General features: G+C 39.1%; 116 protein-coding genes, 1 pseudogene, 1 CRISPR repeat array, 1 riboswitch and 2 other annotated features. Of the genes and pseudogenes, 66 read left to right on the top strand and 51 right to left on the bottom strand.

The window, feature by feature from the left end; translation table 11 throughout:
* Positions 1 to 89: 89 nt before the first annotated feature.
* The 5 genes from metX (at position 90) to ACKXGF_RS01350 (ending at position 6,187) form a co-directional block, all read left to right on the top strand.
* Complete coding sequence (gene metX / locus ACKXGF_RS01330) at positions 90 to 1,127, top strand: homoserine O-acetyltransferase MetX (RefSeq protein ID WP_411954524.1); 1,038 nt, start codon at positions 90 to 92, stop codon at positions 1,125 to 1,127.
* Positions 1,128 to 1,139: 12 nt separating this feature from the next.
* A complete protein-coding gene (locus ACKXGF_RS01335; RefSeq protein WP_411954525.1) occupies positions 1,140 to 2,459 on the top strand; it encodes an O-acetylhomoserine aminocarboxypropyltransferase/cysteine synthase family protein in 1,320 nt (439 codons plus the stop codon).
* A 12-nt stretch (positions 2,460 to 2,471) separates the two neighbouring features.
* Entirely contained in the window at positions 2,472 to 3,446 is a 975-nt protein-coding gene (locus tag ACKXGF_RS01340) for a homoserine dehydrogenase (protein WP_354221720.1), read from the top strand.
* A gap of 89 nt (positions 3,447 to 3,535) precedes the next feature.
* On the top strand, positions 3,536 to 4,669 hold the full coding sequence (yfkAB, locus tag ACKXGF_RS01345; RefSeq protein WP_354221722.1) for a radical SAM/CxCxxxxC motif protein YfkAB: 1,134 nt from the start codon (positions 3,536 to 3,538) through the stop codon (positions 4,667 to 4,669).
* 369 nt (positions 4,670 to 5,038) lie between these two features.
* A complete protein-coding gene (locus tag ACKXGF_RS01350; protein ID WP_411954526.1) occupies positions 5,039 to 6,187 on the top strand; it encodes a dicarboxylate/amino acid:cation symporter in 1,149 nt (382 codons plus the stop codon).
* 51 nt (positions 6,188 to 6,238) lie between these two features.
* On the opposite strand, the gene ACKXGF_RS01355 is transcribed toward ACKXGF_RS01350, so the two are convergent.
* A complete protein-coding gene (locus tag ACKXGF_RS01355; RefSeq protein WP_411954527.1) occupies positions 6,239 to 6,628 on the bottom strand; it encodes an ectoine synthase in 390 nt (129 codons plus the stop codon).
* A 564-nt stretch (positions 6,629 to 7,192) separates the two neighbouring features.
* On the opposite strand from ACKXGF_RS01355, the gene ACKXGF_RS01360 reads away from it, so the two are divergent.
* Positions 7,193 to 8,719, top strand: coding sequence for an exopolyphosphatase (locus ACKXGF_RS01360; protein WP_411954528.1), 1,527 nt, complete (start codon positions 7,193 to 7,195; stop codon positions 8,717 to 8,719).
* Between the two features lie 20 nt (positions 8,720 to 8,739).
* Complete coding sequence (locus ACKXGF_RS01365) at positions 8,740 to 10,797, top strand: RNA degradosome polyphosphate kinase (protein ID WP_411954529.1); 2,058 nt, start codon at positions 8,740 to 8,742, stop codon at positions 10,795 to 10,797.
* A 142-nt stretch (positions 10,798 to 10,939) separates the two neighbouring features.
* On the opposite strand, the gene ACKXGF_RS01370 is transcribed toward ACKXGF_RS01365, so the two are convergent.
* Positions 10,940 to 12,478 carry a catalase gene (locus ACKXGF_RS01370; RefSeq protein WP_411954530.1) on the bottom strand — a complete coding sequence of 513 codons (1,539 nt, stop codon included), beginning with the start codon at positions 12,476 to 12,478 and terminating at the stop codon, positions 10,940 to 10,942.
* A gap of 109 nt (positions 12,479 to 12,587) precedes the next feature.
* On the opposite strand from ACKXGF_RS01370, the gene ACKXGF_RS01375 reads away from it, so the two are divergent.
* A complete protein-coding gene (locus ACKXGF_RS01375) occupies positions 12,588 to 13,079 on the top strand; it encodes a cation:proton antiporter regulatory subunit (RefSeq protein ID WP_411954531.1) in 492 nt (163 codons plus the stop codon).
* A gap of 6 nt (positions 13,080 to 13,085) precedes the next feature.
* Positions 13,086 to 14,240: a cation:proton antiporter gene (locus ACKXGF_RS01380; RefSeq protein WP_411954533.1), complete on the top strand. Its 1,155-nt coding sequence runs from the start codon at positions 13,086 to 13,088 to the stop codon at positions 14,238 to 14,240.
* 82 nt (positions 14,241 to 14,322) lie between these two features.
* On the opposite strand, the pseudogene ltrA reads toward ACKXGF_RS01380, so the two are convergent.
* A pseudogene (gene ltrA, locus ACKXGF_RS01385) lies at positions 14,323 to 15,549 on the bottom strand (group II intron reverse transcriptase/maturase); the annotation flags it as partial.
* A gap of 118 nt (positions 15,550 to 15,667) precedes the next feature.
* Between ltrA and ACKXGF_RS01390 the strand changes: the two are divergent.
* A complete protein-coding gene (locus ACKXGF_RS01390; RefSeq protein WP_411953264.1) occupies positions 15,668 to 16,738 on the top strand; it encodes an IS30 family transposase in 1,071 nt (356 codons plus the stop codon).
* A gap of 692 nt (positions 16,739 to 17,430) precedes the next feature.
* Here the strand turns inward: ACKXGF_RS01390 and ACKXGF_RS01395 are convergent.
* The 4 genes from ACKXGF_RS01395 to ACKXGF_RS01410 all read right to left on the bottom strand — a co-directional run bounded on the left by ACKXGF_RS01395 (position 17,431) and on the right by ACKXGF_RS01410 (position 21,802).
* A complete protein-coding gene (locus tag ACKXGF_RS01395; protein WP_411954534.1) occupies positions 17,431 to 18,540 on the bottom strand; it encodes a mechanosensitive ion channel family protein in 1,110 nt (369 codons plus the stop codon).
* Between the two features lie 105 nt (positions 18,541 to 18,645).
* Positions 18,646 to 19,314: a type 1 glutamine amidotransferase domain-containing protein gene (locus tag ACKXGF_RS01400; RefSeq protein WP_411954535.1), complete on the bottom strand. Its 669-nt coding sequence runs from the start codon at positions 19,312 to 19,314 to the stop codon at positions 18,646 to 18,648.
* A 74-nt stretch (positions 19,315 to 19,388) separates the two neighbouring features.
* Positions 19,389 to 20,225, bottom strand: a complete 837-nt coding sequence (locus ACKXGF_RS01405; protein WP_411954536.1) for a manganese catalase family protein — start codon at positions 20,223 to 20,225, stop codon at positions 19,389 to 19,391.
* 89 nt (positions 20,226 to 20,314) lie between these two features.
* A complete protein-coding gene (locus tag ACKXGF_RS01410) occupies positions 20,315 to 21,802 on the bottom strand; it encodes a spore germination protein (protein ID WP_411954537.1) in 1,488 nt (495 codons plus the stop codon).
* 86 nt (positions 21,803 to 21,888) lie between these two features.
* On the opposite strand from ACKXGF_RS01410, the gene ACKXGF_RS01415 reads away from it, so the two are divergent.
* Positions 21,889 to 22,401: a hypothetical protein gene (locus ACKXGF_RS01415; RefSeq protein WP_411954538.1), complete on the top strand. Its 513-nt coding sequence runs from the start codon at positions 21,889 to 21,891 to the stop codon at positions 22,399 to 22,401.
* Between the two features lie 286 nt (positions 22,402 to 22,687).
* Here ACKXGF_RS01415 and ACKXGF_RS01420 read toward each other — a convergent pair whose 3' ends face one another.
* Positions 22,688 to 23,665, bottom strand: a complete 978-nt coding sequence (locus tag ACKXGF_RS01420) for a hypothetical protein (RefSeq protein ID WP_411954539.1) — start codon at positions 23,663 to 23,665, stop codon at positions 22,688 to 22,690.
* 107 nt (positions 23,666 to 23,772) lie between these two features.
* Entirely contained in the window at positions 23,773 to 24,666 is an 894-nt protein-coding gene (locus ACKXGF_RS01425) for a diacylglycerol/lipid kinase family protein (protein WP_411954540.1), read from the bottom strand.
* A 261-nt stretch (positions 24,667 to 24,927) separates the two neighbouring features.
* On the opposite strand from ACKXGF_RS01425, the gene ACKXGF_RS01430 reads away from it, so the two are divergent.
* From ACKXGF_RS01430 to ACKXGF_RS01445, 4 genes are all read left to right on the top strand, one after another.
* Positions 24,928 to 25,818: an ATP-binding cassette domain-containing protein gene (locus ACKXGF_RS01430; protein ID WP_411954541.1), complete on the top strand. Its 891-nt coding sequence runs from the start codon at positions 24,928 to 24,930 to the stop codon at positions 25,816 to 25,818.
* Positions 25,818 to 27,419, top strand: a complete 1,602-nt coding sequence (locus ACKXGF_RS01435) for an ABC transporter permease (RefSeq protein ID WP_411954542.1) — start codon at positions 25,818 to 25,820, stop codon at positions 27,417 to 27,419. The genes ACKXGF_RS01430 and ACKXGF_RS01435 overlap by 1 nt, the downstream gene beginning before the upstream one ends.
* A 56-nt stretch (positions 27,420 to 27,475) precedes the next feature.
* Positions 27,476 to 28,072 carry a CBS domain-containing protein gene (locus ACKXGF_RS01440; protein ID WP_411954543.1) on the top strand — a complete coding sequence of 199 codons (597 nt, stop codon included), beginning with the start codon at positions 27,476 to 27,478 and terminating at the stop codon, positions 28,070 to 28,072.
* Between the two features lie 226 nt (positions 28,073 to 28,298).
* Positions 28,299 to 28,856, top strand: coding sequence for a shikimate kinase (locus ACKXGF_RS01445; protein ID WP_411955542.1), 558 nt, complete (start codon positions 28,299 to 28,301; stop codon positions 28,854 to 28,856).
* A 418-nt stretch (positions 28,857 to 29,274) separates the two neighbouring features.
* Here ACKXGF_RS01445 and ACKXGF_RS01450 read toward each other — a convergent pair whose 3' ends face one another.
* A complete protein-coding gene (locus ACKXGF_RS01450) occupies positions 29,275 to 29,733 on the bottom strand; it encodes a FixH family protein (protein WP_411954544.1) in 459 nt (152 codons plus the stop codon).
* A gap of 133 nt (positions 29,734 to 29,866) precedes the next feature.
* On the opposite strand from ACKXGF_RS01450, the gene ACKXGF_RS01455 reads away from it, so the two are divergent.
* On the top strand, positions 29,867 to 31,285 hold the full coding sequence (locus tag ACKXGF_RS01455; RefSeq protein WP_411954545.1) for an amidase: 1,419 nt from the start codon (positions 29,867 to 29,869) through the stop codon (positions 31,283 to 31,285).
* On the opposite strand, the gene ACKXGF_RS01460 is transcribed toward ACKXGF_RS01455, so the two are convergent.
* Positions 31,268 to 31,723 (bottom strand): YaiI/YqxD family protein, encoded by a 456-nt coding sequence (locus ACKXGF_RS01460; protein ID WP_411954546.1) that lies wholly within the window; start codon positions 31,721 to 31,723, stop codon positions 31,268 to 31,270. The genes ACKXGF_RS01455 and ACKXGF_RS01460 overlap by 18 nt on opposite strands.
* A 122-nt stretch (positions 31,724 to 31,845) precedes the next feature.
* Between ACKXGF_RS01460 and ACKXGF_RS01465 the strand changes: the two genes are divergently transcribed.
* From ACKXGF_RS01465 to ACKXGF_RS01485, 5 genes are all read left to right on the top strand, one after another.
* Positions 31,846 to 32,289 carry a chemotaxis protein CheW gene (locus ACKXGF_RS01465; RefSeq protein ID WP_411954547.1) on the top strand — a complete coding sequence of 148 codons (444 nt, stop codon included), beginning with the start codon at positions 31,846 to 31,848 and terminating at the stop codon, positions 32,287 to 32,289.
* A 160-nt stretch (positions 32,290 to 32,449) separates the two neighbouring features.
* Complete coding sequence (locus tag ACKXGF_RS01470; RefSeq protein ID WP_411954548.1) at positions 32,450 to 32,830, top strand: GntR family transcriptional regulator; 381 nt, start codon at positions 32,450 to 32,452, stop codon at positions 32,828 to 32,830.
* On the top strand, positions 32,823 to 33,704 hold the full coding sequence (locus ACKXGF_RS01475) for an ATP-binding cassette domain-containing protein (RefSeq protein WP_411954549.1): 882 nt from the start codon (positions 32,823 to 32,825) through the stop codon (positions 33,702 to 33,704). The genes ACKXGF_RS01470 and ACKXGF_RS01475 overlap by 8 nt, the downstream gene beginning before the upstream one ends.
* The gene (locus ACKXGF_RS01480) at positions 33,694 to 34,416 is read left to right on the top strand and encodes a hypothetical protein (protein ID WP_411954551.1); all 723 of its coding nucleotides are present in this window, start codon (positions 33,694 to 33,696) and stop codon (positions 34,414 to 34,416) included. The genes ACKXGF_RS01475 and ACKXGF_RS01480 overlap by 11 nt, the downstream gene beginning before the upstream one ends.
* Positions 34,413 to 35,087, top strand: a complete 675-nt coding sequence (locus ACKXGF_RS01485; RefSeq protein ID WP_411954552.1) for a hypothetical protein — start codon at positions 34,413 to 34,415, stop codon at positions 35,085 to 35,087. The genes ACKXGF_RS01480 and ACKXGF_RS01485 overlap by 4 nt, the downstream gene beginning before the upstream one ends.
* A gap of 50 nt (positions 35,088 to 35,137) precedes the next feature.
* On the opposite strand, the gene eis is transcribed toward ACKXGF_RS01485, so the two are convergent.
* Together eis and ACKXGF_RS01495 are read right to left on the bottom strand one after the other, a co-directional pair.
* Positions 35,138 to 36,391: an enhanced intracellular survival protein Eis gene (eis, locus tag ACKXGF_RS01490; RefSeq protein WP_411954553.1), complete on the bottom strand. Its 1,254-nt coding sequence runs from the start codon at positions 36,389 to 36,391 to the stop codon at positions 35,138 to 35,140.
* Positions 36,392 to 36,887: 496 nt separating this feature from the next.
* On the bottom strand, positions 36,888 to 38,942 hold the full coding sequence (locus ACKXGF_RS01495; RefSeq protein ID WP_411954554.1) for a methyl-accepting chemotaxis protein: 2,055 nt from the start codon (positions 38,940 to 38,942) through the stop codon (positions 36,888 to 36,890).
* Positions 38,943 to 39,264: 322 nt separating this feature from the next.
* Between ACKXGF_RS01495 and ACKXGF_RS01500 the strand changes: the two genes are divergently transcribed.
* The 4 genes from ACKXGF_RS01500 (at position 39,265) to ACKXGF_RS01515 (ending at position 42,245) form a co-directional block, all read left to right on the top strand.
* On the top strand, positions 39,265 to 40,260 hold the full coding sequence (locus ACKXGF_RS01500) for a fatty acid desaturase (protein ID WP_411954555.1): 996 nt from the start codon (positions 39,265 to 39,267) through the stop codon (positions 40,258 to 40,260).
* A 125-nt stretch (positions 40,261 to 40,385) separates the two neighbouring features.
* Positions 40,386 to 41,510: a histidine kinase gene (locus ACKXGF_RS01505; RefSeq protein ID WP_411954556.1), complete on the top strand. Its 1,125-nt coding sequence runs from the start codon at positions 40,386 to 40,388 to the stop codon at positions 41,508 to 41,510.
* 1 nt (position 41,511) lies between these two features.
* Positions 41,512 to 42,111, top strand: a complete 600-nt coding sequence (locus ACKXGF_RS01510) for a response regulator transcription factor (RefSeq protein ID WP_411954557.1) — start codon at positions 41,512 to 41,514, stop codon at positions 42,109 to 42,111.
* Positions 42,111 to 42,245, top strand: coding sequence for a hypothetical protein (locus tag ACKXGF_RS01515; RefSeq protein WP_411954558.1), 135 nt, complete (start codon positions 42,111 to 42,113; stop codon positions 42,243 to 42,245). Before ACKXGF_RS01510 ends, ACKXGF_RS01515 begins: the two co-directional genes overlap by 1 nt.
* A 152-nt stretch (positions 42,246 to 42,397) precedes the next feature.
* Here ACKXGF_RS01515 and ACKXGF_RS01520 read toward each other — a convergent pair whose 3' ends face one another.
* Positions 42,398 to 43,528, bottom strand: a complete 1,131-nt coding sequence (locus tag ACKXGF_RS01520) for a PQQ-dependent sugar dehydrogenase (RefSeq protein ID WP_411955543.1) — start codon at positions 43,526 to 43,528, stop codon at positions 42,398 to 42,400.
* A 408-nt stretch (positions 43,529 to 43,936) separates the two neighbouring features.
* The gene (locus ACKXGF_RS01525; RefSeq protein WP_411954559.1) at positions 43,937 to 45,091 is read right to left on the bottom strand and encodes a conserved virulence factor C family protein; all 1,155 of its coding nucleotides are present in this window, start codon (positions 45,089 to 45,091) and stop codon (positions 43,937 to 43,939) included.
* Between the two features lie 158 nt (positions 45,092 to 45,249).
* On the opposite strand from ACKXGF_RS01525, the gene ACKXGF_RS01530 reads away from it, so the two are divergent.
* Entirely contained in the window at positions 45,250 to 45,546 is a 297-nt protein-coding gene (locus ACKXGF_RS01530) for a hypothetical protein (RefSeq protein ID WP_411954560.1), read from the top strand.
* A 95-nt stretch (positions 45,547 to 45,641) separates the two neighbouring features.
* Positions 45,642 to 46,271: a YczE/YyaS/YitT family protein gene (locus ACKXGF_RS01535; RefSeq protein ID WP_411954561.1), complete on the top strand. Its 630-nt coding sequence runs from the start codon at positions 45,642 to 45,644 to the stop codon at positions 46,269 to 46,271.
* Between the two features lie 46 nt (positions 46,272 to 46,317).
* Here the strand turns inward: ACKXGF_RS01535 and ACKXGF_RS01540 are convergent, their stop codons facing one another.
* Positions 46,318 to 46,587: a hypothetical protein gene (locus ACKXGF_RS01540; RefSeq protein WP_411954562.1), complete on the bottom strand. Its 270-nt coding sequence runs from the start codon at positions 46,585 to 46,587 to the stop codon at positions 46,318 to 46,320.
* Between the two features lie 126 nt (positions 46,588 to 46,713).
* Here ACKXGF_RS01540 and ACKXGF_RS01545 point away from each other — a divergent pair, with 126 nt between their 5' ends.
* From ACKXGF_RS01545 to ACKXGF_RS01570, 6 genes are all read left to right on the top strand, one after another.
* Positions 46,714 to 46,986 carry a DUF4190 domain-containing protein gene (locus tag ACKXGF_RS01545; RefSeq protein WP_411954563.1) on the top strand — a complete coding sequence of 91 codons (273 nt, stop codon included), beginning with the start codon at positions 46,714 to 46,716 and terminating at the stop codon, positions 46,984 to 46,986.
* Between the two features lie 62 nt (positions 46,987 to 47,048).
* Complete coding sequence (locus ACKXGF_RS01550) at positions 47,049 to 47,801, top strand: class I SAM-dependent methyltransferase (RefSeq protein WP_411954564.1); 753 nt, start codon at positions 47,049 to 47,051, stop codon at positions 47,799 to 47,801.
* Positions 47,802 to 47,827: 26 nt separating this feature from the next.
* Entirely contained in the window at positions 47,828 to 47,986 is a 159-nt protein-coding gene (locus ACKXGF_RS01555; protein WP_167263626.1) for a hypothetical protein, read from the top strand.
* Positions 47,987 to 48,095: 109 nt separating this feature from the next.
* Entirely contained in the window at positions 48,096 to 49,511 is a 1,416-nt protein-coding gene (locus tag ACKXGF_RS01560; RefSeq protein ID WP_411954565.1) for a DHA2 family efflux MFS transporter permease subunit, read from the top strand.
* 184 nt (positions 49,512 to 49,695) lie between these two features.
* Positions 49,696 to 49,896, top strand: coding sequence for a helix-turn-helix transcriptional regulator (locus tag ACKXGF_RS01565; protein WP_411954566.1), 201 nt, complete (start codon positions 49,696 to 49,698; stop codon positions 49,894 to 49,896).
* Complete coding sequence (locus ACKXGF_RS01570) at positions 49,893 to 50,348, top strand: DUF3278 domain-containing protein (RefSeq protein ID WP_411954567.1); 456 nt, start codon at positions 49,893 to 49,895, stop codon at positions 50,346 to 50,348. Before ACKXGF_RS01565 ends, ACKXGF_RS01570 begins: the two co-directional genes overlap by 4 nt.
* 189 nt (positions 50,349 to 50,537) lie before the next feature.
* On the opposite strand, the gene ptsP is transcribed toward ACKXGF_RS01570, so the two are convergent.
* Positions 50,538 to 52,253 carry a phosphoenolpyruvate--protein phosphotransferase gene (gene ptsP, locus ACKXGF_RS01575; protein WP_411954568.1) on the bottom strand — a complete coding sequence of 572 codons (1,716 nt, stop codon included), beginning with the start codon at positions 52,251 to 52,253 and terminating at the stop codon, positions 50,538 to 50,540.
* A gap of 148 nt (positions 52,254 to 52,401) precedes the next feature.
* Here ptsP and ACKXGF_RS01580 point away from each other — a divergent pair, with 148 nt between their 5' ends.
* The 5 genes from ACKXGF_RS01580 to ACKXGF_RS01600 are packed head-to-tail and all read left to right on the top strand — an operon-like array spanning position 52,402 to position 56,308.
* Complete coding sequence (locus ACKXGF_RS01580) at positions 52,402 to 53,205, top strand: DeoR/GlpR family DNA-binding transcription regulator (RefSeq protein ID WP_411954569.1); 804 nt, start codon at positions 52,402 to 52,404, stop codon at positions 53,203 to 53,205.
* A gap of 3 nt (positions 53,206 to 53,208) precedes the next feature.
* The gene (pfkB, locus tag ACKXGF_RS01585; protein WP_411954570.1) at positions 53,209 to 54,177 is read left to right on the top strand and encodes a 1-phosphofructokinase; all 969 of its coding nucleotides are present in this window, start codon (positions 53,209 to 53,211) and stop codon (positions 54,175 to 54,177) included.
* Entirely contained in the window at positions 54,174 to 55,547 is a 1,374-nt protein-coding gene (locus tag ACKXGF_RS01590) for a PTS fructose transporter subunit IIC (protein ID WP_411954571.1), read from the top strand. Before pfkB ends, ACKXGF_RS01590 begins: the two co-directional genes overlap by 4 nt.
* Positions 55,548 to 55,579: 32 nt before the next feature.
* Positions 55,580 to 56,029 carry a PTS sugar transporter subunit IIA gene (locus tag ACKXGF_RS01595; protein ID WP_411954572.1) on the top strand — a complete coding sequence of 150 codons (450 nt, stop codon included), beginning with the start codon at positions 55,580 to 55,582 and terminating at the stop codon, positions 56,027 to 56,029.
* A 12-nt stretch (positions 56,030 to 56,041) separates the two neighbouring features.
* Entirely contained in the window at positions 56,042 to 56,308 is a 267-nt protein-coding gene (locus ACKXGF_RS01600) for an HPr family phosphocarrier protein (RefSeq protein ID WP_167262216.1), read from the top strand.
* A 99-nt stretch (positions 56,309 to 56,407) separates the two neighbouring features.
* Here ACKXGF_RS01600 and ACKXGF_RS01605 read toward each other — a convergent pair whose 3' ends face one another.
* Positions 56,408 to 56,806 (bottom strand): PH domain-containing protein, encoded by a 399-nt coding sequence (locus ACKXGF_RS01605; protein WP_411954573.1) that lies wholly within the window; start codon positions 56,804 to 56,806, stop codon positions 56,408 to 56,410.
* Between the two features lie 73 nt (positions 56,807 to 56,879).
* Between ACKXGF_RS01605 and ACKXGF_RS01610 the strand changes: the two genes are divergently transcribed.
* On the top strand, positions 56,880 to 57,260 hold the full coding sequence (locus tag ACKXGF_RS01610; protein WP_167262214.1) for a hypothetical protein: 381 nt from the start codon (positions 56,880 to 56,882) through the stop codon (positions 57,258 to 57,260).
* On the opposite strand, the gene ACKXGF_RS01615 is transcribed toward ACKXGF_RS01610, so the two are convergent.
* From ACKXGF_RS01615 to ACKXGF_RS01630, 4 genes are all read right to left on the bottom strand, one after another.
* Entirely contained in the window at positions 57,257 to 58,129 is an 873-nt protein-coding gene (locus tag ACKXGF_RS01615) for a TetR/AcrR family transcriptional regulator (protein ID WP_411954574.1), read from the bottom strand. The two genes, ACKXGF_RS01610 and ACKXGF_RS01615, sit on opposite strands and share 4 nt — an antisense overlap.
* Positions 58,122 to 58,559 (bottom strand): DUF5392 family protein, encoded by a 438-nt coding sequence (locus ACKXGF_RS01620; protein ID WP_411954575.1) that lies wholly within the window; start codon positions 58,557 to 58,559, stop codon positions 58,122 to 58,124. Before ACKXGF_RS01620 ends, ACKXGF_RS01615 begins: the two co-directional genes overlap by 8 nt.
* Positions 58,560 to 58,573: 14 nt before the next feature.
* Positions 58,574 to 59,254, bottom strand: coding sequence for a zinc metallopeptidase (locus tag ACKXGF_RS01625; protein ID WP_411954576.1), 681 nt, complete (start codon positions 59,252 to 59,254; stop codon positions 58,574 to 58,576).
* A gap of 105 nt (positions 59,255 to 59,359) precedes the next feature.
* Positions 59,360 to 60,025 (bottom strand): spermine/spermidine synthase, encoded by a 666-nt coding sequence (locus tag ACKXGF_RS01630; protein WP_411954577.1) that lies wholly within the window; start codon positions 60,023 to 60,025, stop codon positions 59,360 to 59,362.
* Positions 60,026 to 60,214: 189 nt separating this feature from the next.
* Here ACKXGF_RS01630 and ACKXGF_RS01635 point away from each other — a divergent pair, with 189 nt between their 5' ends.
* The gene (locus tag ACKXGF_RS01635; RefSeq protein ID WP_411954578.1) at positions 60,215 to 60,817 is read left to right on the top strand and encodes a class I SAM-dependent methyltransferase; all 603 of its coding nucleotides are present in this window, start codon (positions 60,215 to 60,217) and stop codon (positions 60,815 to 60,817) included.
* A 15-nt stretch (positions 60,818 to 60,832) separates the two neighbouring features.
* Here the strand turns inward: ACKXGF_RS01635 and ACKXGF_RS01640 are convergent, their stop codons facing one another.
* Together ACKXGF_RS01640 and ACKXGF_RS01645 are read right to left on the bottom strand one after the other, a co-directional pair.
* Complete coding sequence (locus ACKXGF_RS01640; protein WP_411954579.1) at positions 60,833 to 61,294, bottom strand: RDD family protein; 462 nt, start codon at positions 61,292 to 61,294, stop codon at positions 60,833 to 60,835.
* Between the two features lie 219 nt (positions 61,295 to 61,513).
* Positions 61,514 to 62,056, bottom strand: a complete 543-nt coding sequence (locus ACKXGF_RS01645; protein WP_411954580.1) for a hypothetical protein — start codon at positions 62,054 to 62,056, stop codon at positions 61,514 to 61,516.
* A gap of 139 nt (positions 62,057 to 62,195) precedes the next feature.
* Here ACKXGF_RS01645 and ACKXGF_RS01650 point away from each other — a divergent pair, with 139 nt between their 5' ends.
* On the top strand, positions 62,196 to 62,441 hold the full coding sequence (locus tag ACKXGF_RS01650; RefSeq protein ID WP_411954581.1) for a hypothetical protein: 246 nt from the start codon (positions 62,196 to 62,198) through the stop codon (positions 62,439 to 62,441).
* Here the strand turns inward: ACKXGF_RS01650 and ACKXGF_RS01655 are convergent.
* On the bottom strand, positions 62,436 to 62,756 hold the full coding sequence (locus tag ACKXGF_RS01655) for a CHY zinc finger protein (protein WP_411954582.1): 321 nt from the start codon (positions 62,754 to 62,756) through the stop codon (positions 62,436 to 62,438). The genes ACKXGF_RS01650 and ACKXGF_RS01655 overlap by 6 nt on opposite strands.
* A 119-nt stretch (positions 62,757 to 62,875) precedes the next feature.
* Between ACKXGF_RS01655 and ACKXGF_RS01660 the strand changes: the two genes are divergently transcribed.
* From ACKXGF_RS01660 to ACKXGF_RS01670, 3 genes are all read left to right on the top strand, one after another.
* Positions 62,876 to 64,660, top strand: a complete 1,785-nt coding sequence (locus tag ACKXGF_RS01660) for an alpha/beta fold hydrolase (RefSeq protein ID WP_411954583.1) — start codon at positions 62,876 to 62,878, stop codon at positions 64,658 to 64,660.
* A gap of 25 nt (positions 64,661 to 64,685) precedes the next feature.
* Positions 64,686 to 65,393 carry a TIGR02206 family membrane protein gene (locus tag ACKXGF_RS01665; protein ID WP_411954584.1) on the top strand — a complete coding sequence of 236 codons (708 nt, stop codon included), beginning with the start codon at positions 64,686 to 64,688 and terminating at the stop codon, positions 65,391 to 65,393.
* An 89-nt stretch (positions 65,394 to 65,482) separates the two neighbouring features.
* Positions 65,483 to 66,124 (top strand): esterase/lipase family protein, encoded by a 642-nt coding sequence (locus ACKXGF_RS01670; protein ID WP_411954585.1) that lies wholly within the window; start codon positions 65,483 to 65,485, stop codon positions 66,122 to 66,124.
* A gap of 107 nt (positions 66,125 to 66,231) precedes the next feature.
* Here ACKXGF_RS01670 and ACKXGF_RS01675 read toward each other — a convergent pair whose 3' ends face one another.
* Positions 66,232 to 66,354, bottom strand: coding sequence for a hypothetical protein (locus ACKXGF_RS01675; protein ID WP_279588350.1), 123 nt, complete (start codon positions 66,352 to 66,354; stop codon positions 66,232 to 66,234).
* A 365-nt stretch (positions 66,355 to 66,719) separates the two neighbouring features.
* On the opposite strand from ACKXGF_RS01675, the gene ACKXGF_RS01680 reads away from it, so the two are divergent.
* Entirely contained in the window at positions 66,720 to 67,865 is a 1,146-nt protein-coding gene (locus ACKXGF_RS01680; protein ID WP_411954586.1) for an exonuclease SbcCD subunit D, read from the top strand.
* A gap of 20 nt (positions 67,866 to 67,885) precedes the next feature.
* On the top strand, positions 67,886 to 70,975 hold the full coding sequence (locus ACKXGF_RS01685) for an AAA family ATPase (protein ID WP_411954587.1): 3,090 nt from the start codon (positions 67,886 to 67,888) through the stop codon (positions 70,973 to 70,975).
* Between the two features lie 344 nt (positions 70,976 to 71,319).
* Here ACKXGF_RS01685 and ACKXGF_RS01690 read toward each other — a convergent pair whose 3' ends face one another.
* The 5 genes from ACKXGF_RS01690 to ACKXGF_RS01710 all read right to left on the bottom strand — a co-directional run bounded on the left by ACKXGF_RS01690 (position 71,320) and on the right by ACKXGF_RS01710 (position 75,125).
* Positions 71,320 to 71,817, bottom strand: coding sequence for a sigma-70 family RNA polymerase sigma factor (locus ACKXGF_RS01690; protein ID WP_411954588.1), 498 nt, complete (start codon positions 71,815 to 71,817; stop codon positions 71,320 to 71,322).
* A gap of 278 nt (positions 71,818 to 72,095) precedes the next feature.
* Positions 72,096 to 72,866: a spore coat protein GerQ gene (gerQ, locus tag ACKXGF_RS01695; protein WP_411954589.1), complete on the bottom strand. Its 771-nt coding sequence runs from the start codon at positions 72,864 to 72,866 to the stop codon at positions 72,096 to 72,098.
* 42 nt (positions 72,867 to 72,908) lie between these two features.
* Positions 72,909 to 73,331 carry a cell wall hydrolase gene (locus tag ACKXGF_RS01700; protein WP_411954590.1) on the bottom strand — a complete coding sequence of 141 codons (423 nt, stop codon included), beginning with the start codon at positions 73,329 to 73,331 and terminating at the stop codon, positions 72,909 to 72,911.
* A gap of 139 nt (positions 73,332 to 73,470) precedes the next feature.
* Positions 73,471 to 74,214, bottom strand: a complete 744-nt coding sequence (gene hemQ, locus ACKXGF_RS01705; RefSeq protein ID WP_411954591.1) for a hydrogen peroxide-dependent heme synthase — start codon at positions 74,212 to 74,214, stop codon at positions 73,471 to 73,473.
* Between the two features lie 89 nt (positions 74,215 to 74,303).
* The gene (locus ACKXGF_RS01710) at positions 74,304 to 75,125 is read right to left on the bottom strand and encodes a biotin/lipoate A/B protein ligase family protein (RefSeq protein ID WP_411954592.1); all 822 of its coding nucleotides are present in this window, start codon (positions 75,123 to 75,125) and stop codon (positions 74,304 to 74,306) included.
* A 558-nt stretch (positions 75,126 to 75,683) separates the two neighbouring features.
* On the opposite strand from ACKXGF_RS01710, the gene pcp reads away from it, so the two are divergent.
* The 7 genes from pcp (at position 75,684) to ACKXGF_RS01745 (ending at position 81,306) form a co-directional block, all read left to right on the top strand.
* Positions 75,684 to 76,298 carry a pyroglutamyl-peptidase I gene (gene pcp, locus ACKXGF_RS01715; RefSeq protein ID WP_411954593.1) on the top strand — a complete coding sequence of 205 codons (615 nt, stop codon included), beginning with the start codon at positions 75,684 to 75,686 and terminating at the stop codon, positions 76,296 to 76,298.
* Positions 76,298 to 77,014 carry a 5-oxoprolinase subunit PxpB gene (gene pxpB, locus ACKXGF_RS01720; protein WP_411954594.1) on the top strand — a complete coding sequence of 239 codons (717 nt, stop codon included), beginning with the start codon at positions 76,298 to 76,300 and terminating at the stop codon, positions 77,012 to 77,014. Before pcp ends, pxpB begins: the two co-directional genes overlap by 1 nt.
* Positions 77,015 to 77,016: 2 nt before the next feature.
* On the top strand, positions 77,017 to 77,781 hold the full coding sequence (locus ACKXGF_RS01725; protein WP_411954595.1) for a LamB/YcsF family protein: 765 nt from the start codon (positions 77,017 to 77,019) through the stop codon (positions 77,779 to 77,781).
* Positions 77,774 to 78,694: a biotin-dependent carboxyltransferase family protein gene (locus ACKXGF_RS01730; RefSeq protein WP_411954596.1), complete on the top strand. Its 921-nt coding sequence runs from the start codon at positions 77,774 to 77,776 to the stop codon at positions 78,692 to 78,694. The genes ACKXGF_RS01725 and ACKXGF_RS01730 overlap by 8 nt, the downstream gene beginning before the upstream one ends.
* 148 nt (positions 78,695 to 78,842) lie before the next feature.
* Complete coding sequence (locus ACKXGF_RS01735; RefSeq protein ID WP_411954597.1) at positions 78,843 to 80,141, top strand: HD domain-containing protein; 1,299 nt, start codon at positions 78,843 to 78,845, stop codon at positions 80,139 to 80,141.
* A 12-nt stretch (positions 80,142 to 80,153) separates the two neighbouring features.
* The gene (locus tag ACKXGF_RS01740) at positions 80,154 to 80,651 is read left to right on the top strand and encodes a YwgA family protein (RefSeq protein WP_411954598.1); all 498 of its coding nucleotides are present in this window, start codon (positions 80,154 to 80,156) and stop codon (positions 80,649 to 80,651) included.
* Positions 80,652 to 80,745: 94 nt separating this feature from the next.
* On the top strand, positions 80,746 to 81,306 hold the full coding sequence (locus ACKXGF_RS01745) for an NADPH-dependent FMN reductase (RefSeq protein WP_411954599.1): 561 nt from the start codon (positions 80,746 to 80,748) through the stop codon (positions 81,304 to 81,306).
* A 38-nt stretch (positions 81,307 to 81,344) separates the two neighbouring features.
* On the opposite strand, the gene htpX is transcribed toward ACKXGF_RS01745, so the two are convergent.
* Positions 81,345 to 82,250, bottom strand: coding sequence for a protease HtpX (gene htpX / locus ACKXGF_RS01750; RefSeq protein ID WP_411954600.1), 906 nt, complete (start codon positions 82,248 to 82,250; stop codon positions 81,345 to 81,347).
* Positions 82,251 to 82,422: 172 nt separating this feature from the next.
* Between htpX and ACKXGF_RS01755 the strand changes: the two genes are divergently transcribed.
* The 4 genes from ACKXGF_RS01755 to ACKXGF_RS01770 all read left to right on the top strand — a co-directional run bounded on the left by ACKXGF_RS01755 (position 82,423) and on the right by ACKXGF_RS01770 (position 85,421).
* On the top strand, positions 82,423 to 83,031 hold the full coding sequence (locus tag ACKXGF_RS01755) for a DUF3889 domain-containing protein (RefSeq protein WP_411954601.1): 609 nt from the start codon (positions 82,423 to 82,425) through the stop codon (positions 83,029 to 83,031).
* Between the two features lie 168 nt (positions 83,032 to 83,199).
* Positions 83,200 to 83,691, top strand: coding sequence for a DUF456 domain-containing protein (locus ACKXGF_RS01760; RefSeq protein ID WP_167262188.1), 492 nt, complete (start codon positions 83,200 to 83,202; stop codon positions 83,689 to 83,691).
* A gap of 27 nt (positions 83,692 to 83,718) precedes the next feature.
* Positions 83,719 to 85,029: an alpha/beta hydrolase gene (locus ACKXGF_RS01765; protein WP_411954602.1), complete on the top strand. Its 1,311-nt coding sequence runs from the start codon at positions 83,719 to 83,721 to the stop codon at positions 85,027 to 85,029.
* 155 nt (positions 85,030 to 85,184) lie between these two features.
* Complete coding sequence (locus ACKXGF_RS01770) at positions 85,185 to 85,421, top strand: hypothetical protein (protein WP_411954603.1); 237 nt, start codon at positions 85,185 to 85,187, stop codon at positions 85,419 to 85,421.
* 84 nt (positions 85,422 to 85,505) lie between these two features.
* Here the strand turns inward: ACKXGF_RS01770 and ACKXGF_RS01775 are convergent, their stop codons facing one another.
* The 13 genes from ACKXGF_RS01775 to trpE form a co-directional block, all read right to left on the bottom strand.
* Positions 85,506 to 86,321, bottom strand: coding sequence for a MerR family transcriptional regulator (locus ACKXGF_RS01775; RefSeq protein WP_411954604.1), 816 nt, complete (start codon positions 86,319 to 86,321; stop codon positions 85,506 to 85,508).
* Between the two features lie 17 nt (positions 86,322 to 86,338).
* Positions 86,339 to 87,271, bottom strand: a complete 933-nt coding sequence (locus ACKXGF_RS01780) for a siderophore ABC transporter substrate-binding protein (protein ID WP_411954605.1) — start codon at positions 87,269 to 87,271, stop codon at positions 86,339 to 86,341.
* Between the two features lie 22 nt (positions 87,272 to 87,293).
* Entirely contained in the window at positions 87,294 to 88,052 is a 759-nt protein-coding gene (locus tag ACKXGF_RS01785; protein WP_411954606.1) for an ABC transporter ATP-binding protein, read from the bottom strand.
* Positions 88,049 to 88,993, bottom strand: a complete 945-nt coding sequence (locus ACKXGF_RS01790; protein WP_411954607.1) for an iron chelate uptake ABC transporter family permease subunit — start codon at positions 88,991 to 88,993, stop codon at positions 88,049 to 88,051. The genes ACKXGF_RS01785 and ACKXGF_RS01790 overlap by 4 nt, the downstream gene beginning before the upstream one ends.
* Positions 88,986 to 89,936, bottom strand: coding sequence for an ABC transporter permease (locus tag ACKXGF_RS01795; protein WP_411954608.1), 951 nt, complete (start codon positions 89,934 to 89,936; stop codon positions 88,986 to 88,988). Before ACKXGF_RS01795 ends, ACKXGF_RS01790 begins: the two co-directional genes overlap by 8 nt.
* A gap of 146 nt (positions 89,937 to 90,082) precedes the next feature.
* Complete coding sequence (locus ACKXGF_RS01800; RefSeq protein ID WP_411954609.1) at positions 90,083 to 90,826, bottom strand: sulfite exporter TauE/SafE family protein; 744 nt, start codon at positions 90,824 to 90,826, stop codon at positions 90,083 to 90,085.
* 16 nt (positions 90,827 to 90,842) lie between these two features.
* Complete coding sequence (trpA, locus tag ACKXGF_RS01805) at positions 90,843 to 91,637, bottom strand: tryptophan synthase subunit alpha (protein WP_411954610.1); 795 nt, start codon at positions 91,635 to 91,637, stop codon at positions 90,843 to 90,845.
* A gap of 10 nt (positions 91,638 to 91,647) precedes the next feature.
* Complete coding sequence (gene trpB, locus ACKXGF_RS01810) at positions 91,648 to 92,832, bottom strand: tryptophan synthase subunit beta (RefSeq protein ID WP_411954611.1); 1,185 nt, start codon at positions 92,830 to 92,832, stop codon at positions 91,648 to 91,650.
* Positions 92,833 to 92,834: 2 nt separating this feature from the next.
* Complete coding sequence (locus tag ACKXGF_RS01815; RefSeq protein ID WP_411954612.1) at positions 92,835 to 93,455, bottom strand: phosphoribosylanthranilate isomerase; 621 nt, start codon at positions 93,453 to 93,455, stop codon at positions 92,835 to 92,837.
* Positions 93,452 to 94,249 (bottom strand): indole-3-glycerol phosphate synthase TrpC, encoded by a 798-nt coding sequence (gene trpC / locus ACKXGF_RS01820; RefSeq protein ID WP_411954613.1) that lies wholly within the window; start codon positions 94,247 to 94,249, stop codon positions 93,452 to 93,454. Before trpC ends, ACKXGF_RS01815 begins: the two co-directional genes overlap by 4 nt.
* Positions 94,249 to 95,274: an anthranilate phosphoribosyltransferase gene (gene trpD / locus ACKXGF_RS01825; RefSeq protein ID WP_411954614.1), complete on the bottom strand. Its 1,026-nt coding sequence runs from the start codon at positions 95,272 to 95,274 to the stop codon at positions 94,249 to 94,251. The genes trpC and trpD overlap by 1 nt, the downstream gene beginning before the upstream one ends.
* A complete protein-coding gene (locus ACKXGF_RS01830; RefSeq protein WP_411954615.1) occupies positions 95,249 to 95,857 on the bottom strand; it encodes an anthranilate synthase component II in 609 nt (202 codons plus the stop codon). Before ACKXGF_RS01830 ends, trpD begins: the two co-directional genes overlap by 26 nt.
* Positions 95,858 to 97,231 (bottom strand): anthranilate synthase component I, encoded by a 1,374-nt coding sequence (gene trpE, locus ACKXGF_RS01835; protein WP_411954616.1) that lies wholly within the window; start codon positions 97,229 to 97,231, stop codon positions 95,858 to 95,860.
* A 57-nt stretch (positions 97,232 to 97,288) separates the two neighbouring features.
* Positions 97,289 to 97,569 (bottom strand) — a binding site (T-box leader).
* 44 nt (positions 97,570 to 97,613) lie between these two features.
* Positions 97,614 to 97,865, bottom strand: a binding site (T-box leader).
* 162 nt (positions 97,866 to 98,027) lie between these two features.
* Here trpE and ACKXGF_RS01840 point away from each other — a divergent pair.
* Entirely contained in the window at positions 98,028 to 99,797 is a 1,770-nt protein-coding gene (locus tag ACKXGF_RS01840) for a glycerophosphodiester phosphodiesterase family protein (RefSeq protein ID WP_411954617.1), read from the top strand.
* Positions 99,798 to 99,853: 56 nt separating this feature from the next.
* Here ACKXGF_RS01840 and ACKXGF_RS01845 read toward each other — a convergent pair whose 3' ends face one another.
* From ACKXGF_RS01845 to ACKXGF_RS01860, 4 genes are read right to left on the bottom strand one after another with little or no spacing between them, the layout of a single operon-like run.
* The gene (locus ACKXGF_RS01845; RefSeq protein WP_411955544.1) at positions 99,854 to 100,636 is read right to left on the bottom strand and encodes an energy-coupling factor transporter transmembrane component T family protein; all 783 of its coding nucleotides are present in this window, start codon (positions 100,634 to 100,636) and stop codon (positions 99,854 to 99,856) included.
* On the bottom strand, positions 100,620 to 102,197 hold the full coding sequence (locus ACKXGF_RS01850) for an ABC transporter ATP-binding protein (protein ID WP_411955545.1): 1,578 nt from the start codon (positions 102,195 to 102,197) through the stop codon (positions 100,620 to 100,622). Before ACKXGF_RS01850 ends, ACKXGF_RS01845 begins: the two co-directional genes overlap by 17 nt.
* Positions 102,187 to 102,792, bottom strand: coding sequence for an ECF transporter S component (locus tag ACKXGF_RS01855; protein WP_411954618.1), 606 nt, complete (start codon positions 102,790 to 102,792; stop codon positions 102,187 to 102,189). The genes ACKXGF_RS01850 and ACKXGF_RS01855 overlap by 11 nt, the downstream gene beginning before the upstream one ends.
* A 10-nt stretch (positions 102,793 to 102,802) precedes the next feature.
* Positions 102,803 to 103,393 (bottom strand): YkoF family thiamine/hydroxymethylpyrimidine-binding protein, encoded by a 591-nt coding sequence (locus tag ACKXGF_RS01860; protein ID WP_411954619.1) that lies wholly within the window; start codon positions 103,391 to 103,393, stop codon positions 102,803 to 102,805.
* A gap of 96 nt (positions 103,394 to 103,489) precedes the next feature.
* A riboswitch (TPP riboswitch) is annotated at positions 103,490 to 103,592 on the bottom strand.
* Between the two features lie 111 nt (positions 103,593 to 103,703).
* On the opposite strand from ACKXGF_RS01860, the gene ACKXGF_RS01865 reads away from it, so the two are divergent.
* The 8 genes from ACKXGF_RS01865 (at position 103,704) to ACKXGF_RS01900 (ending at position 112,706) form a co-directional block, all read left to right on the top strand.
* Positions 103,704 to 104,354 (top strand): HD domain-containing protein, encoded by a 651-nt coding sequence (locus ACKXGF_RS01865; protein ID WP_411954620.1) that lies wholly within the window; start codon positions 103,704 to 103,706, stop codon positions 104,352 to 104,354.
* A gap of 73 nt (positions 104,355 to 104,427) precedes the next feature.
* Complete coding sequence (locus tag ACKXGF_RS01870; RefSeq protein ID WP_411954621.1) at positions 104,428 to 105,861, top strand: aldehyde dehydrogenase family protein; 1,434 nt, start codon at positions 104,428 to 104,430, stop codon at positions 105,859 to 105,861.
* Between the two features lie 127 nt (positions 105,862 to 105,988).
* Complete coding sequence (locus tag ACKXGF_RS01875) at positions 105,989 to 106,339, top strand: PadR family transcriptional regulator (protein WP_167262167.1); 351 nt, start codon at positions 105,989 to 105,991, stop codon at positions 106,337 to 106,339.
* Positions 106,329 to 106,973 (top strand): permease prefix domain 1-containing protein, encoded by a 645-nt coding sequence (locus tag ACKXGF_RS01880; protein ID WP_411954622.1) that lies wholly within the window; start codon positions 106,329 to 106,331, stop codon positions 106,971 to 106,973. The genes ACKXGF_RS01875 and ACKXGF_RS01880 overlap by 11 nt, the downstream gene beginning before the upstream one ends.
* 306 nt (positions 106,974 to 107,279) lie before the next feature.
* Positions 107,280 to 110,447 (top strand): type II CRISPR RNA-guided endonuclease Cas9, encoded by a 3,168-nt coding sequence (cas9, locus tag ACKXGF_RS01885; RefSeq protein ID WP_411954623.1) that lies wholly within the window; start codon positions 107,280 to 107,282, stop codon positions 110,445 to 110,447.
* A 9-nt stretch (positions 110,448 to 110,456) separates the two neighbouring features.
* Positions 110,457 to 111,362: a type II CRISPR-associated endonuclease Cas1 gene (gene cas1 / locus ACKXGF_RS01890; RefSeq protein ID WP_411954624.1), complete on the top strand. Its 906-nt coding sequence runs from the start codon at positions 110,457 to 110,459 to the stop codon at positions 111,360 to 111,362.
* A gap of 19 nt (positions 111,363 to 111,381) precedes the next feature.
* Positions 111,382 to 111,675 carry a CRISPR-associated endonuclease Cas2 gene (gene cas2, locus ACKXGF_RS01895; protein WP_411954625.1) on the top strand — a complete coding sequence of 98 codons (294 nt, stop codon included), beginning with the start codon at positions 111,382 to 111,384 and terminating at the stop codon, positions 111,673 to 111,675.
* A gap of 11 nt (positions 111,676 to 111,686) precedes the next feature.
* Entirely contained in the window at positions 111,687 to 112,706 is a 1,020-nt protein-coding gene (locus ACKXGF_RS01900; protein WP_411954626.1) for a hypothetical protein, read from the top strand.
* 16 nt (positions 112,707 to 112,722) lie between these two features.
* Positions 112,723 to 114,144: direct repeats of the CRISPR family, unit length 36 nt; unit sequence GTTTTAGCACTCTGTGATTTTAGTTATGAATGTGAC.
* 133 nt (positions 114,145 to 114,277) lie between these two features.
* On the opposite strand, the gene ACKXGF_RS01905 is transcribed toward ACKXGF_RS01900, so the two are convergent.
* Both ACKXGF_RS01905 and ACKXGF_RS01910 read right to left on the bottom strand, forming a co-directional pair.
* Entirely contained in the window at positions 114,278 to 114,472 is a 195-nt protein-coding gene (locus ACKXGF_RS01905) for a YfhD family protein (RefSeq protein ID WP_167262165.1), read from the bottom strand.
* Positions 114,473 to 114,597: 125 nt separating this feature from the next.
* Complete coding sequence (locus tag ACKXGF_RS01910; protein ID WP_411954627.1) at positions 114,598 to 115,275, bottom strand: queuosine precursor transporter; 678 nt, start codon at positions 115,273 to 115,275, stop codon at positions 114,598 to 114,600.
* Between the last annotated feature and the right edge of the window lie 68 nt (positions 115,276 to 115,343).

The raw sequence follows: 115,343 nt of genomic DNA on the forward strand, positions 1-115,343 counted from the left end.
GACAAATGGATTCGTCTATTTACACCTCTCTATCTTTCAAAGATAGGGAGGTTTTTTTATGGTTTTGAAAGCGAAAGGATGACAGCAATATGAACCGAGTCACTGATCGTGTAGCTATTCCGAACGTGACGTTAGAGTCAGGGACGTTTCTTGAAGAAATTGAACTTGTTTATGAACGCGCTGGAACAAAAGGTAAACCCATCATCCTCGTTTGCCATGCTTTAACAGGCAATCATATCACAGTAGGTACAGAAGATTCCCCTGGATGGTGGCGAGGGTTAATCCATGAAGGAGGTTATGTTGATCTCGATCAATATGAGGTGATCACTTTTAATACATTAGGTGGATGTCATGGCTCTACAGGGCCCTTATCGCTAAGTCCAGAAACGGGCCAGATATATGGTGCTGATTTTCCGACTTTAACAGTCCGTGACTTAGTCGAGATTCAATTTTTAGCTTTAAAAAAGTTAGGTGTTCATCAACTCCATTCTGTTATGGGAAGTTCATTAGGGGGCATGCAAGTGCTGGAGTGGGCGGTGATGTATCCGTGGTTTATTAAATCGATTATTCCACTAGCAATTACACCTCAGTTCAGTGATTACGCAATCGCGTTTAATCATATTTCGGCTCAAGCGATCCGCCAAGATCCTAATTGGCAGCAAGGAAAAATCCCGAAAGACGGACTTGGTTTAGCACGTTCGATTGGCATGATTACCTATCGTTCTGCGCCGTTATTCCAATCGCGGTTTAACCGAGAGCACGATGGTGATCAATATCAAGTCGTGCATTATTTAAACTATCAGGCAGAACAAATTGCCGAACGTTTTGATGCGAATAGTTACTTAGTTTTGTTAGAGGCGATGAACAGTCATGATCTTAGTCGAGGACGGGGTGATTTAGAACAAATATTTTTTGATTGGCAAGCCCCTGTATATGCATTTGGTTTTGAACATGACTTGTTATATCCGCCAGAAGATATCCAAAAATTTATCCAAGATCTTCAAGCATTTGATAAGGAAGCCCGTTATATACATGTTGATACAGCATTTGGTCATGATGGATTTTTAGTTGAATTTGATCATTGGGGACCAGAAGTTGAAAAGGTCCTTCAACAAATAGATAAATAAGGAGCGATTAATATGAGTAATCAAGAACAGTATCGAGTCGAAACAATTGGAATTCACGGTGGTTTAGAAGCAGATCCAGCAACGGGAGCACGCGCATTACCGATCTATCAAACGAACTCTTATCAGTTCAATCATACAGAACACGCAGCAAATTTATTTTCTTTACAAGAAGAGGGCTTTATCTATTCACGTATTGGCAACCCAACAGTCGGAGTGTTTGAAGATCGAGTGGCTCAGTTAGAAGGAGGCATTGGTGCTTTAGCTTTTTCCAGTGGTATGGCGTCGATTTCAGGTGCGATTTTTAATTTAGCTGAAGCAGGAGATGAGATTGTAGCAGCTTCTACGTTATACGGAGGCACATATAACTTATTTTCAACGACATTGCCGAAGCATGGCATTACGACACACTTTGTCGATCCAACTGAACCGGAAAATTTCCGCCAAGCAATTACACCGAATACGAAAGCGGTGTTTGCTGAGACGATTGGAAACCCTGGTTTACACGTACTAGATATAGAAAAAGTAGCAGAGATTGCGCATGAAGCAGGTGTACCATTAATCGTTGATAATACATTCCCGACACCTTATTTACTTCGTCCAATCGATTATGGAGCAGACCTCGTCGTACACTCAGCAACGAAATGGTTAGGTGGCAATGGCACGACACTAGGTGGTGTGTTAGTTGATGCTGGTAAATTTGATTGGAATTCGCCAAAGTTTCCGGGCTTTACGGAACCTGATCCGAGTTACCACGGCATTGTATATGCTGAAGCACTACCTGAGGCCGCATTTATTACGAAGGCGCGTGTTCAAGTGCTTCGTGATACTGGGGCGACATTAAGCCCATATAATGCCTTCCAATTAGCGCTAGGGCTTGAAACATTACATGTGCGTATGAAAGAACATGTTGCGAATGCCCATCGCATTGTCGAATATTTAGATCAACATCCAGCGATTGATTGGGTGCTATATCCAGAAAAAGACGACCATCCATCACAGTCATTAGCGGCTAAATATTTACCTAAAGGTGCTGGATCAATTGTGGTGTTTGGTATCAAAGGTGGAAAAGAAGCAGGTGCTTCTGTAATTGATAACGCTCAATTATGGTCGCATTTAGCTAATGTCGGTGATGCGAAAAGTTTAATTATTCATCCAGCAAGTACGACGCATCAACAGTTAAATGAAGAAGAACGCAAAGCATCTGGCGTAACTGAAGATTTAATTCGCTTATCTGTTGGCATCGAACATGTCGATGATTTAATTGCTGACTTAGAGCAAGCGATTGAAACAGCGACTGGCAAAATATCACAGGTAAGTGAGGTTCATTCATAAAGGAGGCTTGTTATGGAGCCGATTCGTGTTGCATTATTAGGTTTTGGGACAGTGGGTCAAGGAGTTTATGATCATATAGAAAAAGAACAACAATCATTAGCGCAAACGTTAAATCGCCCAGTTCAAGTAACGGCAGTACTCGTCAATGATGAATCGAAACATCGTGACGTGGCGAACCATGTCTTACTCACGACCAATATAGATGATGTGCTAGCTCAACCGATTGATATCGTGGTTGAAGCAATCACAGGGGTTGAGTCAGCGTATCAATACGTCACAGAGGCCATTGAACAGGGATGCCACGTGGTGACTGCCAATAAGGCTATGTATGCAGCAAAAGGCGGGCAGCTACAAGACCTAGCTGAAGAGCATAGGGTGAACGTAAAATACGATGCTGCTGTGGCTGGTGGCATTCCGATTATTGACACGCTAAACCAGATTCATCAACTTGAATCCGTTCATCGGATCGAAGCGATTTTAAATGGAACATCCAATTATATCTTAACCGCGGTTGCTAAAGAGGGATTAACCTTTCATGAAGCGTTAACTCAAGCGACACGACTCGGTTACGCAGAAGCGGATGCAAGTCATGATATTGATGGATTTGACGCCTTGAATAAAGCTTATATATTAGCCGATTTACTTCGAAAAGATCATCAGGAGATCACAGTCATTCGTCGAAAAGGCCTTGATCAATTGCAATTAGATGAAGTTCTGAATAACCCAACTAATCAAGTATTAAAGCCAATTGTAACGATTAATGCTACATCAGAATCTGCGATTGAGGTTGTTATTGAGCCGACGTGGGTTGATGAAAGCCATCCACTATCTTCGGTTGATGGCGTACAAAATGCGATTGTTATATCTAGTGATCGACTTGGATCTTTAAAATTAGAAGGAGCAGGAGCAGGTGAGAAACCAACTGCTCATGCAATTGTGCAGGATATTGTCAAAACGGTGAAAGAAGATAGTCGAATCTTAGTCTAGTTTTATACAGTATGGGAAATCGTCCGTTAGTAATCTATTCGTTATGTTAGAATGATGATAGATTATGACGTTTAGAAAGGACGAAATTTATGCAATTGAGTAATCAACACCGAGAATTATCACCTAGTTATGATCCGTGGGAAGCGTATATGGACGTTGACGAACACGGAGAACTCGTGCTCTCTAATATTGAATTCACGACAACGCATTTATGTAATATGCGTTGTCGTCACTGTGCGGTTGGCGATACATTAATGACTCGCGACCCTGATGCACTACCGATTGATTTACTTTTAAAACGATTAGATGAAGTACCGCATTTACGGACTTTGAGTATTACGGGTGGCGAACCGATGTTATCGAAAAAGTCTGTGGAACAATACGTCGTCCCGTTATTACGTTATGCCCATGAACGTGGGGTTCGCACGCAAATTAATTCTAATCTAACACTACCTTACGAGCGTTACGAGGCTATTATCCCTTATTTAGATGTCCTACATATTTCACATAATTGGGGCACCGTTGATGAATTTGCGGAAACGGGTTTTGCTTTAATGGAACGGACGCCTTCATTTGATAGTCGTGCCATGTTTTTCGATCGGTTGGTTGATAATAGTCAACGCCTTTCTGCAGAAGGTGTCATGGTCTCAGCCGAAACCATGTTAAATGGCCGCACGTACCCACATTTACAAGAAATTCATGAACATGTCTTGCAAATGGGGTGTACCCGTCACGAGATTCACCCGATGTATCCAGTCGATTTCGCGAAAGATTTAGAGACATTATCGCTCGATGAGATGAAACAGGGGATTCGTCATTTACTAGATATTCGTGATCAAGATGTCTGGATGCTTTTCGGAACACTGCCATTTTATCCATGTAGTCAGTCAGATGATGACTTAGAATTACTGCAACGTCTAGATCAAGCGAAGAATGTCACAGTCCGTAATGATCCTGATGGGCGGTCACGATTAAATGTGAATATCTTTTCTGGTGAAGTGACGGTGACAGACTTTGGGGATGAGCCAAGTCTTGGTAATATTCAGCATACACCTTTAGTTGAAAGTTTCGACCAGTGGATGGCATCTAATCTAGCGCAGTCATTGAATTGCCATTGCCCAATGGCGAAATGTTTAGGTCCGAATGTGTTAGTCAAAGACACGTATTATCCAAACGTTGATTTCCAGAAGCGACAGGCTAAAATTTCTCTACAAAATCGATAGTTTTTGATGCAGGGCGGATGGTCATACCATTCGCTCTGTATTTTTGACTCTGTTAGGTTTAGTGGAGATTTTCAAAAAATACAGCACTTAGTTGTTGAATTGTGAGAAGCGAAGGTGGCGACTCCTGCAGGAACAGCACGAGTCTCGAGACCCCACAGGCCACGCTTTTCGGCCGAGGAGGCTCGAGCCGTGCCTGCGGAAAGCGTCTACCGAGAGCGGATCGCAATTCAACAACGGACTGTATCAAAGTTTTATCTTTTAACAAATAATCTAATTATTCCGATTATTTAAAATAGCATTGTGATTTCGATTTTAAAACGGTATGATATCCCTTAATACTTATTAGTAGGAAAGGAGTCGACCAATCAAATGAAACTCATATTAAAATTATTAACAGGTATTATTCTCGGTACGATTATTGGATTAATAGGGATTGAATGGTTAACGCGTTCCCTTGTAACAGTCAGTGACCTATTTGGACAGTTTATTGAATTCATGATTCCGCTCATTATTCTATTTTTTATTGCTTCAGGCGTATCCCATTTAGGTCAAAATTCTGGAAAATTAGTCGGGTTAACTTTAGGAACGGCTTACACCTCAACCATCTTAGCTGGTACGGCAGCTTTCTTCGTTGCGACGATTATTATGCCGTTCGTGGCACAAGATGGTACAGCTCCGGAAGAAGGGAGTGCGCCTGAAAGTTTTCTTGATTTAACGATTGATCCGTTAATGGGGGTTATCACCGCCCTAGTGTTAGCATTTACGTTTGGTATTGCTATGGCGAAGCTTAAAAGTGAAGCTTTAATTAAGGTTTTCGACGAAGGTAAGGCGGTCGTTGAATTTGTGATTATGCGTGTTATTATTCCAATTTTACCGTTTTTCATCGCGGGTATATTCACTGAAATGGCTGCTGAAGGCACAGTCTTTGATACATTATCTGTGTTTGGCATCGTGCTAGTGGTTGCAATCGTCATGCATTGGATATGGTTATCCATTCAATATACAATTGCAGGTTTCTATACTGGACAAAATCCATTCAAGTTAATTAAGACCATGTTACCAGCCTATTTCACAGGACTTGGTACGATGAGCAGTGCTGCTACAATTCCAGTGACGTTAAGACAAGCAAAACAAAATAATGTTAAAGACGATGTGGCTGACTTTACAGTACCTTTAAGTGCTAATATTCATTTATCGGGTAGTATGATTACCATTGTGAGCTGTACGGTTGCGGTTATGTCGGTCATGGATGGTTTTAGTACACCTGGATTATTTGATATTTTACCAGTTATTGCAACACTAGGTGTGATTATGATCGCAGCACCTGGTGTTCCGGGTGGTGCAATTATGGCAGCGATCGGTATTTTAGGTTCGATGCTCGGTTTCACAGAATCGGCTATTGCCCTTATGATCGCATTGTATATGGCGCAAGATAGCTTTGGTACAGCAACGAACGTGACAGGTGATGGTGCGATTGCCTTGTTAGTCGATCAATTCACAAGTAAGATGAAGCATTAAAAAAAGTGCTAGATTGCTCAAGCTTAGCAATCTAGCACTTTTCATTGCTTATTAATCTTCATCAACTGGGTAAACACCATTTTCATCATGCACTTCTTTACCTGAAAGTGGCGGGTTAAAGACGCATACGACGCGCATATCTTCTTTACCACCGCGTAGTAGGTGCTCGTCATGCTCGTCTAATGAATAAACGGTGCCTGGTGTGATTTTGTATACTTGGTTATCTTTCAGTGTTTCAACTTCACCATCACCTTCAATACAGTAGACGGCTTCTAAATGGTTTTGATACCAAATATGTGTCTCTGTTCCAGCTTTAATCACCGTGTCATGTAGAGAAAAGCCCATGCCATCTTGCTTTAATAGCAGGCGACGGCTGTCCCAGTTTTCCCCTCTAACGTCATTTTCTGTTCCGATAATGTCTTGTAATTTAACTGTTTTCATAGTATCAAAATCCCCTTCCTGTATTTATCTATAAAATTTTACTTAAAAACTCTTGTGTTCATGGGTTTTGTGGTGATTCAAAGAGTGGCTGAGGTTTTCCTTTATCCATAAGCATTATACGGATTTCCAAGCTTCAAGAGTGAACACCATTTCATGTGTAACAACAACTATCATCATCACTTCGCGAGCTAGATCTTTCATAATTTGAGAACATTTCCAACTAACTTAGAAGCTAGAGCCGATGTTGGGTCATCTTTTGACTCTAAAACATTATTATCCACTACTGTGTTTTATTATCTCATTGCATAAATGAGTTTGGAAAATGACATTAAACGATATTATTATTGATTATCAAATACTTCATGTTATTTTTGTACCCTTAACTTAACTTTAGTTAAAATAGCGCTAATTTTGTTTATTATTCTTTTGTTTAATCCAAATTTGGTCTTTAAATTAATTGTTGTATTTATTTTTCTAGAGAAACCCTGATCATTTCTTTACTGAATCTTAAAATTCTCTTTTCTCAGCTCATGCTATAATGTAGATAAAAAAGGGGGCAACATAGTGAAACAGTTTAGTGCCGTTATTGATATAGGAGCAAATTCCATGAGACTTGTCATTTATTCGCATATTGGCTTCTTTAGGGTACAGGAAGTGGAAAACGTTAAAATGGTTGCCTATCTTCGCAATCATTTAGATAATGATTCAAATCTTACTAGTGAAGGATTATTCGTCCTAATCGATACACTTAGCAGTTTTCAAAAAGTCATTAAATCATATGATTTAGATCACTTTATATGTGCTGCTACTTCTGCTATACGCATGGCTGAAAATCGTGAAGATATAAAAGAAAGAGTCAAAAAGGAAACGGGTCTGACTATGACCCTCCTAACTGAAGAAGAAGAAGCTTACTACGGTTATTTTGCAGTTGTCAATTCTACCTCATTCGAGGAAGGATTTACAGTAGATATTGGTGGTGGGAGCACTGAAATCACCTATTTTAAAGATCGAAAGCTTATAAATTCACACAGCTTTCCATTTGGATCGTTAACACTTATGGAATTCATTGGTGTGAATAATTCTTCAACTAAACAGCTTGATCAATTAAGAGAATTCATATATGACCATTTCTCTCAACTCGATTGGATTGATAAAAAGAACGTTCCTATTATTGGAATCGGCGGAAGTGCAAGGAATATGGTTGAAATTGATCAGACCTACAAAGACTATCCTCTTGCTGGATTACATCAGTATGAGATGTACGAATCGGATATAGAGCAAATTTCACAACATTTAATAAAATTGAACAAGAAACAAAGAGAGGATATCGAAGGGCTTTCTAAGGATCGAGCGGAAACTATTTTACCAGCAATGCAAGTGTTCTACTGCCTTTATAATCTTACAAAAGCCTCTCAATTTGTATTGAGTAGAAAGGGATTGAGAGAAGGGCTTTTTTATGAACAGCTTTCAGGGAATATAAATCGACATTTGTATCATAATGTATTACAGAATAGTATTGATGAACTCATTCAGGAATATGAGCTCTATCCTGATCAGACAGCATACAATCGAGATCTTACTAAAAAATTATATTATCCACTTATTGATAGTGGGCTTTCCTCAATTCTTTCAGCTAGGGATTGGGATATTATGAAGTATGCCTGCGATGTTTATAACCTTGGCAGTTATGTGGATTCTGAATCAAGCTCTCAGCACAGTTTTTATCTCCTTGCCAATCGAACAATTGATGGGCTAACACATAAGGAACGTCTAAGACTTGCTTTGCTTGCATCTTTCAAAAACAAAAGTGTTTACAAGCGATTCTTAAAACCTTATAAGAACTGGTTCTCAAAGTCAGAACGCCAAAAATTAAGAATTCTTGGAGCTATTTTGAAACTTGCGTATTCCCTTAATTCTACTAAACGACAAGTTCTATCGGATGTAAACGTCTCAGTTGAAGAAGAAAAGATTTTTATCGAGTGCTTTTGTAATCAAGATTATAAACCAGAAGCTTACCAGGCAGAAAAACAGAAAAAACATTTGGAAAAAGCATTAAATACTCAAATTAATATTTCTTTTCATAATCATTGATATTGCGAGGGGGAATAATAATGGCACAAAATTCAACAATTGATCTTAATCATCCTTCTCTTTATAATAATCGTGAGCTTAGCTTGATATCTTTCAATGAGAGGGTCCTGATGGAAGCGGTCGAACCGTCTAATCCATTGCTCGAACAACTGAAATTCATAGCTATTTTTTCTTCAAATACAGATGAATTTTTTATGGTAAGGGTGGCTGGATTACTTGACCAAATTAAAGCAAACTATACGAAACCAGATAATAAAGCAGGACTCAAGCCTATTGAGCAGGTCGAGAGTATTTCGAAGAATATGACTCGCCTTTCGAAGGAACAGTATCGAATTTATCATGATTTAACGAGAAAACTACAGGATTATGGGTGGAGAATTATTCATAAAGCGAAGGATTTGGATAGTTTAGAACAGTATTTTGACGATTTTCTCTTGCCTAATCTTACCCCTATAGTAATTGATGAGCATCAACCTTTTCCATTGCTTTCAAATAAAGCGGTTTATATTGGAGTTGAGTTAAAAAGTGAAATAAATAAAACGACATCGGCTTTTCTTAAAGTCCCGGATATGTTACCGCGACTTGTTTTTTCATCAGATTTAGATGCGTATGTGTTCATAGAAGATATTATTTCACACTTTGCCTACAAGTTGTTTGATGGATATAGTGTGTATTCCATAACCGTGTTTAGAATAACTAGAAATGCTGACCTTACAATTCATGAAGAAGGAGCAAGAGACCTATTAGAAGAAATTGAAAAAGAATTACAGAACCGTGAAGATGGAGCGGTTGTGCGCCTTGAAGTCGATCAAAATCCATCTCATTCCCTGCTTGAGATGCTTAAAAGAAAATTTCATGTTTTGGAAAGGGATGTTTATTATCAAAATGGCCCACTTGACCTCACGTTTCTTTTTCAGTTTTGGAAGGAAAAATCAAAAGAAAACCCTTCTTTAGCTTATCCAACATTTCGACCACAACAACCCATGTACCTTGAAGAGAACGATAGCATTTTTTCGGCAGCTAGAGAAAAAGATTTGTTCTTTCACCATCCTTATGACTCGTTTGATCCTGTTGTCTCGTTTGTCACGGAGGCAGCCGAAGATGATCAAGTTTTAGCCATTAAACAAACCCTTTATCGAGTAAGTGAAAACTCTCCAATTATCCAAGCCTTAAAAAAGGCTGCGGAAAATGGCAAAGATGTAACGGTATTAGTAGAATTAAAAGCACGTTTTGATGAGGAAAATAACGTTCAATGGGCGCGTTCGCTTGAGAAAGTAGGGTGCCATGTTATATATGGTATCCCTTTTTTGAAAACCCACAGTAAGATTATTCTAGTGGTTAGAAGACAAGAGGAGACAATTGAACGATTTGTTCACCTAGGAACCGGCAACTATAATGATCAGACAGCAAGTTTATACACCGATATGGGGATTATAACTAGTCGTCATGAATTTGGTGAGGATGCAACACGGTTTTTTAATTATTTAGCCGATAATTCGTCCAAGAGTGAGTTTCGACATTTATCTGTGGCACCTGCTCATTTAAAGAACGATTTGATTAGTTATATTCAACAAGAAGTTATTAATCATAAAAAGCATAATAATGGAAGAATCATTGCGAAGATGAATTCATTAACAGAAAAAAATATTATTAAAGAATTTTATAAAGCCTCTCAAGAAGGGGTGCAAATTGATTTAATTGTTCGAGGGATTTGTTGTTTACGACCAGGGATTCCAGGTGTGAGTGAAAATATTAAAGTTCGAAGTATTATCGGTAGGTTTTTAGAACACAGTCGGATTTTCTATTTTTACAATAACGGTGATGCAAGATATTTCCTCTCATCTGCTGATCTTATGACTCGAAATGTGAAACGAAGAATCGAACTTATGGTGCCGATTTATGAAAATTCGGTTCAGCAAGCTATTTGGGATGTATTAGATCTTCAACTTATGGATGATAAGAAGGCAAGGGTGCTTGACCGGTATGGGAATTACACTTCTTTAACGAACCGATCCGTTAACAGTCAACTAGAGTTATTAAAATTAGCTTATGAAAGAAATGGAGCAACAGTTGAATGATCTTGACATCTATCAGGTGATAAGTGGAAGTAATATTTTTAGGCTTTAGAGCTTGGCTATAAGGTCGTTTTTTGTTCCGGTAAAATTAAGGAAAAACACAAAAACTTCTAATACTACTGTCGGTATTAGAAGTTTTTGTGTGTTAATAAGGGTCTGAAGGATATCCGATATCGTCTGAATTTAGCATGGGATCAGGTTCTGATGTTTGGTTGTTCAAACCTTGAGCGACACGTTTTCCATACTCTGAGTCAGCTTTTGTTAAGTTTTCGATTATATGATTTTGAATGGTTTCATGACATTGCGATAAAGCATTAACCAAGTTATTGATTAATTCATTCTGTTCCCATTCATTCATACGACGATAAGTTTCACCTGCTTGACCAAAATAATTTTGCCGTTCAATCGGGTCACGGACAATATTACCTTCCACATAAGGTTCGTGTTCCTGGCCAGGATTTTCGGCTTCGCGGTAACCATCTAGCGCTGAAGGTTCGTAGTTAATGTGCGGGTTTTTGTCTTCAGCATAATCTGTGCGGTAATCCATTTGACCACCGTTTTGATTTGTGCGAATCCCTTTTATTGGGCTGTTAATCGGTAATTGTAAGTAGTTTGCACCGACACGATAACGTTGAGTATCGGAATAGGAATAGGTTCTACCTTGTAATAGTTTGTCATCTGAGAAGTCGAGGCCATCGACGAGCACGCCTGTTCCAAATGCAGACTGTTCCACTTCAGCGTGATAATTCTTCGGATTATCATTTAACACCATTTTACCGACTTTATGCCATGGGAATTGGTCACGATACCACAATTTAGTCGGATCGAGAGGGTCGAAATCAAGTTCTGGATGCTCACCTTCTTCCATGATTTGGACATATAATTCCCATTCTGGATAATTGCCTTCTTCAATGGCATTATATAAATCTTCAGTTGCATGGTTAAAGTTTTCACCTTGGATCTGGTTCGCTTCCATTTGTGTTAAGTTTTTAATACCTTGAACGGGTTCCCAGTGGTATTTAACTAAGACAGCTTTTCCTTCAGCGTTCACCCATCTATAAGCGTGGACGCCTGATCCTTGCATGTGACGATAATTCGCAGGAATTCCCCAAGGTGAAAACAGGAATGTAATCATATGGGTCGCTTCAGGTGATTGACTGACGAATTCCATGATCCGTTCAGGGTCTTGAATGTTGGTGACAGGGTCGGGTTGAAAGGCGTGAACAAAGTCAGGAAACTTGATGGGATCGCGAATAAAGAAGATTTTTAGATTATTGCCGACTAAGTCCCAATTACCATCTTCCGTATAAAATTTCACAGCAAAACCGCGGGGATCTCGTAATGTTTCAGGTGAGTGTTTCCCATGATTAACGGTGGAAAATCGGACGAAGACAGGTGTTTGTTTACCTTTTTCAAATACTTTAGCTCGGGTGTATTTTGATAGAGGCTCTCCATCTATCTCACCATAAGATTCAAAGTAGCCGTAAGCACCAGCGCCGCGTGCATGAACAATACGTTCGGGTATTTTCTCACGATCAAAGTGACTGATCTTCTCAAGAAAATCGTAGTTTTCAAGAACCATAGGGCCTCGTTTACCAACGGTTCGGGCGTTTTGATTATCCGTGACAGGGTGACCTTGTTGGTTCGTCAGCGTTTCTTTTTGGTGATGCTTTTTCATATTCATAACCTCCTTACTTATCACGTCATTAGTATGAACAATTGCTTAAAACTTATTAGCCAATAGGAAAAATTCTATATATAATAGGGATAAGAAGAAATAGAGGAGGCACGTTATGCAATTTCATGAAACAGAATTACCAGGTGTCGGTAAGAAAATCACCTTTAAAAATAGTGAAGGAATTTATACTGTGATGATTTTACATCATAGTGGAAAACGTGAATTTTATTATTTAGAGGATGACGATGATGATGAGCCTTTATTTTCGACAACGTTGACTTCAGAGGAAACGAAAGAGTTAGCGATTAAATTACTCGGAAGTCGTGAGGAAACGCCTGAAGATGATGCTTACGATCAAATGAGTCTCGTCCGGAAAAAGGCATTAGTTAACTGGGTGGATATTAAACAAGGTTCATGCATGATTGAACGATCGGTTGGCAGTGCACAGGACTTGAGTGAAAACGAAGTGTCGATCGTGGCTATTTTCCGTGAAGATGAACTACTGTCCAAACCTGCTGATGATGTGGTGATTTATGAAGGAGATACACTAATGGTTCTCGGTCGGAAAAAAGCGGTCGAAGATTTCGAAAAGACTTGTAAGGAATAGTATCTCATGGACTTACCAGAGATGTTGTCAGCAGGGTTACTGTTATTATTATTATTTGTAGTCGGTTTTGTCTCGCTTAAAATTAAGGTTCCTAATGTCATCACGTTCTTATTTGTTGGACTGGTAATTGGGGGCTTGATTGAGGATTCACATATATTAGGTTTTGCTGGAGAAGTAGGCATTATTTTATTGTTCTTTATGTTAGGGATGGAATTTCCTTTAAAACAGTTAAGTCAAGTAGCCAAAAAGGTGTTTAAAGCAGGCATTCTTGATGTCATACTCAGTTTCGGTGTGGCTATGGGCATTGCTTTGATGTTCGGTGTCGACTGGATGACGGCGATGCTGATCGGTGGTGTGGCCTATGCGACTAGTTCGTCAATCACCGCCAAATTACTAGAGGGCAGTAAAAGAATGGCGAACAAAGAGTCTGAATTTATGTTAGGTTTGTTAATCTTTGAAGATATCGTTGCACCTGTTTTGGTCGCTGTTTTAGTTGGTCTAACGGCTGGTTCTGCGATTACAGCTGGTTCAATCACCTTGATTCTGTTACAAGTATTACTGCTTATGGCAGGAGCCATCCTTTTATCGCTATGGGTGATGCCGAAGTTTCGTCCGTTTGTTGATCGTTATATGAACGAAGACTTTTTCGTATTGTTTGTCATAGGCTTAGCCTTAACATACGGTGGTTTGGCGTTATATTTAGACCTTTCTGAAGTATTGGGCGCTTTCTTGGCAGGAATTGTATTAGCTGAGTTAAAACGGACAGAAGAAATGGAGCACTTAGTCATAAACTTTCGTGACTTGTTGTTACCCTTATTCTTTGTTTATTTCGGTACAAATATTGAATTAACAGAAGGGATCCCCATGGTTCCGTTGTTATTGGTCTTATTAGTTTGGTCCATTATTGCTAAACTAGCAGTAGGTTATTGGGGCGGACAATCATATGGGATGTCAAAACGTGTATCTTTAAGAGCAGGATTATCCTTTACACAGCGCGGTGAATTTTCGATTATTATCGCTGCTTTAGCTTCACAGGAGATCGCGGCGTTTAGTAGTGTGTTTATCTTAATGTCAGCTTTAATTGGTGTCGTTTTATTCCAAAACGCACCGAAAATAGCCAATCGATTTTTCCCTAAAAAACCAAAAGGACAGTCGAAATAATAATCGAGTAGGAGGAGGTGATTAACCTCCGACCTCTCACACCACCGTACGTACGGTTCCGTATACGGCGGTTCAATTTTATTTAAACACGTACTTTCTTATAATGTTGTGCAGAGGAGACTAGCCCGAATTGGGCTAGTCTCTTGTTGGTTATTGTGGTTGTAAGAATCCAGGAGTAAGCGGTGCGAACCGCACCTTTACTTGTATAGCTGTTTCTGTAAGCATTGTATTTACTCATGCCTAATTTAATTAGATTCTTTCTCCTGTTCTTAGGTGTTTTCCACTTTGTCCATATGCACGCTCTTAGGCGAATCCTCGTATGGGAGTCAACGCGGTCCAAAAGGCTTTTCATATAACCTATCCTAAAGTAATTAACCCAACCTCTTATGAGTTGGTTAATCCGTTCCACTTGATACTTCGTATCAACACTCCAATTTCTTTTGGTTAACTGTTTCAGTTTATATTTGAACGTTTCGATGGATGTCTGATGTGGCTTTGCTTTATACTCATGACTTTGGTAATCTATAAAGAAGCCAAAACCAAGAAACTTCAAATCAGGGTTATTGGGTTTGGTTACTTTTGATTTCGTTGTGTTGACGGTCAGGCCAAGCTTCTCTTCGATAAATGTTGATACCGAGCGCATAACGCGATTCGCGGACATCTCGCTTTTGACCATAATGATACAATCATCAGCGTACCTAACGAAGCAAAGGCCTCGACTGTCGAGTTCTTGGTCTAACTCGTTCAACATAATGTTACTTAACAACGGGGATAGATTGCCACCTTGTGGTGTTCCTATGATGGTCTCCTTATACCCTTCATCTAATTGCACCCCACTTACTAGAAATTTTCTAATGAGTGAGATCACATCGCCATCTTTCACCGTTCTCGAAATAAGGTTCATAAGACGGTCATGATTGACCGTATCAAAGAAACGTTCAAGGTCTATATCCACCACCCATTCGTAACCTTCATTCATAAATTCTAGTGACTGACGTATCGCCATTTCAGCGTTTCGTCCTGGTCTAAACCCATAACTATGTTCATGAAATTGTGGGTTAAACTTAGAGGTTAGAACTTGTGTTATTGCTTGTTGAATAACCCGATCAACCACAGTTGGAATGCCTAGTAAGCGAACTCCCCCATTATCTTTAGGAATCTCAACCCTTTTGACTGGTGCTGGTTGGTACTCTCTTCGTTTGATTTGGCGGATGATATCCTTTTGATTTTCCACCATATATGATGGCAACTCTTGAATCGTCATGCCATCCACACCAGCGGCACCTTTGTTTTTAATGACGCGTTTTTGTGCCTCGTCAAGAGGTGGATTTTATAATGAACTTAGCCACTTAAGTCATAAAAAACGCCATGTGAATTTCATGTTATATTGAAGTTAACCACAACACTCAATAAAGGAATGAAATCACATGACGCCATTTAATGATAACATGCCCCGCACTAAGGGCAAACACTTAAGCGCGGATGAACGGTCAAAAATCCAAGTGTTAAAGCAGGAAGGCTATTCTCACCGTCAAATCGCCAAAGTATTAGGCTGTGCGCCGCAAACAATCAATAATGAGATTAAACGGGGTTCGGTGACGCAAGCAAGAGAACAGAAACAAAATGGCAAAACATACCGCTATACGCATCCCGTTTATTTCCCAGATGTCGGCCAACGTCAGTACGAAGAAAATCGGTTAAACTGCGGGCGTATACCGAAATGGGTTGGTATCCCTACATTCATAGAATGGGCGGATACCAAGATGCTTCAGGACGGATGGTCTCCAGACGCTGTCGTCGGTTATTTGAAAGTCCATTTTCCGTATGCCCAAGCCTTACTACCGTGCACTACCACACTCTATCATTGGATCAACATCGGCATTATGCGGACGAAGAATATTGACCTGCTTGAGAAAGTCAGTCGCGCACCTAGAAAGACCGGGCGGCACGGTAAAGAAAATAAGCGCAAGTTAGGTACTTCCATTGAAGAGCGGCCGAAACATATTGAAGACAGAGCAGAGTTCGGACACTGGGAAATTGATACGGTACTGGGCGTTAAAGGTGAAGATGATGAGGTATTACTCACCTTGGCCGAGCGTAAAACACGGTTTGAATGCGTTATTAAAGTCGACCGAAAGGATGCATCATCGATTTCAAAAGCCGTTCAGTCACTGGCCGAGCGAACCGGCACAGACATGCGCGCCATGTTTAAAACCATCACGTCAGATAACGGGTCGGAGTTCAGCACGTTAGAAACGGATTTAAAAGAAACGACCCAAGTCTATTTTAGTCATCCCTATGCATCTTATGAACGCGGCACCAGCGAAAATCAGCACAAATTGATTCGACGGTTTATACCGAAAAGTCACCCCATCAGTCAAGTGAGTCAGCAACAAACCTTACGCGTACAAACGTGGATGAATACCTATCCGCGGAAACAGCTCAATTATCGCACGCCACAGGAAGCACTCATGACAGAGGTCAAGGCAATAGCTTAGATAGTTGTGACATTTCGCTCCCCCCTAGGGGGGAGAGCGTCAACTCTCTTCATCTATTCACAATCTCCCCATAGCAGGGGCTGGCCCAGTGGCTAACTTGTACTTGAAATTTAGGTGCCTCGTCAAGATTATCTTTCCTAAGAATCAAGTCCAACAGTTTTTCATCGTACATGCTTGTTACTTCCTTTCTTTCTCGTAAAGATGGTATCCACTTTAACGCGGTATGCCAGTGGTCTTTTTCCTCTTCCAATCGAGATTTCCGTAACCATAAAATTGTTCAGCCCTTCGCTCTTTCTAACTTTCGTTAGATGTCTTCACTACTACGGCTTCAGCTGACTTCTCATCATCCAAACTTATATCACTACAAGTCTTTGATGTAGATAATGAGACCTCCCTGGTTAAGGTGCGAGCTCTTTCTCTCCATCTATCTGCTATATTTACACCGCATGATATGGATAGCTATAGGACTTCAACTTCTTTAGCAGTCTTATCCTCATACGTTGCCTCTTATATAGTTTCTATTCGTCAGACCAGAGATTTGTCTAAGGCTTCCTTCAGATTCCATGTCACCATGGACACCCTTGCCTTCGACTATGTGCTTACCACTACCAGGTCGCACTCAGGACTTTCACCCGTTAGAGCTCACCCATGCCAGGCAAACTAAAAAGCCGAAGTAGCGTGCTACTTCGGCTTTACTTATCTTGGTTAAACGGTTTAGCCATACGTTCAATGGATTCATCTTCCGCATCCAAGTATAATGTTCGTGTTGGAAAGGCGACAGACACATCTTCTTCTGATAAGATGTCCATGATTTGTAGGTTAATATCTTCTTTAATTTTGACGTGTTCTTCCCACTCCGTTGTTTTCGTAAAGAAATAAAGCATTATGTCTAAACTACTATTATTATATTCAGTAAACCTTACCACAATGGTTTCTGGATGAATACCATCATGATTCTCTAAGAGTTCACGAATGCGCTCAACCACAGTTTCAAGCTTTTCTTTCGGCGTACTATACTCAACACCCAAATTAAAGTAAATGCGACGCTTGCCCATTTCACTCCAGTTTGTAATCGGTTCGTTAGATAATGTTGCATTAGGAATTGTGACGAGTGATTCGGCGAATGTTCTCACTCTTGTACTTCTGAATGTGATGTCTTCAACGATACCCTCAACACTAGGTGTTTCAATCCAATCATCCATCGTGAACGGCTTTTCGGTGATAATCACAACACCACCAAATAAGTTTTTGATGACCTCTTGAGCTGCAAGAGCAAAGGCTAGTCCACCTAAGCCTAGTCCTGCTACAAAGCCACTTACTTTATAGCCGAATTCTTGAGCGATGATACTGAAACTGATGGCAATGACAATAAATCGAATCGCTTTAGATATAAATGGGATTAAGATTTGATCAATCTTTAAGCTGATCCTGTCGTTAATTTTCATCAAGATTAATGAAGAACTAGAAGCTAAATTATATAGTCCCCAAGTAATGACGATAATAACGGATGAACGGATGAAGTGCCTAAACAATTCATTATCTTGTTCGAGGAATGGAACATAATGAACAGCAATATAAACCCCAACAATAACGAATAACCATCCGACCGGTTTTTCGTAGGATTTAACAATATAATCAAGTAAATCAGATTTAGTTTTATGTGTGAAAGCTAGAATTAATTTAAAAATATATTTTGCGAACAATCCTTTTGCGACTAAAAAGCCAAGAAATATGGCACCCGCAATCATTAAGCTATACCAATGATCATAATGAATTATGTATTCCCAAAATCGCCAGTTCATATTGAGAGCTCCTTGTGATCATGCTTTTAATGCTAAATTTATCATACTACAGCGTTAAAAAAACTTAAAGGCTACTCCTTAAAATAAGAAGTAGCCTTTGGATTATTAGGATACTGTTTGTGCCTCAATCGCACGGATAAAACGATCAGCTGTTGAACCACTGGATTGTGGGTTTTGACCCGTGATAAGGTTATGGTCGCGAACGGAATAATCGCTCCACTTATCACCGCGTTCAAAGTTTGCGCCTTGTTCACGCAATTTCGATTCAAGCATGAACGGCATGTGTTGATCTAATTGCATTTCTTTTTCCTCTTCATCTGTAAATGCTGTTAGGTTCTTGCCTTTAACAATAGGTGTTCCATCTTCATAGGTCACATTGACTAATCCAGCTGGGCCGTGACAAACAGAACCGATGACTTTATCTTTTTCAGCGTATTGCTGTAAGACATATTGTAAGGTTTCACTATCTGGTAAGTCGAACATTGTGCCGTGTCCACCTGGTAAGAAGACACCATCAAATGCATTGGCATCTGATTTAGATAATTGCTCTGTATTTTCTAAAGCTGTTTCAGCAGCCTTCCATTCAGGTCGATCTTCAATGCTATTTGGATCAAGTGGAACTTCGCCACCTTTAATACTTGTTACTTTCACATCATATCCTTGCTCTATAAACTTGAGATAAGGAACAGCGAATTCTTCTAGCCATAATCCTGTTTTGTGATCTTCTGTGATCGTTTCGTGATTAGTTAAAATCATTAAGATTGAATTTGCCATGATGATTCCTCCTTTTCTAATTACCTTTGTAACACGGTTGTTTAGCAAGATTCAAAGAGTATGCTTGAACAGTTTTAGCAAAGTTGCGGTGGAATATTGAAATTCGTATTAAACGTGTAAGGTGGTGCTGGTGGAATGGAAGGGATGCCTCCATAAGTTGGTGGGTTAGGCACATAATTAAAGTAAGAGCAGCCATCAATACTTGGTCCGTGAGCCCAACGCCCTTCAGCACTTGCATTGCCTTGTGAAAAGTTGTAGAAGTCATAGGCAACTGACTTCAATTCTTGATTAGAAGGGAAGGTCGACGGAACCACGACACCTTCGCGTTCTTCAAGTTCTTGTAAAGCGGCTAACCACATATTCTGGTGCATGCGATCGCGAGCAATTAAGAAGGATAACATATCTTTCACGCCACGATCGTTTGTCATTTCATATAAACGAGTGGCTTGGAGACGTCCTTGTGATTCTGCCATAACATTGGCGCGAAAATCCGCAATCAAATTGCCACTTGCTCCAATATAATCTGCTGACCAACTGTTACCATTACTGTCTTGTGGCATAGCGCCAAGTCCTGAGACAATGGCATGTTGAGGATTCATGCCTCCAATAATGGCTGCCATGGCAGGGTCTTCAGAAGCTTGCTCGAGTGTACCTGCTGGTGCGTCATCTAATAGACGGGCAATCATGGTCGCTAACATTTCAACATGTGCAAGTTCTTCTGTCCCGACGTCATAGAGTAAATCCTTATACTTTCCTTCCATACGTAAATTAAATCCTTGGAATAAGTATTGCATCGCAACTGAAATTTCCCCATATTGCCCACCTAAAATTTCTTGAAGGCGTCTCGCAAACAACGGGTTAGGTCGTTCAGGTTTAGCTTCGAACTGTAATTCCTTCACATGATAAAACAATAGATGTCACTTCCTTTTTCTTCAGTGTCATTCTATATCTATGGTTATGTGAAGGTGGTTTGTCCGTATTCTTTTACTTATCAAGATTCTTAAAGTAGCTTACGTTTGGGTTTTTGCCTAGTTGGATCCGTCGTGTGTAAGATGCTTGGTCTTAAATCATTGTATGGAATAGGTGAACGGAAAAGTGTTAATAAAAACGCACGACCATCAAATGGAATAAATGGCCATAAATATGGAACATCAAGAGTCTTCGTCTTACTTAATAAAAGGATCCACAAAGTTATGATTATAATAAAGCCCGTCGTGCCAAAAGCAGCGGCACCTGTTAAAAAAACTAATCTAAAAATCCGGTTAGCAAGACTCATTTCATAACTTGGCGTCGCGTAGCTCCCGATGACTGCAGCAGCAATATATAGAATCACTTCATGTGTGAACAATCCGACTTCTACTGCGATCTCCCCAATAAGAATAGCTGAGACAAGTCCAAGGGCGGTTGCTAAAGCACTTGGGGTATGAATCGCTGCCATCCTTAATATTTCCACCCCGACTTCAGCTAGTAAGAACTGAATAAATATAGGGATTTGTCCAGGTTGTTCAATGCCAATGAATTGAAAACTTTCGCCTCCTAATTGTTGATCTGTTGCGAGTAAATACCACATCGGTAATAGAAAAAGAGCGATTAGAATGGCCGCAAATCGAATCCAACGTAGGAACATCCCGACCACAGGTGCTTGCCGATATTCCTCAGCATGCTGTAAATGATGCCAAAAAGTCGTTGGACAGATCATGACACTCGGAGATCCATCGACAATGATTAAGACATGCCCTTCCAATAAATGAACGCTTGCTGTGTCACTACGTTCGGTATAACGGACGAGCGGATAAGGATTGAGTCGCTTACCAAATATATATTCTTCAAGTGTTTTCTCTCCCATGGGTAAACCGTCGACTTCAATGGCTTCAATGGATTGGGTAAGTTTGTCTACTATATCCTGATCCGCAATACTATCGATATAAGCAAGGGCAACATCCTTCTTTGACCGTGTACCCACTTGCATATATTTCATATTAAGGGAACGATCGCGAATATGACGACGTATGAGACCAGCATTGAAGACAATGGTTTCGACAAAACCATCGCGTGGACCACGTACAACTCTCTCTAGGTCAGGTTCTTGAGGTGAGCGTATGGAATATTCTCGTGTATCGACTAAAATGGCTTCATCACAATCTTCAATAATGAAAGCAGCTTGACCTGACAGGACTTGAGTGATGACCGTTTCGAGATCATCTGTCGTTTCGATTTCTTGGTGAGGAATAATAGATTGAGTTAGCGTATCAATTGGGTCTTTTTTTAGGTCAGACGTTTCTACATTATTCAAACTTTTAATCGTTTCAACTAAAGAATAATTGTTAGCAAAGCCATCTACATAGAATAGGGCCATTTTTCGTTCGGCGTGGACGAGTTGATGATGAATAACATCAAAATTGTCATCAACACGTAACTGTTCTGTTAAAAATTGAACGTTTTTCTTAAAATCTTTATAGACGGGATTGGATTTGTCTTGTGTTCCCATGTGTTCACCTTCTTCATGAATGCTTAATGTTAGTATGAAGAGGGTATGAAGAACTTATACGTGATGGTGTAAAGAGAGGGGTTTGTATGAGGTCTATATTTCGAATAGGAATTGTTTTATTTTGCCTACCTGCCATATTCGGATTTGGTGAAGCGGGGAGGACGGGGTCAAATCACGAGCTACTCGTATACAGTTTGTTGTTCGGTTTATGTTTGATTCAAGTTGGATTAGTGGACTATTGGCGTTATGAATCGTCTAAATTATGGCGGGTTAGTTTGCTTATATTATGGCTAGGGATTCCTTTTCTTATGATCAGTCAGTTCGTCTCGCTGTTGGATTTAGCTCATGAAGTTGAACAAACGGTTTTGACTCAACATGGAATATTATTACCCATCGGCATATTGTCATTAGGGTTTCCAGTTGGTTTGATATTATGGGGCTATGCTATTAATCGAGATCTAACACCATTAGGATTAGGTTTATCCATATCAGCTCTAATCATGGCAGCAGGCTTATTGTTGACACCGATGATTCACCATATTGGTATAATGCTTGTTTCTGTGTGTTTGTATGGTTTATCAAGTAGGGTATTTAAATAAAAGCTCTGTTAAAGTTTAGTGTTGAATTTCAAATGGTGTAGCAATGAGTTGTTGAATGGTGAGTAGCGTTGACGGCGACATTGCCGTCGTGGGAACAGCGCATGCTTCGAGAACCGCTGTGATACAGTGATACAGCGAAATTGGCGCTCAATACAGCGAAATCCCCCAAACATACAGCGAAACTAAACCATCCAACGAAAGCGGATCACAATATCAAGAATGTATTTTTAACAAAGCTTAAATAAAAAATCTCTCGGGATAATTTCCCGAGAGATTTATGGATTAATTAGTTCATGCCACCCATATCTTGCATCATCATATCATTCATCATCTGATTTAATTCTTCAAAACTAATCGTTTCTTCATTTTCTGGATCGATATTAAATTCAATATCTCCATTACGGTTGCTGTAAGTCGTTTGTACATTCATGTAAAACTGCATCGATTCATCTGATTCTGGATCTTCAAATAACAGGTCAGATTCAAGAGTATTTTCTTGGATTTGGTCATCTTCAATCACCATTGACATATCAAATTGTTCAACGGTTAAGACCTCATCCATTTCTTTCATCATCGTATCTAAATCTTGATTAAATGTATCCATCTCTTCTTGAGTGAACATTTCATCAAACTCTTCCATGAAGGCTTCCATTAAGTAACGGAAATCTTCTTGTGTAATTGAGACAGAATAACGATCTTCTTCTTGTGTGAAGTCGCCTTCATCTTTTTGCTCAATGAAATCTTTGAAAATCGCCTGACCGCGTTCTTGCATTTCTTCTTGGTCCATCTCAGGCATATCTTCACCTTCGACACCTTGCATATTCTGTAAGTCCATTTTAACAAGTTTTCCTTTAGCTTCTTCAGGAATTGGGAACATCATGCCTAAATTATCAGCTAGGCTATCTGTTCTCATATACATAACCTGGTTTTCTAGGTCTTGTAAGAATGGAAGTTTAACATCAAGAGATAATGGCGGAATCGAACCGCTAATATCCATGACCACTTCTTGCATTTGTGCTTCTTGATCATATGCTTGATCAACTTGTAGTTCAAAGTCATTTAACATACTCGTAACTTGGTCAAACATTGGATCATTCATATTGCCACTTAATTCAAAGTCCACTGTTGAAGACGATTCATAACTTTCAGCGTTCATCATGTTATCGAATGCGTCAGCGACAACTTCCTTATCGCTACGTTCATCACCACATGCTGCTAACACAACAAATAATACTAGCACAGCTGTGAGTAATACTTTTTTCATTTTGTTACCCCCCTCCTAAATAATGACAACTTAATCATACCATATTTTTAGCTCATAAAGTGGTGAAAACAGTAAATTCTTTTTATAAAAATTTTAACCGTTTTTTACTATACGGCAGAGCTAGTGATAAACGTTAATTTCTTTTTGCCTGCTGTAATGTGTGCAGGGGTTTTGATGTAATTCTCGCCATCTGTATCGACTTCTAACGTTTGATCGGATCGAATGACAATGTCTTTTGCTTGAAAGTGACGAATTTGATTCAGTGGTTTCGTGCGACTGAACACATTTTTAAGTGACAGCCATTCTTTAATGGTGTTCATGTTGGATTCCTCAACAATGACAATATCTAAGCGTTCATCACTAATGTCTATGGTTTCAATCGGGAAACGATGTGTTCCAATGAAAGATCCATTCATCACAAGTAACATCGCCGCATCGATTTCATAATCTTCACCATCAGCTGTGACATAAAATCGTTTCGTATCGCCTGCTTGAAAGGACTGAATTGCACTAATGAAATAACTTAAGGTCCCGAATGATTCCTTCAATTCTTGATCAATACCTTCAGAGGCATCAGTAATAAGACCCATCCCAGCAAAGTTTGTGTAATAGTGATTGTTAATTTGAGTAATATCAACTTCTTTTGTCTCATTTTGATTAATGACAGGTCCAAATTTTTTGGGGTTCTGGGGTAGTCCAATTGTCCGTGAAAAATCGTTACATGTACCTCCAGGGAGTAACAAAATAGGCGGCACATCATTTAGTTCGGCTAATTCGTTAACGGCTGTATGTAGAGTGCCATCGCCTCCGTACAGAATTAATAAATCATACTGGGAAACCGTTTGGCAGCGATCTTTTAATTCTTGCTCTGATTCGGTTTGAACGAAGTCGATATCTTTAATTTGTGTGGCTAATATTGGCATGATTTGCTTTAACATCGTCTCTTTTTCTTGGACGTTTTTATTGCCGTTAAATAAAAATATAGCGTGACGGTAGTGCATGTAATCACCTCTGTATGGTTTGAATGCCCCTTTTGATGATTTTAAAACGGGCTAAAAATCAGTTGCTACCATAGGATCGTTCATCTATTTGGTTATTTAATTGTAAACTATATATAAGAATTATTATAGTTTTTTGAATACAATCTCTCAAATTATTTAATAAAACACTTAATTCAAGCCTATTATACGTTAGAATGGGTATATCATTAGTCTGATGGTATTGCACAATCGTTTGGTTGAAGCGAGAAGGGGGAGAGCGTTGTGTCAGTATTGCAAACAAAAGGATTAACGAAACAATTCGGTCAAGTTGACGTTTTAACTGGGGTCGATTTGGAAGTTGATAAAGGAGAAATCTTTGGGTTTATCGGTCCTAATGGTGCCGGGAAATCGACAACGATTCGAATTTTATTAGGTATTTTGAAAGCAACAGATGGGAAAGCGACCATTTTTGGTCAGGATGTTTGGCATGATGCTGTTAACATTCATAAACGCATCGCGTATGTACCAGGTGATGTTAATTTATGGCCTAATTTAACAGGTGGTCAAGTGATTGATTACTTAGTCCATTTGCGAGGTCAAAAGGTGAATCAGGAGAAAAAGGAACGGTTGATTCAACGCTTTCAACTTGATCCGACAAAAAAGTGCCGTACCTATTCGAAAGGAAATCGTCAAAAAGTAGCTTTAGTGGCAGCTTTTGCGGCGGATTGTGATTTATATATTTTAGATGAACCGACCTCAGGGCTCGACCCCCTTATGGAACGGAAATTTCAAGAACTGATTTTAGAGGCAAAAGCAGAAGGGAAAAGTGTCCTACTGTCGAGTCATATATTATCTGAAGTCGAGAAACTATGTGATCGTATTGCGATTATTCGTGATGGTGAAGTAATTGAAACCGGGACGATGTCAGACTTGCGCCATTTAACACGAACGCATCTCTATGTTGAAACAGAAAAGACGTTGGTCTTACCAGATCAAGGGATTCACGAATGGAAAGAAACGGACTGGGGTTACCAATTTCAAGTTGACCGCGAAGTGTTGGATGATGTGATGCAAGCCATTGCACAAGCTGGAGTGACGAAAATTGAAAGCGCCCCACCGACTTTAGAGGACTTATTCATGCGTCATTATGATGTTGGAGAGGGTGACGTCTAATGCGAGATTGGTTTAGTCAAACGGAGTCTATTCTGTTATGGCAATTGAAACAAGATCGATTGAGATTAGTCATCTGGCTGGTTTCCATTATAGCTGTCACTGTTTTAACAGCCATCTTATTTGAAGGATTATATCCAGATGAAGGAGATCGTCAACGATTGGCACAATCTGTCTTAAATCCAGCGATTACGATGTTGTTAGGTCCAGCTTATGGTGTTGAACAGTATGATATCGGTGCGATCATGGCACATCAAATGTTCTTATTCACAGCGTTAGCAACAGCTATTTTTAGTATTTTAACGGTATCGAAACATACACGAGAAGAGGAATCACTTGGTCGTATGGAAATCATCCGTTCCCTTCCAACAGGACGCTTGGCTCCATTAGCTGCGATTATGATTCACCATACTCTGTCATTTGTCGTATTGGCCTGTGGTGTAGGAACTGGATTGTACTTATTATCGGTTGCATCGATTTCGTTTGAAGGTGCTTTGTTATATGGCATAGGGATCAGTGCTGTTGGTCTATTTTTTGCTGCTGTTACGGCTGTTTGTGCACAATTAGCTGAGTCATCCAGAGGTACTATTAGTTTAGCGTTTCTTGTCTTGATTGTATCGTATGCGATTCGTGGTCTAGGTGACGTGTCTTATGAAGGTTTATCATGGTGGTCGCCACTTGGATGGATGCTTGAAACGCGTGTGATGGTTGATAATCATTGGTGGCCAGTCGCGCTTTTATTGGTCTCGGGATTATTATTGACAGGTCTAGCGCTTTATTTAAATGCAAAACGCGATTTAGGAGCAGGATTATTACCAGCACGACAAGGCCCTCGACATGCATCGAAATGGTTACAAACACAATTTGGATTTACGCTTACGATGCAACGAGTCTCGATTATTGCTTGGGCTGTAGGTTTACTCATTTTCGGTGCTACCTATGGTTCGGTGTTAGGGGAAACAGGAACGTATGTAGCTGAGATTGAGATTATGAAAGAGATGCTTAATATTGACCAATTAACAGGTCGAGCCTTAATTGAAGAGTTCGTTTCGATGCTAGCTGTTATCATTACAATTTTTGCGACGGTTCCGGTTGTTTTATCGATGTATCGATTGGCGAAAGAAGAAAAGCTAAACCGATTGGAATCAGTCATCGCCACGGCCACATCAAAACCGTCACTTCTCGGTGTACATTTAGTGATCGGTTTATTATTTAGTTTGATCGTCGTCAGTGCTGCTGGTATTGGTATGGGACTGATGGGACAGAGATCAGTTGATGGATTACAGTTTATGACGGTTTTTGAAACGATGATGGCGTACTTACCTGCAGTTTGGATCATGTTAAGCCTGGCAGCTCTATGTGTTGGCATTGGAAGATGGCTATGGATCACTTGGGCCTATTTAGGTTATTCCTTTATTGTCGTGTATTTGGGTGGTGCTTTAGAATTCCCTGAATGGATGAATAAGCTATCCCCTTTTGAATGGGTGCCAAGTTTACCTGTAGAGGAATTCCAATTAATTAATGTGTTAGCTTTAATAGGCATAGCGATCATCTTAAGTCTGATTGCGCTTGCTAGTTATCGCAAGCGAGATTTAGCAGGATAATATGTATAAATCACTCCTTTTGATACATGATAAACGTTAGAAGGAGTGATGACATTATGGAGAATACGATTAAAAATTTAATGAGTTCCAACATCGTATCGGTTACATCTGATCAGACGGTACAGGAAGCGGCGGCATTAATGGAGCAAAATGATATTGGTGCCATTCCAGTTATCGAAAATGGTCAGCTAAGAGGGATTGTGACGGATCGTGATATTACACTTCGAGCAACGGCTAAAAATCAACAAGGGAATTGCCCGATTGGTCAGTGTATGAGTGATCAAATTGTATCAGCTGACGCAAGCATGGATGTTCATGAAGCAGCGCAAATGATGGCTCAAAATCAAATTCGTCGTTTGCCTGTAACGGAGAATGGTCAAGCTGTCGGTATGCTGTCAATTGGTGATCTTGCGCAACAAAACATATACCGAAATGAAGCGGGAGATGCATTGTCGAACATTTCAATTCCGAAAGCCAACCAGGCAAATGCTCGGGCTCAAGGTCAAGCCCAGGCGCAGCAGATGCAGCAAGGGCAACAAGCTCAACAAGCCCAATCGCAACAGGCACAGCAGGCACAACAGGCTCAACAAGGACAAATGAACCAACAAAATCAATCAATGAATAACTCACAAAAGAATCCAGGCATGCAATAATTAACTGGATACTACTAATGTTGATGTGAAGAAGCATATTTAGTATTTACCTAATTAACAGACCAAATCAATTTGATTTGGTCTCTTTTTTATACCAATACAGGTGATTGTTAATTTATGTTAAAATTAATTCAGAAATTGGTGGTTGTTCTTGACTAATCAGACGGAACAGTTTATTTGTAATAGGAAAAAAGTTTATAACCAAGAATTAATAGTGGAGGTAATAATGAAATTCTTACTCATATTTGGACCTCAAGCAGTTGGCAAAATGACTGTTGGGCAAGAGCTAGAAAAGGCTACTGCATTGAAGTTGTTTCACAACCATATGACCATTGAACTACTCGAACCATACTTGGGGTTCAGTCCAGAAATGTGGAGGTTATCAACACTTTTTAGGACGGAAATATTTAAAGCTGTTGCTGAGAGTTATCAAGCAGGCTTAATATTCACTTATGTTTGGGCATTTAATCAAGAAGAGGACTGGAACTTTGTGAAGAATACGTGTGAGATTTTTGAAAGCAGAGGTGCAAGTATTTATTTTGTTGAATTAGATGCAGATGTTGATGAGAGGCTTAAAAGAAATAAAAGTCCCCACCGACTTGAACACAAGCCTACAAAGAGAAATGTTGATTGGTCTGAAAATGAGTTAAAGGAGACAATTAAACAATATAGGTTGAACTCTAACGAAGGTGAAATTAAAAGAGAAAATTACATAAAAATAAATAATACTAATTTGAACGCTAAGGAAGTAGCTAAGATCATTTCAGAAAAATTTAATTTATAACCTTTTGTTTTTGTTGCATTATGTTGGGATGCGGATGGGGCAGATTAGTTGAACAAGAAAGAATAGCATTTTTAAAGTTGGCTATGTTAAAGTCTATTGTTGCTTTTCAAATGACGTAGCACTGAGTTGTTGAATTGTGAGAAGCGAAGGTGGCGACTCCTGCGGGAAAAGCACGAGTCTCGAGACCCCACAGGCCACGCTTTTTCGGCCGAGGAGGCTCGAGCCGTGCCCGCGGAAAGCGTCCGCCGGTAGCGGATCACAATATCAACAACGGACTTTAATAAAGCTTAAAAATTAAATTAATACTCTAGCTTTCAAGGTGCAATACCAAAGTACCTATTCAGTGTAACACTCACTCTATATTATATTTTTAAATTCTAGAAACTTAATTACTTATTCACGAGGGCACGCCTTTTTATTAGTTATGGTCGCTATGATCTTCCTCGTTACTATCTTCACTAGACTGATCTTCATCTAACTCTGCTTCACCAACAGCGAGAGCTTGCTGAGGCATTGTATGTTGATCAACTGCTGTAACATGAGCAATCATGTGATAGACTGCGTCTTCTTCGAATGTATAAGTTGCCTCGTAGACACCTTCTTCAGTGAAAGAACCTTTAATCATGTCGCTTTCTTCTTTCGATCCTTCTTGCCAAACTTCGAACTCAACCTCGTCAGCTTCATTAATATTGTTACCATCATGAGTGACGTGAGCTGATAAAGTGACATCACCTTTCGAAAGGTTTTGTTCGGTTAAGATTTCAACTTCTAATGGTGCTAATGAATCGGGTTCAGATGATTCCTCTGTTTCCTCATTACCACACGCTGATAATATGATTAAAATGATAGCCATTAGACTCATAAGCCGTTTTGCCAATCGGAACACTCCTATAAATTAGTGAATTTTTCATATGGTTAATGTATCATGATTAATAAGTTGAATGAACAAATGTCTGTGAACTTTTTGCGGAAATTAAATGACGAAATACTGACACAAATGAGGTGACAAGATGAAACAAGATTTTTCTCAATACGATGGGTTAGGGTTGAAACGGTTGATCGATCAAGGTGAAGCTTCATCTTATGAAGTTCGAGCACATTTTGCCAACAAAATTAAGCACTTGAATCCGTTATTGAATGCGGTCGTCCATGATATGACCGATTTATCGACTGAAGTGGAAAGGGATATTGAGAGTCCATTGTCAGGGCTGCCGATTTTGATCAAAGATTTAAACCCAGTAAAGGGACAACCATTTACTAACGGCTCGAAGTTATTGCATGACCACATCGCACCAGCTGATGATTGGTTTGTACAGAAGTATCGGCATGCTGGTTTACATATTCAAGGTAAAACAAACACCCCGGAATTCGGTTTTACGCCAATAACCGAGCCGACACTTTTCGGCCCGACTCGTAACCCTTGGGATTTAACGCGCTCGCCAAGTGGGTCGAGTGGTGGTGCTGCGGCCGCAGTTGCCTCTGGTATGGCTCCGTTTGCGCATGCTAGTGACGGAGGTGGTTCAATTCGGATGCCAGCCGCGATGAGTGGGTTATTTGGGTTTAAGCCATCTCGTGGCCTGTCACCTATTCCGCCATATATTAATCAGATCTCAGTTAACCATGCTGTAACACGATCAGTGCGTGATAGTGCGGTTTTATTAGACATAATTAAAGGTGGAACGAACCAAGACTTGTACCCGACGCTTAGTTCTGACGAATCTTTTTCAAGATCACTTCATCATGAACCGAAACCATTAAAAATTGCCGTGACTCCTGATTGGCATGGTCAAGTGACCATTGATCATGAGACGAACCAAGCTTTTGAGAAAGCGAAAACATTACTAACTAACCTAGGGCATGAGGTAGAGGTCATTAAACCAAGATTCGATTTTCATGATTTTACTGCTCAATTTATGAATGTATGGATTGCCTCTGGCGCCGTGGCTATTGACCATCTTGGCTCGCTTGTCGGACGTCAACCTTTGAGTGATTTACTAGAGTCCGTAACCTACGATTTGTATCAACAAGGCTTAAAGATGTCAGCTTTCGAATATGAAGAATCACGCGTTCGGATGCAATTACTCTCGAAGTCATTTTCGGAGATTTTCAACCAATATGATGTTCTCATGACGCCTGTTATGAACCAATTTACGTTTAATACAGGTGATATGGTACCCGATACAGTCGCTGAAATGACGGACATTATGCTTAATAATTGTAGTTTTACTCAAATTGCCAATTCCAGTGGACAACCAGCTATGAGTGTGCCAATTGATTGGACAGAAGAAGGTTTACCAGTTGGCATGCAATTTCAGTCAGCATTAGGTCAAGATCGTCTTTTGTTTCAATTAGCAAAGCAATTAGAAACAGCGAATCCTTGGTTTTACCAGTATGTTTCACTTGAGCAGTCTTTAAACGCTATGATCTAAATCGTCTAAAAGATTTTGGAGGCTGCTAGTGAATTGATCGCGGTCCTCATTCGAAAAAGCTTTTGGCCCCTTCGAGCGTTCTCCACTTTGTCGGGCTAGGGCATTAAGATAACGGGATTGTAGGAGTCCATCAATATTATCGTTAGTATAAACCATACCTTTGTGATGGATCGCATGAGCCCCTTTCCCAAGAACGAGTGAAGCAAGTCCATAGTCTTGAGTGACAACGAGATCGCCCTTTTGGACATTTTGAATAATCTTGTAATCAGCAGCTTCCGACTCTGAATCGACATAAATCGCGTCGACACCAGGTTGCTGATCGTTGGGAGAGAAGTGGGCAAAACTTTTGATCATAATGACCGGGATATGACGTCTTAAGGCTTCGTCTATCGTTTCATGTGTAACGGGACAAGCATCAGCATCAATCAAAATATTCATAAACATGGCACCTCTTTTTATGGAAATAGGATAAAAGAAATAGGTAAAAAAGTGTGTCTTTTTGTCGATATAAACAGTATAATAGTTTTAATATATAAATTTTTAATAAAGGTGGGAGAAACATGGCTGAGATGTCGAAATATATTATCTTTGAACTTAATCGTGAACGATTTGCGATTAATATTCAACAGGTAAGGTCGATTGAGAAATTGCCAGAGCTTACAACAATGCCACAGATGCCTAATTCGATGAAAGGTATTTTTGAATTAAGAGGTGCTATCACGCCAGTTATTGATTTAAAAGAGAAGTTGGAAATGGGCCAAGCTAATAATGATGAAGAAACCCGTATCTTAATTCTAACCATTGATGAAAAGCCGTTAGGTGTCATTGTTGATAAAGCAACAGAAGTTGTGGATATTGATGAAAGCACCATTGAAGCTCCACCAGAAATGGTAGCAGGAGTCGATCGTGAGTACATAACAGGAGTCGCGAAAAATGGAGAACAACTCATCGTTATTCTTGATCTAGATCGTATTTTATATTACGAAGAATACAATGTTAGTTAATGTTTTAGTTATTTAAGCCCTTTATAACAAGTGTTCAGACGCTTGTTGTAAAGGGCTTTTTTGTATTGAGGTTGACAGTTATTAAATTAAGTGTAAACTAGAACCTAGTACATTACATAACTAGTGCACTAACTTGCATCGAATAAAGGCAGGCGAATCGATGTTAAATCATAAGAGTATGAAACCCATATATGTGCAAATTGCAGAATGGCTTGAGAATGAAATCTTAAACCATCGCATACAGGCACACAATAAAATGTATTCTCAATATCAGCTGGCAGAACTGTTTAATATCAACCCTGCGACTGCTGGAAAAGGGATTACTAAGTTGTTAGATGATGACTTAATCTATAAAAAAAGAGGATTAGGGACATTTGTGTCAGACAAAGCGCGTTTAAGAATAATTCAAAAACGCAAAGAAGAGACATTACAAACGTTAATCGATGAATTAGTGCTTGAGGCTGATTATTTAAATGTAAGTGATGAGGAATTAATTGAACGGATTAATCAGGCACGCAAAGGAGGAAGTTATAATGGCTGAGATTGAACTGAGTGATGTGACGAAAAGCTATCGGAAACAGGAAGCTATTTCTACGTTGACGCTCAACATTCCTGACCAAAGTATAACGGGGTTGATTGGACCGAATGGTGCTGGGAAGACAACATTGCTTAATCTTATTGCAGGTATTGAGGCCGCAACAGAAGGAGAAGTTTCTGTATTTGGAAACGAACCGCTTGAAAATTTAAGTGTTGCAGCTAATCTATTTTACGTCAATGAAGACATGATGTACCCACAAGATTTTCGGATTAGTGAGGTCTATCAAGCTTTCAATAAGGTTTATCCAAATTGGGATCAAGTGTTAGCAGAGAATTTGTCGGAGCATTTCAATCTATCATTAAAACAAATGCCACGGGATTTATCCAAAGGGCAGGCGAGCACATTAAATGCCATTATCGGATTAGCTGTTCAGACCCCAGTAACTATGTTTGATGAACCAACAACGGGGATGGATTATGGCGTGAGAAGAGACTTTTATCGAGCGTTGTTAAAATCGTATATTGCTCATCCGCGGACTATTATTTTATCAAGTCATTTATTAAATGAACTAGAAGATTTATTAGAACACGTCATTCTATTAGACCATGGTGAGCTTGAACTTATGATGGAGATGGATGAGTTAAAACAATACGCGGTTGGTCTAGTTGGGGAATACGATTCACTAATTGACCAGCAAACCATTCTATACCAAGATCGGATGGACCTAAATCAACAGTATTGGGTAATCAAGCATCCTGGTGAGGCTACATTACAGGAGCTACGTCAGCACGGTTTTACGATTTCTCCAGTTGCTCCTGCAGATTTATGTGTCTATTTAACCCAAATGAACAGGGGTGATGTCGATCATGTCTTTTAAACAAATGTCTTATTTTGACGCTACACGACAACAAGTTGGTTTAAAATTAGCCGCATTTCGCCGTGTTTTTTCAACACTTGCAATCTTACAAATCGTTGGATTCCTCTTTTCAGTTACAGGCAGTGAACAGATCGGTGGAATTAATGAGATGATGACTTATAGTATTTCTGAGATTAACAGTAATGTAGTTATAATGTTTACGTTGCTGTGGGCTTTAGCTACTCCGTTTGGGATGATTACTCGTGAACAACGGAAAATGGAGTTTATGTTTGTCACAAATCATTTTATTAGTCATTTATCGAATATTATTTTTCTAGTTATGATGTCGATTGTAGCAGCTTTTTTCACAGTTGGGATGACCCTAACTATGCAAGCGATTGGTTATATCCTTCATGATCCTTTGAATATTCAATCAGTTTTTATGGCGTTAGATTTAGTGGTGCTATGGGGAATTGTGGCATTACTTGTATTAGTCATTTCTGTAGCTAGTTATACATTAGCGACGATCATGCAATTACATACATTATTGAAAGTCATTGTTCCGGCCATTGTAATCGGAGCCTTTTATCTGGTTGAGCCGATTCGAAATGTGGTTGGATGGATTGTGTTAGATCAATCGGTATTGATGCTAATGGTTAAAGTATTGATGGTTGCTTTAATACTATCTGCTGTTGTCTTGTTTGGTGTCAAACGGTTGGAGGTGAAACGATGACTGTCATGACTTATTTATCTTTGCTACTCGTGCTAGTTATTGCGTTGGCAATTGGTTTGATGATGGAAAAATTACAGAAAACATCCTGGTTTCGAAGTCGATTTCTTATGACTTATATGGCTTGTCTAGCAGTAGGGTTCGTAGCTTACTTCATATTAGTAGCTCCTACTCAAGCTCAAGATGATAAGCCAGTTCAGTCGTTGACAGATAGTGAAGTGAAAGAAGCTGTGACTAATCAAGATATGAGTATTATTGAAGATTTGGTTATAGCAGGGGAATGGTCTGTACCGATTGATCATAGCTTGAGCTTGGTTCCGATTAATGCAGGTCTGAGAACAGGAGGATATATGATTGTTAATGAAAATGATCGTTTAGTAGACCAAGCAACTATCAAACTCTATCGACCACCTTCTTTGATTGTTCATGGCAGGCAATTACATGTTGACCCAGTTGTAAATGCCACAATTAATGAGGGGCAAATACAAGTTGGTGAAGAAAAACTAGAGGTTGAATATGTCACTTTAGGTCAATCATTGTTCTATGAATACTATAATGGCGAGAGTAATCGGTATGATAGCGAGTTTTCAATGATTAATTATTCTGTATTAGTTGTGGAAGTGCCACCTAATACTGACGTCACGAATAAGTTAAGCGTTAAGTCAGTCAACTAAGATTAAATAAAAGTCCGAACCCTTTTGCAATAGGGTTCGGATTTTTTAGATTAGAAATTAGTCATGGAAATTGGTTGATGTCTTGTGCGAAAGATATCGTCAATAATGTCCACATGGTTATCATTAGACAATTCGACTTTTCCATAAAGATAAAGTTTCTGGAAATCAATTACACCTAATAACAGACTCGTTAAATCAGAAATATCAATTTTGATGGTTGTGTCTGCTTTTGCTCCTTGAATAACAGCTGGTTTGCCATTTGTGAAAGCGACGGTTACATCGCCAGCATTCGCCGGATACATCGAGTCTGTCCCTTGGAAAGTTACCGTGTGATTGGCGTTGTTGAAATTATGCTGCTTGAGTTGATTGAAAAAGCGTTCAACGTTGATAATTCGATACATTAACCCAAGTCCAGATGTGTTGGTTTGATGATAAACGAAATTGACGAGATTGTCTGATCCATCACGCGCATCGGTGAAAAAGTGATGGAGTGTATCATCTTGCGTTGGTACGGAAATGCGGTTCACTTGGTCTTTTTGAGTATGGAAAAACGTCGACAATTGTTGTAAAGCATCACGGTTTGTGTAAACAAATTCATGGATTGTAATGTTACTGGATAAGAAATTGTTCACTTCGCGTTTTTTGAACGAGAAGATCGCATAGCCTGTAATGACCTCATTTTGTTTAACACCAACGATTTTAATATCGAATTGTTCGAATGGGCGTTTGTATTGAAACGCTTCTTTTTTCATGACCCCATGGTGTTGTTCAGCAAAACGATTATAACAAGTGACAAGATGATCTTTGTCGTCAGGTGTTAAATACGTGATGTCATTTTTGTGATTAAAGTTTGGGAAAGCGTGCGGTGCAATGGTATAAACATCCTTTTTCTTGCCGTAGCCAAAGCCCATTTGATAATAGAAGTCTGGACGAAAAGCATATAAAGTTGTGAGCGCATAGCCACGTTTGTCGTAATGATCGAGAAAATAATCGACTAATGACTTTGCCACGCGTTCCTTTTTATGTAACAAATCAACGGCCACAGAGCTGAGTCCGCCAACTTGTAAGAATGTTCCGAACACATTCATTTGAAAGTCAAACAGTTTCATGGAGCCGATTAATTGGTTCTGTTCAAAGGCGCCATATGGAACGACTGAATTGGTTTCTTGGAGTAATGATTTTTCGCGTTCGACTAATTGTTTAATATCTTCTTCCTTTTCGGCAGCATTCGCCGTGTAGGCTTGTTCGTGTAAGATGACATTGTCGCGAAATTCTGCTTCATTTAATGGTCTAATCTCGTGCATAATACGGCCTCCTTATTTGTCCTTATTATAGACTGAAACGCCTTTAAGTTCCAATAGTTTATGGAAATGAGTGGATTTCATAAATCTTTCGTTTGAATTAAATGATTGTCCAATAAAATGGACTAAAACAAAATGCTTTTAACTCATTATAGTTAAGCAGTAACAAAGCGGAATCAAAATGCGTAGACGCCTGGTCGACTAAAAGCGGTCACGTCCTGTGACCAACGCCGACATTAGACCGTCCGGGTCGTCACGGGAACAGCACGCGTCTCGAGACCCCGCAGGCCATGCTTTTCGGCCGAGGAGGCTCGAGCCGTGCCCCGGTAAAGGAAACACGGCGATTGCCTAAGCAGAGCCGATGTTGAGCTTATGTCACGTAGAACCAAGCGAAGTGCTTTGATGGAGCGTTATTTAAGCAAAAGACCCGAAGGATTTATTTTTAAATCCTTCGGGTCTTACTCTGTATTATTACTTTTTGACTAAACTTCTTTAAACATTACTGTTGATTTAATTTAAATTCATTAATCAATTTGTTTAGTTGTTCACTTGATTCATTTAAGTCTTCAGCTGATTCGGATAATGATTGTAGAGCATTCGTTTGTTCATCAATCGTAGCATTAATTTCCTCATTGGATGCAGCTGTTTCTTGAATATTAGCTGAAATGGATTGAACTGAGCCGACGACATGATCTTTGTATTGATTCATCTCTTGAATAGCTTGGACGTTCTGTTCAACACTTTCGGTGATGTTCTGGACCGCTTGGCCAATATCGTTAAAGACTTGAACCGTTTCGTCGACGACTTCATTTTGAGAATCAGTCGTTGATTTCGCTTCTTTCATCGAATGAATCGCTTCGTTGGAGCGCTCTTTCACATCATCAATGATTTTGCGAATTTCTTCTGTTGAATTTGAAGACTGCTCGGCTAATTTCCGAACTTCTTCAGCGACAACGGCGAAACCTTTACCATCTTCACCTGCGCGTGCAGCTTCAATTGAAGCATTTAGGGCTAATAGATTCGTTTGTTCAGAAATATCGTTAATCGTATGAATGAAGTCGCTTATTTTTTGAATTTGATTATTTAATTCTTGGACAACATTTTCCGCTTGATTAAATTGTTGTTTCGATTCATTTGAATATTCAGCGAGCTGATCCATCTGATTTAACCCTTTGTTATTAACGGTAACCGCTTCATTAGCTAACTCGTTCATACTAGCACTACTATCAGAAATAGAATCGATCTGTTCACTTAATTGGTTCATTTGATCTGTCATGGTTTCAAGGTTTTCTGATGATTGTTGAGCACCTTTCGCGATTTCGTTCATCGTGCCTTGAATTTCTTCGTTTGATGCAGTTGTTTCCTCACTGACAGCACTGAAGTTCTCAGATGATGAACGGATGACTTCGGCTGATTCATGGGTTTTCTGCAACAACTCTCTCATATGTTGAACCATTTTATTGAAGTGATCATATAAATAACCGATTTCGTCATTAGACTGGTGGTGTGCTTCGACGGTTAAATCACCGTGAGCCACATCATCCATTTTTTCACGTAAGGTCGTAATCGGTTTTGATAAACGCCCGCTAAAGATATAAATGCCTGTGCCGAGTACAAGAAGCACGACCACACCAGTAATAAGTTGTTGAATTAATAAATCGTTAAGTGATGCATAAATTTCATCTTCTGGCACGGCAATACCAAATGTCCAGCCTGTCGTTGGCATCGTACGATAGTAGACTTGATTCGTTGTATCACCAGCATCTACTGTGAATTGACCTTGTTCACTTCCTGTTAGTTGATCAGCATAATCACCAAACATGTCTGTTTCGCTAATAGTTGAATTCATCACGAGTGAGTCGTCTTGGTGGGCGATGATTTGCCCGTTATTATCAAAACCGAATGCCCAGCCGGAGTCGTAGATCTGGATATCGGAAATGATTTGTTGGATTTGTGTTAAATCGGTATCAGCTGTGACGACCCCGTTGAAATTACCTGAACTATCAGTGAAAGGGACGGTTGTTGTGACCATCGTAATTCCACTAGCATCATCATAGTAAGGATCACCCCAAACCGCTTCTTCTGATCCTTCAGCTTGAGTGTACCAATCCCAGCTCGGGTAATCGTAATCCGTTTCTTCGTAGACATCTGTATAGACTAAATCCTCACCATCTTTATAGACATACGGACCAAAATATTCTCGGTCTTCATCATATTCGTATGGTTCAAACCAAATGCCTGAGCCGTATGTATCAGCGTTAGTTGCAATATTGTTCTCTAACATTTGTATGTAATCTTCTTCAGATACTGAATCACCAGTAGAAGATATCGTACTTGCTGTTGTTTCAGCAAGTTGCTCATGTCTGGCGAATCTTTCTTCAATTTGACTAATGGCATCGTCTTGTAAGTTTGTAATTCTATGTTCAATTTCCTCATCTAGCTGACTTTTTGAGATGTTATAAGACAGAATGAGAAATATTGAAAGTCCGATAACCATTAAAGGAAGAAATACCAATAAGAGCTTCCTTTTAAGACTTGATGTTCCCTTCTTCATAACCAACCTCCTGTTAATAATGTTAAAAAATTTTTTAACATTAGATAATTTATCACTAAATACTCAGTTTGTCAAAATAAGTCGAAACATATGATGAGCATTATGACTTATGTGGATGACAGTTATGGAATTGAATCATTCGACCCCCTTGGCTCCATATCAAGTATCATGACATCAATCAGTCATGGCTTTTTTGTTTGGCCATGAGTCTCAATCTAAAACATATGACGTTTGTCACATAAAACTCCTGACGTTCATGACTATTTAAGCGAGCTGTTTTTTCCTAAGATGAGTGAAAGAAGACTTATCATTGGAGGTAGTTATGGCGAATAAAAAGTTAGCTCAACTTAAACAAGACATCAAACCATTTGAAAGCTCCGGTACGAAATCAAGTGTATGGCAATTGGTTAATACATTGCCTCCATTCTTTTTGCTTTGGTTTTTAGCTTATGAAGCGATTTCAGTATCATTGATTTTATCCATCGGCCTATCAGTTTTAGCGGGTGGATTTATGGTGAGAGTATTTATTATCTTTCATGATTGCTGTCATGGGTCGTTTTTTAAAAATCGCAAACTGAATCATTTTGTTGGAACGGTTACAGGGATTCTCACAATGTTCCCGTATAGGAAATGGAAAAGAGAACACTCCATTCATCATGCTACTAGCAGCAACTTAGATAAGCGGGGTACGGGTGACGTCTGGGTCATGACTGTAGAAGAGTACAAGAAGTCATCAAAGATGGAGAGACTCCAATATCGCTTATATAGAAATCCGTTTGTTATGTTCGTGTTGGGTCCCGTTTATTTATTTTTAATAACGAACCGAAGAAATAGAAAAGATGCTAAGAAAACAGAACGCCAAAATACGTATTTGATCAATATTTCAATTATTGGAATCACTGCTCTATTGATATGGGCGATTGGTTGGACGAGCTTTTTGATTGTTCAGTTACCGATTGCGTTTATTGCAGGGTCTCTTGGAATATGGTTGTTTTATGTTCAACATCAGTTTGAGGATTCTTATTTTGAAGATGAATCTGAGTGGGATTATGTTAAAGCAGCTATTGATGGAAGTTCTTATTATAAGCTTCCACGTGTTCTTCAGTGGATCACGGGGAATATCGGCTACCATCATGTTCATCACTTGAGTCCTAAAGTGCCGAATTATAATCTGGAAAAGGTACATGAGTCGATACCACCTTTGCAACAGGCAACGACGATTACGATGGGAACCAGCTTGAAATCGATCCGATTTAAGTTATTCGATGAGAAGAGTAAGACCTTCGTTCACTTTAAAGAAATTAATGAAAGCCTCTAATCTTCTGATAAAGTGTCCACAGAAAACTAAACGTCAGTAAAAGAAAATCATTCACAAAGTGGATGGTTTCTTTTTTTGGTAAAATGGGTGATACTGATAAGAGATTCAAGAAAGGAAATTTTTTGATGCAAAATTGGTTTAATTTATTCCCTAAAAATATAAGTTTGAGCATATACGTATGGGTGATTTCGAGCTTATTGCCCTTTTACTTCATTTTTCGGTCAAATACATTGTCGGAAATATTGCTGGGTGTGTTGTTGATTGTTATATTCTTTGTTGCGTACCGGCTTTCCTTTCTATCGATTGGGGGGCTTTTGTACATATGTGTTTCAATCATGATGCTGATTAGTGTTGGCATGTCTTTGTTTTATGGATATGTATACTTTTCATTATTTATTGCTTTTTTCATCGGAAATGTGCAACAAAAAAGTGGTTTTATTTCACTTTATGTCGTTCATTTAGTTTTGACCGTTGTTGCTTCGGCATCAAGTTATTTTACACAGCAAGAGCTGTTCTTATCTCAATGGCCATTTTTAATCCTGACCATTCTTGGGGTAGTATTGCTACCGATCAATACATACAACCGGAGAAAAAGGCAGAAGCTTGAGGCACAGTTATCCGATGCCAAAGATAAAATTTCACAGCTACTGGTCTTTGAAGAACGTCAACGAATTGCTCGTGATTTGCATGATACACTAGGACAAAAGCTATCTTTGATTGGATTAAAAAGCGATTTGGCTGGACGCCTGATCGACAAAGATCCTGATACAGCTAAAGTTGAAATCCAGAATATCAACCAAACTGCTCGCACAGCCTTAAAAGAAGTCAGAGATATGTTATCGGGCATGCGAATAACGAAGTTTTCTGAGGAGATTAAGCATGTTAAGCAGCTGTTGGAAGCGGCAACAATTCAGAACGATATCCAAGGCGACAAAGAACTAAAACATGCCCCCTCGTTAGTAGAAAATGTCATAAGCATGTGCTTAAAAGAGGCTGTGAACAATGTCGTTAAGCATAGTCATGCGACACACTGCAATATAACCACTACCGAATCAGCGCATGAAACAGTTTTGACGATTGAAGATAATGGCGTCGGAATAGATACTAAAGGTAGCTCAGCATACGGCCATGGGATGAATGGAATGCTAGACCGGTTAGAATTTGTAAATGGAAAACTGGAAATCATAAGTGATGAAAATGGAACAAAATTGACTGTGACCATACCCAATGTCATGAAACAGGAGGGTTAAAATGATTCAAATCGTGTTGGCTGAAGACCAAGGAATGTTACTTGGAGCACTAGGTTCTTTGTTGGACCTTGAAGAAGATATGGAAGTAGTCGGCAAAGCCAAAAATGGTGAAGAGTCCGTCCGACTGGTAAATGAATTGAAGCCGGATATTTGTATTATGGATATTGAAATGCCGATTAAAAATGGGTTGGAAGCAGCCGAGGAAATGGTCGACCAGAAGTGTGAAGTCATCATTTTGACCACCTTTGCAAGGGCGGGTTACTTTGAACGGGCACGTAAAGCTAAAGTTAGTGGGTATCTACTAAAAGACAGTCCAAGTGAAGAGTTGGCCAGTTCGATCCGAACGATTTTAAATGGTCGGAAGGTATATGCGCCCGAGTTAATCGACTTGGTGTATGAGGAAGACAGTCCTTTAACGGAACGAGAAAGTGAAGTCATTGAGTTAATTTCTAAGGGGAAAAGCACCAAGGAAATTTCCAAGGAACTGCATCTAACGAACGGAACAGTGCGTAATTATATCTCGGTTATTTTTGATAAACTGGAAGTATCGAATCGAATCGAAGCCATTTCGAAGGTGAAGGATAAGGGTTGGGTGGAATAGTGAGAGAAAGAGCTCAGAACGTCGAAACTTTTTATATAGATTGGCTAATTGATCCATTGGCCGAGGAAGAAATGAATCGAAATGATTCGATGAATAAAGATGAGCACTCGGGATGGAACTCGGATGAAGATTGATGGAAAGACTCTAGTGACTGATTTTCAGTTAACTAGAGCCTTTTTTGTAGATTTGATTATCCTCGAAAGTGTGAGGGCGGAGCTGAACTCTCGCAAGTGCAAGCTTAACCCTCACAATGGAGCTTTCTATAGAACCCTTCCAATCCGAAAAACTACTCCGCTATCTTCAATAACCGATCATCACCTTCTTCTGGGTTACCACGTCCATCTGTATTGTTTGTCAATACGTAAGCTTCACCGTCTGCAACGAGGATATCCCGCAATCTACCTTCATCATCCAAGATTATTTCTTGGTTACCTGATTCGATATCGAAGCGGTAGAGGGATTGTCCTGCTAGTCCGGTTACCCAAAGATTTCCTTCATCGTCAAATGCCGCTCCGGATGGTGCCCACGTTTCTTCGCCGGAATGAATGGTTGGGGGTTCCATTCCATCGGCTGTATCATCGCCGCGAACGACTGGCCAGCCATAATTGTTTCCTGGTTCAATATGATTGATTTCATCATATGCTGTGCTCCCGTGTTCTGAGCTATATAATTCGTCGTTTTCGTTCCAGTCGAGTCCTTGTGGATTTCTGTGGCCATAGGAATAAATTAATGAATCTTCAAATGGTTGATCATCTGGAATTGATCCGTCAAAGTCCATACGCAAGATTTTACCGGCTAGGTTATCTGTTTCTTGGGAAAGGTTTTCATCGCCTGCATCACCTGTGGTGGCATACAAATAGTCATCTGGTCCAATTGCAAGTCGTCCGCCGTCATGGATTCGACCTGCTGGAATTTCATCGACCAATATATCGGTTTCTTGCCAGGTTTGGTTTGATAATTCAATTGCTATAATGCGATTGAACATTCCCTCACCAGTCTGATACGTATGATAAATATAGGCGGTTTGGTCATCCTCCGGGTCTAGAACCATACCAAGCAAGCCTCCTTCTCCTTGGCCGGAAGCGACTTCTTGTTCAAGTTCAACCGTCTGTCTTTCCATATTTTCACCATCATAATAAACGATTGATCCGGAGCGTTCGGTCATGTAAAATTCATCATCATTTTTAACGATATTCCATGGTCTATTCAAATCATCAACTACTGTTTCTGGTTCTTCCAGAAACGTTAATTCTTCTACATTTTCTCCATTGGGATCTCCGTTCTCACTTGACTCTGTTTCAACTGATTCCTCAGTCGAATCCTCTTCACTAGCTGTTTCATCCGAGGATTCTTCTGTTTCTTGGTCACCGTCTGTTTGACAGCCTAATAAAAATAAAGCCATGAATAGTGGAACCATCCATTTCACTAGAATCCGCTCCCTTATAGACATCATACCATTTATTTTTTCCTACCAATTTGTCTGCTAATCATTTAAGCTCTTTTCTATAATTAAGGCTCTGTTAAAGTTTAGTGTTGTATTTCAAATGGTATAGCATTGAGTTGTTGATTTGTGAGAAGCGAAGGTGGCGACATTGCCGTCATGGGAACATCGCATGATTCGAGAATCGCTGTGATACAGCGAAATTGTCGCTCAATACAGCGGAATTTTCCTATGATACAGCGAAAACATTGCCCGATACAGCGAAATCACCGCATGATACAGCGAAATCTCCCAAACATACAGCGAATCTAAACCATTCAACGAAAGCGGATCACAATATCAACAACGAACTTTAACAAAGCTATACTTAAAAGGGGGGGGCGCCTATGACTGATTATCTTTTTGTTTGGTCATCTCAGCCATTTGCTTCCAAATAGATCCTTGCGCTGATTCGCCTTCTTGGATCCTGGAAAATGCCATTTTAGCTTGCATTCGGACTTCAAATTCAGGGTCTTCTAATGTGTCTTGTAAGGCAGGGATGGCTGATTCATCGCCATATTCATATAGGAACATAGCTGCGCGCCACCGAACGATGCGACTTTTGTCTTGGAGAGCGTCGATCATTTGTGGAATGGCGTCTGTAAAACCAATGTCTGATAGGCAGTCACCTGCTGTGCGCCGGACGGTAACGGTTTTATCCTGTAAAGCCTCATATAAATAAGGTAAGGTCGCTTTCTCTTCCACCATGCCTAGGTAAGCTGTAGCTAAACGACGGATCGACATTTTCGGATCTTTTAAGGCTTTTCCGAGGATTGGTAAGTCATCGGTCGTCGGATCAGGTATACGGTCTAAGGCAGCATAACGACTTTTCCAATCATCAAGTTCTAAATCAGCCTCAGTCAAAGGTTTTAAAACCTTTCCTTGTTGCTGGTCGTTTTCACCTGATTGAGCCATGTCGACAAGAGTTCTTAGCCGCTTATCTGGATAGGTGGCGTCAATCTCTTCGACCACGTCTTGTCCAATATCATCTGCGTGCCCATAACGAGGGTCTTGTTCGATCCATTCGCGTTCCATCAGCATATTGGCTGAATCTTTTGAAGCTTCCATTGCAGCATCAGTAAAGCGTTGAGGTAAACCGAAACGCTGTTCTTCATCGTTTTCTATTAATTTGACTTGCATCGGTACGCCTCGAAATTGTTGGATATAAACTTGAACACCACCAAAGGCTTCATCATCGTAATCTGTTGATGTTTGTTCCTGTTCTATATCGGCGTGATCTGCACTGCCTAATACAGCTTCAACTTGGGGTAAAATCGTTTCCCATTCGACTTTTGGATGGCGTTCTAAAGCGATGAAATCAATGACGCGATAGAGTTCTTTTACCCCTTCGATCGCCATTAAGTCTGATACATAGGACGGAGCATCAGTTAAATCATCGTTTTGGGTATATGTTTGAGTTTCCATATCTGACAGGCGTTCATCAACATTAATTTTCATGGAATAAGGGCTTGGTGTGGGTTCGATTGATTTGATTTTCATGGTTAAAAGCCTCCTTTGTTCAACCTATAATCATTCTATCATATCAGATTTTTATGGCTAGCTTAGGTCTTAACGCACTTATTTTTTTCAACAAAATAACATAAGATGGGTTTTGAACGGGTATGGTTAATGTAGTTGTAAAAGTAAGGAGTGACATCATGGAATCAACAATTCCCTGGAATAACGTACGTCTATCGGCCATGATAGGCTTAATCGTTATTTATATAATCTATTTAATAGCTTTTGATCCTCATTGGATGTGGGGAGTTTTAAGCTTTATCGGGTTGATATATGGAATCGTAGAATGGAAAATGTGGGAGCGTCAAATTGGTGAGGAGAAAGAATTATATACCATTATCAGTTTATTAGTCACGAGTCTAGGTGTGCTAGGTTACACCGTTTTTTCACTGATTATATCCAATATCATACTACCGCTAGATTCTTTTATTATGTAAATCAAACCATATGGTTATTAATATTGTATTTGAATGTGAAAGCGTGGTATTATATTTAAGTTGAATTGATTTGAAATAGAATGGGTGTTTATATAATGAAAGATTTAATGTATTCCATTATGTTTTATGTAATTGGAATGTTAACCCTATCGTTTGGTATTACGATGTTAATTTTGTCTGATTTAGGTGTTGGTGCTTGGGATGCACTGTTCGTCGGCTTGTCGAATATATTCGGGATGACTGTTGGAACATGGATTTTCCTTGTTGGTATTGTACTCATTATTATTAATAAGTTTTTACTGCAAAGTAAGTTTGATTACTCAGCTGTCATCACCATTTTCCTAATCGGTTTATTTATCGACTTCTGGTTGCTTGTCGTATTTGATGGCGTGATGATAACCGAAATGACAGCACGCATTGGGTTACTTGGTTTAGGTATTTTAGGAATGGGTGCAGGCATTGGTATGTATTTACAATTAGACTTTGCTCGTAATCCGATCGATAACTTAATGATGGCTGTCCATTATCGAACAGGATTGAGCTTAGCTGTTTCTAAATCAGGATTAGAGATTTTGATTATGATTATAGCATTCTTAATTGGTGGTCCGATCGGAATAGGCACAGTGATCGTAGCGTTTGGTATTGGCCCGCTTGTCCAGTTTTTCTTTAAGCGCACAGCCAAAGTTAAAGCGTTACTTGTAAATCACTGGAATCCATCAACTTAAATATGACTTTGAAACAAGAGCTACTCACTCATGTGGGTAGCTTTTATTATCGTTTGATGGCATACAACCAACTGTAGCCAGCAATTAATCCGATGATGCTCAAAATAGTCATTGGTTTGCCAATGCCATAAAACAACGATGATGCAAGGGTGTTACTGCTTCCGACTAACCAAAACAGACCACCTATGACTAATAACGGTAAGAAAAAGCTGAAAAATAAGTGCATTCTTGTATAACTACGTAATTGAATGATGCGGAGAAGAGCAGTTAACCCGATCACAATCAGCGTTAATAATATATAATGAGAAAAGTTCAAGGCCCAATCACCTTCCTTATATAAGGGGTGCTGCTCTATAATATGATTGAAAGTGGGTTACTATTTTAGAAAGACCATTTTATGTTAAAGTTAAGCTACTTAGGAATAATAATTAGAGGTGAAACTATGGATTCTACGGAAGGTCAACAACAAGCTCCGCATAGTGGTTTGGCTATTGCGTCACTTGTCATAGGTGTTGTCTCATTAGTGAGTATGCTGGTTTGGACTGTTATGGGGATGGTCGTTTCGGTTGTAGGGATATTATTTGGTGTTTTTGCGATTGGTATGATTCGCAAACAAAAGACGCCTGGGTTAGGCTTAGCAAAAGCAGGCTTGTTTTGTAATATTGTCGCTTTGGTAGTACCACTCGTTACAGTTTTAGTTATTTTAATTGTGTAATATATGAAAAGATCTGTTTAGGGATCTCTTGTTATAAATTGATAAAAGGTGCGCGTTAGTTTATGTATGGATTTTATAATTCAATGGCAACAGAAGTTTATGATTTAATTCATCCTATAGGAGATCCATATGGTGATCTTGAATTTTATCGTGAGCGTTTAAAAGGTGTTCAAGGGAAAGTATTAATGCCTTCTGTTGGGACAGGCCGTTTGATGATTCCGTTAATTGAGTCAGGTCTGAACGTTGAAGGGATGGATGTTTCAACGGATTGGTTAGATTTATGTAAAGATCATCTCGAAGCAAGACATCTTCCTACACGTCTGTTCCAAGGGGAGATGCAAACCCTTTCGATTGATGCGACCTATGATGCTATTATATTACCTTCTGGTTCCATTCATACATTGAGTGAGTGGGATCAAATAATGGAAACTCTAACCCGTTTTTATGATCATTTACATGTTGATGGTCGCCTCATATTTGATGTAACATTTCCGAAGACGACTGAAGTCGGACATGTTACAACATATGAATGGGAGACATTTGATGGTGATGTGATTACGTTAGAAGATAAAATAATAGATGTGAGTTGGGTCAATCAGCTCATTATGTCACATCACAAATATGAACGTTGGCACCGCGGACAATTTGTTGAAGCGGAGCTAGAACGTGTATCGTTTAAGTGGTTCGGCATTGAAGAGCTTAGACTTATGTTAGCACAAGCTGGGTTTATTAATATATCATTAACAGCAGACTATAAAGAAGAAGCGCCAATTAATGGAGAAACGAACACGATCACTTTCGAAGCTGTGAAATAACATGGACGTTGTAAGGAGGCAATTGAATGAACATTAAAGGGAAAACAATTGTTGGGACCATGATTGCTATTGTCATCATTATGGCTTTCGTTATTTATTTTATGTTCTCTTATTTTCAAGAAGAAGATTTGATTGACGAATCCCAACATAATAGTCCTGAAACGGAACATCGCTTGATCATTTAAAGCGGTGTTTTATTTTTATAGAAATTTTTTAAGCAAAACCTTTCGTAAAGCGAAATATTTTTGCTATGATTAATTGTTGGTGGTTAATTTATAGAAAGAAGGAATAATAATGTCACTAGGAGACCAACAAGAAAAAGATGATATCAAACGTGCGCCGTTAATGCTCGTCCTAATTTCAGGCGCGTTTGTTGCGATATTAAACCAAACATTACTCGGTACAGCACTTCCACATATTATGCGGGACTTACAAATTGATGAATCTACCGCACAGTGGTTACAGTCAATATTTATGTTAGTGAACGGGGTTATGATCCCTGTGACGGCCTTTTTGATTGGTCGATTTACAACAAGGGCATTGTTTTTAACAGCAATTGGCTCCTTTACAGTCGGGACTTTATTGTGTGCCATTGCGCCGACATTTGGATTCTTATTAGGTGGACGTATTTTACAAGCTGCCGGAGCAGGTATCATTCTACCGCTCATGCAGACAGTCATATTCTTAATTTTTCCAATCGAAAAACGTGGACAAGTAATGGGCTTGTTCGGGTTGGTAATTGCCTTTGCGCCAGCAATTGGTCCGACATTATCAGGTTGGTTAGTAGAACAATTTATCTGGCGTAGTCTATTCTGGGTTGTCTTACCGATTGCCATTATTGATATTATTGTCGCGTTCTTTATTTTGAAGAATGTAACGAAACGAGATTTTCCGAAAATCGATGTGTTATCTATTATTCTATCGACACTAGGTTTTGGTGGTCTATTATATGGCTTTAGTGTTGCCGGAAATGAAGGTTGGGGCTCACCTGATGTTTATATTTCCATGGTTATCGGAGCGATTGCCTTAACGATTTTCATTTTAAGACAGCTGAAATTAGAACAACCTATATTAGAGTTTCGTATCTTTCAATATAAAATCTTTACGATTGCAACAGTGATTGGAATGACTGCTTTCTTTGCTATGATTGGTGGGGCAATTGTATTACCGCTTATGATGCAAAATACGTTAGGTTACTCACCGATTGAAGCAGGATTTATGCTAATGCCTGGAGCTATTTTAATGGGCATGATGAATCCTATTACAGGTCGTTTATTTGATAAATTCGGACCTAAATGGTTATTGTATGTCGGTTTGACACTAACGACGGTGACCACATTCATGTTCGCCAATTTAACGCCAGAAACGAGTTATTTCTATTTAGTTGCAGTTAATGCAGTTCGAATGTTTGGTATTGCAATGGTGATGATGCCCGTGACAACAGCTGGTTTAAACGTCTTACCAGAGCATTTAATTGCACATGGTTCAGCGATGAACAATACATTTAGACAAATGTCAGGTGCAATTAGCACAGCATTGATGGTGACAGTGATGGTCACGTTAGCTGATCCGAGTGGAGGAGTTCAGGGAGAGCTGCAAGGGGTGAATGCCTCATTCTTCTTAGCTGGTCTATTCTCACTACTTGGTTTAGTGTTAGCGTTCTTTATGACAAGAATCAGTCGAAAAGAAAATCAAGATTTGGCTTCTTAATTAAAAGCAAGTTCTCGTTTAATTGTATGTAGTTCAGTTTTTGGGTGCAAAACTATTACTTGCCCCTTAACTGAACTATTTTTTTATTTTGAATGTAGAATATATTGCATTTTATCAGGATAGGATGTAATATATATTTAACATAAAGTAAAATATGTATTACACAGTGTGCGTGAGGGATTATATGGTCAATAAATTAAAATCAGCTAGAGTGCAAAAGGGTTTTACTCAAGAACAGCTTGCAAAGCGAGTAAATGCTACGAGGCAAACCATTGGATTGATTGAAAAGGGAAAATACAATCCCAGCTTAAACTTGTGTATCGCTATTGCGAAAGAATTAGACAAAACATTAGATGATCTATTCTGGGAGGATGAGTTGTCATGAAGTCTTGGATATCTTTTTTATTACCGGATGATGAATATAAGGAAAAGAGGGTATTGTATTTTTTCGCAGAAGGAGCAATACTTCTGTTATTTACCCTTGTAGGATTACTTATCTTAAATAACTATTTCCACTTAGACGCTGAAACTTCCCTTTTAATGGCTATTGCATTATTCCTTATTTACGTCACAGGGCGATATACAATATCTGGTATAGAATATACCGATATAGTAACAGAAGGAGCTTATAGTAAAGAGTTAAGGCATATTATTTTTAAAACAAGTAGTTTTGCAGGTATTTTTATTCTGTTATATTTAGTGTTTATAGGTGTGCCCAGCAATCAAAATGAATGGATTGATATCATTGGAATATTAGTAGTTTTTTCTTTGTTTTGGTTTTTGACTAACTACATTTCTTTAAAACGATCATACAAGAAAAATAAGGAATTACTATAATCAAGGCTTTTGAATTAATATACTTATAGTAACTGGTGTTATTTAAAAGCTTAAGTTCTTTCACTAAACACTCAAAATAAAGATATAACAAAGAAAAAGGGTTAAATTGCATAGCAATTTAACCCTTTTTTATCATGTTCACTTCCAATAATTTAATGACTAGATTATGGTATTAATTTTATAAAGTCATTAGTTTAAGAAGTGCTTTTCTACATACGCTTTAACATCAGCGTTAGTTGATTGTGATAGGATTTCAGTTGTTGCTTCCTGTAATGCACTATAACTTAAGTTTTGAATTTGCTTTCGTGCTGGCAAGACAGCTGAAGCACTCATGCTAAATTCGTCTAAGCCTAGACCGAGTAAAATCGGGATAGCTACTTCATCGCCAGCCATTTCTCCGCACATGCCTGTCCATTTACCTTCTGCATGAGAAGCATCAATGACTTGCTGAATTAAGCGAAGGACTGCTGGATGATATGGCTGATAGAGGTGACTGACATGTTCATTCATGCGATCAGCAGCCATTGTATACTGGATTAAATCGTTTGTACCGATACTGAAGAAATCAACTTCTTTAGCGAATTGATCAGCTAAGGCAGCAGTCGATGGGATCTCAACCATAATACCAATCTCGATATCATTACTGATGTCATGACCTGCTTGAATCAAGCTTTGCTTTTCTTCTTCAAGAATCGCTTTCGCCTGACGGAATTCTTCTAATGTAGCAACCATTGGGAACATGATCTTAAGATTGCCATAGACACTAGCGCGTAATAAAGCGCGTAATTGGACGCGGAACAAATCATCTCTTTCTAGACATAAACGTAATGCACGAAAACCTAAGAATGGATTTAGTTCCTCTGGTAAGTCTAAATAAGGTAAGTCTTTGTCGCCACCAACATCTAAAGTTCTAATCACAACAGGTTTATTGGCCATCGTCGATAGGACTTGTTGATAAGCTTGGAACTGTTCTTCTTCTGTTGGCAGGCTGTCACGATCCATGTATAAGAATTCAGTTCTAAATAACCCGATTCCTTCGCCATCATTTTCAATAACGGTTTCTAAATCTTTCGGTGAACCAATGTTCGCAACTAGTTCGACTGTGTGATCATCTGTTGTCTTAGCAGGCTGTCCAATTAGCTTCTTTAACTGTTCAGCTTCTTCTTGTTCTTTTTGTTGTTTCGCTCGGTATGAATTGAGTTGATCGTCAGTCGGGTTTATGATGACATCGCCTGTTTGGCCATCAATAATGACGGTCATACCACCATCCACTGAATTCGTGACTTCCGAAGTACCAACAACTGCTGGAATTCCCATGGAACGAGACATGATGGCTGAATGTGATGTTCGCCCTCCTATATCTGTCACGATTCCTTTCACATATTTTCGATTAAGTTGAGCGGTATCAGAAGGAAGTAAATCATGGGCAACTAGAATGACTTCTTCTGTGATATCACTCGTTGTGACTAAAGGTTCACCTAATAAATACGAGATGACTCGCTTTGAAACATCGCGAATGTCAGCAGCGCGTTCTTTCATATAATCATTGTCCATGCTTTCGAACATGGATATAAATTGATTTGCTGTATCATTTAACGCTTTGTCGGCATGAACTTGCTCGGACTCAATTTTATTATTGACCGCATTCAGTAGCTCAGGGTCTTGTAAAACGAGCAAATGAGCACCGAAGATTTTCGCATGATCCTCGCCCATTTCCTGTTCGACATGCTTTTGAATACGTTCTAAATCAAGCTTAGCTTGTTCCACAGCATCATTAAATTGATCTTTTTGCTGTTGGACGTCGCTAGCTTTATCTTCATTAATCGTTAATTTAGGGTCTTGAAGTACAAAGGCTTTTCCTATTTGAACGCCATTAGAGGCTCCGATGCCTTTAATTTCAGTCATAATCAATCAACTCCTTGAGTGAATTTTATCATAAATGGATGAAGCGTTGGGAGTCAACTTTCAACAAAATCTTTGACACCGCTTACATCATCTATTATAATCAAAATCAGTCAAATACAATCATAAACAATCAAAAGTGATCATATATGTGATTAAGAGAGGTGTTGTTTATTTGCTTTATGGTGAAGAGCGAAAACAGCTAATCCAGAATTATATCGAAAAACATCAACGGGCTTCAGTTCTACAATTGTGTGATGCATTCAATGTGTCAGAATCGACAATTCGTCGTGACTTAAAAGAATTAGAACAAGATCACGTGATCAAACGAACGCATGGAGGCGCCATTGCGCTTGAAAGTGTCAATTTCGAACCGACTGTTACAGAAAAATCTGATCGGTTTCTAGCAGAAAAACAAGCCATTGCCAAACGCGCAGCATCGTATATTCAAGAAGGTGACACCATCTTAATCGATGCAGGAACGACAACACTTCCGTTAGTTTATGAAATAAAACAGTTTCAATCCTTAACGGTTGTCACGAATTCGGTTGTCCATGCTGAGCTGTTAAAAGATTCACCCCAGTTTGAAGTGATCGTTCCAGGTGGTCGTCTGCGTCATGAAACGCAAGCATTAGTCGGACCAATTACTGATCAAACTTTATCCATTTTGCATGTTGATAAAGCATTTATCGGAACAAACGGTATTGATTTGGAAGATGGACTCACGACACCGAACTTAATCGAAGCTTCTACTAAGCAATTGATGGTCCAACAAGCATCGGATGCGATCGTATTAGCTGACCATAGTAAGTTTGATAAAATTACGTTTGCGAAATTTGCGGACCTTAGTATGATTCATCACTTAATTACGGATAATCATGTTGATGATTGGTATCAAACAGAATTAGATCAGATAGGTGTCAAATTAGATATTGTAAAGCTTCAGGAGGATTAAATCATGACCAAACCACTGACAGTGACACTAAATCCCGCTCTGGATAAAACGATTTCATTACCCGAGTTTGAAATAGGTGGTTTAAATCGTTTGAAGTCAGATCCTGTGACTGATCCAGGTGGCAAAGGAATTAATGTCGCTAAAGTATTAACACAGCTAGATATGAAAACACAGACAACTGGTTTTAGCGCCGGATCAACTGGCCGCATGATTGAAAATGCGTTAACTCAGTTATCGATTGATTATGATTTCCAACAAGTTTCTGGAGATGTCAGAACCAACTTGAAAATCGTTGATGAGTCTAAAGGCGTCACGACAGAAATTAATGAACCAGGTATCAAGGCATCTGACAACGAGCTACAAGCATTCGAACAAAAATTAACTAAATTATTAGCTGATACAAACTACTTAGTTTTAAGCGGAAGCACCCCAGATGGTGTAGACGATGATCAATACAAGCGTTATATCAACTTAGCAAGAGAATATGGTGTAAAAACGATTTTAGATGCAAGTGGTCCTAATCTAAAAGAAGGGATTAAAGCTAAGCCACATGTCATTAAACCAAATATCCATGAGTTAGAGGAATTGTTTGAAACAAGTTTTGAATCGACTGAAGCAATCGTTAAAGCTTGTCAGGAATTAGTTGAGTCAGGTATCAACATAGTTGCTGTTTCTTTAGGTGGAGACGGGGCACTATTTGTTAGTGAAAAAGAAGCTTATCAAGTAAAACCGTTTTCAATCACACCGCAGAGCACGGTTGGAGCAGGGGATTCAATGGTTGGCGCTATGGTGTATGCGCTCAACCAAGGATATGATTTTGAAACATTAGCCAAATGGGCGACAACAGCAGGAACGATTACGGCCTCGAAAGTAGGGACAACGGTATGCACCTTAGAGGAGATCGAAGCACATGTCGAGTCGGTTTCTGTTGAGAAAATAGGATTAAATGATTTGGGGAGGTTAGAAACATGACAAAGTTAGTAGCAGTCACAGCTTGTCCAACGGGGATTGCCCATACTTACATGGCAGCCGAGGCATTGGACCAAGCGGCAAAAGGTAAAGACGTGGAAATGAGGGTAGAAACGCAAGGAAGTGTCGGTGCTGAAAACGAATTGACAGCAGAGGACATTCGCGAAGCTCACGCCGTCATTTTAGCCGTTGACACAAATGTGGATGAAGAGCGGTTTGCTGGGAAAAATATCATTCGCGTTGGTGTTAGTGAAGCGATTAAAAATGCGGATGGCTTAATTGATCGCGCGGTAAACATGGAAGAGAAGTCAACTGAAGAACATGACGAACAAGTCAGTAAACAAGAAAAAGGCGAAGGTAAAGGGTTTTACAAGCACTTAATGAATGGTGTTTCCTTCATGATTCCACTGATTGTAGCGGGTGGTTTACTGATGGCCTTATCGTTTGCTTTTGGTGTGAAAGACTCACCAGAAGAAGGGTCACTTCCTTTCTATCTAAATGAAATCGGCGGTCTAGCGTTCTCGATGATGGTTCCGGTTTTAGCTGGTTTTATTGCGTATTCAATCTCGGATAAACCTGGTTTGGCGCCTGGTTTAGTTGCTGGTTTGATTGCGGATGAAGTGGGAACTGGTTTCTTAGGTGGTATCATTGGTGGTTTCTTAGCAGGTTATGTGGCTCTTGCAATCAAGAAGTTTGTGAAAGTTCCGAAAAACCTCGAAGGGCTTATGCCTGTCTTAATCATACCCTTATTAGCTACTTTAATCACAGGTCTATCGTTATTTTATGTTATTAATGATCCTGTAGCGGCGATGATGACAGGATTAGAAAATTGGTTACAATCAATGTCTGGAGCTAACGCAATTCTATTAGGTCTTATTTTAGGTGGAATGATGGCTATAGACATGGGTGGTCCTGTTAACAAAACAGCTTACGCCTTTGCCTCAGGTTTACTTGCAAGTGAATTATTTGGCCCAATGGCAGCAGTCATGGCAGCAGGTATGACGCCGCCGTTAGGTGTTTGGTTAGCAACTGTATTTGTGAAAAATAAATTTAACCCTGAACAACGCGAAGCTGGTAAAGCAGCTGGTGTTATGGGGATATCATTCATTACTGAAGGCGCGATTCCATTTGCGGCGGCTGATCCATTCCGTGTTATTCCGGCATTAGTAGTTGGTTCAGCCACAGCAGGTGCATTAACGATGGCATTTGATGTATTATTACGTGTGAATCACGGGGGAGTCTTCGTGTTATTTATAGGTGATGCTGTAACGAATGTCTTCTTATACGCATTAGCGATTGCAATTGGTGCTGTCGTATCAGCCGTATTAGTTGCATTGTTTAAGAGAAAACCCGAACAAGTCACAGAAGCTTAATACAGCAAGATACAAAAAGGAGTTCGATTTAAATGGAATTAAAAGAGTTATTGAAAAAAGAACATGTCTTACTTGATCTTGATGCAAATTCTCGAGATGAAAGTCTTGACGAATTAATCAAAGTCATGCAAAATACAGGCGTTGTAGAAGATGCAGCCGTCTATAAAGAAGCGGTGCTAAATCGTGAAGCAGAAGGATCGACAGGAATTGGTTTTGGTGTGGCGATTCCACACGGCAAATCAACAGGTGTTAGTGAACCGGGTCTTGCCTTTGCTCGTTTAACCAATGAAGTTGATTGGCAATCATTAGATGGTAACCCCGTGACGTCAGTATTTATGATTGCGATTCCTGAAGAGCAAGCAGGGAATGAACACTTACAAATCTTGTCGCAACTATCACGAAAACTCATGCATGAAGATTTCCGTCAGAAGTTACAAGACGCTTCTTCAAGTGACGAGTTGTTAGCAGCGCTCGAAGCATAAGGAGGACCTATCATGAAGCAAGTAGAAGTAGTCGTTCAAAATGAAACAGGTTTACACGCTCGCCCAGCACAACAATTTGTGCAAGAAGCTAGCAAGTTTTCTTCTGATATTAAAATTGTAACAGGTGAAGAGCAGAAAGAAACTGAAGCTAAAAGTATTCTCGGCGTTATGACGCTAGGAATTGAAAAAGGGACGACAATTGGCCTTAAAGCAGAAGGCGAAGACGAAGAAGAAGCTATTGATACATTAGTCAACTTAGTCAAAAATAACTTCGAATAACAAGAAAAAGGTTGGCGCTAATTAGGCACCAACCTTTTTTTGTTCCACTCGCACAAAAGTATCATAAACCCGCTCAATTCTACATTACCAACTGATCACTTATTCAAACTCAATATCAGGATTAACCGACATTAGTTGCTTCACAAATAAACTATTATCTGAAGGGGAGACGCGAATCACTTGGTGATCGTATCCGTATGTAATTTCGAGTCTTGTCAGCGCCAGTGCTGGTGAAAACTTAAGACTACGAACTAAACGAATTTTTTCAATATCATGAATGTCGATTGATTTTTTAAAGGGTCCATAATAGGCAGTCAAATGGCGTTCTTCTACATGATAACGAACTGTCAGCCAGAACCAAACTGCTATAATTAACGCGATTATACTAATACTTAATAAAAGCATATCATTATTTATGAATGTCCAGATTAGAGCAATTGCAATAATGCCAAACCATAATATAGCGGTCCAAATATCTTTTCGAGATGGGTAAGTCATGTCGTCACTCCTTTAAAATTAATAAAAATTATGATTAAATAAAACTGTAAAATTTTGTTTTTGGGGTGTTAAGATGCCAGGTGTTATGATTATTTATTTAACATGTGTCTTCGGATTGTTCATGTTAATGTTTCAATTCGGTTTTCGGTACGTCTTTGGCATGGAAGCGACAGGTGATGCGATTTTTCGCCAGCAACCATATCACGATCAGAAAAAACGGATACAAAATAGAATCATGCAGATTTTTATAGGGTTGTTATTGGTTTCTTCACTAATCGAAACAAATATATCAGATATAATAGAAAATGTGTTCCTAATCTTGTTATTGGCTTACTTTTTTGTATCCGCGGTTCTATCTTTCATACATAATCCAGAATCTAAAGAGCATTGGTTGATTATCATTAATCGCATTCTAATAGTTGTTTTTATAAGCTTTCTGATTTGGTTATCTTAAATCGACATATCATGATACAGAACCATTTCAATTTCATGAACATAACGATGGGCGTGTGGGACGTCATCTAAATTAGAAAGCATCCCTGTAATAACGGGCTTTCTGACTTGTTTTCGGTTTATTTCATCCCGAATGACATCAATCGAAACTTGGTAATCGCTAGCCTGAGATAAGTTTTGTACGACTTCTTCTAACTTCGATAAGCGCAGTTCAATGGCATCGTACCACGATAGCTGTTGATCATGCGCTTTTTTTAATAATTGTTTTACTTGAATGTCGTTTAAAAATGGCAAATCTTCGCGTCTGCTAAATCCGCTAACAATATCATCGACTCGTTTAAGCACAAAACGTATGAGTGATTCCATGTCATAATGTGAATTAGCATGAATGATGACAGGAATATAAGCGCGAATCATACCTTCCAGCATTAAGGCTAAATCATATAGAATGGGTTTGATAGCTTGACCATAAAGAGTCTCTAACCCTTGCATATAAAATCGATGAACGTCAGTGTATTTATCCCGGATGACTTGGCGGATCGATTCGCTTAAGTAACCACCTTGTTCATAAGGGAGTTCCATGAATTCGCGATGCTCAATCACATTTTCGAAAAAATAGGTTAATTGGGCGACTAATCGTTCATGCGGGTCCTTAGGTTCTGTAATGGTCGAAATCCGAACTAATATACTATCAAAATAGTATTCTAATGCAGCAAATAATAAATCGTTCTTCGACTTGAAATAAGCATATAACGCCCCTTTAGAAATGTCGCATTCATCAGCGATTGCTTGCATCGACGTTTGGGAGAAACCTTTGTGTGAGAATAGCTTAATGGCATTGTTTAAGATGATTTGTTGTTTATCAGTCATGGTGCGTCAACCTTTCCTCATGCTGTAAAAACGTTTGAAAGGTTTGATAAGCGCGGCCTGGATTAGCTTTAAGGTCGCGTATATAACGTTCAATGGCTTGAGCAGGTACCGTTTCACTTTGTTGTATGCGTTTATAAATATAGTTTAAACTTTGCTGTTGCAATGAACGATTATGATGCATGGACTCTTTGAATAGTGCCATTCCTACAGCGCCGAGAACAGCCAGCACACCGATGATTATAGCTGTTTCCTGATTGATTGAAACGGTTGTTAATAGATAGATAAGGTTAAACACAGATATGGTGATCAGTGGAAAGGCAATCATTGAATAGATAATACTCTTTTTAAGTATAGGTGATAAATAGCTTTCCATCTCACTAAACCCTTGCTTCACGTAGGGAGATGCTTTTTTCGGTGTTAATAGTTTCATTATTCATCACTCCTTTAACGCTGGCTTCGAGCAATCATAATAAATTTAATTAACTGCAAGACAGCCATGAGTGTACTCGCTACATAAGTCAATGCAGCAGCATTTAATACTTTACCAACGCCATGGACTTCTTGATTTGAGATCATGCCTAGTTGGACGAGTTGTTTTTTTGCCCTGCGGCTGGCGTCATATTCGACAGGCAACGTCACAACTTGGAATAACACCGCAGCCGAAAAGAGTATAATCCCCACGGTTATTAAGTTCGCCATTTCTAAAAGAAAACCACCGATGAGTAGAAAAGGCGCCATTTGCGACCCAATATTGGCAGCTGGGAATAGTTTATGACGCAATAATAACATTGAATAATTCGTCGAGTCTTGAATCGCGTGACCGACTTCGTGTGCTGCTACGGATAATGATGAAATAGAGTTGCCGTTATGGACTGGGTCAGATAATCGAATGGTTTTCGCTTTTGGATCGTAATGGTCGGAGAGAGCTCCTTGTTTCGAGTGTGTCACTTGTACATGATGAAGCCCCTCAGCATCTAGTATGCGACGTGCGACTTGAGCTCCGTTCATTCGAGCAGATGCCTGGACTTGTGACCACTTTTCAAAGTTTCCTTTCACTTTTGATTGCGCCCACATGGCTAACCCGAGTGCCGCAAATATTAAAATATCCATTGGATGAAAAAACATCGTTTAGATCGCCTCACTTCAATCATTGACTAATTGGTCATTGTGTGACTTGTTGGTCACAAGGTTATTTTACTGCATAAATCTCACGGCTTCAAGTAAATAGTCTTAGTCGGATAAGGAAGGGTTTGTTTTAGCTAAATAGATGATATCATCAGGCCCTTTTGGCTGGGAAATAGACACAGTGCTAACGTCATCAAAATAGTCGTTTAACATACGAACAAAGTCCTCAGATGGTTGTGCGCTCCAAAAAGCGATGATTCCTCCTGGCATGAGAAGGTTTTGAAGTTGCTTTAAGGCTCGCGGTTCATAAAGGGACCCATTCTCGTCATACACCGTCCAATCAGGCCCGTTATCTATATCAAGACAAATCGCATTAAACCGGTCGGTTGTGCGATGAATCCACTCCGTTAAGTCGGCGTGAACGATGGTTGTCCTGTGATCTTCAATAGCATAATTCGTTATTGGAGCTAAAGTTTCGTGATTCCACTTAATAATCGCGTCTTCAATTTCAACGACTTTCACCTCGCGAACCCCATCATCTTTCAGTGCCTCTTGTAGTGAGAAGCCTACGCCAAGCCCTCCGATTAGAACTCGTTTGTCACCACTTAATCCTGCCAATGCTGAGCGTAACAGTTCTCGCTCAGATTCTCCATTATAGGTCGCCATTAAAAACGTGCCATTACTAATAATTTCATAGTGTTCACCACGTTGTTGTAATTGTAAATCGCCTCGGTCTGTTTTTAGCCGTTCAATAATATTGAGGGTTGTCATATTCGTTAACTCCTTTTGCCAGAAAATTCAGGCTAACTCTATTGTACGTTTGGTACAAAAAATAAACAATCAAGAGTTATGTTTGATATTGTAAAATTTTGTGATGATTAAGTTGTTATTTTGAGCAGTAGTTTTCACATAAATCATGACAATATGGTATAAATTTTATGAGAAAGGAAGGTGACTATCATGTCAAAACAGATGTGGGATGAAAGTTTTTCTGATGAAGATTTTGTCTATGGCCGAGAACCGAATCAATTTATTAAAGAGCATTATTCGGTGTTACCTGAGGGTGGAAGAATCGCTTGTTTTGCAGAAGGAGAAGGGCGTAATGCGGTTTTTCTAGCTGAACAGGGTTACGAGGTCACCTCGTATGATCAATCTGAAATTGGACTCGAGAAGACGAAACAGTTAGCTGAAGAACGAGGTATTTCAGTTCGAACGGTTCAGAAAGATTTAACAGCTGAAAAAGTCGAACCTTACTTATACGAAGGTGCTATTATGGTGTTTGGCCACGTGCCAAAAGATGATCAAGCATTTCTTGTTCAGAGCATGATCGACTCAGTTAAGCCAGGTGGATACATTATGTTCGAAGTATACTCTGAACACCAGTTACCTTATCGTTCAGGTGGACCGAAAACAGAAGAAATGCTTTATAATCCGAGTGAAGTATTAGAATGGATTGATGACTACAAATGTCTTCATTTCTATTATGGTGAAGCTGACCGAGTTGAAGGGAAGCGTCATTTAGGGTTAGGTCACGTCATCCAAGTTATGATCCAGAAGATATAAAAGAAGAGCTGGTTCTTAAGCCAGCTCTTCTTGTTCGTTTGGTTGATGATCTTGTTTTAATGCGTCAGGTTTCTCATACGTCACGTATGTATTGGCCATGAAGTCATGCATGGAACGTTTGTCTTCACGCACTATGACCATAATTCCACTAACGATAGCCGCGATTCCTAGTGTCAATGCATACACAATACCTGCCACTAAATGACGCAACAGCATCGTACCGATCGTAACTTTTTCGCTATCAAGACGTGCAATGCGGATGCCCATTGCTCGTTTACCTAGTGTATAACCATACCAGACAACAGGTAAGATTAAGAAATAAAGTAAGTTTAATAAATCTAAAGGCGTGTATTCGTCCAATACAAATTCTCCATAAATAGCAGCAGATACTAAGGCTAGGACAGAACTGATGGCGATGCTATCAACAATCGAAGCGACCAGTCGTATCCAAAAACCTGCCGGTGATGGTGTAGACATACACATTCTCCTTCTCTTCAAACATTACAGGTTCACAACAGGTGTTTGTATTATCACACCCAAAGTGAACCAGAATTTAGCGAAGTCAGTCCGTGACATTCAAAGATTTAGTAGAAATCGAATGCTTGTTATAATCAATAAATATTCACATGTCGAACCGATTGCTTACTATCCCACCATATTTTATGGTTCAAAGAGAATGCATATTAATATTTTCTTTTAAAACATACTTTCAACCTTGCCATTGTCAGCATTGACGATATACCAGCCATAGGTTGCGGTATGCGAACCTTCTTCACGCTCAACAACTTCGAATACTTGAACAACATAATCGTTGTCATCATTTTTGTGGTCAAATTTCACTTGGTAATTGCCTTCGTCTGGGAGGTCGATTGATTCCATAACACGTTCTTCTGCCTCAGATTCAGTTGTGACCGATTGATCACCTTCTTCTGATTGACTATTTTCATCTGAAGAATTATCCTCTTCCGCTTTGCCGCTATTTTCGTCTGTTTCATTGTTTTTCTCAGATGCGTTGTTTTCTTCAGATTGATTATTGTCTTCAGATTGCTCTTCCTTTTCTGGTTCTCCAATTGTAATGGATTGTTTGTCTGAATCAGTATTCTCTTGCTCCTCGTAACCTGATGATTCTTTTGCTTCGACCTCATTCTCACCTGCTTGATCGGTCGCAAATGAATAAACTAGAATGATTAATCCTAGTGTGACTAATGTTGTAAAAGTAAATGTTAAAAACCTTATCATAATAAATAGCACTCCTCTTCGCTGGCTTTATAACATTAGACGGAAATAGAGTCGATTTAGTGACATCATTTTAGAAATATTTAAGCATGGATTAAATTTTAGTAAGATAGAAATAGATTGACAAGAAGGAGTGTCAGAGATGCTAGTTCGTTTTAATTTTATGCTTTCGTTAACCGTGTTCGTTTTGATTTTATTAAACTATTTTACCGATTCAGTCCAAACCTCTCCATTTATTATTACCGGTTTAGTCAGTGTCGTTATTGGCTTAATTGGTGTTGAAAATGTAAGAAATGGGCTTAAATTTCAAGCAGGTTCTTTTCTGTTTGCAGCAAGCTTACTCATGCTGGTTGCGATTTTAGGTTTCGCTGGCGTCATTGAATTATAACTCAAAATATAAATGGTGATGGTTCCGACAATGCCGATTGAACGGTGCCAGGCAGTTTGCACAAACGCTTGGATTGTTTAAGTAGGTTTCAATAGTCAATTCCGAATGACAAGCTCCACAAAAAATGGCCTCTTGATGACGTTCGTCTTTATTCCACCGTTCAATCTCATGTTCCCTGTGTTCTTGATGGCATTCGTAACAAGGGAAATACGTGTTGCAACATTTGAATTTAATCGCAATCCGATCGACTTCTGATTGATAGTGCTTGCAACGCGTCTCGTCATCAATACTTCCAATTACATTTTGTATGTTCATAACACCTCTCCTTAGCGTCCCGAAATTTTTCTTCATTTTTCATTCCAACAATTCCTATCTTAAGTTATAATAATAAGAAATGTTTAAATTATCAAAAAATATTTCTTGGGGGAATCTTAATGATGAAGTTTCCGAATCCGACTGTTGAGCAATTTTTTCGCTCATATGTCATCTCTGATTTTACCGTAAGTCCGAATGAAGACAAATTATTATTCGCATCCAATTTAGACGGGAAGATGAACGTATGGGCTATGAACTTGCCTAATCAATATCCTTATTTATTCGCGCATCATAAACAGTCTGTTGGTGCATTGAAAGTTGATCCTGAAGGGCGGTATGTTATTGCCAACTATGATCACGAGGGGGATGAAAATCATCAGCTTTATGCATTGCCACCAGAGGGCGGGCTGCCCCAACCTTTAATCACTGGGGAAGATGAGGATAAATACTTATTCGGTCATTTATCTGAAGATGGTAATCGCTTGTATTACTACACATCCAAGGGAAACCCGAGTTATTTGAATACTTATGTCCGTGATCTAGAGTCAGGTCACGATACATTATTACATGAAGGAGATGGTGGGGCCACATTCTTAGCAACTGTTTCTGATGATGAAGAAGCTGTTGTGTTCACAACGCTTTATGCGAATACATACGTGTTAGGTTTTGTGAAAGTAAATGGCGAGACACACTATTTAACACCTGATCCTGATAGCGCTCATGTAACAGGTGGTGCTACGTTTGTTGGAGATGATATTTACTTCGTGACGAACTATGACAGTGAATATTATTACTTAGCTAAGTTTAATCTCCAATCGAAATCGTTCGAGTCAGTGCTATCACTTGAAGGCGAAAGCATTAATAATTTGAAATATGATCAAGAAAATAAGCAATTTTATATCGGGACGGTCAAAGGGGTTCAAAACTTTCTTTATCGCTATGATTTAAAAAATGGAACATTAGAAAGTCTCGATATCCCTGTAGACCATATCGGCAAACTGCATGTTGCGAAGTCAGGTAATATCTACATGTTAGGTCAAAGCGCCGTCACTCCACATAATATTTTTGTCCTAAATAATCAAGGGTGGAAACAGTTGACGGCAAATCATGTCTTAGGGGTTACACCTGAAGATATGGTTGACCCAGAAGTTGTGTCATATAAGTCTTTTGATGGTATGGAGATTGAAGCGCTATTATATAGAGCAAAACCGGAAAATGATAATGGTTATACTGTGTTTTGGCCACATGGTGGTCCCCAGGCATCAGAAGAAAAAACGTATCGTGCGATGTTCCAATGCTTCCTAAATCAAGGCTACACTATTTTCTGTCCGAACTTTAGAGGTAGTACAGGTTATGGTTCCTCATTCGTGAAGCTAGTAGAGCATGATTGGGGCGAAGGACCGCGATTAGATAATGTGTATGGCATTGAGTGGTTGTTTGACCAGGGGATTTCAAGTCCAGATAAATTGTTTTTAGTTGGTGGTAGTTATGGTGGTTATATGGCCCTGCTACTACATGGACGACATCCAGAATATTTTAAAGCGGTTGTCGATATTTTCGGTGTGTCGAACTTGTTCACCTTTGTCAATTCAGTGCCTGATCATTGGAAGCCGATGATGAAGAACTGGTTGGGTGACCCAGAGGAAGATTACGACCGCTTTGTCAAAGATTCTCCTGTTACTTATTTAGATAGTATGGAGAGACCGATGCTCGTCATACAAGGCGCTAAAGACCCGAGAGTTGTCAAAGAAGAGTCAGATCAGATTGTTGAGAAATTACGTGGCCAAGGTCGAGATGTTGATTATCTCGTGCTCGAAGATGAAGGTCATGGGTTTTCGAAAAAAGAAAATGAGATCAAGGTTTATCAAACGATGCTTGATTTCTTAGAAAAACATCAAGGTTAATAAATTGATAATAGGAGTGATCACCATGCGTGAACTTGTCACAATGGACCGCGAATTATATCCATTTGATTTATTCGGCGTACCGCATATGGTGGCGCTCCTTTTTTGTTTAGCCATCATTTGGTCGCTCTATCATTTTCGTAACACTCTTCGAATACAATCGCGTAAGCTTTGGAGATATAGTCTGATAGCTATATTGCTAATAGGAGAAATTAGCTTTCATGTTTGGTATGTCGCATATGGAGATTGGGATCTATCCGTTAATTTACCCCTGCAATTGAGTTCAATCTCGGTTTATTTAGTGGTGTTCATGTTACTGCTGAAGCGGCGATGGTTATTTGAGATTACATTTTTTATTGGCGTTACGGGTGGACTGATCGCCACGATGACACCAGAATTGTTTTTCGGCTTCCCGCATATACGATTTTTTCAATTCTTTATAGTGCATGCCGCTATTGTGGTGGGTTGTTTTTATATGCTTTTTGTGGAACGAATGGCATTAAGTTGGACGTCTGTTCTAAAATCTTTCTTAGCGTTAAATGTCATTGCTGTAATAGTATTTATGGTGAATGGAATGCTTGGTGCTAATTATATGTTCTTAAATAACAAACCGTCTCAAGCCACATTGATTGATTTTTTAGGTCCGTATCCATGGTACATCGTGACGTTAGAAGTGTTGGCGTTCACACTGTTTTGTCTAATATTTCTTTTAGTGAGTAAACAGAATAAATGATGAACCCTAAAAATTTCCACGATCTATTTGAAATATCGTCTATTATTTTAGTAAAGTATAATTAGTGACGCTTAAAGGGGGCAATCATCATGAAAGTAATTTTAATTCACGGTTTTTTTAGGTCTGATCGTGATATGCAAGACATGTCGAATTATTTAAAACGAGAAAATTATGAATGCTATACCCCTAATTTGCCCCTGACTTTTAATGAATTTGATGTGATCGTCTCACAAGTAGAGGATTTACTCGAAGCGATTGTCAAAACAGGTTTGTCACCAGGTGAGGAGATTCATTTGGTAGGTCATAGTACTGGTGGCCTCGTCATTCGAAAGTTATTAACGGACACAAATTATTTAGATGCCATTGGTCGCTGTGTTCTAATCGGTACCCCCAATCGTGGCAGCCAACTGGCCGATTTAGCCAGTAAAATACGAGGGTATGTTAATATCTTTAAAACTGTAAAATCGTTACGCAAAGAATATCTAGATAATATTGAGTTTCAGAACGAAACTGGTATTGATATAGGTGCAATTGCAGGTAATAAAAGCAAGCTCGGCTTTGACCCTCTAATTTCTGGTGAGAATGATGGGTTTGTTGAAGTCGATTCTGTTTACTTTCCAGGGTTACGTGATTTTAAAGTATTACCCCTAACGCATCGAACGATTCATCATGACGTTGAAACCTTCCAACAAGTCCAGCAATTTTTAGAAACAGGACAGTTTAAGTCATAAAAAAAGCCATCAACCAAAAGGGGAAGGTTGATGGCTTTGCTATATCTATATCTAACAAACTACTATTCTAAGGAGCTATTCTTGCTGTATTTGTTTGGTTGCGCTAATTAAAAGATTTTGAAAAAGTGAAAGATTGAGCTTGATGGCTTTTCTACTTTTTTACTTGGTTGTGTGTATTGATTTCTCTTATCAGTCACAATAGCATCGCGTAACATTTGATGATCAAACATGTTAATCGCCTCCTTATAGCGAGTGGTAATTTTTTCTCTCGTTTATCCATAATTAAGTATACCCACATCTTATGTGTTTGTAAACAATTTGGCACCTAAAAAATATAAAAAGTTTCATTTTGTTTTAGATATCTAATTATATAAAACTTTCTGACAATGAATGGTTATTCAATTCAACATAATGTTAAAATTTTCAGAAAACATACAAAAGTGAAAATATAGGTCTATCGTCCGACAAAAATTTTAAAAAAGGCTGCAGGTTGGTTCAGTTATGGCTGGATTTTATAATGAGGTCATGATATTATAATAAGAAAAGCGAACGTATGTTTGTTAATTTTGTGCGATCATAGTGAAAGGGGATTTCTATGAAAATATTCCATACAGCTGACTGGCATCTTGGTAAAATCGTTCAGGGTGTTTACATGACGGAAGATCAAGAGTATATTTTAGATCAATTTGTAAGGGATGTTGCTGAAGATCGACCAGATGTGGTTGTGATAGCAGGTGATTTATACGATCGTGGAGTGCCACCTACTGAAGCAGTACATGCGTTGGATCAATGTTTAGCCCATATTGTTTTAGAATTGAATATACCTGTTGTTGCAATCTCAGGAAACCATGACAGCCCAGGACGTTTACGGTTTGGTAGTCAGATGATGAAAGATCAAGGGCTTCATATTGTTTCAGAGCCATCGAAACAGCCTGATCCTGTGGTATTACATGATGATGCTGGAGCGGTTCATTTTCATTTGATCCCTTATACAGAGCCTGGAACAGTTAGGCATTTATTTAATAATGACACGATTAAAAGTCATCATGATGCAACAGAAGCCTTGGTTAACTCTCTAAAAGAAACGATGGATGAATCTGCACGCCATGTTATGGTAGGTCACTTGTTTGCAACTCCTAAAGGACAAGAACAGGATAATACAAGTGATTCGGAACGACCACTGGCTATTGGTGGAGCAGAGCATGTGGATGCATCACTATTTGAAATGTTTGATTATACGGCATTAGGCCACTTGCACCAAGCGCATTTTGTCGGACAAGAATCGATTCGCTATTCAGGCTCGCCTTTGAAGTATTCCATTTCTGAAGAAAACCACCAAAAAGGGTATTTAGTTGTTGATTTAGATCAAGATGGAACAGTTAGCATTGAAAAGCGTTCGCTACAACCGAAACATGATATGCGTACGGTAGAAGGCTACATAGATGACTTGCTTAAGGGAGAAGTGAATGAAGATTATGTGTTCGTTCGTTTACTAGATGAAGAAGCGATTCAATTTCCAATGGAGCGAATACGTTCTGTGTTTCCAAATGCCTTACATGTTGAAAGGCGCTTACCTCAGTCTAGTCATCATGCTGAACAAGAAGAGCGGGTAGCGCGGCATCGTATGTCAGACATGGAATTATTTCAAGCATTTTACCAAGATGTCAGAGGGGAGAATCCATCTGAAGAAGAAGAGGCTATTATGGCTGAAGTATTCCATGATGTATTAAATCAAGACTAGTATGAGAGGAGAAACACGGCATGAAACCTTTAACCTTAACTTTAACAGCATTTGGACCTTACCGCGAACGTGAAGTGATTGATTTTCAACAGTTAAAACATCATCGTTTATTCGTTGTATCTGGTAAAACAGGTGCTGGTAAGACAACCATTTTTGATGGAATTAGTTATGCGCTTTATGGGACAGCGAGTGGGGAAGACCGTGACCATGAACAATCGTTAAGAAGTGACTTCGCCAATGATCAATTACATACTAGTGTTGATTTAACGTTTGAAATTGGTGGCGAAAGATATCGTGTTTACCGGCAAATGCCCCATGTTAAAGAGGGTAACAAGACAGCAACAGGAGGGCGACATGAACTATATCATTTAACTGAAGACGGGGAAGTACCTTATGTTGATCGGCAAAAAAAGTCTGACGTCGATGAGCAGATTAAAGCGATTGTCGGTTTAACCCAAGATCAATTTCGTCAAATTGTCATGTTGCCACAGGGTGAATTCAGAAAGCTGTTAACATCTGATACGGAAAATAAAGAAGCGATTCTACGCCGGATATTTAATACCATCCCTTATCAAGAATTAAGTGAACAACTCAAAGAAAAGCGTGAAGAAGCCAAGAAAGAAAATGAGCATGCTCTTAAAATGCGTGATCATTATGTGCATGCGATTTTGAACAAATTGCCTGAACGGGACTCTCACTTATTTCATGTCTTAAACCAAGACTATTACAACATTAATCAAGTTATTGCTGGCTTGAATGAGGAAAGAAAACATTATGTTGAGCTTGTGAACCAACTTGAACAGGAAAAACAGCGGTTGAATACGGAATTTGAAAAGCAAACAGATCATATTCAACAAGCTAAAACAACACAAGAAGAATCCAAAAATTTAGAGCAAAAGTCAACGCGTTTGAATCAGTTGTTAGAACGAGAAGACGAGATGCAACACAAGGAACGATCCTTACAGCAAGCTGAACGCGCTGCACAGATTGAACCTTATGAACAACAGTACCGTGATATCAAACAAGAGCTAACAAATCAACAAAGAACAGTGGAATCATTAACACAGAAACAAGAGCAAGCGGATCAACACTTAAACCAAGCAACGACACTTTATCAACAAGAAAAGGCCAAAGAAACGACACGACAAGAAATTCATGTTGAATTCACTCGATTAAAGGACATACATCCCAAAGTCCAAGCTCTTCATGAACAAGAAACAAAACTTGACCAAATGAAGATCGACTTAAAAAATGCGGAAAAGCAAAGTCATAACTTAAATAAACAATATGATGAGCAATTTGAAGCTCTTCAATCTAAGCGGAAACAAGTAGAGCATTTGGAACAAGCTGTAGAGAATTATTTATCATTAGTTGAACAACGCCAAACAAAGCGCGAGCAATACCAACTCGTAAGGGATTACGCGAAACAATCCCAAGAAAAACAAGCATTGGTGCAATCAATTCAAGAGCAAAAGCGACTTTATGAACATTCCAAGGCAGAGTATGATGCACTGCAGAATCACTGGTTAAATAGCCAAGCGAGCGTATTAGCGTCTCACTTACATGATGATGAAGCGTGTCCAGTCTGTGGAAGTGTGGACCATCCAGATAAGCAGACTGCAACAATTGATGCTCCTTCAGATGAAAAGTTAGAACAAACAAGGCAGAAGATGGATCAAGTCTACGGAAAACTCAATCAGTTGGAAGGACAAAAAGAATCGATTGAGTCGAATTTGAAATCACTTGAACACCAAGTAATTGAATCAGGTGAGACAGTAAAAGATATTAACCAAACACGTCAAAGAATAGAACGTGAAGGACAAAAATTAAAAGAACAAGTAGAACAGAAAGACAAACAAAATCAGGATTTAAAACAATTAAGGCAAGATGTGAAATTGGTTGAAGACCATCTCAACACACTTCGCCACCAGAAGGAAAAGCAGAACGAAGCACATCAAAAATTAACGGCAGATGTACAGTCTGAAGAACGGACTTACCATAATTTATTAAATGATATACCCGAAGAAGTGCGTCAACTTTCCCAGTTAGAAGAGAAGCTTGCTCAATTAGAAGCTGAGCAAAACCAACTTCAGAAGGATTGGGAAAACGCCCAGAAAGCTTATGAGCAGGCGCAGGAACAAAAAACGACTATTGATACTCAATTAAACGAAGCTCGTCATCAATTAAACCAACTTGAAGATAAACAAACCCGTCTACATTCAGAGTTTGAGTCTAAACGTCAAGAAGCTGGGTTTACGAATGTTGAGGATTATGAAAAGGCTAAGCTAACAACCGAAAAACGAGAACAAATGAAACAAGAAATCGAACAATACCGACAAGAAGTATCAGTGCTAAAAGAACAAGTTGAAGAATTGAAGCAGCGCTTAGAAGGGAAACAACTCGAAGATATAGAAACGTTAGAGCAACAATTACAAGCTGTGAAAAATGCTTATGAACAAACACTGAATAACTACAACACCCATATGCGGCAACTTGAGACGATTGATGAGCTCATTAATAATCTCAAAGAAAATCAAGAGACTATTGCCGAAAAAGAAAAGCAATTAGGCCAGTTCACAGATCTACATGATTTGATTCGTGGTCACAATGAACAACGCCTATCATTTGAACGCTATTTACAAATTGATTACTTAAATCAAATTATTGAAGCAGCGAACATGCGATTACGTCATTTATCAAATGGTCAGTTTTACTTGGTAAGAAGTCAACGTCAAGAAGCGCGAGGCAGACAAAGTGGTTTGGGATTAGATGTGTTCGATGCTTACACAGGTCAAGAACGAGATGTGAAGACTATGTCAGGGGGAGAGAAGTTTAATGCTTCCTTATGTCTTGCGCTTGGTATGTCTGATGTGATTCAAAGCTATCAAGGGGGCATCTCGATAGAAACGATGTTCATTGACGAAGGCTTTGGTTCATTGGATGATGAATCTCTGAATAAAGCAATTGATACGTTAATCGATCTACAGCAATCAGGAAGAATGATTGGAGTCATTTCCCATGTCGATGCTCTGAAGTCAGCTATACCAGCTGTGTTAGAGGTTTCAAAAACGATGGACGGGTACAGCCAAACACAATTTATCGTAGATTAAGTATCATTAAAAGAGCGAACATAACCCATGTGGTATGTTCGCTCCTTTTTATTTAACAGAATATATGAAGGGCGATGATATATGACGCCCACTCGCTGGTATTGCGCCTTCACTCGATGGAAAAGGTCGCTCACTCGCTGGTATTGCGCCATCACTCGATGGAAAGGCTAACTCACTCGCTGGTATTGCGCCATCACTCGATGGAAAGGCTAACTCACTCGCTTGTATTGCACCCAAACTCGATGGAAAACACCTTCGACTCGCTGGAAAACTACCTAGTCGCAAACAGTCAACTCCATAAATAGATAAAATACCTACTCGAGTGAAGTCGAATTGAAATAGAATTATAGATGATAATCATCATCTTTCAAAAGAATACGTAATTTCCGTTTCGCAGCTTGTCCCCAACCTTTAACGGCATCAATGGTTGCGCCTTCTTTTTCGGCAATTTCGGCAAGTCCATAGCCTTGGATGATTCGCTTTTCAACAAACAACCATTGTTTATCGGTTAAGTAGGAACGTACAGAGGACCAAAAATGCGGGTCGAATTGTTCCATCTCTATAGGCGTAAAGGATTGCTCTTCCATAAATTCTTTCATAACTTCCCGGTCTTGAATGCGTGTCCGTTTACGGATTAAATCAATTAATCGACTACGTATGAGGATCGAAGCCATTTTTGAAAAAGTATCCGTATCTCCGTATTTCTTCCATGCTTCCCATAGTGCCAGCATTCCTTCTTGATAGAAATCCCCATGAGGGTCGCGAATATTTAATCGATGGATATGATAATGAATCATTCGTTTGTATTGGTCTAATATTTGGTCGAAATGATCGGTTTTCATTTATTTGCTCCTCTAATTAAGAGGCCGGCCTTCAAGTAATACTGTAATTAACTTTTACAAATTTGTCATTTTGGGTTTTGCGCAAATTAATATTGAGATAATGCTTTTTTCTATCAAATTAAAGCAGTTATTTACAAAAAGTCATGACTTTTTAACATTATAAGTGAATTTTCTACAAATCAGCTGATAGGATTTCAACTATATAATCGTTTAACCCCTACCCAAGGTGTTAAAAAAATAGCGGTTTATCACATTAAGTGATAAACCGCTTACCATGATTAACCAAATGGATACTGATAGTTAATTTCCTCATTAAATTCCACATAATCAAGGTAAATCATTAATAATAAGTACCATTTTCCGTTCTGTTGGTCTCGAATAACAATATGATCTTTACCTGCTTCTTCAATAATGCCGGTGAACATCATATCGTTCCATGCTTCATTATTTTCAAAAGTCATATAAAAAGTAGCTTCTTTTCCTGTGTTCAAACGTAGAATGTTTTCAATATATGATTGTTCACGCGGGATTCCACTGATTGATCCAGGACCACTTCCATTTTGCATCCAAGGTGGCATGCCTTGCATTCCCTGCATGCCCTGCATGCCCTGATTCTGTCCCATATTGGATTGAGGGGGCATATTAGGATTCATTTGCTGGCCGTACATATTTTGTTGTGGCATTTGTTGCTGTGGCATTTGTTGTTGAGGCATATGCTGTCCTTGGCCTTGACCTTGCCATTGATTTTGTTGGGAAGGAGAACCTTGGTATGGAGGCATATTTCCTCCTTTGACATTAGGATTGAAGCCCCATGGTTTGTTGTTTGGTCCGCCTTTGTTCATTCCCATTTGTCCTCCTTTGTAAGGTGTTTTATGAGATGATCCACCTTGGTTCGATGATTGTTTTCCTTTGTTTGGATACCATCCTTGTTGGTTTTGTTTAGGTTGGTAAGGTTTTTGAGCGGGCTGTTTGTAGGGTTCTTTTTTGAATGATGGTTGAGATCGTTCATTGTCGTTTTGGTGATCCTGATTATTATTAGACTGATCCAAAATAATCAACCTCCTTAAATTAGTTAATGAAGTTAAGCCCGACTATAAGATATTAGGGCATTCTCCCGGAAACGGATTATAAAAACAATGTGACTTGTATCTTCCTGCCAAAGGTTGCCCGAACCATTCAGGTGGGCAATCTCCTTCTGGACGGAAAAACCAAAGTGAGAATTGTCCGGGACTAAATGTTTCGCCCCTCGCTGCTCTTCTGGCCAATCGAATATCTTTCTCACGAGCCCGTTGATAAAAATAGGAACGTTGAACAGCTTCAAATCCACCAGGTGATTGATAAATCATGTCAGGCAGTGATCGTATATCTTCAAAATCTAAACAATCACCTAGTACACGATTAACACCAACATTTCCGACTAGTAACATACCAAGCTGACCGTCCCCTTCTGCTTCAGCACGCATGAGTCGAGCGAGTTCTCTTAGTTGTGCTTCTGTATACTTTATTGCGGCCAAATGATCACACCTTTTTAGGGCCAATTTTCATCACTAGTTCATGTATATGTAGGCTAATGTAATTCATGATAGGTTTTAGTTAAAAAAATACCCCTTAAGCCAGATGTTGGCTTAAGGGGTATTGGAAAGTTCATGCTTATTAAACTTGTAAGAGTTTTTCTAATTGATCGCGTTCTTGGCGATGCCCGATATAAAAGGAGCCAAATTCAGCGAAGCGAGCGCTCACTTCATCAAAACGCATTTCATAAATAAGCTTCTTGAATTGAAGCATATCATGAGCAAACAAGGTCACGCCCCATTCCCAGTCGTCTAAACCTTGACTTCCGGAAATGATTTGACGAACCTTACCAGCGTATTTACGTCCAGTCATGCCATGTTGATACATTTGCTTACCGCGTTCTTCTTTCGGAAGCATATACCAGTTGTCATCACCTTCGCGGCGTTTATCCATTGGGTAGAAACAAATATGGTTCCATTTAGGTAAGATTGGCTTTAGCCGAGCCTGTATTTCAGGGTCTGTTTCAGGGTCTTTACCTTGAGCCATATAAGTTGATAATTCAACGACGGAAATATAGGAATAAGGTTGTGTGAAAAACTCCGCCATTTTGGTTTTGTCTAAGGCGAATTCAAGATCTGTTAATTCTTCAGTTGTCGGTCGAACATTTAAGAATAATAAATCTGCTTTATGACCAATCATTTTATAGAAACCGAAGCTACCTTGTTTGTCAGCTTCAACATCTTGCCAAGAGGCCATTAAGTGGTTAAGTTCGCTGACAGCTTGATCACGTTCTTCTTGGCTCGCTTTTTTCCAAGCGGTCCAATCGATTTGGCGGAAATCATGAAGCATGTACCAACCGTCTAATGTTTCAACTGCTTCTGGCATTTGTGTCACTCTCCTTCAAATAAATCATCCATTAACTACTATAACACAAGGCATGTCTAGGGTTAAAAGAAATACCTATGAACGTTTTGTTAACTCGAGATGGTCTTGTTTCGTTTGTGCATAAGGTTCAACCTATTATCAAACCATTCCTGTTCTGTTTCAGTAAATGCTTGATTAAAGACTTCAATATTTCGCTGTTTTAACTTTGTGAGGAGCTGATCTTTTACTTCTTTCGTTGATAAAGATTTGCCCAGTAACTGTTCTAAAGAAGCCATCACATCTGGTTTGATCGAAGGATAGGTGAATTTCGTTTCTTCACCTTGAACAGCCTTTTCATAAAATTGCTTAACTACGTCTGCTCGTTTCTGTCCGTCGCCTTCAATACATAAGTAAATTTGCACAGCCGTTCCTTGTTTGACCCGTCTTTGAGAAATACCAGCGAACTTTTGACCATTAATACTTAAATCATAAGTACCGGGACAATACGATTCGGATATCTCATAAGCATCGATTGTATAAGGTTCGTCTTCTAATAACCAACGAATAAACTCAACCATCGCTTGATAACTGTCATGGATATCGAATTGTTTTTCTTCTGGGAAAATGAGTGAAAGGTTAAGCACCCCTTCGTCTAACAAAACAGCTAGCCCTCCAGAGTTCCGAATAATCACTTTGTATCCTGCTTCGTTTAAAAACTGAATGCCATCATTTATGTAGGGTGTTCGACTGTCAGGGATTCCTAATACCACTGTAGGGCGGTGAACCCATAAATGGATCGCGGGTTGTTTTGTTTCAGTTGCGGTTAAACATAGCGTGTCATCAATCGCAAATGACGTCATGATATCGGATTGGTTAATATCACTGTCATCAATGAGACGCAACTGGTTAAATTGTAATAACGCATGATTCATCTTCATCGATCCTTTTTGTTTGAACTCCCTTCATTATAGCAAACTTGAACAATGAAAAGAAAAGTTTTGTAAAGCCCGTTGTTGATATTGTGATCCGCTTTCGGCGGACGCTTTTACCCATAGGGTACAAGTGCAACAACTGTTCAATCTCACTACGTTCGTTTTTCACAGTGTTTTCTATGCAGGGGCACGGCTCGAGCCAGGCAACTACATCGAATAAGCTTCTTTGCTACTTGCACCGAGGAAGCTACTTCGAAGCGTTACGAGAAGACGCAGGTGCATCCCTCGGCCTAAAGGCGTGGCCTTCGGGGTCTCGAGACACGTGCTATTCCCGTGATGGCCCGGACGGCCTAATGTCAACGTTGGTCACAGGACGTGACCGAACTTAGTTGACCAGGAGTCGCCACCTTCGCTTCTCACAATTCAACAACTCAGTGCTAAACTATTTAAATATTAACTCAACAAATTAGTACTAAATCAAAAACTAATAGTGCTTAATGGAAAGGGCGAAAAATGTTAAAATAGTGATAATTTTAAAATAGTTAAGGTGGATCAATCATGAAACGATTACTATTAACAGGTTTCGAACCGTTTTTAAATTTTCCAATCAATCCAACGAAAACAATTGCCGAAGCTTTAGATGGGCAACAAATAGGTGAATATGAAATTATTAGCCGTATATTACCCGTTAATTTTGCGACAAGTGGCGAAGCAATGACTCAATTAATTAGTGACCTAGAACCTGATGCGATTGTGGCATTAGGATTAGCAGGAGGTCGGCACAAAATCACACCTGAAAGAATTGCGATTAATTGCAATGGAGGGGTTGAAGAGGATAATCAGGGCTATATTCCTGATGGAGAACCAATTGTAGAAGATGGTCCAGATGGGATCTTCTCAACATTGCCGATTCAAAAAATGGTCGATCAAATGAAAGAAGCAGGTTATCCAGCTGAGATATCTAATTCAGCTGGGACTTATCTGTGTAATCATGTGATGTATCGAGCGCTTTATACTATTAAATCGCAAGCTGAACAGATACCGTGTGGTTTCATTCATATGCCGGCTTCTCATAAACTAGCGATTCAGCATGGAAAACTACCCAGTTGGTCACAGTCAGATCTACAACAAGCTATAGAAATTTGCCTGAAAACCATTGGGGCCAATTCATAATGCGTTTTACATTGTACCCATTGGGTAACGAAGCAGTCGTCGTAGTCCTAGGTGAAACGATATCGCCCGCCATTCATGATGATGTGGTGCATTATTATCAAATGATTCAACAGGCAGACTTGCATTATGTCACAGATATTGTTCCAACTTACCGATCCATTGCTGTTTATTATAATTGGCGCCAAACGAATTATGATGAGATGACAGATTTGATTGAGGAAATATTAAATCAAGATGACTCATCTAATAGTTCGCCACAACGGCGGACAATTCATTTGCCCGTTTGTTATGATGAAGCGGTTTATGCTCCTGATTTGGCTTATCTTGCACAAGCTCATCAATTAACGGAGAAAGAAGTCATCGAACGCCATACGGCACCTTTTTATCGTGTTTATATGATTGGGTTTCTGCCTGGGTTTCCGTATATGGGTGGTTTAGATTCAACGTTAGAAACTTCTAGGTTAACGACACCAAGAGCTCATGTGCCAGCTGGGAGTGTTGGGATTGCAGGAGCACAGACGGGTGTTTATTCAGTCGACTCGCCTGGAGGGTGGCAAATTATCGGTCATACACCTATCCAACTGTATAACCCAAATTCTGAGGATCCGACATTGATTAAAATGGGTGATTGGTTAACATTCCAGTCGATCTCTAAAGAAACATATGAAGCGATTAAACAAGATGGTCGAATAGAAGATTTTGTTGAGGAGGGGTGAGAATGGAAGTTGATTTAAATGCTGATATTGGCGAAAGTTTTGGACCTTATAAAATAGGTGATGATCAACGTCTGATGGATATTGTTTCGTCTGTCAATGTCGCCTGTGGTTTCCATGGTGGTGATTATCGTGTCATGCATCAGGTCGTTAAACAAGCTGTTGATAAGAATGTGAAAATTGGAGCGCATCCTGGTTATCCAGATTTAATTGGTTTCGGACGTCGCCATATCGAGATGACATCAGATGAAATCTATCAATTAATGGTGTATCAAATTGGAGCACTGCAAGCTGTTTGCCACGCGCATCAGACATCATTACATCATGTGAAACCCCATGGCGCTTTATATAACTTAGCTGCTAAAGACCGAGAAGTCGCTCATGCTGTTGCTCAAGCTGTATTTGATGTCGATCATGAATTATTGTTATTTGGATTAGCTAATAGCGCTTTGCTTGAAGCAGGAGAGGCTATTGGTCTCAAGGTGGTTTCAGAAGTATTCGCTGACAGAACATATACAGAGGAAGGTTTGTTAACACCACGTAGTCAAAGTCGGTCTGTATTGACTGAGATGGATGATATAAAAGAACAGGTCCAACAAATAGTTTTTCATCATGGTGTGACAACACCAAATGGAACGCAAATTCATTTAAGAGGCGAAACGATTTGTTTTCATGGTGACGGAGAAGATGCGTATCAACATGCACGATTTATTCGAGAGTATTTGCAAGATGAAGGAGTCGTGATTAAGGCACGTGATCCCCATGACTAATCAGACGCGACCATTATTACAAGTCGATTCCGCTCAATTACCTTTAACGGTACAAGACTTAGGTCGACCAGGTTATCAGCATTTAGGCATTCCTGTTTCTGGTGCTATGGACCGCTATGCGTTAATTACTGGGAATCAATTATTGAATAATGATCCTGGGTATGCAGCATTAGAAATCACACTAGGTGGCGTATCACTTACCTTTATAGCGAAGTCCGTCATTTGTGTAACAGGTGCAGACTTGAACGCGACTTTAGACGGGAAGAGAATCCCCTTATGGCAAACGGTCAAGGTTGAATGTGGACAAACACTTTCGTTCGAGCGCCCATTGAAAGGCGCACGTGCTTACCTTTGTGTTTCAGGTGGTATTGTTTCTCAATCTTGGTTAGGAAGTCAATCAGTGTTTGAAAAGGGTCAACTAGGTCGGAAATTAAAAACAGGTGATCAGGTGTATGCGACCGACAAAGTCACGGAAGCAGTAGTCGAACAACAATTATCACCCGATTTAATTCCTGAATATACCGCACACATGACATTACGAGTGATCTTAAGTCCTTACGCTGAACGTTTATTGAAGGAATCTTTAGAGCACTTTTTTCAGGCAACTTATACCTTTCAAAAGGGCGACCGTATGGGGTGCCAATTACATCATGATCAACCTTTAATACATCAAACAAGTGACAATATGGTCTCTGACGTCGTGAGTTATGGGACGATTCAAGTGCCTGCAAGTGGGCAGCCCATGATGCTATTAGCAGACAGGCAAACAACAGGTGGTTACACAACGATTGGCACGGTCATTACGGCTGATCACTGGAAATGCGCCCAGTTAAGACCAGGCTCAACGATTCGATTTCAAAGTGTATCGATTCATGACGTTGATCAGTTACTACAACCCTGGAAAGAAAAATAATAAATTTTTAAGCAGTTGGCATGCCTAGTAAGTAAGCGGTTTGATTAAGGATGTTAGGTAGGAGGTTGGGTTTTAATGGATGTCGAAACAAGCTATAATATGACTAGAGAAAACGAAATAAGAGTTGTGAAAAGAAAGGTCGGGGAAAATGGCATATCGTGATGAAAAATTAGATGAAGAAAAAGTATTTAAAGATCCTGTCCATCGTTATATTCATGTACGTGATCGCGTCATTTGGGATCTGATTGGTGCACGTGAATTTCAACGCCTTAGACGTATTAAACAACTCGGAACGACTTATTTGACCTTTCACGGTGCTGAACATAGTCGCTTTAATCATTCATTAGGAGTTTATGAGATTGTGAGACGGATTATCGAGAACTTCCGTGAAGAACCCTTTTGGAATGATGACGAGCGGTTGTTATGTTTGTGTGCAGCGCTTTTACATGATTTAGGCCATGGCCCTTTTTCCCATTCATTTGAGAAGGTTTTCGATTTAGATCACGAAGATTTCACACGAAAAATTATTTTAGGCGATACGCAAATTAATGCTATTTTAAAACGTGTTGACCCGCAATTTCCGCAAGATGTCGCTGATGTCATACATAAGACGTATTCTAATAAGTTGGTTGTTAGTTTGATTTCGAGCCAAATTGATGCGGATCGAATGGACTATCTTCAGCGTGATGCATATTTCACAGGTGTTAGTTATGGACACTTTGATATGGAAAGAATTCTCCGAGTCATGCGACCGAAAGAAGATCAAATGGTGATTAAGGAAAGTGGGATGCATGCCGTAGAAGACTACATTATGAGTCGTTATCAAATGTATTGGCAAGTTTATTTCCATCCTGTGACTAGAAGTGCAGAAGTGATCTTATCGAAGATCTTACATCGTGCTAAAGAATTATATTTTGCTGATGATTTTCAGTTTAAATTAAAACCTCGCCATTTTGAAAGTTTCTTTGAGCAAGAAGTGAGTTTAGATGATTATTTGAAACTGGATGAAAATGTGGTGTTTTATTACTTTCATATTTGGCAGGAGGAAGATGACGAGATTTTAGCGGATTTATGCCGACGCTTTGTCGACCGTGATTTGTTTAAGTATATCGAATTTGACCCAGCTGATCAGTATCAACAATTAATCGAGCTTAAAGAAAGTTTTATTCAAGCAGGTGTTGATCCAACTTATTATTTAGAGGTTGATTCGTCTTCTGATTTACCATATGACTTTTACCGCCCTGGTGAAGAGGAAGAGCGATTGCCGATTCATCTACAGTTACCTTCAGGTGAATTGAAGGAACTCTCTAGGCAATCTGAAATTGTTGAATCCATTTCAGGAAAAAAACGAACCGATCATAAGTTGTATTTTGCGAAGGATTTAATTGATCAGTTGCCAGATGACGATGTTAGTAAACAGCGGATATATGACATATTAAAAGGGTAAGGAGTTGTGCTCATGTTAGAGGATCATGCAAAGTTGATGGCGTTTTTTGAACAGGCAGATGAAATTGTCGGACGTAAACGACTGCAAAAGATGGTATATATTCTTAAGAAATGTGGCTTTGATTTTTCAGAACGTTATACTTTTCATTTTTATGGTCCATATTCTGAAGAGCTATCGACGCGAATAGAAGAGTTATGTAACTTAGGATTCATCGAAGAAGAGCGTGAAAAAGAAAAAGGCTATTATCAATATCGTTATCAATTAACCGATCGAGGCGTTCACTTTTTAGAGCAATCAGATTTAAGACCAGAGAATATGACAACCCTAATTGAAGAAATGGATGAACATAGCTCAAAATTTCTTGAGTTAGTCTCGACGATGCTTTATTTTGAGGATTTCTCAAAAGACGAAATCGAGGAAAAAGTACAAACCGTTAAGAGTCAACAAAACTATACAGTTGATGATTTTGAAGCGGCTTGGGAGTTTATTGCCCGATTAAACGCACATTAAGAAGGGGGAATGCCTTCTTCTTAAATTTGAGAATATTCGTGTGAATCGTTAAGATGGATGTGGTGAATTAAATAGCTTAGGAGTGACTCAAATTATGGAACGCAACTTAAAAGTCGTAGGTATTTGTGGTAGTTTGCGCGAAGATTCTTCAAATAAAAGGTTACTAGATTTAGCCAAAACGATGCTTCCGGATTATGTGGAATATGAATCCTTAGAGTATCAAGATGTGCCAGTATTCAGTCAGGATATTGAAAAACCTGTTCCTGAACCTGTTCAACGAATGAAGGACCAGGTTGAAAGTGCTGACGTTCTACTCATTGCAACCCCACAATACAATGGTTCGTTTCCAGGAAACCTAAAGAATGCAATTGATTGGATGACACGCCCAGGTGGCCATAATTCAATTTATGGTAAAGTAGCTGGTGTTGTGGGTTGTACACCAGGTCAAAGTGGTACGATGCAAGCGCAATTACATCTTAGAGAAGTATTGAGCCATTTAGGGATTCAAGTTCCAGCTCAACCTCGTGTGATGATTAGTGGTGTACTTGATTTAATCGATGAAGATGGTAATTTACAATTACCAGAGGTAGAGGTTAATAACTATCAAAAAATGCTAAATGAAGTGATTAAGCTAGCCCAAATTAAATCAATATAAATAAAACAGGTTAGCCTCATTAGTGAGGCTAACCTGTTTTATTTTTGTTCTAAACGACGGATACGCTCATCTAAATCAGGGTGAGATGAAAGTAACTTCATGAGTCCGCCTTTATTATTAATTTTCATTGTTTGGATCGCATCATCATTCGTGTTGTCCTGTACAGTATTAACTGTGTTTTTTAGCGATTGCAGTGCGTGTTGCATTTTATCTTTACCGGCTAAGTCGGCACCGCCACGGTCAGCGTGGAATTCACGGTAACGTGAGTACGCCATGACGACCATGCTGCCAAGGATTGAGAATAGGATTTGGAACACAATAATCGATGCAAAGTGTACGACGAAACGCATTTCTTCGTTTACAAAGTTGGAGACAATTGACGCAACAATACGTGATAAGAAGACGACAAAGGTGTTAATGACGCCTTGTAGTAATGTCATCGTGACCATGTCACCATTGGAAACGTGTGCTACTTCGTGTGCTAACACACCTTCAACGGCGTCGTCATCCATTGAATTGAGTAGTCCTGAAGAAACAGCAACAAGTGATCTTTTTTTCGATGGCCCTGTTGCAAATGCGTTCACTTCTTGTGAACGATAAATACCAACTTCGGGCATATGCATTAAACCAGCAGCACGTGATAGACGGTGAACACGTTCAACAAGCTGACGTTCAGCTGTCGATAAATTATCATTCGGATCAAGGACTTGTACCTTCATCATCTTCTTAGCCATCCAACGAGAGATTGCTAAGGAAATAAATGCACCGGCAAAACCAACTAAGATACTGAAAACACCGAGTGAAACGTAGCTAATACCTACGCCAACTCCACCATTATAAATTGGACCAATATCAGTAAATGATGTGATGGCTGACCAAACAATGACGATCGTTGTTAATACGAGAATGTTTGTTAATAAGAAAAATAAGATTCTTTTACCCACTATACTTCCCTTCCTTTCTTAATCGTCCATTCGTATTATACCACGAAAACAAGACAGCGAAAATGTAAAAGCTTCCTTAACAATGACAATTTAACGAAATAGTAAAACGATTCAGACGCCATGAACATATGATGAATAATGTATGGTTTAAGATTACGAAGGAGGAATCGTTATGTATTATAATGATGAAGAATATCTTGTCCCACCCACTTATCTATATGCACCGATGAGACAGAATTATGAAGGCGAAAGTATAAGTGGTGACGCAACATGGACTGAAGGTGGTCCTGTTACGAAATGTAATTTAGCTTGGTCGGATATGAATCATATGACAACGGCTGTTAGTACTGACAGTCCATATACTTGTGGTCAATTATTAAATGTGAGATTCGAAGACACAGGTAAAGAAGTGACGGTGAAAGTGGTGGATACGGTAGCAGGTTATCCACAGAATCGCTTGAATTTACATCGACAAGTGTTTGAAGCCTTAGGGGCTAATTTAGATTGGGGAATTATACCAATTCGCATTTCGGTCGTTCCAACAGACGGAAACGGTCAATTACGTGATGTTTTATGGAATGTACTCGGGCAAACTTATCCAGGAGCCACAATAAAAAATAGTCAGTGGCAAGAAGAAGAGAATGTATCAGGGGGTTACCTGAAAGAGTCGTATTTGTTCACATTAGGTACATCAGAAGGTGATATGACTGTCAGAGGAGATGTGGTCTTTCATCCGAATACGATGCGAATCCGATCGATCAATTTAACTGAAACATCATGATGAAATAAGCGCGTTGATGACGCGCTTATTATTAAATAGTCTCTAGTACAAGCTAATTAAAGCAGGATGTTCAGTATTATTTACCAAATCCTATCACTATTATTGTAATTCATGAAACTTTGGATTACGATTTAACTAAGGAATTATTGATGAAAGAGCGAGGTATATATGGAGATACTTGATATTATATGGTGGATCGCCATCATTGCTTTATTTGCACTAAGTTACGCAGGAGTTATTTTCCCCGTCATTCCAGCACCAATTGTGTTGTGGGCTGGCTTTTTCGTTTATCAATTTGGGGTAAATTCAGACGAGCTTACATGGGTTTTCTGGTTATCTATGGCGATACTGACGATTGTCTTAATTGTAGCCGACATTATTGCGAATAGTTATTTTGTGAAACGATATGGCGGTTCTAAACTTGGTGAATGGACAGCTGCGGCTGGTGTGATTGTAGGTTCATTCGTTATTCCTCCATTTGGAATTCTGATCGTACCAGCAGTCGCCGTTTTCGTTGTTGAACTCATGCAAAACCGACAAGTGATGGAAGCATTACGTGCTGTGTTTGGCTCATTAATCGGCTTTCTAAGTGGAGCATTAGCTAAATTTGTTGTCGTGACTATTATGGTTGTCTGGTTTTTCATTGTGATTATTTTTTAATTAAATTAAGAAATGAGGGGAGCACCCATGCGAAAGTGGATATGGCTAGCTTTAATCATCGTATTAATTGGGTGTACAAGTGAGGAAGAGCAAGAAACTGAAGAACAGACGTTTGATGAATTGTTGGGGAAATGGCATGGAGCAATTGAAGTGCCGAATATGCCATTGGAAATACAGCTAACATTTGAAGAAGATGACGAAAGCGAAGAAATTGTTGGTTTTATTGATATTCCTACGCAAGGTATTGATCAATACCCGTTATCTGAGCTGGAGCTTGAAGAGGAACAAGTTCGTTTTAAAATGGATATCCCTGGCCAATTTGTGGAATTTGTGAGTGATTTACCTCATGATCATACGTTAACAGGTGAATTTAGTCAGCAGGGGCATACATTTGATTTCGAGTTAGAGCGCGGCGAACTTGAGACTGAACCTGAACAAGCGAGTGATGATATTAATTGGTTAACGATTTCATCAGAAATTGGTGACTTAAAAGGTGAGTTACTACAACCTAATAATGAACAAACAGACCGAGTGGCTTTAATTATACCTGGTTCAGGACCAGTTAATCGCGATGGAAATAGTGCTGGAACAGAATCGGATACATTAAAATTATTGGCTGAATCTTTAGCTGAACAAGGCACAGCTAGTCTACGTTATAGTAAGCGAGGCGTGGGTGAGAACCAAGAAGCGACCATACCAGAAGAAGAAATGACGATTGAACGTATGTCTGAAGATGCAGTGGCATGGGTGGAACGTTTAAAGGATGACTATGAGCAAGTCATTATAATTGGTCATAGCCAAGGAGCGCTTGTTGGTCAATTAGCAGCACTGCAAACGAGAGTTGATGGTTTTGTTTCCTTAGCGGGAGCAGGTCGTACGATTGATGATGTCTTAAACGATCAATTATCAAATCAGTTACCTCAAGATCTAGAAGAAGAGGCTCAGAGTATCTTAGACCAACTAAGAGAAGGTGAATTAGTAGAGGAAGAAGAGATCAGTAGTGAGCTATACAGTATCTTTCGACCAACGATTCAACCGTTTCTTATGTCATGGATGTCATATGATCCAGCTGAATTGATGACTCAAATGAGTATTCCATCATTGATTATTCATGGTACTCATGATCGCCAAGTGTTTGAAGAAGATGCGGCGCAACTAGCAGCAGCAAATAATCAAGCTGAATTAGTTATGGTGGAAGGAATGGACCACGTGCTTAAGCAATCTGATAGCGTAGAAGATACATCAAATTATCAAGATCCAGAACAACCGCTAGCGGACGACTTACTTAAGGCCATTGACCAGTATATACAAAACTTATCTCAAAATGATAACTCATAACCCGTTAATCTTATTCAAAAACAATTTATTTTAAAAAATTTAAAACGAATTGTTAATATTTTCTGTTAATATCTTTATTTTATGCTACAATGATTTAGAAGTCTGATAATTTAGAGAATACGTTTTGAGATAAACAGTCCATTGATGGGGGAATCGTGTTGAAAGGTTTTGCGAAAGTCATGATGGTTGTTGGCATCCTTTCGGTTGTAATGGGATTATTGTTTGTTGTGGTTGAATCGATCACAGATGATTGGTCATCACTCATGAATTATGTTACATATATTTTATTGGAGGACTCTGAACGAGCTCTATGGCAAGTAGGTGTGTTGGTTGCCTTACTTGGTTATTGGTTATTATCAAGACAAAGACGAAGACAAAGAATATTTTATTAACTATTATTTTAATATAAAACGCGAACGATTTATCCAAGTAAATCGTTCGCGTTTTTTGGTGATGAATATCATTTTTATTGATTATTAAAGTATAGGTATTTGAATTTCAGATAAATATTCTTCTGGATTATTTGTCATAAACTGATCAATAATTGTCCGTTCAATGGCATCGCCAGTAATCGTTAATTGATGTTTTTTAATATATTCGAACAAATATTCATAATATGACGGCGAATGAATACGTGCATCCTGACAGTATAGACAAACATATTTACCAGCTGGCAATGTCGATTTAAGTTCGCTCGTTATATGTTCATCATCTATAGCAATAAAAACTGAGTTATAGGCGTTGTATTTCATCTGATTTATTCGTTCAATTGGCAGAGTGACACCAACTGATCCAATAAAAATGGATGAAGTTAAATGAGATGTGTTTTCAATCTTCCGTAATGATAGCTCTAAATCTGACTGGGATTGAATATCATGATTTAATTGTAATATATGTCGATCATCATAATATCTTATAAACGGTTGATGAGTATAGTTAGATTGTTTTGCTAGATCTATCTCATTAATTCGATTATCGACACGATGATGAATTTGTTGTAATTCTGAGATTTTTTGAGCTATCTCTACTTGATGACGTTTTAACAGTTCGAGGAAATCGTCTAAATGACGTTCCTCGAATTGTTTTTTGATATCTTTTAAAGGTACACCTAAACTGCGTAAATAATTAATCGTGTTTAAATGTTCAAACTGCTCTGTTGAGTAGTAGCGATAATTGTTATTCGGGTCAATTTCGGCTGGTTTGAATAAGCCGATTTCATCATAATAACGAAGTGTTTTAACTGATAGATTGTGTAGTTTAGCGATTTCGCCAATAGTAAAGCGACCTTTCATACTTGCCACCTCAATTGTTATTGCAATGCGTTATGGACTTCTTCAATCATGTTTTCGACTGCTTGTAAACCACCATCAGCTAAATACCAATATTGTGGGTCGAGATAGTGAATTTGGTCTTCTTGATAAGCAGTTGTTCCTTTAATTAGGTCGTTTTCAATCGTTTCTTTGGCTGCAGCTTCTCCATTCACGACTTTATCACGGTCGATTACAAAGAGATGGTCAGGATCCTGTTCAACGATATATTCAAAAGAAATATTTTGTCCATGCGTCGATGTTTCGATTGAGTCATCAACAGGTTTAACACCCAATGCATCATGAATCATACCGAAGCGGGAACCTGAGCCATAAGCGCTGACTTTACCACCAGTTGCTAAGGTGATTAATCCAGTTTCTTCGCTATCTGATGCAAGATCATTTACTTCAGATACCTGATTTTCTATATCACTGATACGTTGATCGACTTGATCTTGAACGCCAAAGACGTCACCTATAATTTTAGCGTTATGAGCAATGGAATCAACATAGTTCTCTGAATCTGTTTCAACATAAACCGTTGGTGCTATCTCTGCAAAATCTTCATATAGATCTTGTTGACGACCGGAAATGATAATCATGTCAGGGTCCATTGCATTAACCGCTTCGAAATCAGGCTCTTTTAACCCGCCTGCATTCTCGTAATCTTCACTACCGTAATCAGATAGGTAGTCTGGTAAACTATCTTGCGGGACACCTTGAACAGGCAGGTCGAAAGCATCAAGCATATCAAGCATACCGAAATCAAAGACAACAACGTTTTCAGGGTTTTTCTCTACTTCTGCTGTTCCTAATTCGTGTTCAATCGTTACGGTTTCACTACTATTATCTCCTTCCTCAGCATCAGCTGAACCACATGCTGTTAGAAATAAAGCGATAACGCCTAAAGTTAATAATAATACGAATCGTTTCATCATAATCACCTCATATAATTTTTTATCCAAAGTACACACATACCTTACAACGATCGAGTTGCTTGATTGGAATGTCCATATCGTATATTTCTTTAAGTGATGATTCTTCAATAATGTCATCGACTGGTCCTTGGTTAATAATTTCTCCTTCTTTTAAAGCAACGATATAGTCTGAATAAAACGAAGCGAAATTTATATCATGAATCACAATGACAACTGTTTTCCCAAGCTCATCAACAAGTCGGCGTAAAACTTTCATAATCTGAACGGCATGCTTCATATCTAAATTATTTAACGGTTCATCGAGCAAGATATAATCCGTATCTTGAGCAATAACCATGGCGATATGAGCCCGTTGCTTCTGTCCGCCACTTAGCTCATCTAGATATTGGTTCTCTAGGTTTTCCAATTCCATAAAGGCGATGGCCTCGTTTATGTGGTCGATGTCCTCTGATGTTAAGTTGCCTTGTGAATAAGGGAAACGACCAAATGAGACAAGCTCGCGAACGGTTAGTCGAACGGTAATATTATTTGCCTGTTTTAAAATCGCCATCTTCTTAGATAAGTCCCGGTTTTTCCACTGACTGATGGATTGGTGGTCGATATCAATATTGCCAATGTCATATTTAATCAGTCGGCTAACGGCTGATAATAAGGTGCTTTTGCCTGCACCGTTCGGGCCGATGAAAGACGTAATTTTCCCTTTTTGGATATTGACCGAGACATTGTTTACGACAGGTTTGTCACCATATGTTTTCGATAGCTCTTTTACTTCAATCATGCTCGACTCTCCCTTAATAAAAGATAAATAAAATACACACCGCCAGCGAAGTTGATAATGACTGAGATTGTTGTTGAAAATGTGAAGACACGTTCAACAATTAATTGCCCGCCGACTAAAGCGATGATACTAACCAAAATCGCCCCTAAAATCAGCACACGATGGCGATAGGTTTTTAAGAATTCGTAAGCGACATTAGCAACTAATAGACCTAAAAACGTAATCGGGCCAACAAGGACAGTGGCAATAGAAATTAAAATAGCTACAATGATAAAGATGTGTCTTACGATATGGTCATAATCAACACCTAGGTTGATCGCTTGATCCTTGCCAAGTGATAGGACATCTAAAAACTTAGCGAACTTCAAGAAGTATAGGGTTGTAACTGCCATACCGATTAATGAGATATAGAATAAGTCAGTATTTACATTGTTAAAGCTCGCAAACATTTGATCCTGAACGACTTGGAACTCATTTGGGTCGATTAATACTTGCATAAACTCTGATAAACTATTGAAAAACGTTCCGAAAATCAATCCTACTAATAAAAGGAAATAAATGTTTTCACCCTCACGCTTAAATAAAAAGTGATAGAGTAATAATGCAAAGACAATCATCAATCCAACTGAAATGAAAAAGTTAACGTATTGATTCATAAGTGAATGAGTTGAGCCAAACAGGAAGATGAGACTAGTTTGAATGAGTAAATAGAGTGAATCTAACCCAATAATACTTGGTGTTAAAATGCGATTATTCGTGACTGTTTGGAAAATGACTGTTGAAAATGCAATGGCGCTACCTGTTAAAACGATGGCGAAAATTTTCATTGCTCGTCTAGGTAGCACATAACCCCAATGCTCATCTAAGTTTGAGAAAAGGAATATCGCGATTAACCCGAGTGAGAGAATTCCGAGAATGACCAGTTTCGTTCGGTTATGCATATGCCTTTCTCCTTAACAATAAATAGATAAATGTACCGCTACCAATCACGCCAACAGTCAAGCCGATTGGAATTTCATAAGGGTAAATGATGACGCGACCGAGAATGTCACACGCTAGAACAAATAAGGCACCAAGTAGGGCGGTATGGGGCAAGTTTTTGCGTAAATGATCCCCATGATAAATCGATACGATATTTGGAATAATCAATCCTAAAAACGGGATAAGCCCGACTGTTAGAACGACAACAGATGTTGATATTGCCACAATAATCAGACCAACGTTCACGACTTGTTTGTGATTTAACCCTAAGTTCGTTGAGAAATCCTCACCCATTCCAGCAATCGTGAATTTATTCGCATAACCATAAGCCACTGCCAGAAGCGGGATGCTTATGTATAATAATTCATAACGTCCCGCTAATATCATAGAAAAGTCGCCCTGTAACCATGATGACATGCTTTGAATTAGATCATGTTGATAGGCGAAAAACATCGTAATAGAACCGATGATATTACCAAACATAATCCCAACAAGCGGAATGAAAATAGCATCTTTGAATTTAATTTTATCGAGTATTTTCATGAACACCATGGTGCCCAGAACGGCGAATACCATGGCGGTAAGTGCTTGTTGCATAGGGCTGGCTGATGTGAATACTAAAAGTGAAACGAGAATACCAAGCCTTGCAGAATCCATCGTGCCTGCTGTAGTAGGAGAAACGAATTTGTTTCGGCTTAGTTGTTGCATAATTAGTCCACCTACAGCCATCGTAGCACCAGCAATAATAATACTGATCAACCGAGGGATCCGGCTTTGCCAAAGAATTTGCTGTTGTTGGTCTGTTAGGCTAGTGATATCACGAATGTTTAGATTTGTTACGCCGATAAAGACTGAAAGAACGGATAACAAAACTAGTACAATGAGTAAGTAGCGTTGTTTCATAGGACACAAACTTTCTAATGACATTCTCGTTTAATTGATAATGATTATCAATCTATATTAAATAATAAACTCTCCAGTGGGTGGAGAGTCAACAGAAATTGAGAATTATTTTCAATTATTTTTAGGAGATGGAAAGAAGAAGGGATTTAGGTTAACCAAACATTATCGATTAAGACATAAACAATTAATATTGCTGTTACGATCCGTAAGAGTGGTTTAATGTGGTCAGGATTAAGTTTGCCAGCTAGACGCACACCGATTTGAGCTCCAATTAAAGAACCGCAGATTAAAGTGAAGGTGAGGGACCAAACCACATGACCTGAGGCAATATAACTGATCGCGGCACCAAAGCAACTGGCAAAAGTAGCTGCACGCATTAGGCCAACCGCTCGGTAGTAAGCTATGCGCAAGTATGAGAAAACATATAACATTAAGGTACCTTGACCTGGTCCAAACATGCCGTCATATATTCCAATTCCATATAAAAGTGGTGTACCGCGTGTTCTAAAGCGAAATGTATTCGTACCGTCAAATGACGTTTTACTAATAAATGAAAATAAAAACGCAAAGATTAATAGACCAATTGCAATCTTATACATTAGCTCAGGTGGAATAATAGACGCTACATAGCCACCTGTGATTCCCCCTGCTAAACTAATGGGTACGATTTTCAAACCTTCATTAAGCGTTACGCCACGGTGACGTAATACCATGAAAAAGATGATGAATGAGCTGATTGAATTAGTTACTTTATTGGCTCCAATGGCTGAATGGACAGGGATACCTAGTGCAAGCATTGCTGGTAAGCTGATTAATCCCCCTCCGCCGGCAAGTGTTCCTAAAATAGTTGCACTTATTCCGACGAAAAAGAGGATGATGATCTCTAGCATGGAATGTCACATCTTTCTATTGATTGTCTTTTGCATTAATTAAAGCGTGGATATGATCAGTGTCATTGGCTTGTAAGCTTTGAATGATCTGACTTCCTACGACTACACCGTCAGCTACTTTTGTCATGTTTTTAACATGGTCTGGCGTTGATATGCCAAAGCCAGCTAATACAGGGACATCACTATATGTTTGAAGCAATTCGAAGTGTGTTGCTAAATCATCTGCAAATGATTGACGAGCTCCCGTAATTCCATTAACCGTCACAGCATATAAGAAACCTTCTGACGCTTCAGCAATTTGTTTAATTCGTTCTTTGGAACTTGTTAATGAAACAAGTTGGATTAGGGCTAAGCCGTGCTGTTCTTTTGCCTCTCGAATAAAACTTTCGTGTTCGAGTGGTAAATCGGGAATGATCAGGCCATCAATTCCTGCTGATTGAGCAACTTCCATAAAGCGATCGACACCAAATTGAAATATAGGATTTAGATAGGTCATGACAATAATTGGCGCTTTAATTGAATGGCGTTCCTCTGCCAGTTTATCAAGGATCTGATGTAAAGTCACCCCTGTTTCACGAGCGCGTTTACCAGCTTCTTGAATGGTGGGGCCATCAGCTACTGGATCTGAAAAAGGAATACCAATTTCAATGGTAGTAGCGCCAGCTTGATCGAGCTGCTGTAATGTAGGCATAAGTGATTCAATCCCGCCATCACCAGCCATGATGTAGGGAACAAAGATTTTTTCGTTTTGTTCAAGTGTTTGATTAAAAACGGCTTGCATATATTGTTTACCGTGCTTGATTGTTTCCATGATTGGCCTCCTAACCTTGTAAATGCTCTTGAACAGCTTCGACGTCTTTGTCACCACGTCCAGATAAACAAATAACCAATGATTCATCTGGGCTCATTGTTTTGGCAATCTTAACCGCTTCAGCAACCGCATGCGAACTTTCTAATGCTGGGATAATCCCTTCGGTGCGTGATAATAGCTGAAACGCTTCAAGGGCGTCATTATCTGTGACTGCAAGATATTGGACACGATCTGTATCTTTTAAATAACTGTGTTCAGGTCCAACGCCAGGATAATCAAGCCCTGCGGAAATAGAGCTAGCTTCTTGAATCTGTCCTGCGTCATCTTGTAATAAATACATCATCGCTCCGTGCAAAATACCTGGTGAACCTTTTGTTAAAGTGGCTGCATGGTGATCCGTTTCAATACCTTCTCCTGCAGCTTCAATTCCATATAAGGCGACGTGATCATCGATAAATGGATAGAACATCCCCATCGCATTACTTCCACCACCGACACAAGCGACGACGGCATCGGGTAATTGACCTTCCGCGTCTAGGTGCTGTTGTTTTGTTTCACGCCCAATCACACTTTGAAAGTCACGAACCATCTTAGGGAAAGGGTGAGGGCCTAAGACGGATCCCATGATGTAATGGGTATCATCGACGTTGCTTACCCAATAACGGAGCGCTTCGTTCACGGCATCTTTAAGTGTTGCACTTCCTTGTTCGACTGCTTCAACTTTAGCGCCGAGTAATTCCATACGAAAGACGTTCAGTTTCTGACGCTTCATATCTTCGGCACCCATGAAGATCACGCAGTCTAAGTTAAGCAAGGCGCAGACTGTAGCTGTCGCAACCCCATGTTGACCAGCGCCTGTTTCAGCTACGACTTTACGTTTACCCATTCGTTCGGTGAGTAATGCCTGCCCGATGGTGTTATTAATTTTATGAGCGCCCGTATGATTTAGGTCTTCGCGTTTTAAATAGATTTTTGCGCCACCGATTTCTTCGGTTAAATTAGCTGCATAATAAAGGGGATTCTCGCGACCAACATATTGTTTGAGTAATTGTTGTAATCGTGCTTGAAAAGCTTCATCTTGTATCGCTTCCTCGTATGACGCTTCTAATTCTTGTACAGCGCCCATTAATGTTTCAGGGATGAAGCGGCCACCATATGGACCATACATACCGTTTGCTTCTTGAGATTGTTCCATGGTTAGCTCTCCTTTACACGTTTAATAAAGTCTTTGATTAATTGATTACTTTTTTGACCATCTTCTTCGACATCACTTGAGACATCCACGATCGCTGGTGTTGTTTGTTCAATCGCTTGATTAATATTACGCGTATTCAGTCCTCCTGCGAGAATCAGTTGACTTCGGTCGAATGGTAGACGATCTAAAACACTCCAATCGAAAGTCGTGCCATTCCCGCCTTGATAAGGACCACTTGCACTATCAAGTAGTAAGTAACTTGCTTTCGTATATGGCTTGGTTTTATCTAAATCTGTCACTGTATTAATCCGAAACGATTTAATATAAGGAACATTCAATTGCTCACAAAACTCAGGTGATTCATCCCCGTGTAATTGCACATAATCTAAGCCAACTTCATGAGCTGTTTGTTCTAAAGTGTCTTTCGATGCATTAACAAAGACACCTACTTTTTGGATGGATGCTGACAATGCTGACAATGTTGACGCGATATGCTTGGCTTGCTCAATTGACACTTTTCGTTTGCTCTCAGCAAAGACGAACCCAATCATATCAGCTCCCGATGTTTCTGCTGCTTCTGCATGACTTGTTTGACGAATGCCACAAATTTTTACCCCAGTCATGATCGAACCCTCCTTGTGGTTGAGACACGCATCTTACTAATTGCTTCTGAGACGTTATCGCTTTTCATAAAGGATTCTCCGACTAAGATGCCATCTGCCCCCATGTCTGCGACTTGTTTGGCATCATCAGCATCTTTAAAGCCGCTTTCGCTAATAACGACAATGTCTGGATCGTCGATTTGGTTAATTAGTGTTTCCGTTGTGTTTAAATCAACTTGAAATGTCGTCAAATCACGGTTGTTAATACCAATGATGGTAGCGCCTGTTGCTAAAGCTAGATTTAGTTCTGCTGAATTGTGTACTTCAAGCAGTACTTCTAATCCAAGGTTAATAGCTTCATCGTATAAATACTGTAATCGTTCAGGTGATAGAGCAGCTGCAATTAATAAGACAACGCTCGCTCCTGCTTGTTTAGCCCGTTTTAATTGAATGGGATCAAGAATGAAATCTTTACATAAAACAGGTAAGTTCACCTTTGATTGAACGTGATTTAAATCCTCGATCGAGCCTTTAAAATAAGGTTCATCTGTTAATACGGAAATCGCTGAAGCACCTGATGTTTCATATAATCGTGCTTGTTCAGGTGGTTCGATTCCTAAGTTGATATCGCCTTTCGAAGGTGAGGCCCGTTTGATTTCTGCAATAATTGATAACTGATTATCTCGTTTAAAGGTTTCATATAATGACGGTTTAGTTGAGACTGGTAATGGTTGATTAATTAAATTGTCCTGTTCATATAGTGCTTGAATTTCTTCGCTTTTCTTATCTAAGATCCGGTCAAGAAATGTATCCATTATGAAATCCCCTTTCGTTTACGCTGCTCACTGAAATGGGTGAGATGATTGAGTTTATCTAAGGCTTTGCCTGAGTCGATTGCTTCTCGCGCTAGATCGACTCCTTCGCGGATTGAGTTTGTTTTATTAGCGGCAAATAATCCGATCCCTGCATTGAATAAGGTGGTTTCGAAATAAGGGCCACGTTCGCCATTTAACACATCTAGCAATATACGAGCATTATCTTTGGCATCACCGCCGACAATGGCATCATTTGAATACGTATTTAGACCAACATCTTCTGGGCTTAAGGTGAACGGAATGAGTTCGCCGTCATCTAATAAGACAAAATGATTTTCGCCTGCAAGCGTTGCTTCATCAGTGTGACCAGCTCCATTAACGACGACGCTGCGTTTTCTGCCTAGACGTTGTAGGACAGCTGCCATTTGCATTAACATATCGCGACGGTAAACGCCTAAGAATTGCGTATCTAAGGCAACTGGATTTGTTAAAGGACCAATTAGATTAAAGATGGTCGGTACGTTTAGTGCTTTTCGAACCTGCATAATACGTTTTAATTGATGATGCACGTGAGGAGCGAAAAGAAAGGCAATTCCATTCGTCTCGATTAAATGCTCGACTTCATTACTTGTAAAATCGAGCGCAACCCCGAGTTCTTCTAAAACATCCGCGCTTCCAGTACGACTTGAAACGCTACGGTTGCCGTGTTTAGCTACTTTCACACCGGCGCCAGCTAACACAAAGGCTGACGTCGTACTAATATTGAATGTGTGTGCGCCATCACCACCTGTCCCGCAATTATCCGTGACATCTGCCAAATGTTTTTGAATCGGCATGGCTTTGTCACGCAGAACTTCAACAATGGCTGTGATTTCCTCTACAGATTCACCCCGTACTTTTAAGGCGGTTAAGACGGAGGCGATTTCACTTTCAGAGGTTTGTTCGTCGAATAGTTGATAAGCGACTGATGTCATTTCATTTTGAGTCAGTTTTTCACCATTAATTAATTTCTGAAGTTGTTCCATGAAGGTTCTCCTTTCGCGTATGATTCAGAAAACGGCTTAAGACTTGTTTGCCTTCTGCTGTTCCAATCGATTCAGGATGGAACTGGATGCCAAACAGTGGGTAATTGTCATGTGTGATGGCCATTAATTCACCGTCATCCATTGATATTGCTTGCCGTTTGAAAAAGGGAGGAACAGTCTTTTCGTCAACGACGAGTGAATGGTAGCGCATGACTTGTAAGGGCTGACTTAAGTAACTGAATAGGCCATGTCCTTTATGAAGAATTAACGATTTTTTCCCGTGCATTATAATATCGGCTTTCTTGACCTCAGCTCCGAATTTAGCGGCGATTATTTGATGACCTAGACAGACGCCTAAGATCGGCATCGACTGATAACATTCATTAACAATCTCGCCTGTATTCGGATAATCCTCAGGTTTCCCTGGCCCAGGTGATAGGACAATGGCTGTTGGGTTCATTTCGTTGATTGTTGTGATATCAATGTTGTTGTGCCGTTTTACGATAACAGTTTCGCCGAGTTCTTCTAGATATTGATATAAGTTATACGTAAATGAATCGTCATGATCGATGAGCAGGATCATTTATAACACCTCCATAAGCGCTTTGGCTTTATTTAATGTTTCTTGATATTCGCTTTCTGGATCAGAGTCATGTACGACGCCTGCACCTGCTTGCACATGTGCTAAACCGTCTTTAATAATCATCGTTCGAATCGCTAGGGCGAAATCTAAGTTACCGTTAATGTTCAAATAACCAACAGCACCTGAATAGGCACCGCGTTTAGTTGGCTCTAATTCATTTAATAATTGCATGGCTCTTATCTTCGGTGCACCACTTACTGTCCCAGCAGGTAAAGTCGCCTTTAATGCTTCAAGAGATGATATGTCAGGATTCATTTGGCCACTGACTTCGGAAACAATATGCATAACAAAACGATAGCGTTCAATCACCATGTATTTGGTTAAGTTTATAGTGCCAGGCTTTGCGATTCGGCCAATATCGTGACGACCTAAATCAACTAACATTTGATGTTCAGCAATCTCTTTTTCGTCTGCGAGCAATTCCTCTGCAAGTGCCTGGTCTTCGTCAAGATTTTGACCTCTTTTCCTTGTACCAGCGATTGGATTGGTCGAAACGGTTCTGTCTTGTGCTTTGACGAGACTTTCAGGAGATGCGCCGATTATTTGATAATCTACAAAATCGATATAATACATATATGGCGATGGATTTTGTTTACGAAGTTGTCGATAGAATTGAAAGGCGTCACCTGAGCATGTTGCAGTCAGTCTTTGTGATAACACTGTTTGAAAGACATCACCTGCTTTAATCCTCTCTTTAATTAAATCTACGTACTGTTTATATTTGGCTTGAGAAAAGTTGGATTGAAACTCACCTAATGTAAAGGCAGTTTCATCTTCTGGTTGTCCTGACTGAATATCATGCAATAGGTGATTAGCTTCGGTCTCGAAATCGATTGATTCTCCAGTAATCCAACGATCAAAGATAAAGCAATGGATATTCTGTAATAAATGATCATAAACCACGACTTTTTCATAAAACATAAGATGCACATCGGGCATATTGACATCATCGTGCTGATTAATTCCGATTGATTCGAATTGCTTCGCTAAGTCATAAGCCAGATAACCAACTCCACCTGCGAAAAAGGGGATCTCGATATCTAATTTGACCTGTTCATCAATTAAGGCATTTAAAGCAACTAATGGATCTTGCCTTGTTGTTGTACTTTGTTCGTTGATTAAATCAGTTTCTGTAATTTGATTACCGTATGCTATAAATTCATAGAATGGATTCGCTCCAATAAACGAAAAACGGCCATTATCTTCATGTTTCAAAGAGCTTTCTAAAAGAAATTTTCTATTTCCTGTTAAGTTAGAGTATATTGAAATCGGTGTATGTTGGTCGCCTTCAATTACGTCGTGACGATATTTCATGGGTTATTGACCTCCTGATTATGGTATAAAAAAATCCCCTGCATACTTCAGCTGTATGCAGAGGACGATCGGCTCGCGGTGCCACCTCTATTGAACATGTAATTAACACTTGTTCCACTTCATTTCGGGTACGGGAAGGATTAATGATTGTAAAAAGGGGGAAATACAAATCCTTCCGATACCCTATCCTGTTAACGGTGGAATGCCGGGCTCTCATACTCGAGTTCAGAGAACCTCTCGTAAGTCCATTCAACGAATCGTATCATGCTAGTATCTCACCATCGCTAGCTCTCTGTCATGAATCCGAATCGTCTACTCCTCTTACTCAACGATTTAGTCTATAGTGATTTTAATCATAAAAAAAGGGTATTCTATCCTTATAGAAAAGGACGGAATACCCGTGGTGCCACCTTGTTTGACTGCTACCGTTGCAGTCCACTTAGTCGTATCGAAGCGTGAAGCCTTAATACGTGTCTCTTGTAACGATGAGACATTCGCCAACCTTAATAACTCCTATTAAGCGTTCGGTTGGAGGCTCAGAAGTCCATTCATTCAGTCGTTCACGCTAGTTCACAGCAACCACTAGCTCTCTGAAGTGACGGGCTGAATTACTTCTCTTCATCTTTGCCAATCCGTTTTAAGATTTAATTCATAGCATAATTGAATGAGATGACAATGTCAACATAAAAACTTAAAAATATGTTATTGTTTCTTAATTGTGTTTGCAGGGCTAATCGTTTAGCATAAGCTATAATAGGGAAGTGTCACGTATTAATAAGACGAGGTGGAGGGTCATATGTTTCGCTTGTTTAAACGCAGCTTAGATGACTTTAAAACAACATACCCACAACATTTAGCGTTTGCTATTTTTTACATGTTACTGACGAGCTTTATTTTTGTACCCGTGGCTTCGATCTTTTTTAACCGTATTCTTGTGTATATTGATGCCCCTACACTAATTAATAATGAAGTTTACTCAGTGGCACTGAGCTACACGGGCATCTCGATATTAATATTAGTTGGACTCATAGTTTTTATATTATTATTTATACAATTTGCTGTTTTTATTGTGATTGCTCAGAAGCAATACTTTAAAAAACCGATCACCGTGGCTAATGCTCTTATAACAGGGTTTTCACGAGCAAGGAATTTATTAAGTATTAGTGTGCTCCCTTTAATTCTAGTGCTGTTATTACTCACGCCATTTATTAGAACACCGCTTAATGAAATTGTTTATGACTTGAATATGTCGATTTTATACTCGGGTCACTTATCCTTATCCTATGTCTCATTGGCAGTATATTTCTCCATATTAATGTTTGTTCTTTATATTATTTTGCGTTGGATTTTCGTGATTCATTTTATTGTTATTGAAAAAAACAACGTTCGACATGCGATCAAGCGCAGTATGAAATTAACCAAGCGTCATCAAAAGTCGATTCTAATTAATGTTTTATCGATTAATGTCCTTATTGTTGTAGCGAGTACGTTCATATTATATTTGCTATCTCTAATTCCGAATGTCATGACGGGGACGTTCATCGGAGAATTAATTGAACACTACTTGGTGACGATCACAAGTATTATTGCGACATTATCCACGCTAGTTTTAATTCCTGTCAATGTGATTATGTTGACTCGTTTATTCTATCAGTACAAACATGAAGAAGAACAAGAAGTAACAGATGACCTGGAATTATCACGCAGTATAAGGTTGGCGGTTGCTGAGCGCAAAGCTTATTCATTTTTTAGACGTAGACGATTATTAATTTCATTATTGGTCATCGTCTATGTAACAGGTGTATTTGCTTATAACCAAACAATAAGCGGCAATCTTGTTTACTTAGATTGGAATGTTGAAGTGGCAGCGCACCGAGGGGATTCAAAGAATGCTCCAGAGAATTCGATGAGTTCAGTTGAATCAGCTATTGAACAAGGTTTGAATGTGGTCGAAGTCGACGTGCAATTAACACGAGATAACGTTTTGGTATTACACCATGACAAAACTTTACTGCGTACGGCTGGAGCACCTGAACGCGTGAGTGATTTAACTTATAACGAATTACGGACTCATGATATTGGTTCTTCATTTTCTGAAGAATTTGCGGGTGAATCGATTCCTAGGTTGGAGGATGTTTTTGAGGTCGCCCAAGAAGCAGGTGTTAAATTACTACTAGATGTTAAACCTGATGAAAATGAGGAAGCTTTAGCGCGCAATTTAGCAATCTTGCTTGAGGAAAAAGAAATGATTGGCGAAACGTATGTTCAATCGTTCAATAATCAGTTTTTACAATCTATAAGAGATGAAAATGAAGAGATTGAAATTGGTCAGATTGTATTCACGGCAGTAGGGGATTTATCTCGATTAGATGTCGATTTTTATACGGTTCATCAAACCATGTTGTCAGATGATCTAGTGAATGAGCTTAAACGCAATGGTTATGGTATTTGGGTCTGGTCCACGAATATCGACCGAACAGCGAACCAAGTCTTACAGTACGATGTGGATGGGATTATCACGAAAACACCTGATGTTGTTTTAAGAATGATTGAAATTAGACAATAAAGATAAAAGCTGGCGAATAGCCAGCTTTTTTTGATTGCTTTAAATTTTCGTCTTATTTAACTTACTTGATAACCGAAAATATTTAAATATCCGAAATAGTATGATGCAGCAAACGCCAAGAATAGGGCGCCAACCATCATACCGAGAAAACGCCAATCTCGTTTGGTGACCGTCATTTGATGATAATGTGTGCGGTCGTGTTCACCTGTAAACCCTTTTGATTCCATGGCGTTAGCGACGCGTTCAGCTTTACGAATTGAATTGGCGAGCAGGGGAATGCTGTAACGTTTAAATTGTCTAATGCGACCACGAATTCCTTTTGCCCGACCCACTCCACGAACGCGATGAGCTTGCCTTAGAACTTCAAGTTCATGTTTGAATGTCGGTAAGAAACGATAACCCGCTAACACGCCATACGTAATTTTAGGTGACAGTCGCAATTGTTGCATGAGGCTTAGCATAAACTTCGTTGAGTCTGTTGTCATGATAAATAGTAGTGATAAGGCAATAAAGCATAACGACCTTAATGCCAAACTAATCGCAACAAGAAGACCACCCATTGTGACCTCGAATGTCCAAAATGAAAACAGCACGGACCCATTTTGGAATGTCTCGCTGGTGTATAGTAAACGTGCCCAAGAAAACGATGCGATAAATAAGAAGAACGGAACGAAAAATTTAATCCATCGTTTAAAGGGAATGTCTGACAGTAATAAGGTCACAGTTAAAATAAAAATTAAATAAACAAGTGGTGTGAACACATCAAATGTTAGACCTAGTAAAACACCAGGGATCAACACCGCAATTGCTTTAACAGTGGGGTTAATGGCTGAGATCATGGGCAACACCAACTTTCTCACGCATTTCCAGTCGAAATGGTTTTCTTAATCTTGCCTGGTTTAATAACTCATCATGTTCCCACAGCTTTGCTGGGCGCCCGTGATATTGTATTAACTGTTCATTAAGAACATACACCGAATCACAATACTGATCGACTAAATCCATATCATGAGTAACGAATACAATCGTTGTACCTTGTTGCTGAATTTCGGTCATGATCTCCATTAATTCATGAGTCGTTTGGGCATCCTGACCAAATGTCGGCTCGTCAAACAGTAATAGATCAGGAGTTTCGTCTAACATAGTAGCAACACTAAGCCGTCGTTTTTGACCACCACTTAGGGCGAAAGGATTCTGCGATTTTTCATGAATTAAGTGAAAATGGTTTAGTAATTCTCTAGTTCTTGTGTCGATTGTTTCAGCATCATACCCGTTTAATGTCATGCTAAAGGCGATTTCATCGTAGCTAGTATCTGTAATAAATTGATGTTCGGGATTTTGAAAGACAAATCCCATATGCTGACGTAATGACTGTTCTTTCCACTTGGTGAGTGGCTTGTTTAAGAAAGTCATGGTGCCTGCTTCTGGTTGTAAGAGCCTTGCCATTAATTGTAATAAGGTGGACTTACCTGCACCATTTTCACCGACGATTGCTGTCATTTCACCTTTTTTCAGCGTTAGATTAATATTTTGTAAGATTGGTTTGTTCTTTCTGGAAAAAGAGGTGCTTTCCATCGTAAAACACGGCTCTGTGTTGTTTGAATGATTAATCGGTTTTGAATTGGGTGGTGAGTCAAGATATTGTTTTGGGATGAAAATACCATGTTCGATTAGTTGCTGTTGTTTGGTTTGAAAAATAGATTCGACTTCACCATCTTCCATTAGTTCACCTTGTCTATTTAATACTAGAACACGGTCGATCAAATAGAGCCAGTCGTCAGCTTGATGTTCGATTAAAAGAATCGTTAGTTCCATAGTTGATTGTAATTGTTCGGTTAACTGAATAAATTCGAGCTGACTCATCGGGTCTAAGTTAGCTGTTGGTTCATCGAGAATAAGCACGTCTGGTTCTAGTAATAGAACAGAAGCTAGGGCGATTTTTTGCTTTTGGCCACCTGAAAGGGTATGAATCGCTTCGTGCTTATAGTCAGACATTCCAATGGTCATTAAGATCTCATCAATTCGCGCTTCCATCTCTTCACGTGGAGTTTGAATATTTTCGAGTGTAAAAGCGAGTTCATCTTCAACGGTTATCATACAAAATTGACTGTCTGGGTCTTGAAAAACGATGCCAATTTGTTGATTAATCTGGCCTTTTTCAAAATCATGAACAGGTTGACCACGGAAACGAATCACCCCTGATGCAGTGCCTTCAACTGAATCAGGATATAATCCGTTTAAACAAAGCGACAAGCTAGACTTACCCGATCCACTCGGGCCGATTAAAAGTGTTGTTTCATTTTCATATAACGTAAAATTTAGTTGGTTCAGAAGTGGTTCGTCTAACGTCTCGTAGCTAAAGCTGTAGTTGTGAACGGATATGACGGGACTAAGCTGCATCTTGGTCACGGTTTTGTTGACGCTCCTTTCCTAACGCGTAGCCACGAAGAACACCTGTTTTCGCCAATTGGTCGCTAATCCACTTACCGAGTAGAGCCATGATCAGTATGCTACTTATAATGCGTGTGATCAGCATAACGCCAACTAACCACGCTTCATATGCAAAGAAACCAGATGAATAGAAATGCCAAGCGAAGCTAATGATTGCGGTTAATACAGCAGCTAATATTAACACTCGCTTCCGATAATCTTGCCATTTCGTCACAGCAAATGCACTTTCGGCGCCTAGTCCTTGAATAGCTGCACTGATTATAAGTTGTGGGCCAGCTGGACTTCCGATTAAGATTTGAACAGTCCCAGCGATTAACTCTGACATAAAGGCTGCGCCAGGTTTGCGAATAATATAAGCAGCAATAATCGAGACAATGAACCAAATGCCATAAATAAATTCATAGCCAAGAGGTCCAATGCCAAAAGGTGTTAGAGCGCCAACAAGTCCCTGGCCGATTCCAAAGGCTAATAGATAGATTACCGCAAATACGACGCCTAATACCGACAGCAAAACAATTTCTTTCAGTTTCCATTGTTTAGTCATAGTTTACCCCCTATTTATTTGACGGACTATTTGCCGAAATAGTAAAGGTCATTGTTGTGTGTGATACTTCTTGCTGGACAGCTTCGAACGCATCTTGTATCGCATCAAATATCGCTTGCACATCACCATCAAGGCGCGTCATATAATGGGCGGCACTGACATCAACGCCGCGTGCTTTGGACAGATCAATTTGTTCATAGATTTTGTCCATATAGTCCTCCCGTCCAAGCGGGTGAATTGCGAACTTACAACCAGCACGTTGTGGAGCATTGGCTAATTGAGGAGCGTTCACTGGTGCATCTGATTCTGCCATATAGACGTCAGCTTCATTATCTCCAGGGCACCCGATCGAATAAGTGCCTGTCATGGCAACATGTTCACCAGTTTTAGCAGCGTGTAAGAAGATTGCTTTGGTCACATCAAAGATATGCACGATTTTGCCCCTTACACAAGTTGTGACATCATCAGTTTCCTTCCATACTTTCGATTGGTCAACTTCATCCAGAGCGGACAAAAGAATATCGACAAAGTTGTCGCTCATTGGGTAGAGCGTGAATTGAACCCCTGCAATACGACTTGTGTTGCACTGTTGATTCGTCATGACGAATCGCCTCCTTATAAAGTGTCTGTTTATAACAAAAAAACTGCATCCCGTGGGAATGCAGTTCAGCTATTGTGTCGTTACACTTATGGTAGATTAAGCTTCACTGCACTTCCCCACGCTAGTATTACCTAGTTCGGGTCTTGAGGGTCAGGTCCAACCTTCTCAGCCACTTGACGTAGCTCCCCTAGTGCATGATCATCACGTATGCAGTTTTGTTATACTTACATCATAATAAATAAAAGCATGATTGTAAACGTCTAAGATTGCTAGTCTTTGTCGACGGTCATGTCATGAAGGGTGATATTGAGTGAATGAATGGGAGCAGCAAGTGATTCAGAATACGGAAAAATTCGTCCATCGTAAATTAGTTTCTGAGGGTTCTGGACATGACTGGTGGCATATCCAGCGTGTCGTTAACAATGCCAAGCAAATAGCTGATACAGTTGATGTTGATAGGTGGGTTGTCGAAATGGCGGCTTTATTACACGATCTAATTGATGATAAAGTCACCTCCAATGTGGCGGAGAGTCGACAAGACCTCATGAAATGGTTAGAAGATCAACGCGTTTCAGAGCAACAAATTGACCATATATTTGCCATCATCGATACGATTTCATTCAAGCATGGTTACAAGACATTACCGAGCCGTGAAGCGGAAGTCGTCCAAGATGCAGACCGATTAGATGCAATCGGCGCCATTGGTATTGCCCGAAGTTTCACCTATGCAGGGTCTAAAGGCCATCTCATCCATCATCCCGAAGAATCACCACGCGAAACTATGACAGAAGATGAATACCGCCATGAAACCAATACGGCGATTAATCATTTTTATGAAAAATTATTAACCTTAAAAGAACAAATGAACACAGCTGAAGGTTACCGTATCGCAGAGAAACGTCATCAATTTATGGAAACATATTTAGAACAATTTTATGCTGAATGGGATGGAAAATCGTAAATCGTGTTACGTTTTGGTTTAAATGTGGAATAGTGTTATAGAACATTATTATAAATGAAAGGTGATGACATATATGTTGCAATATCAACCTTATCTTGATCAGTTAGCGAATCACACAACTGAATTCCAAGCGTTAGTTAATTCGCATACGAAAGAAGAAATTGCTCGAATGCCGATTTGTAAAGAAGAGCAGATGGAGAAGGCGATTAAACAAGCAGATGAAGCATTCGAAACGATTAAGAATATGCCTGCTCATGAACGTAGTGATATCTTAAATAGAGCTAGCGACATTTTACATGACAATAAACAAATGGTCGCTGAAACAATTGCTCAAGAAGCGGCGAAACCGATGAAGTATGCCTTAGCAGAAGTAGACCGCACTGTGCAGACGTTGAAATTCTCCTCAGTTGAAGCACGAAAGCTAGAAGGTGAATCCATTCCAATGGATGCCGCGCCAAATGGTGCTGGGCGTGACGCTTACACGATTTTTGAACCGATTGGCGTCATTGGTGCCATTACACCATTTAACTTCCCACTAAATTTAGTCGTGCATAAAGTCGGGCCAGCGATTGCCTCTGGTAATACAGTCATTGTAAAACCGGCTGAAAAAACACCTCTATCAGCGATCTTATTACGTGAAGCGTTGGTACAAGCGGGATTACCTGAGGACGCTTACCATGTCGTACCAGGTGAAGGCAAAGTTTTAGGCGACGTCTTACTTAAAAATGACGCAGTCCAAAAGATTACATTCACTGGTAGCCCGCCAGTTGGTCGTGAAATTAAATCGAACGCGGGCCTTAAGAAGATTACCCTTGAATTGGGTAATAACTCAGCACTATATGTCGATAAAAGCATGAATGATCGTTTGGATGATGTCGTGCCAAAAGCCGTGCATGGATCTTATGCATATAACGGACAGGTTTGTATTAGTACGCAACGCATTTATGTGCATGAAGATATTGCTGACACCTTTGCAGAACAATTTGTTAAGGGTGCTGAACAACTTACATTTGGTGATCCACTTGATGAAGAGACAGATGTTTGTAATTTAATTGACGAATCATCACAACAGACCTTACTCGAATGGATAGAAGATGCTGAGCAACAAGGTGCAAAAGTTTTAACAGGTGGGGAAGCTAAGGATAACGGCATTGCACCAACTGTTTTAACAGATGTTCCAGAGGGCGCCAAAATCATGAAAGAAGAAGCCTTTGGGCCTGTTGTTATTATTAATCGTGTATCTAGTGGCGATGAGGCATTGAAAGCGATGAATAACAGTCAATACGGCCTGAGCGCAGGTCTGTTTAGTAATGATATGAAACAAGCGATCGATATGGCTCACGGTTTAGAAGTTGGTCAGGTACTGGTTAATGATGTGCCGACATTACGTTTTGATCATATGCCATATGGTGGTCGAAAACAATCAGGTTATGGTTACGAAGGCGTTAAATACGCCATTCATGAAATGGTGAATCGGAAAATGATTAGTTTAAATTACACATTTTAATACGTTGAATAGGTGCCGATTAGTTTAATAACTGATCGGCATTTTTTATGATATATTACTTGTTGTGATAAATTACTTTGACAGACAAAGTAATATGTTGTACATTGTTATTGTGGAGGTGAGACATTTGGCATCGAATATTTCAACGGATTTAATCCGCGGACATACATCAACGATTATTTTAAATATTCTGCGTCAAGGCGATAGTTATGGTTATGAGATTTATAAACAAATTATTGCCCTAAGTAATGGCGAATACGAATTGAAAGAAGCAACACTTTATACAGCGTTCAGACGTTTACAAAAGGATGGGTTGATCGAATCGTATTGGGGAGATGAAACCCAAGGTGGTCGGCGGAAGTATTACCGTTTGACTCAAGCAGGACGTGATACGTATGAACAAAACCGACAAGATTGGCTTTTCGCTAAAGAAGTCTTAAACAAATTAATAACAGGAGGGGATGACGATGAGTCTTAATCAAGATGTCCAACACTATATAGACGATTTATTTAAAGATGTCGGAGAAAGTCAGCAACTCTTTGATTTAAAGCAAGAGTTAATTACCAATATGCATGCTCGAATTAGTGACTATCAGAAGCAAGGCATGAGTGAGCAAGAAGCTTTTCGGGAAACTAAAGCATCGATGGGAGATATGAGTGGATTAGTAGAAGATATGAGACAACACGGTGCAGACACATCAAAACAAACCGTCTATACATCGATGACGAACAGAATGGCAGTTGGCGCTCTTGTAATCGGGGCGATGTTGATTGTTTTTGGATTACTAATGTCTGTGAGCATGATGTTTATGGACGTTGAACCCGTAGCTGTACCTGGTGCAGGAATATTTGCGGTCATTGGTGGTGTTTTTTTGACTTACGGTATTCTAACACGTGAAACCCAGACGATGTACGCCATGCAACGCCTGCGTGCTGCGCTTTACTCTGTCGCAGTTGGCTTCATGTTATTTGCGATTTTCACAGCGATCACTTCAGGATTAGCGACAGGTGAATTATTTATAGGTTTTGCTGCATTTACAGTATTCTTTGTGATTGGCTTTGGTTTATGGCTAGGTTTATTATTGACTACTCAGGTGAGTCGGCAGAAGTAGCGGCAATTTAGAAAATTCACATGGAATTAAAAAAACAATAGTAAAATAAATAGATAAAGTTGACAAATAATTTCAAATACTTTATAGTAATAATTACATTCATAACTAAGGTCACAGAACCTGCTAAAATAAGGTCTCTGTACCGGAACTGATCCATTTTTGGGTCCAAAAGAACCTGCTACTTTTGTGGCAGGTTCTTTTATTTTGCTTAAAAAAGGGTTATTCGACTACGTTCTTCATTTTATTGGAAATTGAGTGAATCTTCAGATATAATCGGATGTATATACATTTTAGGGAGGAATTGGCATGAAGTCGCATGAAGGTCAGTACACATTAGGATTAGATATTGGTATTGCATCGGTAGGCTGGGGATTGATTGATGAAGATCAAAATATTATTGATGCAGGTGTGCGCCTTTTTCCTGAAGCGGATGTCAATAATAATGAAGGTAGACGAGGCTTTAGAGGTGCAAGACGTTTATTAAGGAGACGTCGACATAGGTTGGAACGGATCAAAAGGTTATTGACTAATTATGAAATCATTTCAGATGAATCAGACTTAGACTATAGCGAGATTGCCACACCTTATCACGTCCGTGTAAAAGGCTTAACGACAGAACTAACTAAGAATGAACTTGCTATTGCACTTATTCACTTAGGCAAACGACGGGGTATACATAATGTTGAGGCAGTAGAAGAAACAAAAGGAAACGAAGGATCTACGAAAGAACAATTAAGTGAAAATGCTGCAGCACTGAAGGATCGATTTGTATGTGAATTACAGCTTGAACGTCTAGAAGAAGACGGTGAAGTTCGTGGACACCAAAATCGATTTAAGACAGATGATTATGTGCGTGAAGCAGAGAAGCTATTAGAAACGCAATCAAATTATCATTCTGAAATTGATGATGAGTTTGTGAAAACGTATATTGAATTATTAAGTAATCGCCGAGAGTATTGGGAAGGCCCTGGTCAAGGTAGTGAATATGGCTGGGAAGAAGATGTGAATAAATGGTATGAACAAATGATGGGGCGTTGTAGTTATTATCCTGATGAATTAAGAGCCGTTAAAGAATCTTATTCAGCTCAATTGTTTAATGCGTTGAATGAGCTTAATAATTTGACGATTTCTCGGGAAGAAAATGACCGATTAACGAAAGTTGAAAAAGAGTCTTTAATTAAAAATGTTTACAAAAAATACAAGAACCCAACCTTAAAGCAGATTGCAAAGAACCTCGGTGTAGATGAGCATGACATTCGAGGTTATCGAGTTAACTCTAAACAAAACCCTATTTTCACGCCATTAACAATCTATCATGACCTCAAAGGAGTAACGGACAAAGAAGACATTTTAGAAGATCCACAAGTACTAGATGAAATCGCTGAAATTGTAAGCATTAATCAGACACCAAGTGATGTCAAGAAACAACTAGTAGAGCAGCTTGATTTACCATTAAAGGAAAAAGAGTTAGACGAATTGAGTCAGTTAAATTACACAGGGACGCACTCACTTAGTTTAAAGGTAATTCATCAGATGTTACCAGATTTATGGGCGACGAATGATAATCAAATGCAGTTATTCTCGAAATACGGATTAGCGCCAAAAGAAATTGATTTAAGTGGACGAAAATATCTGCCATATAACCATATTGATGACTGGATTTTATCTCCAGTGGTAAAGCGAGCCTTTAAACAGTCCATTCGTATTGTTAACGAAGTGATGAAACAGTATGGTGAGCCTAAAGAAATTGTAGTGGAATTAGCAAGAGAGTCTTCTAGTGATGACCAAAAAGCTTTTTATAGAAAGCTACAAAAAGACAATCAAGAGATTAATCGACAAGTTGAAGAAAAGCTAGCAACTGCAGGGCGCGAGAAGAAAAAAGGTATATTTAATAAATTAAGGTTATGGCATTTGCAAGATGGACTGTGCATGTATTCCTTACAACCTATACCTATTGATGATTTACTAGACCACCATGAAAAATATGAGATTGATCATATCATTCCTAGATCTGTATCGTTTGATGATTCACAGAAAAACAAAGTGCTTGTTAAAACAGATGAAAACCAAAAGAAAGGTAATCAGACACCACACCAGTATTTGAAATCCGGTAAAGGTCAGATCACTTACGATAAATTCAAGACACATATATTACAAATGGCCAAGAATCACCAAAAGATGCCGAAAAAGAAAAAAGAGTATTTACTAGAAGAGCGGGATATTAATAAATTCGACCTTCAGAAAGAATTTATTAACCGAAATCTTGTTGATACTCGTTATGCGACACGCGAGCTATTAACACTATTAACATCTTTCTTCAAAGAGAATGATCGTCAAGTCCATGTCAAATCGATTAATGGAGCATTCACTGATTTCTTACGGAAGCAATGGCGTTTTCCGAAAGACAGAGGAGCCGATTTTAAACATCATGCTGAAGATGCATTAATTGTTGGGATGGCAGGTTATTTGTTCGACCACAATAAAAGGTTGAAGAAACACAATGTTGTCATGACAGAAACTAAAGCAGCTGATGCAAAAACGGGGGAGGTCATTGACGATAGTGATTTCCTAGAGTCATTTAATAATCGAATGAATAAAGTGAAGGCGATCAAAGAATATGATAAATATAAATATTCTCATAAGGTGGATATGAAGCCGAATCGTCAGTTGATGAACGATACATTATACTCGACCCGTGAATATGATGGTGATGAATATGTCATCGAAAAAATCACTAATTTGTATGATAAAGATCAAACCAAATTAGTGGACAAGCTCAAAAAGAAACCTGAGAAATTGCTAATGTATCATCACGATCCACAAACTTATAAAAGCCTTATTCAAGTAATGGATCAATACAGTGAAGCTAAAAATCCACTGCATAAATATTATGAAGAAAAAGGAGAATATGTTCGAAAGTATAGTAGAAAAGGTAATGGACCGCCGGTTAAAAGTGTTAAGTTCTACGGGGATAAACTGAAAACACATAAAGATGTATCGCATAAATTTAACTCTGAAAATAAAAAAGTTGTTAATCTATCTATTAAACCATTTCGCATGGATGTTTACTGGGATGATGGCAAGTACAAATTCGTCACTGTTCGCTATAATGATTTGAAAGATGTTGGTAATCGTTATCAGATTGATGAAGAAAATTATAATACCTTATTGGAAAACAAAAAAATTAATTCTGTTGATAACTTTTTATTTAGCATGTTCACCAATGACATTTGCTCTTTAAATAATGAAAGATTTAGATTAGTTGGTGTAAATGACGATGATAAAAACAAGATAGAATTGAATACTGTAAACTTTGAGTATAAAGATTATTGCGATAGAAACGACATCAAAGGAAATAGGATTTACAAGTATATAGGTAATAAAACAGAAAGTTTCTACAAAATCACAACAGACGTTCTAGGAAACGAATATGTCAACCAAGAAAAACTTAAGTTTGAATATCCTAAAGGTTAGGGTGATTAGATGGGTTGGCGTGTTGTTCACGTTAGTCAGGTAGATCAATTATCATTACACTTGGATAATTTAAGAGTGTACCAAGGGGACTTGGATGTGACAGTCCCCTTGAATGATATTTTTGCTGTTGTCATTGAAGATTTGTCATGTAAGTTATCATCAAGGTTAATGGTTGAGCTTTCTAAACATAATATTTTGGTTTTGTTGTGTAATCAGCAGTATCTACCAGAATGTTTTATTCAACCTGTTTCAGGCCATTTTGGTCAGTATAAACAAATGATGAAGCAGCTCAATTGGTCAGATGAAGTGAAAGATATTATATGGTCAGGAATTATAAAACAAAAAGTTGAAAATCAAAAAGTCATTATGCGTAAACATGTAGTAGAACCACATCGTATTGAAAAATTAGACAATTTACAACAATCCATTGTGGCTGGTGATGAACATAATATTGAAGGGCAAGCTGCTCGAATCTATTTTAATAGTTTTTTCGATGAACAATATACGCGAGACAATGATGATTATATTGAAAATGCAGCATTAAACTATGGCTATACAATTATTCACTCAGCAATTGCTCGAACTATTGTTGCCAAAGGGTTAATCCCTGGACTTGGTATTCATCACATCGGTGAAAGAAACCCTCATAATTTAGCCTCAGACCTCATTGAACCATTCAGACCCATTGTCGACCACTATGTCATTAAACACCCACCAGAAGGCTATCTAACGAAAGATTATCGAATTCAATTAATCAATTTACTGCACGCCAAAGTACAAACAGACCAAAAACAACACACAATAATACGTTCTATAGAGTTATTTGTTAATTCGCTTTTTGATGCTTTTGAAACTGGTGAATCCCAAAAGTTAAAGCTACCGGATGTCAATAAATTGAGTTTTCATGAGTCTTAGATTTGTGAGAGTTTTAATTATGTTTGATTTACCAGTCGAAACAAAAGCACAAGTTAGAACGTATACCAAATTCCGTAAGAATTTAATTCGAAATGGGTTTCTGATGATGCAATATTCGATCTATATCAAGTCTTGTATTAATAAAGAAGCTGCTCAGGGCACGATTAATCAAGTGAATAAATTTCTTCCGAAAGAAGGTCATGTTCGAGCGATGATCATAACAGAGAAACAGTTTGAAGGAATGAAGATATTAGTTGGTGAAGAAGATCGAAATATCGAGATTTTAAGCGATAATCGAACAATTGAATTTTAGGTGGGATTTGATTGGAAGAAAAATGGTTAATAAATGTTCATGATCAATCGTTTCAGGTTAATATTGGTTCTTATAGTTCGCTATTTGTGAACTATACAACGAGTGAAAGTCATTTGATTGATTCAGTGGTTAATTATTTTCAACCGAAATCTAAAGTGAAAGAGGCTGTGACTGTTAAAGATAAACAGAATGATTTTGCTGATGTGGAAAGTCAGTATATGCAAGCCTTCCAATTATCAAATGAGATGGTGTTAGAGGAAGCTAAGATAGGATCAAAATCGTTGTTAAAACAACAAATGAAGCACTCACTGTTAAATCATGTAGAGACAGATGGCTATATTCAAACGATTAATACCTTGATGGAAGATTTGGCTGAACAAGCTTTGCCAGAGCATCCTGTTGTCTTAAAGCATTTCTCGGTCGATGCCTATTTAAAAATGATTGAGTTTAACACGGGGCTTGTTGACCAATATTATGAAGAAACGAACGATTTCTTAACACAAGCTAAGGTATTACTTCCAATTATAAAACAGTACTTAAAAAAGTCTGTTTCAGGTAAAAAAATAATCTTCTATCTATATCCAGAACTTTATTTGAGTCCATATGAACAAAGAGAAATGAAAGAATTATTAAAACAAATTAGTAAAGATATTCCAGTGTTTGTAGTTACTAAGTCTACTTTGTTTTTGACAGATCAAATCAATTATCAAAATTATTATATTGAAGATCAGCAATTGTTTACTGATGAACTATTAGAAGAATTAGAATGGCACAGTCCTTTGGATTACGATGAAACCCAACTTAAAAAGCATGTAGAATCAGTGGTTAACAAACATATAAATGTATTTGAATTAAACCCGTTAATTTCAAATTATCGAAATGCCGATATTATCGTTTTTGATTCTATTAGTTTATACATTGTTGTTTTTTTGTTTATGAAAATGGATTTTCCATTCAGGTTGGACTTAAAAGAGGAAAACGTTGATCTGCCGGTATATAAGTACGTCATGGAGATGTATGAAAAATTATGATATATTTTCATTAGAGGTTTTAGCACTCTGTGATTTTAGTTATGAATGTGACCGAAAACCCGAACATGATAGCCATTCCTATGTTTTAGCACTCTGTGATTTTAGTTATGAATGTGACAAATGCAAATCAAGGAGTTTTGGAAGAACAGTTTTAGCACTCTGTGATTTTAGTTATTAATGTGACAGTTAACGGTGCTAACCAATCGTGATGTTGGTTTTAGCACTCTGTGATTTTAGTTATGAATGTGACCGCTCACCTCGTTCAAGGATTGTTTCTGTTGTTTTAGCACTCTGTGATTTTAGTTATGAATGTGACTGTTTTCTATCGTCGTTCTCGGTTATTCAGGTTTTAGCACTCTGTGATTTTAGTTATGAATGTGACAGTCGCTCGCTTTGTCACTGTCTCCGCAGTGTTTTAGCACTCTGTGATTTTAGTTATGAATGTGACTCAGGACTCAGGTGAGCAGTATTTTGACATGTTTTAGCACTCTGTGATTTTAGTTATGAATGTGACGTCATTGGGTGCTCATGCACGATGACACCGGTTTTAGCACTCTGTGATTTTAGTTATGAATGTGACGTGAACCAATTCGAGAAGATGTGGCGTTTGGTTTTAGCACTCTGTGATTTTAGTTATGAATGTGACTGGCGATCATTACGAGATCGAGATCCGAACGTTTTAGCACTCTGTGATTTTAGTTATGAATGTGACTGTTCTTTCTGACCTTCTAACATGAACATAGTTTTAGCACTCTGTGATTTTAGTTATGAATGTGACGCGAGAACAATCACATGACTAAATACACCGGTTTTAGCACTCTGTGATTTTAGTTATGAATGTGACACGCACTTCAATACTATCAAGATAACAAAGGTTTTAGCACTCTGTGATTTTAGTTATGAATGTGACATCGACCATGCACAAATGGGAATGGAAATCGTTTTAGCACTCTGTGATTTTAGTTATGAATGTGACTCACAGGTGACATTTCAGCAGACAGCGGTTGTTTTAGCACTCTGTGATTTTAGTTATGAATGTGACCTCAAAACTATGCCGTAGCACAAGAGGCATGTTTTAGCACTCTGTGATTTTAGTTATGAATGTGACTATATGGGCTACATGCGTAAATGTCCTCTAGTTTTAGCACTCTGTGATTTTAGTTATGAATGTGACAGTCGAGAACACTCAAAAAATTCAATGAGAGTTTTAGCACTCTGTGATTTTAGTTATGAATGTGACTTCGCAACATGCCTTACGGACAACCTGTGGGTTTTAGCACTCTGTGATTTTAGTTATGAATGTGACGCTAGGCTCGAATTTCGTGGGAGCCAACCAGTTTTAGCACTCTGTGATTTTAGTTATGAATGTGACTCGAAGAACTCGAAAACATACAAGATAATCGTTTTAGCACTCTGTGATTTTAGTTATGAATGTGACATTCTTCATCTGGTGGCATTTCGTCTTCCTGTTTTAGCACTCTGTGATTTTTAATTATGAATGGAAGGACTCACCAAAAAAAGCCCCGAAGTGACTTTTCAGTAAGTAAATGAGTCACTTCGGGGCTTTAGTATTATAATGATCGTCGTTTATTATGTTTTTCCTGTCGTGTGCGTTCTTCTGCTTCGGCAGCTCTTCGTTGTGCTTCGAAATCAGCGCTATCGGCTAAGTCTTCTGCAAATTCAACATCCTTAGATTCGACTTGTTGATTTTGTGGTGTTTGCCCAAGTGGCTTTTTACTTTTTCCTTTGTGTTCATCTTTTCCCATCATGTTCACCCTTTCTGAAAGTTAACACGCGTAGTATGTGCTTATGGGTGATCTGATATGTACGAATGATGAATAATAAATCATAAAATAACCACCGTTCTAATCAGGACGGTGGTTAGGTTTATTTATTCTTTTACTGGACCGTTCATTTTACGGGCAAGGTAAATAATCGGTGTGTCTAAGATCGCTACAAGAAGTTTTAAAAGGTACGTCGTAATTCCAATCATAACGACTGTGCTGAAACCAAATACACCAAGAAAGGCAATGAAAGTGAAGATGAAGCTGTCCACTAATTGACTTGCTGCGGTACTGATATTATTTCGAATAAATAAAAACTTGCCATCTGTTTTACGTTTAATGGCGTCAAATATATAAACATCAAGTAGTTGAGAAATGAAGTAGGCCACAAAGCTTGCGATCATGATTCTTGGTGTAATACTGAACAATGTTTCCATTGGTTCATGCGCGAAATCTTCAGAGTTCGGCACATAATTTAAGTCGACTTGAATCATGATGACGAAAAACGCCATCGAAGCTAGTCCAACAAATACACTCTTACGCGCTTCTTCTTTTCCGTACTTCTCATTTAATAAATCTGTGGCTAAAAAGATCGTCGCATAGACGACATTTCCGAGTGTTGCTTCTAAACCGAATATATTGACGCTTTTAACAACTTCTATATTCGCAATCACTGTTGCAAAAGCAATCCAAGCAAATAATCCAGTTTTCCCAAATAATTTATAGAATAACAATATTCCTATAAAGTTAATGGCTAAAGTCACAAAAAATAAAATCTCGTTCAATTTGTTCATCTCCTTAATTTTTTTATAGCAGGTTTTGGGTAACTGCTGTATTAATTAGCGAATATTGT

Source organism: Alkalibacillus sp. S2W, from assembly GCF_046764385.1.
Lineage (GTDB): Bacteria > Bacillota > Bacilli > Bacillales > Alkalibacillaceae > Alkalibacillus > Alkalibacillus almallahensis.

Excerpts from the sequence above, each read along its gene's own strand:
- metX (WP_411954524.1), top strand. The coding sequence starts at position 90 with ATGAACCGAGTCACTGATCGTGTAGCTATTCCGAACGTGACGTTAGAG.
- ACKXGF_RS01335 (WP_411954525.1), top strand. The coding sequence starts at position 1,140 with ATGAGTAATCAAGAACAGTATCGAGTCGAAACAATTGGAATTCACGGT.
- ACKXGF_RS01340 (WP_354221720.1), top strand. The coding sequence starts at position 2,472 with ATGGAGCCGATTCGTGTTGCATTATTAGGTTTTGGGACAGTGGGTCAA.
- yfkAB (WP_354221722.1), top strand. The coding sequence starts at position 3,536 with ATGCAATTGAGTAATCAACACCGAGAATTATCACCTAGTTATGATCCG.
- ACKXGF_RS01350 (WP_411954526.1), top strand. The coding sequence starts at position 5,039 with ATGAAACTCATATTAAAATTATTAACAGGTATTATTCTCGGTACGATT.
- ACKXGF_RS01355 (WP_411954527.1), bottom strand. The coding sequence starts at position 6,628 with ATGAAAACAGTTAAATTACAAGACATTATCGGAACAGAAAATGACGTT.
- ACKXGF_RS01365 (WP_411954529.1), top strand. The coding sequence starts at position 8,740 with ATGGCACAAAATTCAACAATTGATCTTAATCATCCTTCTCTTTATAAT.
- ACKXGF_RS01370 (WP_411954530.1), bottom strand. The coding sequence starts at position 12,478 with ATGAATATGAAAAAGCATCACCAAAAAGAAACGCTGACGAACCAACAA.
- ACKXGF_RS01375 (WP_411954531.1), top strand. The coding sequence starts at position 12,588 with ATGCAATTTCATGAAACAGAATTACCAGGTGTCGGTAAGAAAATCACC.
- ACKXGF_RS01380 (WP_411954533.1), top strand. The coding sequence starts at position 13,086 with ATGGACTTACCAGAGATGTTGTCAGCAGGGTTACTGTTATTATTATTA.
- ACKXGF_RS01390 (WP_411953264.1), top strand. The coding sequence starts at position 15,668 with ATGACGCCATTTAATGATAACATGCCCCGCACTAAGGGCAAACACTTA.
- ACKXGF_RS01395 (WP_411954534.1), bottom strand. The coding sequence starts at position 18,540 with ATGAACTGGCGATTTTGGGAATACATAATTCATTATGATCATTGGTAT.
- ACKXGF_RS01400 (WP_411954535.1), bottom strand. The coding sequence starts at position 19,314 with ATGGCAAATTCAATCTTAATGATTTTAACTAATCACGAAACGATCACA.
- ACKXGF_RS01410 (WP_411954537.1), bottom strand. The coding sequence starts at position 21,802 with ATGGGAACACAAGACAAATCCAATCCCGTCTATAAAGATTTTAAGAAA.
- ACKXGF_RS01415 (WP_411954538.1), top strand. The coding sequence starts at position 21,889 with ATGAGGTCTATATTTCGAATAGGAATTGTTTTATTTTGCCTACCTGCC.
- ACKXGF_RS01420 (WP_411954539.1), bottom strand. The coding sequence starts at position 23,665 with ATGAAAAAAGTATTACTCACAGCTGTGCTAGTATTATTTGTTGTGTTA.
- ACKXGF_RS01425 (WP_411954540.1), bottom strand. The coding sequence starts at position 24,666 with ATGCACTACCGTCACGCTATATTTTTATTTAACGGCAATAAAAACGTC.
- ACKXGF_RS01435 (WP_411954542.1), top strand. The coding sequence starts at position 25,818 with ATGCGAGATTGGTTTAGTCAAACGGAGTCTATTCTGTTATGGCAATTG.
- ACKXGF_RS01440 (WP_411954543.1), top strand. The coding sequence starts at position 27,476 with ATGGAGAATACGATTAAAAATTTAATGAGTTCCAACATCGTATCGGTT.
- ACKXGF_RS01445 (WP_411955542.1), top strand. The coding sequence starts at position 28,299 with ATGAAATTCTTACTCATATTTGGACCTCAAGCAGTTGGCAAAATGACT.
- ACKXGF_RS01455 (WP_411954545.1), top strand. The coding sequence starts at position 29,867 with ATGAAACAAGATTTTTCTCAATACGATGGGTTAGGGTTGAAACGGTTG.
- ACKXGF_RS01460 (WP_411954546.1), bottom strand. The coding sequence starts at position 31,723 with ATGAATATTTTGATTGATGCTGATGCTTGTCCCGTTACACATGAAACG.
- ACKXGF_RS01465 (WP_411954547.1), top strand. The coding sequence starts at position 31,846 with ATGGCTGAGATGTCGAAATATATTATCTTTGAACTTAATCGTGAACGA.
- ACKXGF_RS01470 (WP_411954548.1), top strand. The coding sequence starts at position 32,450 with ATGTTAAATCATAAGAGTATGAAACCCATATATGTGCAAATTGCAGAA.
- ACKXGF_RS01475 (WP_411954549.1), top strand. The coding sequence starts at position 32,823 with ATGGCTGAGATTGAACTGAGTGATGTGACGAAAAGCTATCGGAAACAG.
- ACKXGF_RS01480 (WP_411954551.1), top strand. The coding sequence starts at position 33,694 with ATGTCTTTTAAACAAATGTCTTATTTTGACGCTACACGACAACAAGTT.
- ACKXGF_RS01485 (WP_411954552.1), top strand. The coding sequence starts at position 34,413 with ATGACTGTCATGACTTATTTATCTTTGCTACTCGTGCTAGTTATTGCG.
- eis (WP_411954553.1), bottom strand. The coding sequence starts at position 36,391 with ATGCACGAGATTAGACCATTAAATGAAGCAGAATTTCGCGACAATGTC.
- ACKXGF_RS01495 (WP_411954554.1), bottom strand. The coding sequence starts at position 38,942 with ATGAAGAAGGGAACATCAAGTCTTAAAAGGAAGCTCTTATTGGTATTT.
- ACKXGF_RS01500 (WP_411954555.1), top strand. The coding sequence starts at position 39,265 with ATGGCGAATAAAAAGTTAGCTCAACTTAAACAAGACATCAAACCATTT.
- ACKXGF_RS01505 (WP_411954556.1), top strand. The coding sequence starts at position 40,386 with ATGCAAAATTGGTTTAATTTATTCCCTAAAAATATAAGTTTGAGCATA.
- ACKXGF_RS01510 (WP_411954557.1), top strand. The coding sequence starts at position 41,512 with ATGATTCAAATCGTGTTGGCTGAAGACCAAGGAATGTTACTTGGAGCA.
- ACKXGF_RS01520 (WP_411955543.1), bottom strand. The coding sequence starts at position 43,528 with ATGGTTCCACTATTCATGGCTTTATTTTTATTAGGCTGTCAAACAGAC.
- ACKXGF_RS01525 (WP_411954559.1), bottom strand. The coding sequence starts at position 45,091 with ATGAAAATCAAATCAATCGAACCCACACCAAGCCCTTATTCCATGAAA.
- ACKXGF_RS01530 (WP_411954560.1), top strand. The coding sequence starts at position 45,250 with ATGGAATCAACAATTCCCTGGAATAACGTACGTCTATCGGCCATGATA.
- ACKXGF_RS01535 (WP_411954561.1), top strand. The coding sequence starts at position 45,642 with ATGAAAGATTTAATGTATTCCATTATGTTTTATGTAATTGGAATGTTA.
- ACKXGF_RS01545 (WP_411954563.1), top strand. The coding sequence starts at position 46,714 with ATGGATTCTACGGAAGGTCAACAACAAGCTCCGCATAGTGGTTTGGCT.
- ACKXGF_RS01550 (WP_411954564.1), top strand. The coding sequence starts at position 47,049 with ATGTATGGATTTTATAATTCAATGGCAACAGAAGTTTATGATTTAATT.
- ACKXGF_RS01555 (WP_167263626.1), top strand. The coding sequence starts at position 47,828 with ATGAACATTAAAGGGAAAACAATTGTTGGGACCATGATTGCTATTGTC.
- ACKXGF_RS01560 (WP_411954565.1), top strand. The coding sequence starts at position 48,096 with ATGTCACTAGGAGACCAACAAGAAAAAGATGATATCAAACGTGCGCCG.
- ACKXGF_RS01565 (WP_411954566.1), top strand. The coding sequence starts at position 49,696 with ATGGTCAATAAATTAAAATCAGCTAGAGTGCAAAAGGGTTTTACTCAA.
- ACKXGF_RS01570 (WP_411954567.1), top strand. The coding sequence starts at position 49,893 with ATGAAGTCTTGGATATCTTTTTTATTACCGGATGATGAATATAAGGAA.
- ptsP (WP_411954568.1), bottom strand. The coding sequence starts at position 52,253 with ATGACTGAAATTAAAGGCATCGGAGCCTCTAATGGCGTTCAAATAGGA.
- pfkB (WP_411954570.1), top strand. The coding sequence starts at position 53,209 with ATGACCAAACCACTGACAGTGACACTAAATCCCGCTCTGGATAAAACG.
- ACKXGF_RS01590 (WP_411954571.1), top strand. The coding sequence starts at position 54,174 with ATGACAAAGTTAGTAGCAGTCACAGCTTGTCCAACGGGGATTGCCCAT.
- ACKXGF_RS01595 (WP_411954572.1), top strand. The coding sequence starts at position 55,580 with ATGGAATTAAAAGAGTTATTGAAAAAAGAACATGTCTTACTTGATCTT.
- ACKXGF_RS01600 (WP_167262216.1), top strand. The coding sequence starts at position 56,042 with ATGAAGCAAGTAGAAGTAGTCGTTCAAAATGAAACAGGTTTACACGCT.
- ACKXGF_RS01605 (WP_411954573.1), bottom strand. The coding sequence starts at position 56,806 with ATGACTTACCCATCTCGAAAAGATATTTGGACCGCTATATTATGGTTT.
- ACKXGF_RS01610 (WP_167262214.1), top strand. The coding sequence starts at position 56,880 with ATGCCAGGTGTTATGATTATTTATTTAACATGTGTCTTCGGATTGTTC.
- ACKXGF_RS01615 (WP_411954574.1), bottom strand. The coding sequence starts at position 58,129 with ATGACTGATAAACAACAAATCATCTTAAACAATGCCATTAAGCTATTC.
- ACKXGF_RS01620 (WP_411954575.1), bottom strand. The coding sequence starts at position 58,559 with ATGAAACTATTAACACCGAAAAAAGCATCTCCCTACGTGAAGCAAGGG.
- ACKXGF_RS01625 (WP_411954576.1), bottom strand. The coding sequence starts at position 59,254 with ATGTTTTTTCATCCAATGGATATTTTAATATTTGCGGCACTCGGGTTA.
- ACKXGF_RS01630 (WP_411954577.1), bottom strand. The coding sequence starts at position 60,025 with ATGACAACCCTCAATATTATTGAACGGCTAAAAACAGACCGAGGCGAT.
- ACKXGF_RS01635 (WP_411954578.1), top strand. The coding sequence starts at position 60,215 with ATGTCAAAACAGATGTGGGATGAAAGTTTTTCTGATGAAGATTTTGTC.
- ACKXGF_RS01640 (WP_411954579.1), bottom strand. The coding sequence starts at position 61,294 with ATGTCTACACCATCACCGGCAGGTTTTTGGATACGACTGGTCGCTTCG.
- ACKXGF_RS01645 (WP_411954580.1), bottom strand. The coding sequence starts at position 62,056 with ATGATAAGGTTTTTAACATTTACTTTTACAACATTAGTCACACTAGGA.
- ACKXGF_RS01650 (WP_411954581.1), top strand. The coding sequence starts at position 62,196 with ATGCTAGTTCGTTTTAATTTTATGCTTTCGTTAACCGTGTTCGTTTTG.
- ACKXGF_RS01655 (WP_411954582.1), bottom strand. The coding sequence starts at position 62,756 with ATGAACATACAAAATGTAATTGGAAGTATTGATGACGAGACGCGTTGC.
- ACKXGF_RS01660 (WP_411954583.1), top strand. The coding sequence starts at position 62,876 with ATGATGAAGTTTCCGAATCCGACTGTTGAGCAATTTTTTCGCTCATAT.
- ACKXGF_RS01665 (WP_411954584.1), top strand. The coding sequence starts at position 64,686 with ATGCGTGAACTTGTCACAATGGACCGCGAATTATATCCATTTGATTTA.
- ACKXGF_RS01670 (WP_411954585.1), top strand. The coding sequence starts at position 65,483 with ATGAAAGTAATTTTAATTCACGGTTTTTTTAGGTCTGATCGTGATATG.
- ACKXGF_RS01675 (WP_279588350.1), bottom strand. The coding sequence starts at position 66,354 with ATGTTTGATCATCAAATGTTACGCGATGCTATTGTGACTGATAAGAGA.
- ACKXGF_RS01680 (WP_411954586.1), top strand. The coding sequence starts at position 66,720 with ATGAAAATATTCCATACAGCTGACTGGCATCTTGGTAAAATCGTTCAG.
- ACKXGF_RS01685 (WP_411954587.1), top strand. The coding sequence starts at position 67,886 with ATGAAACCTTTAACCTTAACTTTAACAGCATTTGGACCTTACCGCGAA.
- ACKXGF_RS01690 (WP_411954588.1), bottom strand. The coding sequence starts at position 71,817 with ATGAAAACCGATCATTTCGACCAAATATTAGACCAATACAAACGAATG.
- hemQ (WP_411954591.1), bottom strand. The coding sequence starts at position 74,214 with ATGCCAGAAGCAGTTGAAACATTAGACGGTTGGTACATGCTTCATGAT.
- ACKXGF_RS01710 (WP_411954592.1), bottom strand. The coding sequence starts at position 75,125 with ATGAATCATGCGTTATTACAATTTAACCAGTTGCGTCTCATTGATGAC.
- pcp (WP_411954593.1), top strand. The coding sequence starts at position 75,684 with ATGAAACGATTACTATTAACAGGTTTCGAACCGTTTTTAAATTTTCCA.
- pxpB (WP_411954594.1), top strand. The coding sequence starts at position 76,298 with ATGCGTTTTACATTGTACCCATTGGGTAACGAAGCAGTCGTCGTAGTC.
- ACKXGF_RS01725 (WP_411954595.1), top strand. The coding sequence starts at position 77,017 with ATGGAAGTTGATTTAAATGCTGATATTGGCGAAAGTTTTGGACCTTAT.
- ACKXGF_RS01730 (WP_411954596.1), top strand. The coding sequence starts at position 77,774 with ATGACTAATCAGACGCGACCATTATTACAAGTCGATTCCGCTCAATTA.
- ACKXGF_RS01735 (WP_411954597.1), top strand. The coding sequence starts at position 78,843 with ATGGCATATCGTGATGAAAAATTAGATGAAGAAAAAGTATTTAAAGAT.
- ACKXGF_RS01740 (WP_411954598.1), top strand. The coding sequence starts at position 80,154 with ATGTTAGAGGATCATGCAAAGTTGATGGCGTTTTTTGAACAGGCAGAT.
- ACKXGF_RS01745 (WP_411954599.1), top strand. The coding sequence starts at position 80,746 with ATGGAACGCAACTTAAAAGTCGTAGGTATTTGTGGTAGTTTGCGCGAA.
- ACKXGF_RS01755 (WP_411954601.1), top strand. The coding sequence starts at position 82,423 with ATGTATTATAATGATGAAGAATATCTTGTCCCACCCACTTATCTATAT.
- ACKXGF_RS01760 (WP_167262188.1), top strand. The coding sequence starts at position 83,200 with ATGGAGATACTTGATATTATATGGTGGATCGCCATCATTGCTTTATTT.
- ACKXGF_RS01765 (WP_411954602.1), top strand. The coding sequence starts at position 83,719 with ATGCGAAAGTGGATATGGCTAGCTTTAATCATCGTATTAATTGGGTGT.
- ACKXGF_RS01775 (WP_411954604.1), bottom strand. The coding sequence starts at position 86,321 with ATGAAAGGTCGCTTTACTATTGGCGAAATCGCTAAACTACACAATCTA.
- ACKXGF_RS01780 (WP_411954605.1), bottom strand. The coding sequence starts at position 87,271 with ATGAAACGATTCGTATTATTATTAACTTTAGGCGTTATCGCTTTATTT.
- ACKXGF_RS01785 (WP_411954606.1), bottom strand. The coding sequence starts at position 88,052 with ATGATTGAAGTAAAAGAGCTATCGAAAACATATGGTGACAAACCTGTC.
- ACKXGF_RS01790 (WP_411954607.1), bottom strand. The coding sequence starts at position 88,993 with ATGCATAACCGAACGAAACTGGTCATTCTCGGAATTCTCTCACTCGGG.
- ACKXGF_RS01795 (WP_411954608.1), bottom strand. The coding sequence starts at position 89,936 with ATGAAACAACGCTACTTACTCATTGTACTAGTTTTGTTATCCGTTCTT.
- ACKXGF_RS01800 (WP_411954609.1), bottom strand. The coding sequence starts at position 90,826 with ATGCTAGAGATCATCATCCTCTTTTTCGTCGGAATAAGTGCAACTATT.
- trpA (WP_411954610.1), bottom strand. The coding sequence starts at position 91,637 with ATGGAAACAATCAAGCACGGTAAACAATATATGCAAGCCGTTTTTAAT.
- trpB (WP_411954611.1), bottom strand. The coding sequence starts at position 92,832 with ATGGAACAATCTCAAGAAGCAAACGGTATGTATGGTCCATATGGTGGC.
- ACKXGF_RS01815 (WP_411954612.1), bottom strand. The coding sequence starts at position 93,455 with ATGACTGGGGTAAAAATTTGTGGCATTCGTCAAACAAGTCATGCAGAA.
- trpC (WP_411954613.1), bottom strand. The coding sequence starts at position 94,249 with ATGGATACATTTCTTGACCGGATCTTAGATAAGAAAAGCGAAGAAATT.
- trpD (WP_411954614.1), bottom strand. The coding sequence starts at position 95,274 with ATGGAACAACTTCAGAAATTAATTAATGGTGAAAAACTGACTCAAAAT.
- ACKXGF_RS01830 (WP_411954615.1), bottom strand. The coding sequence starts at position 95,857 with ATGATCCTGCTCATCGATCATGACGATTCATTTACGTATAACTTATAT.
- trpE (WP_411954616.1), bottom strand. The coding sequence starts at position 97,231 with ATGAAATATCGTCACGACGTAATTGAAGGCGACCAACATACACCGATT.
- ACKXGF_RS01840 (WP_411954617.1), top strand. The coding sequence starts at position 98,028 with ATGTTTCGCTTGTTTAAACGCAGCTTAGATGACTTTAAAACAACATAC.
- ACKXGF_RS01845 (WP_411955544.1), bottom strand. The coding sequence starts at position 100,636 with ATGATCTCAGCCATTAACCCCACTGTTAAAGCAATTGCGGTGTTGATC.
- ACKXGF_RS01850 (WP_411955545.1), bottom strand. The coding sequence starts at position 102,197 with ATGCAGCTTAGTCCCGTCATATCCGTTCACAACTACAGCTTTAGCTAC.
- ACKXGF_RS01855 (WP_411954618.1), bottom strand. The coding sequence starts at position 102,792 with ATGACTAAACAATGGAAACTGAAAGAAATTGTTTTGCTGTCGGTATTA.
- ACKXGF_RS01860 (WP_411954619.1), bottom strand. The coding sequence starts at position 103,393 with ATGACGAATCAACAGTGCAACACAAGTCGTATTGCAGGGGTTCAATTC.
- ACKXGF_RS01870 (WP_411954621.1), top strand. The coding sequence starts at position 104,428 with ATGTTGCAATATCAACCTTATCTTGATCAGTTAGCGAATCACACAACT.
- ACKXGF_RS01880 (WP_411954622.1), top strand. The coding sequence starts at position 106,329 with ATGAGTCTTAATCAAGATGTCCAACACTATATAGACGATTTATTTAAA.
- cas9 (WP_411954623.1), top strand. The coding sequence starts at position 107,280 with ATGAAGTCGCATGAAGGTCAGTACACATTAGGATTAGATATTGGTATT.
- cas1 (WP_411954624.1), top strand. The coding sequence starts at position 110,457 with ATGGGTTGGCGTGTTGTTCACGTTAGTCAGGTAGATCAATTATCATTA.
- cas2 (WP_411954625.1), top strand. The coding sequence starts at position 111,382 with ATGTTTGATTTACCAGTCGAAACAAAAGCACAAGTTAGAACGTATACC.
- ACKXGF_RS01905 (WP_167262165.1), bottom strand. The coding sequence starts at position 114,472 with ATGGGAAAAGATGAACACAAAGGAAAAAGTAAAAAGCCACTTGGGCAA.